Source organism: Nocardiopsis coralli, assembly GCF_014892575.1.
In the GTDB taxonomy this organism is placed as follows: Bacteria; Actinomycetota; Actinomycetes; order Streptosporangiales; family Streptosporangiaceae; genus Nocardiopsis; species Nocardiopsis coralli.
Window position 1 is genome coordinate 167,904 of sequence record NZ_JADBGI010000006.1, and the last position, 114,830, is coordinate 282,733.

102 protein-coding genes (2 of these 102 cut by a window edge) are annotated in these 114,830 nt (G+C 70.9%); 51 read left to right on the forward strand and 51 right to left on the reverse strand.

The window, feature by feature from the left end:
• The 3 genes in view from pstC to pstB are tightly spaced (at most 36 nt apart) and all read left to right on the forward strand, a layout consistent with a single transcriptional unit that may run on beyond the window.
• Positions 1-834: the 3' portion of a phosphate ABC transporter permease subunit PstC gene (gene pstC, locus IDM40_RS08775; RefSeq protein ID WP_193121433.1), read on the forward strand. It extends 129 nt beyond the left edge of the window; the window shows 834 of its 963 coding nt (coding positions 130-963); the start codon falls outside the window, past its left edge; its stop codon occupies positions 832-834.
• The gene (pstA, locus tag IDM40_RS08780) at positions 834-1,904 is read left to right on the forward strand and encodes a phosphate ABC transporter permease PstA (protein ID WP_193121434.1); all 1,071 of its coding nucleotides are present in this window, start codon (positions 834-836) and stop codon (positions 1,902-1,904) included. The genes pstC and pstA overlap by 1 nt, the downstream gene beginning before the upstream one ends.
• A gap of 36 nt (positions 1,905-1,940) precedes the next feature.
• Positions 1,941-2,720, forward strand: a complete 780-nt coding sequence (pstB, locus tag IDM40_RS08785; RefSeq protein WP_193121435.1) for a phosphate ABC transporter ATP-binding protein PstB — start codon at positions 1,941-1,943, stop codon at positions 2,718-2,720.
• Positions 2,721-2,807: 87 nt separating this feature from the next.
• Here the strand turns inward: pstB and IDM40_RS08790 are convergent, their stop codons facing one another.
• A complete protein-coding gene (locus tag IDM40_RS08790; protein ID WP_193121538.1) occupies positions 2,808-3,425 on the reverse strand; it encodes a DUF47 domain-containing protein in 618 nt (205 codons plus the stop codon).
• 318 nt (positions 3,426-3,743) lie between these two features.
• Between IDM40_RS08790 and IDM40_RS08795 the strand changes: the two genes are divergently transcribed.
• The 3 genes from IDM40_RS08795 (at position 3,744) to purM (ending at position 6,955) form a co-directional block, all read left to right on the forward strand.
• Positions 3,744-4,190 (forward strand): sterol carrier family protein, encoded by a 447-nt coding sequence (locus IDM40_RS08795; protein ID WP_193121436.1) that lies wholly within the window; start codon positions 3,744-3,746, stop codon positions 4,188-4,190.
• A gap of 112 nt (positions 4,191-4,302) precedes the next feature.
• Positions 4,303-5,796 carry an amidophosphoribosyltransferase gene (gene purF / locus IDM40_RS08800; RefSeq protein ID WP_193121437.1) on the forward strand — a complete coding sequence of 498 codons (1,494 nt, stop codon included), beginning with the start codon at positions 4,303-4,305 and terminating at the stop codon, positions 5,794-5,796.
• A gap of 97 nt (positions 5,797-5,893) precedes the next feature.
• Positions 5,894-6,955 (forward strand): phosphoribosylformylglycinamidine cyclo-ligase, encoded by a 1,062-nt coding sequence (purM, locus tag IDM40_RS08805; RefSeq protein ID WP_193121438.1) that lies wholly within the window; start codon positions 5,894-5,896, stop codon positions 6,953-6,955.
• Positions 6,956-7,116: 161 nt separating this feature from the next.
• Here purM and IDM40_RS08810 read toward each other — a convergent pair whose 3' ends face one another.
• Positions 7,117-7,344 carry a DUF3073 domain-containing protein gene (locus tag IDM40_RS08810; protein ID WP_017613035.1) on the reverse strand — a complete coding sequence of 76 codons (228 nt, stop codon included), beginning with the start codon at positions 7,342-7,344 and terminating at the stop codon, positions 7,117-7,119.
• Between the two features lie 942 nt (positions 7,345-8,286).
• Between IDM40_RS08810 and bldC the strand changes: the two genes are divergently transcribed.
• Complete coding sequence (gene bldC / locus IDM40_RS08815) at positions 8,287-8,490, forward strand: developmental transcriptional regulator BldC (protein ID WP_013155387.1); 204 nt, start codon at positions 8,287-8,289, stop codon at positions 8,488-8,490.
• Between the two features lie 141 nt (positions 8,491-8,631).
• Positions 8,632-9,033, forward strand: coding sequence for a DoxX family protein (locus tag IDM40_RS08820; RefSeq protein WP_193121439.1), 402 nt, complete (start codon positions 8,632-8,634; stop codon positions 9,031-9,033).
• A 54-nt stretch (positions 9,034-9,087) separates the two neighbouring features.
• Here IDM40_RS08820 and IDM40_RS08825 read toward each other — a convergent pair whose 3' ends face one another.
• Together IDM40_RS08825 and IDM40_RS08830 are read right to left on the reverse strand one after the other, a co-directional pair.
• Positions 9,088-10,392 carry a hypothetical protein gene (locus tag IDM40_RS08825; RefSeq protein ID WP_328806973.1) on the reverse strand — a complete coding sequence of 435 codons (1,305 nt, stop codon included), beginning with the start codon at positions 10,390-10,392 and terminating at the stop codon, positions 9,088-9,090.
• A 296-nt stretch (positions 10,393-10,688) separates the two neighbouring features.
• Positions 10,689-11,744 carry a DNA primase gene (locus tag IDM40_RS08830; RefSeq protein ID WP_193121440.1) on the reverse strand — a complete coding sequence of 352 codons (1,056 nt, stop codon included), beginning with the start codon at positions 11,742-11,744 and terminating at the stop codon, positions 10,689-10,691.
• 470 nt (positions 11,745-12,214) lie between these two features.
• On the opposite strand from IDM40_RS08830, the gene IDM40_RS08835 reads away from it, so the two are divergent.
• The 4 genes from IDM40_RS08835 (at position 12,215) to IDM40_RS08850 (ending at position 15,501) form a co-directional block, all read left to right on the forward strand.
• Entirely contained in the window at positions 12,215-13,114 is a 900-nt protein-coding gene (locus IDM40_RS08835; RefSeq protein WP_193121441.1) for an N-acetylmuramoyl-L-alanine amidase, read from the forward strand.
• Positions 13,115-13,361: 247 nt separating this feature from the next.
• The gene (locus IDM40_RS08840) at positions 13,362-14,054 is read left to right on the forward strand and encodes a DivIVA domain-containing protein (protein WP_193121442.1); all 693 of its coding nucleotides are present in this window, start codon (positions 13,362-13,364) and stop codon (positions 14,052-14,054) included.
• 126 nt (positions 14,055-14,180) lie between these two features.
• Positions 14,181-15,113 carry a M48 family metallopeptidase gene (locus tag IDM40_RS08845; RefSeq protein ID WP_193121443.1) on the forward strand — a complete coding sequence of 311 codons (933 nt, stop codon included), beginning with the start codon at positions 14,181-14,183 and terminating at the stop codon, positions 15,111-15,113.
• Positions 15,114-15,240: 127 nt separating this feature from the next.
• A complete protein-coding gene (locus IDM40_RS08850) occupies positions 15,241-15,501 on the forward strand; it encodes a DUF6504 family protein (RefSeq protein WP_193121444.1) in 261 nt (86 codons plus the stop codon).
• A gap of 84 nt (positions 15,502-15,585) precedes the next feature.
• On the opposite strand, the gene IDM40_RS08855 is transcribed toward IDM40_RS08850, so the two are convergent.
• The 12 genes from IDM40_RS08855 to IDM40_RS08910 all read right to left on the reverse strand — a co-directional run bounded on the left by IDM40_RS08855 (position 15,586) and on the right by IDM40_RS08910 (position 29,284).
• The gene (locus IDM40_RS08855) at positions 15,586-16,056 is read right to left on the reverse strand and encodes an NUDIX hydrolase (RefSeq protein WP_193121445.1); all 471 of its coding nucleotides are present in this window, start codon (positions 16,054-16,056) and stop codon (positions 15,586-15,588) included.
• 114 nt (positions 16,057-16,170) lie between these two features.
• Positions 16,171-16,758, reverse strand: coding sequence for a GNAT family N-acetyltransferase (locus tag IDM40_RS08860; RefSeq protein ID WP_193121446.1), 588 nt, complete (start codon positions 16,756-16,758; stop codon positions 16,171-16,173).
• 169 nt (positions 16,759-16,927) lie between these two features.
• Positions 16,928-17,875 (reverse strand): sporulation-delaying protein SdpB family protein, encoded by a 948-nt coding sequence (locus IDM40_RS08865; protein WP_235997440.1) that lies wholly within the window; start codon positions 17,873-17,875, stop codon positions 16,928-16,930.
• Positions 17,875-18,462, reverse strand: a complete 588-nt coding sequence (locus IDM40_RS08870) for an SdpA family antimicrobial peptide system protein (protein WP_193121447.1) — start codon at positions 18,460-18,462, stop codon at positions 17,875-17,877. The genes IDM40_RS08865 and IDM40_RS08870 overlap by 1 nt, the downstream gene beginning before the upstream one ends.
• Before the next feature lie 113 nt (positions 18,463-18,575).
• Positions 18,576-19,274 carry a hypothetical protein gene (locus IDM40_RS08875; protein ID WP_193121448.1) on the reverse strand — a complete coding sequence of 233 codons (699 nt, stop codon included), beginning with the start codon at positions 19,272-19,274 and terminating at the stop codon, positions 18,576-18,578.
• Positions 19,275-19,282: 8 nt separating this feature from the next.
• Positions 19,283-19,672 (reverse strand): SdpI family protein, encoded by a 390-nt coding sequence (locus tag IDM40_RS08880; protein WP_193121449.1) that lies wholly within the window; start codon positions 19,670-19,672, stop codon positions 19,283-19,285.
• Between the two features lie 353 nt (positions 19,673-20,025).
• Complete coding sequence (locus tag IDM40_RS08885; RefSeq protein WP_193121450.1) at positions 20,026-22,482, reverse strand: PEP/pyruvate-binding domain-containing protein; 2,457 nt, start codon at positions 22,480-22,482, stop codon at positions 20,026-20,028.
• A gap of 138 nt (positions 22,483-22,620) precedes the next feature.
• Positions 22,621-23,295 (reverse strand): class I SAM-dependent methyltransferase, encoded by a 675-nt coding sequence (locus IDM40_RS08890; RefSeq protein WP_193121451.1) that lies wholly within the window; start codon positions 23,293-23,295, stop codon positions 22,621-22,623.
• Positions 23,292-23,663, reverse strand: a complete 372-nt coding sequence (locus IDM40_RS08895) for an STAS domain-containing protein (RefSeq protein ID WP_040703144.1) — start codon at positions 23,661-23,663, stop codon at positions 23,292-23,294. Before IDM40_RS08895 ends, IDM40_RS08890 begins: the two co-directional genes overlap by 4 nt.
• A gap of 320 nt (positions 23,664-23,983) precedes the next feature.
• Positions 23,984-25,069 carry a methylmalonyl Co-A mutase-associated GTPase MeaB gene (meaB, locus tag IDM40_RS08900; protein ID WP_193121452.1) on the reverse strand — a complete coding sequence of 362 codons (1,086 nt, stop codon included), beginning with the start codon at positions 25,067-25,069 and terminating at the stop codon, positions 23,984-23,986.
• 67 nt (positions 25,070-25,136) lie between these two features.
• Positions 25,137-27,359, reverse strand: a complete 2,223-nt coding sequence (gene scpA, locus IDM40_RS08905) for a methylmalonyl-CoA mutase (RefSeq protein ID WP_193121453.1) — start codon at positions 27,357-27,359, stop codon at positions 25,137-25,139.
• On the reverse strand, positions 27,356-29,284 hold the full coding sequence (locus tag IDM40_RS08910) for a methylmalonyl-CoA mutase subunit beta (protein ID WP_193121454.1): 1,929 nt from the start codon (positions 29,282-29,284) through the stop codon (positions 27,356-27,358). The genes scpA and IDM40_RS08910 overlap by 4 nt, the downstream gene beginning before the upstream one ends.
• Before the next feature lie 285 nt (positions 29,285-29,569).
• Here IDM40_RS08910 and IDM40_RS08915 point away from each other — a divergent pair, with 285 nt between their 5' ends.
• Complete coding sequence (locus tag IDM40_RS08915; protein WP_193121455.1) at positions 29,570-30,241, forward strand: hypothetical protein; 672 nt, start codon at positions 29,570-29,572, stop codon at positions 30,239-30,241.
• Between the two features lie 226 nt (positions 30,242-30,467).
• On the forward strand, positions 30,468-31,157 hold the full coding sequence (locus tag IDM40_RS08920; protein ID WP_193121456.1) for a hypothetical protein: 690 nt from the start codon (positions 30,468-30,470) through the stop codon (positions 31,155-31,157).
• A gap of 79 nt (positions 31,158-31,236) precedes the next feature.
• Here the strand turns inward: IDM40_RS08920 and IDM40_RS08925 are convergent, their stop codons facing one another.
• The 3 genes from IDM40_RS08925 to IDM40_RS08935 all read right to left on the reverse strand — a co-directional run bounded on the left by IDM40_RS08925 (position 31,237) and on the right by IDM40_RS08935 (position 34,051).
• Positions 31,237-31,641 (reverse strand): spore-associated protein A, encoded by a 405-nt coding sequence (locus tag IDM40_RS08925; RefSeq protein ID WP_193121457.1) that lies wholly within the window; start codon positions 31,639-31,641, stop codon positions 31,237-31,239.
• Complete coding sequence (locus IDM40_RS08930; protein ID WP_193121458.1) at positions 31,641-33,275, reverse strand: serine/threonine protein kinase; 1,635 nt, start codon at positions 33,273-33,275, stop codon at positions 31,641-31,643. The genes IDM40_RS08925 and IDM40_RS08930 overlap by 1 nt, the downstream gene beginning before the upstream one ends.
• A 188-nt stretch (positions 33,276-33,463) precedes the next feature.
• A complete protein-coding gene (locus IDM40_RS08935; RefSeq protein WP_235997441.1) occupies positions 33,464-34,051 on the reverse strand; it encodes a hypothetical protein in 588 nt (195 codons plus the stop codon).
• Positions 34,052-34,248: 197 nt separating this feature from the next.
• On the opposite strand from IDM40_RS08935, the gene IDM40_RS08940 reads away from it, so the two are divergent.
• Positions 34,249-34,962, forward strand: coding sequence for a hypothetical protein (locus IDM40_RS08940; RefSeq protein WP_193121460.1), 714 nt, complete (start codon positions 34,249-34,251; stop codon positions 34,960-34,962).
• On the opposite strand, the gene IDM40_RS08945 is transcribed toward IDM40_RS08940, so the two are convergent.
• The 5 genes from IDM40_RS08945 to IDM40_RS08965 all read right to left on the reverse strand — a co-directional run bounded on the left by IDM40_RS08945 (position 34,925) and on the right by IDM40_RS08965 (position 40,922).
• Positions 34,925-35,635, reverse strand: coding sequence for an OadG family protein (locus tag IDM40_RS08945; RefSeq protein ID WP_193121461.1), 711 nt, complete (start codon positions 35,633-35,635; stop codon positions 34,925-34,927). The genes IDM40_RS08940 and IDM40_RS08945 overlap by 38 nt on opposite strands.
• A 63-nt stretch (positions 35,636-35,698) precedes the next feature.
• Positions 35,699-36,931: a hypothetical protein gene (locus tag IDM40_RS28055; RefSeq protein WP_235997442.1), complete on the reverse strand. Its 1,233-nt coding sequence runs from the start codon at positions 36,929-36,931 to the stop codon at positions 35,699-35,701.
• Between the two features lie 59 nt (positions 36,932-36,990).
• Positions 36,991-38,427: an outer membrane protein assembly factor BamB family protein gene (locus IDM40_RS08955; RefSeq protein ID WP_193121462.1), complete on the reverse strand. Its 1,437-nt coding sequence runs from the start codon at positions 38,425-38,427 to the stop codon at positions 36,991-36,993.
• Between the two features lie 140 nt (positions 38,428-38,567).
• Positions 38,568-39,188 (reverse strand): YigZ family protein, encoded by a 621-nt coding sequence (locus IDM40_RS08960; protein ID WP_193121463.1) that lies wholly within the window; start codon positions 39,186-39,188, stop codon positions 38,568-38,570.
• Positions 39,189-39,314: 126 nt separating this feature from the next.
• Complete coding sequence (locus IDM40_RS08965) at positions 39,315-40,922, reverse strand: SLC13 family permease (protein ID WP_193121464.1); 1,608 nt, start codon at positions 40,920-40,922, stop codon at positions 39,315-39,317.
• Positions 40,923-41,197: 275 nt separating this feature from the next.
• On the opposite strand from IDM40_RS08965, the gene IDM40_RS08970 reads away from it, so the two are divergent.
• Positions 41,198-41,812 carry a superoxide dismutase family protein gene (locus IDM40_RS08970; protein ID WP_193121465.1) on the forward strand — a complete coding sequence of 205 codons (615 nt, stop codon included), beginning with the start codon at positions 41,198-41,200 and terminating at the stop codon, positions 41,810-41,812.
• Positions 41,813-41,909: 97 nt separating this feature from the next.
• On the opposite strand, the gene IDM40_RS08975 is transcribed toward IDM40_RS08970, so the two are convergent.
• Positions 41,910-42,632, reverse strand: a complete 723-nt coding sequence (locus IDM40_RS08975) for a YidC/Oxa1 family membrane protein insertase (RefSeq protein WP_193121466.1) — start codon at positions 42,630-42,632, stop codon at positions 41,910-41,912.
• Positions 42,633-42,800: 168 nt separating this feature from the next.
• Positions 42,801-43,100: a DUF6412 domain-containing protein gene (locus tag IDM40_RS08980; protein ID WP_193121467.1), complete on the reverse strand. Its 300-nt coding sequence runs from the start codon at positions 43,098-43,100 to the stop codon at positions 42,801-42,803.
• Between the two features lie 229 nt (positions 43,101-43,329).
• Between IDM40_RS08980 and IDM40_RS08985 the strand changes: the two genes are divergently transcribed.
• Entirely contained in the window at positions 43,330-43,647 is a 318-nt protein-coding gene (locus tag IDM40_RS08985) for a hypothetical protein (protein ID WP_193121468.1), read from the forward strand.
• A 162-nt stretch (positions 43,648-43,809) separates the two neighbouring features.
• On the opposite strand, the gene IDM40_RS08990 is transcribed toward IDM40_RS08985, so the two are convergent.
• Positions 43,810-45,411: an N-acyl-D-amino-acid deacylase family protein gene (locus IDM40_RS08990; RefSeq protein WP_193121469.1), complete on the reverse strand. Its 1,602-nt coding sequence runs from the start codon at positions 45,409-45,411 to the stop codon at positions 43,810-43,812.
• Between the two features lie 15 nt (positions 45,412-45,426).
• On the opposite strand from IDM40_RS08990, the gene IDM40_RS28610 reads away from it, so the two are divergent.
• Together IDM40_RS28610 and IDM40_RS08995 are read left to right on the forward strand one after the other, a co-directional pair.
• Positions 45,427-45,549, forward strand: a complete 123-nt coding sequence (locus IDM40_RS28610) for a hypothetical protein (RefSeq protein ID WP_268959322.1) — start codon at positions 45,427-45,429, stop codon at positions 45,547-45,549.
• 192 nt (positions 45,550-45,741) lie between these two features.
• A complete protein-coding gene (locus IDM40_RS08995) occupies positions 45,742-46,065 on the forward strand; it encodes a hypothetical protein (RefSeq protein ID WP_193121470.1) in 324 nt (107 codons plus the stop codon).
• 32 nt (positions 46,066-46,097) lie between these two features.
• Here the strand turns inward: IDM40_RS08995 and IDM40_RS09000 are convergent, their stop codons facing one another.
• On the reverse strand, positions 46,098-46,703 hold the full coding sequence (locus IDM40_RS09000) for a TetR/AcrR family transcriptional regulator (RefSeq protein WP_193121471.1): 606 nt from the start codon (positions 46,701-46,703) through the stop codon (positions 46,098-46,100).
• Positions 46,704-46,897: 194 nt separating this feature from the next.
• Between IDM40_RS09000 and IDM40_RS09005 the strand changes: the two genes are divergently transcribed.
• On the forward strand, positions 46,898-48,610 hold the full coding sequence (locus tag IDM40_RS09005) for an MDR family MFS transporter (RefSeq protein ID WP_193121542.1): 1,713 nt from the start codon (positions 46,898-46,900) through the stop codon (positions 48,608-48,610).
• On the opposite strand, the gene IDM40_RS09010 is transcribed toward IDM40_RS09005, so the two are convergent.
• Together IDM40_RS09010 and IDM40_RS09015 are read right to left on the reverse strand one after the other, a co-directional pair.
• On the reverse strand, positions 48,601-49,050 hold the full coding sequence (locus IDM40_RS09010) for a GNAT family N-acetyltransferase (RefSeq protein ID WP_193121472.1): 450 nt from the start codon (positions 49,048-49,050) through the stop codon (positions 48,601-48,603). The two genes, IDM40_RS09005 and IDM40_RS09010, sit on opposite strands and share 10 nt — an antisense overlap.
• Positions 49,051-49,321: 271 nt before the next feature.
• Positions 49,322-50,572, reverse strand: a complete 1,251-nt coding sequence (locus IDM40_RS09015) for an ATP synthase F0 subunit B (RefSeq protein WP_193121543.1) — start codon at positions 50,570-50,572, stop codon at positions 49,322-49,324.
• A 400-nt stretch (positions 50,573-50,972) separates the two neighbouring features.
• On the opposite strand from IDM40_RS09015, the gene IDM40_RS09020 reads away from it, so the two are divergent.
• The 3 genes from IDM40_RS09020 (at position 50,973) to IDM40_RS09030 (ending at position 52,808) form a co-directional block, all read left to right on the forward strand.
• The gene (locus tag IDM40_RS09020) at positions 50,973-51,518 is read left to right on the forward strand and encodes a gamma carbonic anhydrase family protein (RefSeq protein WP_193121473.1); all 546 of its coding nucleotides are present in this window, start codon (positions 50,973-50,975) and stop codon (positions 51,516-51,518) included.
• Positions 51,519-51,719: 201 nt separating this feature from the next.
• Positions 51,720-51,959: a hypothetical protein gene (locus IDM40_RS09025; RefSeq protein ID WP_193121474.1), complete on the forward strand. Its 240-nt coding sequence runs from the start codon at positions 51,720-51,722 to the stop codon at positions 51,957-51,959.
• Between the two features lie 108 nt (positions 51,960-52,067).
• Positions 52,068-52,808 carry a hypothetical protein gene (locus IDM40_RS09030; protein WP_193121475.1) on the forward strand — a complete coding sequence of 247 codons (741 nt, stop codon included), beginning with the start codon at positions 52,068-52,070 and terminating at the stop codon, positions 52,806-52,808.
• A 53-nt stretch (positions 52,809-52,861) separates the two neighbouring features.
• Here IDM40_RS09030 and IDM40_RS09035 read toward each other — a convergent pair whose 3' ends face one another.
• The 5 genes from IDM40_RS09035 to IDM40_RS09055 form a co-directional block, all read right to left on the reverse strand.
• On the reverse strand, positions 52,862-54,040 hold the full coding sequence (locus tag IDM40_RS09035; RefSeq protein WP_328806974.1) for a sensor histidine kinase: 1,179 nt from the start codon (positions 54,038-54,040) through the stop codon (positions 52,862-52,864).
• Positions 54,037-55,278: a sensor histidine kinase gene (locus IDM40_RS28795; protein WP_193121476.1), complete on the reverse strand. Its 1,242-nt coding sequence runs from the start codon at positions 55,276-55,278 to the stop codon at positions 54,037-54,039. Before IDM40_RS28795 ends, IDM40_RS09035 begins: the two co-directional genes overlap by 4 nt.
• Positions 55,279-55,321: 43 nt before the next feature.
• On the reverse strand, positions 55,322-56,176 hold the full coding sequence (locus IDM40_RS09045; RefSeq protein WP_193121477.1) for an ABC transporter permease: 855 nt from the start codon (positions 56,174-56,176) through the stop codon (positions 55,322-55,324).
• 45 nt (positions 56,177-56,221) lie between these two features.
• The gene (locus IDM40_RS09050) at positions 56,222-57,220 is read right to left on the reverse strand and encodes an ABC transporter ATP-binding protein (protein WP_193121478.1); all 999 of its coding nucleotides are present in this window, start codon (positions 57,218-57,220) and stop codon (positions 56,222-56,224) included.
• 110 nt (positions 57,221-57,330) lie between these two features.
• Positions 57,331-57,960, reverse strand: a complete 630-nt coding sequence (locus tag IDM40_RS09055; RefSeq protein WP_193121479.1) for a TetR/AcrR family transcriptional regulator — start codon at positions 57,958-57,960, stop codon at positions 57,331-57,333.
• 63 nt (positions 57,961-58,023) lie between these two features.
• Here IDM40_RS09055 and IDM40_RS09060 point away from each other — a divergent pair, with 63 nt between their 5' ends.
• The gene (locus tag IDM40_RS09060) at positions 58,024-59,208 is read left to right on the forward strand and encodes an alpha/beta hydrolase (RefSeq protein WP_193121480.1); all 1,185 of its coding nucleotides are present in this window, start codon (positions 58,024-58,026) and stop codon (positions 59,206-59,208) included.
• Between the two features lie 152 nt (positions 59,209-59,360).
• Here IDM40_RS09060 and IDM40_RS09065 read toward each other — a convergent pair whose 3' ends face one another.
• Positions 59,361-61,580 (reverse strand): (Fe-S)-binding protein, encoded by a 2,220-nt coding sequence (locus IDM40_RS09065; protein ID WP_193121481.1) that lies wholly within the window; start codon positions 61,578-61,580, stop codon positions 59,361-59,363.
• Positions 61,581-62,144: 564 nt separating this feature from the next.
• Between IDM40_RS09065 and dnaK the strand changes: the two genes are divergently transcribed.
• The 5 genes from dnaK (at position 62,145) to clpB (ending at position 69,396) form a co-directional block, all read left to right on the forward strand.
• Entirely contained in the window at positions 62,145-63,998 is a 1,854-nt protein-coding gene (dnaK, locus tag IDM40_RS09070) for a molecular chaperone DnaK (protein ID WP_193121482.1), read from the forward strand.
• A gap of 37 nt (positions 63,999-64,035) precedes the next feature.
• The gene (gene grpE, locus IDM40_RS09075) at positions 64,036-64,809 is read left to right on the forward strand and encodes a nucleotide exchange factor GrpE (RefSeq protein ID WP_193121483.1); all 774 of its coding nucleotides are present in this window, start codon (positions 64,036-64,038) and stop codon (positions 64,807-64,809) included.
• 191 nt (positions 64,810-65,000) lie between these two features.
• Complete coding sequence (gene dnaJ, locus IDM40_RS09080) at positions 65,001-66,173, forward strand: molecular chaperone DnaJ (RefSeq protein WP_193121484.1); 1,173 nt, start codon at positions 65,001-65,003, stop codon at positions 66,171-66,173.
• Complete coding sequence (locus IDM40_RS09085) at positions 66,170-66,667, forward strand: heat shock protein transcriptional repressor HspR (protein WP_193121485.1); 498 nt, start codon at positions 66,170-66,172, stop codon at positions 66,665-66,667. Before dnaJ ends, IDM40_RS09085 begins: the two co-directional genes overlap by 4 nt.
• A 110-nt stretch (positions 66,668-66,777) precedes the next feature.
• Complete coding sequence (clpB, locus tag IDM40_RS09090; RefSeq protein WP_193121486.1) at positions 66,778-69,396, forward strand: ATP-dependent chaperone ClpB; 2,619 nt, start codon at positions 66,778-66,780, stop codon at positions 69,394-69,396.
• A gap of 217 nt (positions 69,397-69,613) precedes the next feature.
• Here clpB and IDM40_RS09095 read toward each other — a convergent pair whose 3' ends face one another.
• From IDM40_RS09095 to IDM40_RS09105, 3 genes are all read right to left on the reverse strand, one after another.
• The gene (locus IDM40_RS09095) at positions 69,614-70,600 is read right to left on the reverse strand and encodes an NAD-dependent epimerase/dehydratase family protein (RefSeq protein WP_193121487.1); all 987 of its coding nucleotides are present in this window, start codon (positions 70,598-70,600) and stop codon (positions 69,614-69,616) included.
• A gap of 250 nt (positions 70,601-70,850) precedes the next feature.
• The gene (locus IDM40_RS09100; RefSeq protein WP_193121488.1) at positions 70,851-72,122 is read right to left on the reverse strand and encodes an RNA polymerase sigma factor; all 1,272 of its coding nucleotides are present in this window, start codon (positions 72,120-72,122) and stop codon (positions 70,851-70,853) included.
• A gap of 43 nt (positions 72,123-72,165) precedes the next feature.
• Positions 72,166-72,591, reverse strand: a complete 426-nt coding sequence (locus IDM40_RS09105; protein WP_193121489.1) for a YciI family protein — start codon at positions 72,589-72,591, stop codon at positions 72,166-72,168.
• A gap of 272 nt (positions 72,592-72,863) precedes the next feature.
• Between IDM40_RS09105 and IDM40_RS09110 the strand changes: the two genes are divergently transcribed.
• From IDM40_RS09110 to IDM40_RS09130, 5 genes are all read left to right on the forward strand, one after another.
• Complete coding sequence (locus tag IDM40_RS09110; protein ID WP_193121490.1) at positions 72,864-73,505, forward strand: DUF1449 domain-containing protein; 642 nt, start codon at positions 72,864-72,866, stop codon at positions 73,503-73,505.
• A gap of 199 nt (positions 73,506-73,704) precedes the next feature.
• The gene (locus IDM40_RS09115) at positions 73,705-75,750 is read left to right on the forward strand and encodes a flotillin family protein (protein WP_193121491.1); all 2,046 of its coding nucleotides are present in this window, start codon (positions 73,705-73,707) and stop codon (positions 75,748-75,750) included.
• Between the two features lie 11 nt (positions 75,751-75,761).
• Positions 75,762-80,846 (forward strand): DNA repair ATPase, encoded by a 5,085-nt coding sequence (locus IDM40_RS09120; RefSeq protein WP_193121492.1) that lies wholly within the window; start codon positions 75,762-75,764, stop codon positions 80,844-80,846.
• Between the two features lie 133 nt (positions 80,847-80,979).
• A complete protein-coding gene (locus IDM40_RS09125; protein WP_193121493.1) occupies positions 80,980-82,314 on the forward strand; it encodes an AAA family ATPase in 1,335 nt (444 codons plus the stop codon).
• 60 nt (positions 82,315-82,374) lie between these two features.
• Positions 82,375-82,956 (forward strand): RloB family protein, encoded by a 582-nt coding sequence (locus tag IDM40_RS09130; RefSeq protein ID WP_193121494.1) that lies wholly within the window; start codon positions 82,375-82,377, stop codon positions 82,954-82,956.
• A 198-nt stretch (positions 82,957-83,154) separates the two neighbouring features.
• Here IDM40_RS09130 and IDM40_RS09135 read toward each other — a convergent pair whose 3' ends face one another.
• The 5 genes from IDM40_RS09135 to IDM40_RS09155 all read right to left on the reverse strand — a co-directional run bounded on the left by IDM40_RS09135 (position 83,155) and on the right by IDM40_RS09155 (position 88,420).
• Positions 83,155-83,988 carry an alpha/beta fold hydrolase gene (locus IDM40_RS09135; RefSeq protein WP_328806975.1) on the reverse strand — a complete coding sequence of 278 codons (834 nt, stop codon included), beginning with the start codon at positions 83,986-83,988 and terminating at the stop codon, positions 83,155-83,157.
• Positions 83,989-84,066: 78 nt separating this feature from the next.
• Positions 84,067-84,297 carry a helix-turn-helix domain-containing protein gene (locus IDM40_RS09140; protein ID WP_193121496.1) on the reverse strand — a complete coding sequence of 77 codons (231 nt, stop codon included), beginning with the start codon at positions 84,295-84,297 and terminating at the stop codon, positions 84,067-84,069.
• Between the two features lie 165 nt (positions 84,298-84,462).
• A complete protein-coding gene (locus IDM40_RS09145; RefSeq protein ID WP_193121497.1) occupies positions 84,463-86,637 on the reverse strand; it encodes an acyltransferase family protein in 2,175 nt (724 codons plus the stop codon).
• Positions 86,638-86,827: 190 nt separating this feature from the next.
• A complete protein-coding gene (locus tag IDM40_RS09150; protein WP_193121498.1) occupies positions 86,828-87,550 on the reverse strand; it encodes an NPCBM/NEW2 domain-containing protein in 723 nt (240 codons plus the stop codon).
• 249 nt (positions 87,551-87,799) lie between these two features.
• On the reverse strand, positions 87,800-88,420 hold the full coding sequence (locus IDM40_RS09155) for a suppressor of fused domain protein (RefSeq protein ID WP_193121545.1): 621 nt from the start codon (positions 88,418-88,420) through the stop codon (positions 87,800-87,802).
• A gap of 237 nt (positions 88,421-88,657) precedes the next feature.
• On the opposite strand from IDM40_RS09155, the gene IDM40_RS09160 reads away from it, so the two are divergent.
• The 3 genes from IDM40_RS09160 to IDM40_RS09170 all read left to right on the forward strand — a co-directional run bounded on the left by IDM40_RS09160 (position 88,658) and on the right by IDM40_RS09170 (position 93,430).
• Positions 88,658-89,485, forward strand: coding sequence for an aldo/keto reductase (locus tag IDM40_RS09160; protein WP_193121499.1), 828 nt, complete (start codon positions 88,658-88,660; stop codon positions 89,483-89,485).
• A 631-nt stretch (positions 89,486-90,116) separates the two neighbouring features.
• A complete protein-coding gene (locus IDM40_RS09165; protein ID WP_193121500.1) occupies positions 90,117-91,157 on the forward strand; it encodes a hypothetical protein in 1,041 nt (346 codons plus the stop codon).
• A gap of 455 nt (positions 91,158-91,612) precedes the next feature.
• On the forward strand, positions 91,613-93,430 hold the full coding sequence (locus IDM40_RS09170) for an acyl-CoA dehydrogenase (RefSeq protein WP_193121501.1): 1,818 nt from the start codon (positions 91,613-91,615) through the stop codon (positions 93,428-93,430).
• A 383-nt stretch (positions 93,431-93,813) separates the two neighbouring features.
• On the opposite strand, the gene IDM40_RS09175 is transcribed toward IDM40_RS09170, so the two are convergent.
• From IDM40_RS09175 to IDM40_RS09185, 3 genes are read right to left on the reverse strand one after another with little or no spacing between them, the layout of a single operon-like run.
• The gene (locus IDM40_RS09175; RefSeq protein WP_193121502.1) at positions 93,814-94,218 is read right to left on the reverse strand and encodes a PIN domain nuclease; all 405 of its coding nucleotides are present in this window, start codon (positions 94,216-94,218) and stop codon (positions 93,814-93,816) included.
• Complete coding sequence (vapB, locus tag IDM40_RS09180) at positions 94,215-94,436, reverse strand: type II toxin-antitoxin system VapB family antitoxin (protein ID WP_193121503.1); 222 nt, start codon at positions 94,434-94,436, stop codon at positions 94,215-94,217. The genes IDM40_RS09175 and vapB overlap by 4 nt, the downstream gene beginning before the upstream one ends.
• A gap of 15 nt (positions 94,437-94,451) precedes the next feature.
• Entirely contained in the window at positions 94,452-94,820 is a 369-nt protein-coding gene (locus IDM40_RS09185) for a hypothetical protein (RefSeq protein ID WP_193121504.1), read from the reverse strand.
• A 189-nt stretch (positions 94,821-95,009) separates the two neighbouring features.
• On the opposite strand from IDM40_RS09185, the gene IDM40_RS09190 reads away from it, so the two are divergent.
• From IDM40_RS09190 to IDM40_RS09225, 8 genes are all read left to right on the forward strand, one after another.
• Complete coding sequence (locus IDM40_RS09190; RefSeq protein ID WP_193121505.1) at positions 95,010-95,825, forward strand: helix-turn-helix domain-containing protein; 816 nt, start codon at positions 95,010-95,012, stop codon at positions 95,823-95,825.
• Positions 95,822-96,022, forward strand: a complete 201-nt coding sequence (locus IDM40_RS09195) for a DUF397 domain-containing protein (protein ID WP_193121506.1) — start codon at positions 95,822-95,824, stop codon at positions 96,020-96,022. Before IDM40_RS09190 ends, IDM40_RS09195 begins: the two co-directional genes overlap by 4 nt.
• Positions 96,023-96,058: 36 nt before the next feature.
• A complete protein-coding gene (locus tag IDM40_RS09200) occupies positions 96,059-96,241 on the forward strand; it encodes a DUF397 domain-containing protein (RefSeq protein WP_193121507.1) in 183 nt (60 codons plus the stop codon).
• A 36-nt stretch (positions 96,242-96,277) separates the two neighbouring features.
• Positions 96,278-96,469 (forward strand): DUF397 domain-containing protein, encoded by a 192-nt coding sequence (locus IDM40_RS09205; RefSeq protein WP_193121508.1) that lies wholly within the window; start codon positions 96,278-96,280, stop codon positions 96,467-96,469.
• Positions 96,470-96,689: 220 nt separating this feature from the next.
• A complete protein-coding gene (locus tag IDM40_RS09210) occupies positions 96,690-97,526 on the forward strand; it encodes an ABC transporter ATP-binding protein (RefSeq protein ID WP_193121509.1) in 837 nt (278 codons plus the stop codon).
• The gene (locus tag IDM40_RS09215; RefSeq protein WP_193121510.1) at positions 97,523-98,386 is read left to right on the forward strand and encodes an ABC transporter permease; all 864 of its coding nucleotides are present in this window, start codon (positions 97,523-97,525) and stop codon (positions 98,384-98,386) included. Before IDM40_RS09210 ends, IDM40_RS09215 begins: the two co-directional genes overlap by 4 nt.
• A 255-nt stretch (positions 98,387-98,641) precedes the next feature.
• Positions 98,642-99,787 carry an NAD(P)-binding domain-containing protein gene (locus IDM40_RS09220; protein WP_193121511.1) on the forward strand — a complete coding sequence of 382 codons (1,146 nt, stop codon included), beginning with the start codon at positions 98,642-98,644 and terminating at the stop codon, positions 99,785-99,787.
• Positions 99,788-101,014: 1,227 nt separating this feature from the next.
• Entirely contained in the window at positions 101,015-101,503 is a 489-nt protein-coding gene (locus IDM40_RS09225) for an ATP-binding protein (protein ID WP_193121512.1), read from the forward strand.
• Between the two features lie 87 nt (positions 101,504-101,590).
• Here the strand turns inward: IDM40_RS09225 and IDM40_RS09230 are convergent, their stop codons facing one another.
• Positions 101,591-102,556, reverse strand: coding sequence for an SDR family NAD(P)-dependent oxidoreductase (locus tag IDM40_RS09230; protein ID WP_328806976.1), 966 nt, complete (start codon positions 102,554-102,556; stop codon positions 101,591-101,593).
• 69 nt (positions 102,557-102,625) lie between these two features.
• Complete coding sequence (locus IDM40_RS09235; protein WP_193121514.1) at positions 102,626-103,867, reverse strand: MFS transporter; 1,242 nt, start codon at positions 103,865-103,867, stop codon at positions 102,626-102,628.
• A gap of 656 nt (positions 103,868-104,523) precedes the next feature.
• Here IDM40_RS09235 and IDM40_RS09240 point away from each other — a divergent pair.
• The 6 genes from IDM40_RS09240 (at position 104,524) to IDM40_RS09265 (ending at position 113,432) form a co-directional block, all read left to right on the forward strand.
• Positions 104,524-104,916, forward strand: coding sequence for a hypothetical protein (locus IDM40_RS09240; protein ID WP_193121515.1), 393 nt, complete (start codon positions 104,524-104,526; stop codon positions 104,914-104,916).
• Positions 104,917-105,110: 194 nt separating this feature from the next.
• The gene (locus IDM40_RS09245) at positions 105,111-105,431 is read left to right on the forward strand and encodes a putative quinol monooxygenase (RefSeq protein ID WP_193121516.1); all 321 of its coding nucleotides are present in this window, start codon (positions 105,111-105,113) and stop codon (positions 105,429-105,431) included.
• 201 nt (positions 105,432-105,632) lie between these two features.
• Complete coding sequence (gene mgrA, locus IDM40_RS09250; RefSeq protein WP_193121517.1) at positions 105,633-106,679, forward strand: L-glyceraldehyde 3-phosphate reductase; 1,047 nt, start codon at positions 105,633-105,635, stop codon at positions 106,677-106,679.
• A 396-nt stretch (positions 106,680-107,075) separates the two neighbouring features.
• Entirely contained in the window at positions 107,076-109,166 is a 2,091-nt protein-coding gene (locus IDM40_RS09255; RefSeq protein WP_193121518.1) for a WD40 repeat domain-containing serine/threonine protein kinase, read from the forward strand.
• Between the two features lie 55 nt (positions 109,167-109,221).
• Positions 109,222-111,273: a protein kinase family protein gene (locus tag IDM40_RS09260; protein WP_193121519.1), complete on the forward strand. Its 2,052-nt coding sequence runs from the start codon at positions 109,222-109,224 to the stop codon at positions 111,271-111,273.
• A 122-nt stretch (positions 111,274-111,395) separates the two neighbouring features.
• Positions 111,396-113,432 carry a serine/threonine-protein kinase gene (locus IDM40_RS09265; RefSeq protein ID WP_193121520.1) on the forward strand — a complete coding sequence of 679 codons (2,037 nt, stop codon included), beginning with the start codon at positions 111,396-111,398 and terminating at the stop codon, positions 113,430-113,432.
• Between the two features lie 109 nt (positions 113,433-113,541).
• On the opposite strand, the gene IDM40_RS09270 is transcribed toward IDM40_RS09265, so the two are convergent.
• Positions 113,542-114,102, reverse strand: a complete 561-nt coding sequence (locus tag IDM40_RS09270) for a hypothetical protein (RefSeq protein ID WP_193121521.1) — start codon at positions 114,100-114,102, stop codon at positions 113,542-113,544.
• A gap of 152 nt (positions 114,103-114,254) precedes the next feature.
• Positions 114,255-114,830 carry the 3' end of an outer membrane protein assembly factor BamB family protein gene (locus tag IDM40_RS09275; protein WP_193121522.1) on the reverse strand. It continues 750 nt past the right edge of the window, so 576 of the gene's 1,326 nt are visible here — the last part of the coding sequence; the start codon falls outside the window, past its right edge; it ends in the stop codon at positions 114,255-114,257.

Genomic DNA, 114,830 nt, shown 5'->3' on the forward strand with positions numbered 1-114,830 from the left:
GCTTTCCTGATCGTCCAGGCATGGCCCTCGCTGTCGGCCAACACCGCGAACTTCCTGACGACCATGGAGTGGGACGCCAACGTCCGGGAGAACCCGGCCTTCGGTGTCGCGGCCCTGGCGTTCGGAACGGTCCTGGCCGCCACGATCGCGCTCGTGCTGGCCACACCGGTGGCGATCGGCATCGCGCTGTTCATCGTCTACTACGCACCCCGCAAGCTGGCTTCCCTGCTGGGCTACCTGGTCGACCTGCTCGCGGCGATCCCCAGCGTCGTCTACGGCCTGTGGGGCATCGGGTTCCTGGCGCCCCAGCTGGTCTCGGTCTTCGAAGGGCTCAGCCGCTACCTCGGCTGGATCCCGCTCTTCGCCGGACCGCCCTCCCCCTCCGGCCGGACCATCCTCACCGCGGGTGTGGTCCTGGCCGTCATGATCCTCCCGATCATCACCGCGATGTCCCGGGACGTCTTCCACCAGGTCCCGCAGGGCCACCGCGAGGCCGCCCTGGCCATGGGCGCCACCCGCTGGGAGATGATCCGCCTGGCCGTGCTGCCCTTCGGCAAGTCCGGCATCGTCGGCGGCGCCATGCTGGGCATGGGCCGCGCCCTCGGCGAGACGATGGCCGTGGCGATGATCCTCTCGCCGTCCCTGATGGTCTCCTGGAACCTGCTGCAGAGCGGTAACCAGACCATCGCCGGACACATCGCGCTGCAGTACCCCGAGGCCACCGGCTACGGCGTCTCCGCGCTCATCGCCGCGGGTCTGGTGCTGTTCGCGATCACCCTGATCGTCAACATGGCGGCCCGCTACGTCGTCGCGCGTGGAAACAAGGAGGCCTGATGAGCACGACGACCACGCAGCCTCCCGAGCCGGAGACCCGCGCCGACCTCAGCCGCGGCTCGCTGCCCCGCAACTTCTCGCCCGCGCTCCTGGCCGCCTCGGCCTCGGTCGTCGCCGGCGTACTGCTGGCCTTCTCCTCGTTCGGCGTCGTGCTGTGGGCGCTGCTCACCGCAGTCGCCTACCTGGTCATCACCGTGACGGCCTCCGCTCGCATCGAGGGCGCCCGTAAGGCCAAGGACCGCTTCGTCACCGCGATCGTCTACGGGTGTTTCCTGCTGGCGATGGCACCGCTGGTCTCGGTCCTGTGGACGGTCACCGTCAACGGGATGGAGCGCTTCAGCGGCTACTTCCTGTCCGTGTCGATGAACGGCGTCCTGCCGAGCATGGACGCGGGCGGCGTTTACCACGCCATCGTCGGCACCCTGGCCATCACCGGCATGGCCACCCTGATCTCGGTGCCCATCGGTGTACTCACCGCGGTCTACCTGGTCGAGTACGCCGAAGGCCGCCTCAAGAAGTCCATCACCTTCTTCGTCGACGTCATGACGGGTATCCCGTCGATCGTCGCCGGCCTGTTCGTGGTCGCCCTGTGGATGATGCTGTTCGGTCCCGGGCACCTCAACGGCGCCTCCGCCGCGATCGCCCTCGCGGTGCTGATGATCCCGGTCGTGGTGCGCTCCAGCGAGGAGATGCTGCGGCTGGTCCCGCGTGAACTGCGGGAGGCCTCCTACGCCCTCGGTGTGCCCAAGTGGCGCACCATCACCAAGGTGGTGCTGCCGACCTCCGCGGCCGGTCTGACCACCGGAATCATGCTCGCCATCGCGCGTGTTATCGGAGAGACGGCGCCGCTGGTGCTCACCGCGGGGTCGTCGGCCGTGTCCATCAACTGGAACCTGTTCGACGGGCAGATGATGAGCCTCCCGGTGTTCATCTACTCGCAGGTCCGCATGGGCGGGGCCGTGAACTACGAAAGGGCCTGGGCCGCGGCGCTGACGCTGATCCTGGTGGTCATGCTGCTGTTCTTCCTGGCCCGCATGATCGGCCGCCTCTTCGCTCCGAAGACCCGCTGACCACCGACCCACGCTCTGACTCACGAGGAACATCCAGTGGCGAAACGAATCGACGTCTCCGGACTCCACGTCTACTACGGCGACTTCATGGCCGTCGAGGACGTCTCCATGACCATCGAGCCGCGGTCGGTGACAGCGTTCATCGGGTCCTCCGGCTGCGGCAAGTCCACCTTCCTGCGTGCGCTGAACCGCATGCACGAGGTCACGCCCGGCGCCCGCGCCGACGGCAAGGTCCTCCTGGACGACCTGGACATCTACGGCCCCGACGTCGACCCGGTCATGGTCCGGGGCGAGATCGGGATGGTCTTCCAGAAGGCCAACCCGTTCCCCACCATGTCGATCTACGACAACGTCATCGCGGGGGCCAAGCTCAACAACTCCCGGATGTCCAAGTCCGAGGCCGACGACCTGGTCGAGGAGTCCCTCCGCGGCGCGAACCTGTGGGAGGAGGTCAAGGACCGCCTCAACAAGCCCGGTTCCGGCCTCTCCGGCGGTCAGCAGCAGCGCCTGTGCATCGCCCGCGCCACCGCGGTCAAGCCGTCCGTGCTGCTCATGGACGAGCCCTGCTCGGCGCTGGACCCGATCTCCACGCTCGCGATCGAGGACCTCATCCACAAGATGAAGGAGGACTACACGATCGTGATCGTCACGCACAACATGCAGCAGGCCGCGCGTGTGTCCGACCGCACCGCGTTCTTCAACCTCTCCGCCCCCGGCAAGCCCGGCAAGCTCATCGAGATGGGCGAGACCAACCAGATGTTCACCCGTCCCGACAAGCAGGAGACGGAGAACTACATCACGGGCCGCTTCGGGTAGGCCCTCACGAACACACGAATGGGCCGGGGCATCCGTCGGGTGCCCCGGCCCACGTGTGTCTTCGGCCGGGGTGTCCGGCCGGCGTGCTCAGCCGTTCTTGACCACGATCGTCTCGACCGTGTTCGCCACGTGCTCGAACGCGTCGGCGGCGGTCTCCAGCTCCTCGATGACGTCCTTGAGCTTGAGCACCGTCAGCGCCTCGTACTCGCCGCTGAACAGGTGGGCGAGGAGCTTGCGGTAGATGCGGTCGGCCTGGTTCTCGAGCTGGTTGATCTCGATCCAGTACCGGGTGAGGTCCTCGAGGTCGCGCAGGCGCGGCATGGCCTCGGCGGTCAGCTCCGCAGCGCGCTCGAGCACCTCGATCTGGTCGATGATGCCCTTGGGCAGGCGGTCGAGCCGGTAGAGCCCGATGAGGTCGACGGCGGCCTCCATGGAGTCCATGACGTCGTCGAGGTTGGAGGCGAGGCGGTAGATGTCCTCGCGGTGTATAGGGGTCGCCGAGCTCTTGTTGAGCCGCCGCATGATGGCGTGGGTGGCGTCGTCGCCGGCGTGCTCGCAGGCGCGCATCTTCTCAGTGATGGCCTCCCGGTCGGCCCCGTCACTCATCAGCTCCACCAGCAGGCGGGCCGCGATGACCAGGTTGTTCGCCGAATCGGTGAACATTTCGTAGTAGCTGTCATCACGCGGGCGCAAACGCAGGCGCACGTCGTCTCTCCCGATGGTGCGGTGGTCTTCCATGGTGGATATTACGGGCGCTGACCAGTTGCTTCAGCGCGACAGCGCGCGGTGTGGCACCCGGCTGGGGGCCGGGAGGCCAGGGACGCTACCGTGTCCGGCGCTCCGGGGCCAGTGGGGCCCTGAGACAGGAATCACCCGGGCGGCGGGGGCAGCAGTGGTCTCGGCCCGCAGGTGCCTCTCGGTGTCCACCTTCGGGGCATTTCCGCCCGCTGACAAGTATCCCCATCGCTTCGTGACCCGATCGTCCCGGGGTACGGGGACCCCGGATGACCGTACTCTGGCCGCATGCCGACCGCACTCACAGCGAGCGCCGTGAAGCGCCTGCGCACCGCCCTGGACGCCCAGCGCGACGCCCTGGGGGAACCCCCGTTCGAGGGCGGGGACGAGGAGGCGGTGGCCGCCTGCGCCCGTGCCGTACTGCGTGCGTCCGAGCCCCAGCGCCCGGCGGTCAAGGCGGCCGTGCGCGCCACCCTGGCGGTCCTGGCCGAACGCGCCCCGGGCAACAGCCTCGAGGTCCGGGTGCCGCCGTACGGGGCGGTCCAGGCGGTCGAGGGGCCCCGGCACACACGCGGCACTCCCCCGGGGGTCGTGGAGACCGACCCGATCACGTGGCTTCGTCTGGCCACCGGCGGCACGGACTGGCAGGGCGAGCTCGGGGGCCACCGCGTCAGCGCGAGCGGTGCCCGCGCCGACCTCTCCGGCCACCTGCCGCTGTGGGCCCCGGCGGAATGACCCCGCCCCGCGAACGCCCTCCGGGAGCCCCGGAACCGGGTTGTGGCGGGCCCCGGCGACAGATGGAACCCCGAGTGCCGTTCCGCTGATCGGCAGGCACTAAGCTGGGCACGTGCCGTACTCCGACGGCCGGCTCTCCATGGACCTCGATCCGCGTGAACGCGGCCCGCAGGACGCCTGCGGTGTCTTCGGGGTCTGGGCACCCGGCGAAGAAGTCAGCAAGCTCACCTACTTCGGTCTCTACGCGCTCCAACACCGCGGGCAGGAGTCCGCAGGCATCGCCCTGAGCGACGGGGAACGCATCGTCGTCTACAAGGACATGGGGCTCGTCTCCCAGGTCTTCGACGAGGCGACCCTCGAGAACCTGCGCGGACACATGGCGATCGGGCACTGCCGCTACTCCACGACCGGCTCCCCGGTCTGGGAGAACGCCCAGCCGACGTTCGCCCGGGAGGGCGGCCTGGCGCTCGGGCACAACGGCAACCTGATCAACACCGCCGAGCTGGCATCCCAGCTCAAGGGTTCGCAGCGCGCCTCGACGGACACCGAGATCCTCACCCAGCTCCTGGCCGACCGTGCCCACGGCGACCCCGACGTCACCGTCGAGGACGCGGCGATGGAGCTGCTCCCGCAGGTCCGCGGGGCCTTCTCGCTGGTGTTCATGGACGAGAACACGCTGTACGCGGCGCGCGACCCCCAGGGGATCCGCCCGTTCGTGCTCGGCCGCCTCGGCGAGACCTCCGGCGCCGGCGGATGGGTCGTGGCCAGTGAGACCGCGGCCCTCGACATCGTGGGTGCGGAGTTCGTCCGCGAGATCGAACCGGGCGAGTTCCTGACCATCGACGAGCGGGGGGTGCGCTCGCGCAGCTTCGCGCCCGCCGACCGCAAGGGCTGCCTCTTCGAGTACGTCTACCTGGCCCGCCCCGACACCACGATCGCCGGGCGCAACGTCAACACGACCCGGGTGGAGGTCGGCCGCCGTCTGGCCGCCGAGCACCCCGTCGACGCCGATCTGGTGATCCCCGTCCCGGAGTCGGGCACCCCGCCCGCGGTCGGGTACGCCGAGGCCAGCGGGATCCCCTTCGCCCAGGGCCTGGTGAAGAACTCCTACGTCGGCCGCACGTTCATCCAGCCCAGCCAGACCCTGCGCCAGCTCGGGATCCGGCTCAAGCTCAACCCTCTGCGCGACGTCATCGCGGGCCGCCGCCTGGTGGTCGTGGACGACTCGATCGTGCGCGGCAACACCCAGCGCGCCCTCGTGCGCATGCTGCGCGAGGCCGGGGCCACGGAGATCCACGTGCGCATCTCCAGTCCCCCGGTGCTGTGGCCCTGTTACTACGGCGTGGACTTCGCGACCCGCAACGAGCTCATCGCCGCGAACCTGTCGACGGACGAGATCGCCGAGTCCATCGGCGCCGACACCCTGGCCTACGTGAGCCTGGACGAGCTCACCGCCGCCACGGAGGTCCCCTCCGGCCAGCTCTGCCGGGCCTGCTTCGACGGTGTGTACCCGCTGGAGGTCGACACCGGCTCCCAGGGCAAGTACCTGCTGGAGAAGGCCTGCGGCACCCCCGAGGAGACCGTGGCCGCGGGCGGCCGCGGCTGACCCCTCGGGGCCCTTCGTTTGCACACCGCCCGGCTGCGCCGTGCCCGGAACGGGGCGGCGGCCGGGACCACCGAACACATCACGAGGAGTAACTCGCGTGGCAGCCGAGAACACGGGGGCGGGCGCCTACGCGGCCGCGGGCGTCGACATCGCCGCGGGTGAGCGCGCCGTCGACCTGATGAAGCGCCACGTCGCGCGGACCCGCCGCCCGGAGCAGGTCACCGACGCCAGCGGTTTCGCCGGGCTGTTCCGCCTGGACACCGCCAAGTACCGCGACCCGGTCCTGGCGACCTCCACCGACGGGGTCGGCACCAAGGTCATGCTCGCCCAGCAGCTGGACCGCCACGACACCATCGGCATCGACCTGGTGGCGATGGTCGTGGACGACCTCGTGGTCAGCGGTGCCGAGCCGCTGTTCATGACCGACTACATCGCGACCGGCGCGGTGGTGCCCGAGCGCATCGCCGAGATCGTCGGCGGGATCGCCGAGGGCTGCCACCAGGCCGGGTGCGCGCTCGTCGGCGGGGAGACCGCCGAGCACCCGGGCGCGATGGAACCGCACGAGTACGACCTGGCCGGCGCGGGGACCGGCGTGGTCGAGGGCGACGCGATCCTGGGCCCTGACCGGGTGCGCGAGGGCGACGCCGTCATCGCGATGGCCTCCTCGGGCCCGCACTCCAACGGGTACTCGCTGATCCGCCGGATCGTCGACGAGGCCGACCTGGACCTGTTCGCCGAGGTCCCGGAGTTGGGCACGACCCTGGGCGAGGCCCTGCTGACGCCGACCCGGGTCTACGCCGCGGACTGCGTGGCCCTGACCTCGGAGGTCGAGGTCCACGCGTACTCCCACGTCACCGGCGGCGGCCTGGCCGCGAACCTGGCCCGTTCCCTGCCCGACCACGTGGACGCACACGTGGACCGCGGTACCTGGGCCCCGGGTCCGCTGTTCGACCACCTCGCCGAGAAGGGCGGCGTCGCACGCGAGGACATGGAGGCCACGTTCAACATGGGCGTGGGCATGGTCGCGATCGTCGCGGAACAGGACGCCGACCGGGCCCTGGCCCTGCTCGACGGACGCGGGCTCGCCGCTTGGCGCCTGGGCTCGGTGACCGCCGGCAAGGGCAACACCGTCGTGGAGGGTGAGTACCGGTCGGCGTGAGCGCACCGGTGTCCGCCCAAAAGGGGTGCGAACATAGCCGGTGCGAACCACAGGAGTGGTTCGCACCGGCTATATCCACCTGTTCGCGGCTTCCCCGGGACATCGGGGGCTGCCCACAGGCTCAGTTGTCGCTGTCCGAGCGGTCGAAGACCTCGGCCGACCTACTTGTCGGAGTCCGAGTACTCTTCGGCGAGATCGGCGTAACGGTCGATCAGTTCGTCGTGAGGTTCTCCGTAGGAGTCCTCCGGGCCCGACGGCCCGCTCTGAGACCCCTCACCCTCAGCGACACCCAGCTCCGACCGCAGCCGATCGAGGTCGGTCCCACCGGTGCTGTACTTGAGCTTCCGGGCGACCTTCTGCTGCTTGGCCTTGGCTCGGCCGCGCCCCATTGGCTCGACCCCCTCAACGATGGGGTTCGGATGAACCCCAGATCTCTCAACTAACCCGCACTGTCGGGCTGACGGCCGTCAAACGCGACTGACGACTCGCGCCAGCTTACGTACACGTACAACCGTACCTGGTCGGGCCCAGCCGTGCCTACGCCACCCGGGTGTGACGATCCACCGCGACACCGCGCGCGGCCCGCCCCTGCGTCGACGGAGGTCGTCGAGCACTCTCCAGCACGCCAACCGAGCGTCACGTCATTGTCAGCTTTTCGGCGACAGCGTCAGGACCTCTGTCGTGAACCGGACGCCCCGACACGCCGGTGACCAACCTGGTACACCAGGTTTCTCAACCTCTTCAGAGAGCCTTTTCCCACGTGAGGCAAGGGCTTCCGAACGCGGCTCCCCGCCGCCGCGCCGAGCTCTCAGAAATTGGGCATAACGCCCGTTAAGGATCGACGTACACTGTAGCGAGGCGATCACAGAGTGCACGCTCCGTAATCAGAGAAGCCCTGCCACGCGGGCGATCCCGCGTGACCCGACCGCTCGGACCGATGGGGACGGCCTTCCTCCGAACGCCCCGCCGGGCCGGCACGCACCCGCGAACCGACCAGCGCGACGACCCCCGGAACCGACCCCCGACATCCGGGTTTCGGTCAGCCACGCCTAGCACTTCGGTCGCTCCGGATCGAGAAAAACGAGGCCGGAGAACGAAGTTTTGACCGAATAGACCACATGCCACTAAACGTGTCGCTAGAATCACTTAGCGTGACGCGGCCACGGGCGGCTTTCTTTGGCCTCCCACGTGCAAAGTTGCTTGGAGTGGTCGCACAATCACCTCGGGTGATGCCGATGGCTCGCAGATCGGGAACATCGGACATCCGGGCCCAGTGCCAGGATTTAAGGCTCAAGGATCGGCACACAGATCCAGGAGGAGAGGCCGTACACATGTCGACTCGCACGCCCGAGGCGGAGCCCCTGTTGACCCCCGCCGAGGTTGCCACCATGTTCCGCGTGGACCCCAAGACGGTCACACGTTGGGCGAAGGCGGGCAAGCTGACCTCGATCCGCACCTTGGGCGGACACCGCCGCTATCGCGAGACTGAGGTCCGCGCCCTGCTGGCCGGAATTCCCAGCCAGCGTACGGAGTGATCTCCCCGGTCTGAGCCGGTTCCGGGGGGAACGGCCGGGCGGACTCCGGCTGACGACGAGAACCGAGGGCGGGCCCGACGGGCCCGCCCTCATCCGTGTCCGAAGCACGAAACGACCACCTGGGACCCACAGGAGGCCCCCATGCCACAAGACCGTCCGAGCCGCGCGCGGTCACTCACCGTCATCTCGTGGGTGCTGCAGGCCCTCGGTGCCGCAGTCTTCTTCCTCGTCGGCGCCGGCAAGCTCCTCGCCTGGCCGGACCACGTCGCCACGTTCGAGCAGATCGGGGCCGGCCAGTGGCTGCGCTACGCCGTCGGGGCGGCCGAGGTCGTGGGCGCCGCCATGCTGTTGGCGCCGCGCACCGCGGGGCTCGCCGCGCTCGGGCTGTCCGTCGTCGTGGCGGGCGCGGCCCTGACCCACGTCTTCCTGCTGATGGACTCCGGCTGGGTGTTCCCGCTGGTGCTGACCGCCGCCATGGCCGCGGTCGCGTGGATCCGCCGCCCCGAGACGCTCGCACTCATGGGCCGGGGCACCGTGCTCTGAGGCCGGGCCCCACACGCGGGGGCCGCGCACTGGGCCCCGCACTTCCGGACGCCGTCAGTCCTCGATGCGGTCGTCCAACGCGGTCGTGCGCCCGCGCGCGAGGTAGGTCGCCGCCGCACCGCCGCCGACCGCGACGCACGCAGCCGTCACCAGCGCCGCCAGGGAACCCCCGGTCGTGGGCAGGTGGCCCACGGGGCGCTCCTCGGAACCGGCCTCCCCGTCCTTGTCGTCGGAGGCACCGGAGTCCGAGGCGTGCGTGGATCCCAGCGCCCAGGAGTCGGCGAGGTCCACCGCGAACCCGTTGTCCTCGTCGGCGTCACCGACCTGCACCCACGCGGTCAGCCACGAGCGCGCGCCCGTGCCGTCCCACTCGGGGTCCTCGTCCTCGAAGGTCGACTCGTTGACCACGAAGCGCACGCTCACGGGGACCTCCTCCGGTTCCCCGCCGCCTTCGCCGGGCACCTCGAGCACGTCCGTGACGGTGGTGCCCTCCTCGCCCCGTTCCAGCTTCCCGACCGGTTCGCCGAACGCGGTGATCTCACCGTGCTCGAACCCCATGCGGGTCCGGCCGTCGAACCCGGCGGTGACGGTGGTGTCGACGTCGGCCACGGTGAACTCGACGCTGTCGGTGGTGCTCGCGTCGGAGGCACCGACCGGGGCCAGGGGCGCCAGGCGCGCCTCCCCGCCCGCCGGGGCCTCGGTGGCGCGATCGCCGGGCCGCTCCTCGGGTTCGGGCGACTCGCTCTCCTGTGGCTCGCCGGCGTCCTCGTCCGGTTCTTCCTCGTCCTCGCCCGGGCGCGGATCGTTCTCGTGGGCGGGGTCGTCCTCGGGTTCGTCCGCCTCGGCCCCGTTCTCGGGCTCGTCGGCGGGTTCCTCGGGCTCGTCGGGCGCCGCCTCGTCCTCGAGGGCGGAGGGCCGGTCCCCCTGCTCGTCGGTCTCGCCGTCGTCGCCGTCCCGGTCCCCGTCGGTGTCGGTGTCGTCCTCGGCGTCGGGCACGTCGATCATGCCGAGATCCACCAGGTCCTCGGCCTCCAGGCGGAACGTCGCGGACTCGACGGTGGCGTAGGCGTGGGCGCCCTCGGGGTCGACGACGGTGTGGCTGCCGCCCCGGATCTCGGCGTACTCGGACAGCGCGCCGTGGACCTCGTCGGCAGCGGACTCGTCCTCGTGGTCGTCACCGTGGCTGGCGGTGGAGTATCCGCTGACGAGATCGCCGTCGGAGACCCAGGCCTGTGCGTTGCCCCAGACCGTCGGGGAGGCGGTCGCGGGGGCGGCGGTCGCGACGGTGAGTGCGCCGAGCGCGGCGCACAGGACACCGCCGCCGAGGAGGCGGCGCACGATCGGCTCGGTGGTGGTCACCACAGCACTCCTGGTTGTTCTGGGGGATGCCCGGCCCTGTCGCGGCCCCGAGGGGAGGGGTGGGGGCCGCGGGTGCGGCCGGGCGTGTGCGGAGCGGTTGAGCGGGGACCCTCCCGCCCCGGGAGGGAAACCGGACGGTGGGTCGCGGAGCGAACCCACAGAGCGAGCCTAGCCCGTGGAGGCCGAATCGGGAACCGCCGTGAGGGGCCGGTACACGACCGCGGCCCCGGGGCGTGCACCCCGGGGCCGCGGTCGACCGGTCGCCGGCGGAGGGCCGCCGGCGAGGACGGTGTGGATCAGCTCTGGTCGGAGCTGTCGTCGGAGGTCTCGGCGCCGGTCGCGCCGTCGTTCTTGCGGCGGGTGAAGTAGAGGGTGGCGCCACCGCCGGCGGCCACGGCGGTGCCGGCGGCGATCAGGCCGGCCAGGGCGCCACCGGTGACGGGCAGGGTGTCCTCCCCGTCGTCCTTGCGGTCGTCCTGGTCGCCGTCACCCTTGCCGGGGTCCTTGCCGCCGTCCTGGTCGTCCTCGTCCTTGCCGTCCTCGCCGTTGCCGTTCTCGCCGTCCCCGTTGCCCGGGTCCTCGTCGTCGCCGTTACCGGGGTCGTCGCCGTTGCCCGGGTCCTCGTCCTCGACCTCGATCTCGGCGGTCGAGGACTGCGCCTCCCCGAGGTAGATCTCCACGGACTCGCCGTTGTCGGCGGTGAAGCTCGCGCCCAGGACGGTGGAGGCCGCGTCCCAGACGACGTCCTCGCCGTAGCGGTCCTCGACCTCGCCGGTGAACTCGTCGTGGAACGTGGCGATCTCCACCTGGGGCGCGTTCACGTTCTCGGTGACGTCACCGGGCACGAAGGTGCTCTCGTGGGTGCCGTCCCAGCTCTTGGTCGTGCTGACGGTGGCGCCGCTGATCTCGACGTCGAGGATGATCTCGTCGTCGTCCAGGGTGTCGGCCGCGTCGCCCTCGAGGGTCTGGGCATCGAGGTCGGAGCTGCTCAGCTCGTCCGCGGGCTGGGCCTCGAGCTCGATCGCCTCCTCCAGGGTGAGCTGGATGTGGGCGTGGTTGAGCACGACCTCGCTGTGCACACCCGCGGCGTCGGTGCTCGCGCTGAGGTCGGCGTCGAAGGTGATCCAGTTCTCGGGCTGGAAGGAGAAGTTCTCCGCGACGGACGCTTCCTCGCCCTGCGGGGTGCCGTCGAGGTAGAGCTCCTCGGTGGCGATGGTGAGCGCGGCCGAACCCGCGGTGACGGTGTCGGCGTGGGCGGGCATCGCGGCGGCGAGGGTCAGACCGCCGAAGGCTGCGAACGTGGCGCCGGCCTGGAGCATGCGGCGCGCGCTGATGCTGGGGGAATGGGTCAAGGTCATCCTCGTTCGGGTCGTCCCGACCCGCGCTGCCGGGTCGGGCGGCCTCGTGATCCACAGCCGTGACGGGCGGGAGCGGGACGCGGGGCGCGGACACGGACCGGTGTCGGATGTCGACGGCACGGCCTGGGGGCCGATGTCCGGGTGGTGCTCGGCGTCCGGGGGGATCGGCCGGATCCCCCTCCCCGGGGTCCGGGCCGGGGGATGCGCACCCCGAATGCCTCCGGGTCGGAGCTTATCCACAGAATCAGGAGAAAGGCACCGTAATGAGCATCACGGACACGTCACGATCGACAACTGTGCAGGTCAGAGCAGAAATGAGCGCAATTCCTTCTGTTCTTCGCAGAATTCGTGTGAACCCCGGAGCGACTCAGGCGTCAAGGAATGCGGGAAATCGGTCAGACGGTGACGGAGAACCCCACGGCGCCCGGTGCCGCGTACACGGGTGGGAGCGCTAGGTTGTGCACATGTCCGCTTCGACCGAGCCGGGGCCCGGCGGCCGCACCCTCCGCGCCCTCTCCCTGACCGCGCTGGCCGCCCTGCTCTGCACCTCGTGCGCCACCCCTCCCGGCGAGGCCCCGGCCGACGACCCGACGGCGGCTCCGCCCCTGCCCGGGCCCGACGACGGGCAGTCGGGCGAACCGGACGAGGCCCCCGGCGGACAGGACGACGGGCAGGACGGGCCGGCCGGCGACGGGCCGCTGGACAGCCGTGTCGTCGTCATCGACCCGGGCCACAACGGCGGCAACGCGGAGGCCTCCGACCGCATCAACGAGAACGTTCCGGCCGGCCCCGACGGGGAGGAGAAGGCCTGCGACACCGTCGGCACCGAGACCGCCGACGGGTTGTCCGAGCACGAGTTCAACTGGGAACTGTCCGTGCTGGTGCAGGAACGCCTGGAGGCCGACGGCGCGACCGTGGTTCTGACACGCGACGACAACGACGGCGTGGGCCCCTGCATCGACGAACGTGCGGAGATCGGAAACGACGCCGAGGCCGACGCGGCCGTGTCCATCCACGCCGACGGCGGGCCCGAGAGCGGGCGGGGTTTCCACGTGATCCACCCCGGGCCGATCGACGGGTACACCGACGAGATCGCCGAACCCTCCGAGGTGCTGGCGGAGGATCTGCACCGCGAGTACGGGGACGGCACGGACATGCCCGTCGCGGACTACCTCGCCGACGACGGTTTCGACGAACGCACCGACCTGGGCGGGCTCAACCTGTCCACGGTTCCGAAGGTGTTCCTGGAGACGGGGAACATGCGCAACGGCGAGGACGCAGAGATGCTGTCCGACCCCGAGTGGCGCGAGACCGCAGCCGACGCCATCGCCCGCGGGCTGGCCGCCTACCTCATGCGCAGCTGAGACGCGCCGCCGCGACCGCACCCGGCCACCCTTACCCGCCGGTATGGCCAGGAGCACACCCTCCCGGCATAATGCGCACCATGAACAGCCACATCCCCCGGCCCGAGTTCAGCACCGCTCCGGGCGTGCGCACCCACTGCACGCCACCGGGGTGCCCGACGCCGTCACGGCCGTGACCCCGAAGGCCCTGCGCACCCCCGGGCCTTCCTCCGAATCCGGCCGACCGACGGCCCACGTCGACTGCACAATGGTGACCATGCCTCTGACACCGGCGGACATCCGCGACAAGAAGTTCCACACGGTGCGATTTCGCCCTGGCTACAACGAGGGGGACGTCGACGCCCTCCTCGACCGCGTCGAGGCGACCCTGCTCGCTCTCGACGGCGGCCCCCGCAAAGGGGAACTGATCACCGCCGACGAGGTACGCGGGGCCCGCTTCCGCACCACCCGGTTCGGCCCCGGCTACCGCGAGGAGGAGGTGGACGACTTCCTCGACCGCATCATCGCCGAGCTCGCCGGGCGCGGGCTGGGCCGTGAGGCGCAGCCGCCCTCCGGCCCTCCCCCGCTGCCCCCGCGCCCCGAACCCGAGCCGGCCGCCCCACCGCGGGTCCCGGTCCCCGGCGGACCCGGCGGCCCCGGCACGAGCTCGCCCGCGGGCCCGCGGATGAGCGCCACGTCGGTGCGCAACAAACAGTTCGCCATCACCCGGCTGACCACGGGATACAACGAGCAGGAGGTCGACGACTTCCTCGACCGCGCGGAGTTCACGCTCACGATGCTGATGGAGGGGCGCCCGGACCGGGCCACCCTGACCGCCACCGACGTGGAGCGTGTGCAGTTCGCGACCACCCGCGCGCGTCCCGGGTACGACCCCGAGCAGGTGGACCTGTTCCTGGACGCGCTCGCCGAGGAGCTGCGCCGGTACGAGGGCGGGCGCTGAACCGCGTCCCGCGCACGGACACGCCGCCTTCCACCACTCCCACACAAGGGAAGCGGAAAGTAATATTCGACCACAGGGAGTAACAACTCCTCGTGGTTCACGCACCGCGGCTGGAAGGGGGAGGGTATGTCACCTGCGACACCACCGGAGAGCCGAGCGGCCGCCTGCTCGACCAGCGGGGTTCCGGGATGCTCCCTGCAGGGCGGGCGCCCCACCGGCGAACCCCTCCCGGACCCGCGCCCCGCGCCCCCGGTGGAGACCGCGGGCGGTGACGAGGAACTGCTCCCGGCGCCCGCACACCCGTGGGAGCTCCCGCTGCTCGCGGTGTGCGTCACGATCACCCTCGCCCTGGCCGCCGGGGCCCTGCACCTGCTGTGGACCCTCACCGCCTCCGTGGTGTGGACGCTGGCGCCCGTGCCGGCCGTGCTCGCGGTGTGCTGGGTCGCCCGCGGGCTGCGCTACGCCCGGCACCGCGCCGAATCCGTGAAGGTCTCCCCCACCCAGTTCCCGGAGACGCACCGCCTGGTCGTGTCGCTGTCGGAGGCCATGGGGCTGGCCCGGGCCCCGGAGGTCTACGTCAGCACCGAGCGGCACCCGCGCCGCACCGACGCCTCCGCGCACGGGCTGCGGCGCTACCTCGTGCTCTGCCACGACGTGTTCGAGGTCGGCGAGCACGGGCGCGACCCCGAGGCGCTGGCCTTCCTCGTCGCCCACCAGATCGGGCACGTGGCGGCCGGGCACACGGGGTACTGGCGCAGGGTCTCCACGCTCGGCGCCGAACTCCTCCCGGGGGTGGGGGCCGCGCTGTCCCGGGCACAGGAGTACACCGCCGACCACCACGCACACGCGCACCTTCCGGAGGCCGCGCACGCCGTCCGCCTGCTCGCCGGCGGACGCCGCCTGTACCGGCGCGTGAACATGGGTGAGATGGCCGACCGTGCCCGCACCGACCGCGGGTGTTCGCTGCTGCTGTACCACCTGCTGGCCCGGCGCCCCAGCAACACCCGGCGCATGGCGGCGCTGCGGGACCGGTCGCGGCCCGGGCGGGTGTTCCTGTAGCGGGGACGACACGCCGGAGGGCGCGTGCACACGGTCGCGGGCGGAGCCTAGGGTGTTCGGCGTCCCGATAGTCCGCCCCTTCGGGAGACACCCTTCTCTCGAAAACACGTTCGATAGGCTGTCCTGCGTGAGTCTTCTGAACGAACAGATCGACGTCCGCTCCACCACCGGTGGGAACCCCGCACAGTTCACCTGGCGCGGCCGCACCTTCTGGGTCCGGCGCATCATCGGCGACTGGCCCGTGCGTCCCGGACCCCGGGAGCAGGAGGCCGCCCCCGGTCACCTGCTGCGGGTCTCGGCCGAGTCCGACGCCGGGGAGGCGAGCATCGTCGACATCGCCAAGGACACCGGCTCCGACCGCTGGGCGGTGCGCCGCCAGTGGAACTGAGCCGCTGAACGCACGGGGGTAGCGCCCGCCCGGTGGGAGGCCGGGCGGGCGTTCGTGTGTCCGGGTGCGGTGGGACCGCCCGGGTCAGACCACGTAGAAGGGTTCGGGGCGGTCGGCGGCGGCGTGGTCGATGCGGTCGGTGATGCGCACCGACATCGGCGGCAGGGCGTCGCGCTCGAACCAGGCCACGTCGAGGCTCTCGTCCCCGTCGACCGTGGGGGTGCCGCCCACGGCCCGGCAGCGGAAGGCCAGGTCGAGCATCTGCACCCGGTCGCCGTTGGGGTAGGTGTGCGGGTCGTGTCCGAGGATGCTGGCCAGGCGTTCGACCTCGGCCTCGACCCCGGTCTCCTCCAGAACCTCGCGCACGACCGCGACCGCCGGTTGCTCTCCGGGTTCCAGGATCCCGCCGGGGGTGGCCCAGCGGCCGTCGTCGGAACGGCGGTGCAGTAGCACACGCCCGGCGTCGTCGAAGACCACACCCGTCACCCCGACGAGCGGGAGCAGGTCGTGGCCCACGTGGCCGCGCAGTTCACGGAGGAATTCGGGTACCGGCATGCCCCGAGCCTACGGCGCCTCGGCGGGCGCAGCGCGGTCGGTGGAGGGGATGGGGAAGCTCATGTGCCAGGGGGTGACGACAGAACGGGGAGGGCCGGCCGCGGGGGCGCGGGTTCAGGCGTGCGGGTCGTCGGCGTGGAACTCGGCGTACTCGCGGTCCAGCACCGACATCAGGACCGCGTCGTGCCACTCCCCGTCCCAGTACAGGAACTCGCGCAGCACGCCCTCCTCACGGAACCCCGAGTGGGAGTAGGAGCGGCGCGCGTTCTCGTTGAACTCGAAGACCTCGAGGCCGACGCGGTGCAGCCCGACCTGCTCGAAGGCGTACTGCAACACCAGGTCGGTGGCGGCGGTCCCGAAGCCGTGCCCGGTCTGTTCCATGCGGAAGAGCGCGATGCGGTACCCGACGGACGCGTTGTGGTGGTCCAGGCCGATCAGGGAGCACTCACCGACCGCTTCACCGTCGGCCTGCGAGAAGATCACCCAGTCCGCCCGGTCGTGGTGGTCGGGGCGGGTGGCGACCCAGTTCCGGAGCTCCTCCTCGGTGAAGCGGCGATGGGTACCGGTGAGGCGGCGCACGTGCGGGTCCATGTCGAGGAAGTCACGGACCATGTGCTCGCCGGTACGGGCGTCGAGGGGCTCCAGGCGCACGCGGGCGCCTTCCAGGACCGGTTGGTCGCGCAGTGCGTCGGGAGCGATCATGCCCGTATCAGAGCAGAATCAGCGGGCGGGGGCAACGGTGTTGCGGCCCGGGCGGCGCGGTCGTCCTCCCGGGTCGACCACTTCGAGCGCCTGGACCAGCTCGCCCTGGAGCACCTCTTCGGCACCCGCTGAGCGGCGTGCCCGGGCGCCTCCGCGCCCGGGCGCCGACTCACCCCCGCGGCCCGCGCACTGCGGCAACCGCGTTCGGCGCGGCCCGGCGCGCCGCCGCAGCACGGCTGAGCTCGGGTTCCAGGCTCCGCGCCGTGGCACACACGATCACGCCCACCATGACGAACCCGAAGCTCACGATGCCGATCTGGACAACGATGACCAGGTGCAGGCACACGCTCAGGGCCAACGCCACGAGCTGTTTTCGTCCGCTCACCAGCACCAGGACAGCGATGGCGACCTCGGCGGCGATCGTCCCCCACGTCGTCGCCAAGGCGACCACCGGCAGAGCCGTGAACCACAGGACCGGGTCCGCTAGGACCCCACTCGCGCCGAAGGTCTCCATCCGGCTCACGTAGTAGGTCGCGGTGCCGTCCTGCCACTGGCCCACGGACAGCTTGGCCAAGGCGCTGTTCAGGTAGATGTAGGCGACCTGGAGGCGCAACCCCCAGTGACCGGCCCAGGCGATCCCCTGGAAGGCGGAACCCCTGTGCGAACGCTCCGCGCGCGGCGCCTGCCAATGCCATGTCCTGCGGTCGTTGGCGCAGGCCAGGACGAGGAAGAGCGTGCACACCTGGGCGACCGTCTCACCACCGTCGGGGAGGGAGAAGGACGTATGGATCGACAGCGCGGCCCACGCGTGCAGGACCGACGTGTACCGCGGGAGCAGTCCCGAGGCGACCACGAGCAGGATCGCCAGCACGATCCAGCTGACGATCTGGCGGTCGGTTCCGTCGAGGAGACAGTAGGCGGTGACGGACCGTACGGCGCTGTCGCACTGGATCTCCACCTCGTCCCCGCCCACCGGCACGAAGAGGTGTGAGGCGGGGGTGAACAGAAAGACCGTCGCCTGTGCGAGGGCGATGACGGTCCGACCGAACCCCAGGACACGCGATTCCGCGTTGAACGAGCCGACGGAACCGCCGACTCGTCGCACCAGTGCGTTCATCAGCATTCCGCCTCGATCATGACGGCCTCCTTGTCGAGGCGCCAACCGTCGTAGTGGTCCCGGTAGGACCAGGGCACCGGCTCGGTCTGCGCCAGGACCACGGTCCCGCACAGCGTGGCCACCGGGGAGGAATTGTGAATGGTCTGCGCGACACCCTGCCCGACCGCTGTCTCGACACACTCGTCCCGAGCCCCGGAGCAGTCGACCCATTCCTCGACCTGGTTCGCCAGATTCGCCATCTCTGGCCCTTGGGCTCGCTGTTCCCGGGACAACCCGAAGACATTTTCGGCCCGCCCGTTCGGAAACTGCGATGCGAATTCGATTCTTCCGTCGCCGTGCACGATATAGGGGATGACTTCCGGATCGTTCGGGGGCTTTGTAAAGAAAGGCCAGTTCTGCGGAAGAAGCTCGACCGAAACCGTTCTCACCGACCCGCCGTCGCGCACCGAAACAACATTGCTCGGGAACGAGAAGAAGATGGAACCCAGAAGCAGCGCGCAGACCAGGGCCAGCGCCGCGAGGCCGGCGACCGCCGCTCTCCCGCCCGCGTGACTGTCAGCACCGTCGCCCTTACCTCTGTCACCCATGCTGATGTGCCTTCCGTGCCTTTCAGGCCCCACGGGGGCGGTCGGCCGCGGGTCGCCCCGCGGCCGACCATTCACTGATCACGCGCCCCGGACCGGCCGGGGACGGCAGCCGCCTACGAGCCGAGGGCCGTGGCGAACTCGTTGACGAAGTGCTCGCGCTCGAACTCCGCGCCCTGGGGGCCGGAGTCGTCGAGGTAGAGCTTGACGACGGCCACGGCCGCCAGCGCGAAGGTGGCCACACCGGCGTTCGTGTACCCCACGACGTTGGCCACGCCGAGGGCGTTCGCGTAGATCGCGACATTGGCGCCCTGCCACGTCCACCCGGCACCGCTGGCCTGCTCCTGCCAGCCGTCGCCCAGCTGGTCGGCGGAGACCTCCATGAACTCCATGAAGGACTCCGTGAAGTCCATGAGTGCGCGATCGACCTCGTCCGGGTCACCGGACTGGAGCGGCTCGGCGACGAGCGCAGCGAACTCCGGCTCGAACTCCAGGTACGCGTCGATGATCTGGGCGAGCCCCTCGGTGTCGGTGTGGGGCTTGTCCTCGTCGAAGCCGAGGAGGCGCGGAAGCTCGGGGTGGTTCTCGGCGACCGGGCCCTGAGCTGCGAGGAGGAGTTGGAGGACCTCCTGGTCGCTGTAGGCGGCGATCGGGGCGACGGACTCCTTGATCTCCGCACGGCCCGGGTTCTGGTCCACGACCTGCTGCTGGACACCGCTGGGCGCGGTGCCGGCGGTTGCGGGGACGGCGGCGATACCGCCCGTCCCCAGTACGAGACACGCGGCCGTCGAGACGGCGATGAAACGTCTGTTCACCTGGTTCCCTACTGTCGGTTGGTTTCCGCTTCGGACCCGGACCTGTTGGCGACCGAGGTGGCGACGACGAGCAGCACGCACACGGCCAGGAATCCGGATCCGGGCACGAGCAACGCGGCCGGGCCGAGTGTCCCGCTGAGTGCGCCGAACACCGTGAGCGCAGCGGAGAGCAGCGCGATGAAATAACCGGTGAGCGCACCGCCCAGCAGCCAGGGCCCGGCAGCATGGTGCCCCGCCTCCCAAGCCGCGTCCGAGGACGTGGTGGTCCTGGTCCGGATCCCGATCGCGGAATTCCTGTCCAAGGTCCCACTCTTCGTGGCAGCCTTGATGAAATGCAGAACCCCCGAAAGGAACAGCAGCCCTATGGACGCGCTGACAATTCCGCTGAGGTCTTCCACTGACTCAACCTTCCCGCTCTCGGAATCACGAAGAAACACACGGATCCGCCTGGGCGCCGCACGCTTCGCTGTGGGGGCTCTGTGAATATACAAGAACCCCCTCGAACACACTGTGACCGGAGATTCACGCAGAGGAAAAATTAGGGGAACCGGGAACCGTACGCCATGGCCGAACAGGCACTTTCGCCTTCTTCGACCGAACGGAAGGGCGGCCGCGCAGAGAATTCCAGGCCGGTTCCGGCCATTCTCCGGAAGCACAGAACTTTTCGGCGGCCCCGAAGACACGCGCGGCGCAGCCGCCTGCCGGGGCGAGGCAGACCGCTGTGCGGGGGCACCCGCTGAAGGAAGCCCGGTCAGTCCTGGTCGTGCGGGCGGACGGTGCCGGCGTAACCGTCGACCGTGACCGTCTGCCCGTCGTGCAGGGTCTCGGTGGCCCCGCGCAGTGAGATGACGGCGGGGATCCCGTACTCGCGGGCGACCGTGGGGCCGTGTGCGACGGTCGATCCGGTCTCGACCACGAGCGCCGACGCGGTCATGAAGAGCGGAGTCCACCCCGGGTCGGTGGTGGGCGCGACCAGCACGTCGCCCGGGTCGAGGGTGGCGCCGAGCGGATCGCGGATCACCCGCACGCGCCCGGTCGCGGTCCCGGGTGCGGCGGGCACCCCGAGCAGGAGCCCGTCCTCGGCCTCGGGCGGGGGCAGGGCGGCCTCCAGGTCGGTGCCGTCGGACAACAGCAGCGGCGGGACGTGGCGGCGCCGCAGCTCACGGCGGTACTCGGCCTGCCTCCGGGCCACCGTCCCCCGGAGGTCCTCACCCAGGACGGAGCGCTCGGCCTCGGCGAGGTCGAGGAACATGATGTCCTCCGCGCGTTCGAGCCGCCCGCGTTCGACCAGGTCGGCGCCGACTCGCAGCAGTTCCCTGCGGGTCTCGGCGATCGCGTACAGCCACACGAACTTGGGGTACTCGCGCACGCCCCCGAGCCTCCGGGCCCGGTCGAAGAGGAAGTCCGCGACCGCCCCGCGCCACGGGGAGCTCCGGCGCGCACGGGCCACGAGGTCGGTGCGGGTGCGTTCGGCCTCGTGCGCGGCGCGTTCGAAACGGCGGTCCGGTGCTTCGTCGGTGTCGGTGACCCGCAGGTAGTTGGCGAGGAGCCCGAACACCGGTGTCGGGTCCTCGGCCCACCGGGGAACGCCGACGTCGATCTCGGCTGCGCTGCGCTGCCCGTAGCGCTCGAGGAACCCGTCCAGGCCGATGTCGGGAAGGCGCCCCTCGTGGTACCAGGCGGCCAGCTCCTCGGCGTCGTACCCGAGGAAGAGGTCGCTGTGGTCGGCCGCGCGCCGCGACACCCGCCACAGGTCGAGGTCCATCTCGGTGGTGACGTTGTGCGGCATGCCGCGCAGGACCGCCTCGACCTCGCCCTCGTCGGCGATCCCGGCGAGCACGGTGCGGGGCAGCTGCGCGACGGCCAGGCCGGTGTAGACGGGGCCGAGCATCCTGCTCAGCTGAGCCAACGCCCGGTGCTGGAGGGCTTCGGCCCGGTCGAGGCGGGCCCGGGTCTCCTCCGGTTCGGCGGGGTCGCGCACGGTCTCGGCCCGCACTTCTTCGCCCACCTGCAGCAGGTGCCGCCGCGCGCCGTCGGGGTCGACGAGGGAGGCCACGGCGCCGCGCACGAGCCCGGCCACGCGCGGGAAGCTGCGGACGGCGACCCGCGCCACGGTGGTGGGGGCGATGCGCAGCGGCAGGGGGGAGAAGCGCGGGTCGGAGAGCAGGCGTTCGAACGCGCGCCCGGCCCTGGGCCCGTACAGCCCCATGGACGCCGGCAGGGATTCACGGATCCGGCGTGTGCGCACCAGGCGGGTCACGTCGATGTAGAAGCGGCCGCCGATGTCCATGACCGCGGAAGGCACACCCTCGGCGGTGTCACCGCCGATCCCGAGCGTGGTGGCCCAGCTGCCCACGGCCGTCCGGAGCACGGACATCCCCATCGGTGTGAAGGGCCGCAGCATGCCCTGCATGTGGCCGCCCTCGAAGTACACGCGGGTCTCGTCGCCGTGGCGGGGCGGGATCGGGAAGAGGGTGGTGACGGCGCGCGACTGCAGGATCCACCGGGTCCCGGCCGGGCCCAGGGCCCACTCGATGTCGCGCGGGCCGTTCTGGGCGGTCTGCAGCCGTTGCCCGGCCCCGTGCAGGGACTCGACCTCGCTACGGGTGAGGCAGCCGTCGTCGGGGCCGGTGACGCCGCCGTCGGGCGCGCGCACGTAGTGGTCGGGCTGCACGGTGCCGTCGACGACGCCGGTTCCGCGCCCCGGTACGGCGTCGACGACGGTGGTGTCGCGGGTGCCGGTGACGGGGTCGGCGGTGAACAGGACCCCGGCGGTGCGGGGTTCGAGCATGCGCTGCACGACCACCGCCATGCGCACGGAGTCGTCGGGGATGCCGAAGTCGCGGCGGTAGGCGACGGCACGTTCGGTCCAGAGGGAGTCCCAGCAGCGCCCGATCGCACGCACGATCTCCTCGGTGCCCTCGACGTCGAGGTAGGTGTCCTGCTGCCCGGCGAACGAGGCGTCGGGCAGGTCCTCGGCAGTGGCGCTGGAACGCACCGCGACCCGGCCGCCGCCGAGCTCGTCGTAAGCGGCCGCCACGGCCTCCTCGGGGACCTCGCGTGCGTGATGGGCCCCGGTGGTCACACAGAAACCCGGGGGCACGTTCTCGCCGGCGCGCAGGACCTCGGCGAGCCCTGCGGCCTTGCCTCCGACCAGGTCCCGCATACCGGGGGTGATCTCGTCCAGGGCGACGACGTACTCGCTCATGCCCCCATGATCCTCGGCAGCGGGCGCCGTGCCCAGGCTCAGCCCCGGGCGCGTCAACGCGGCATCAGGCGGCCGGGGATCTTGCTACTGGAGCCAATATCAGCGCTGAAGTCGGCTCTGGTAGCAAGATCCTCGAGGTCATGCGCCCTGAGCGGGTCGGGTCCACACGAGGCTGAAGCGCCAGAACAGCAGGCGCCGCACCTGTGCCCCGGGCAGGCGGCGGGCGGCCTCGGCCCGGACCTCCGGCAGGGTCTGCGCAGGGTCGCACATGCGCATGGGCGCCTCGGGCACACCGGGCGGGTCGGTCGGGCGGAACGGGGATCCGGCCAGGCGCAGGCCGGCCCCCATGAACCACTGCGGGAGCAGAGCGGCGGCGGTCGCGGCGAAGTCCGCGGGGTGGGCCTCGCGGTACAGGCCCAGGACGGCAAGCGTCCCGCCCGGGGCGACCGCGTCGGCGAGCCGGTCCAGGGCGGGGCCCAGCGGCATGTGGTGGAGCACGGCCACGGCGGTGACGGCGTCGTAGGCGCGGTGCTCGGTGTCGGCCTCCTCGAGGGGCACGGCACGGTAGCGCACGCCCAGGCGCGCGGGGGTCAGGGCGCGGGCGCGCAGGATCGCGTCGGGGTCGGCGTCGAGGGCGTCGACCTGCAGCCCGCGTTCGGCGAGCGTACGGGCCAGGCGACCCTCACCGCAGCCGACGTCGAGCACACGTGCGGCGTGCTCGGGGAGTCTGCGGATCAGGTGGCCGTGGTAGTGGCTGTTGTGGTCCCAGGCGAGGGGATCGGTCCAGGCGGAACGGGGAGGCCCGTTGCTCATCCGGCCTGGCTCTTGGCCTCCAACGCGTCCATGGCGCTGACGGCGGTCGCGACGTTCTGGTGGACGGGGACCTGGCGGTGCAGACCGACCAGGCGCACGACCTTGGTGACCCGTTCGTTGAGAGCGGCCAGCGAGAGGGCTCCGCCTGCCTCGCGCACCGAACGGTAGGTGCTGATGATGACGTTGAGTCCGCTGGAGTCCATGAAGTCCAGCGCGGACAGGTCCAGGATCAGCCATGGCCCGTGCGCGTCCATGGCCTGCTGGACGTGTTCCCGGAGGTCGTCGGCGGTCGCGATGTCGAGTTCTCCCTCGATCGCGACGATCACGCTGCGGCTCTCCACCCGCGTGCTCAGTCCGAGCCTGTGCACGTTCACTCCTCCCGGCCCCACGTGGCGATGTTGAGGGGTCCCTTGCTTCACCCTATGCAGAACGGGCGACCACGCCCACCGGAACCGGATTCCACTCCCACCTCGTCGGCCCCGGTGCGGGGAAGCGCTCGGCGTGCCCGCTCGATCTGGTAGGTCGTCGGACACTCACGGTATAAGCGAACCGCCGCTTCGGGAATGGTGTCCAGGAAGAAATTTTCGCCTCCTGGACACGAACCCCCGCCGAAGGGGACCGGTATCGCCTGCTCACCGTGGGTCATTTCACGACATGACGCCCGCCCTCGCGGATACCGGTCAGTATTTCAGTCCGCTTCGACCTGTCCTGTACCGCCCCCGTCCCAGGCGTCCCCCGACCCCCGTGCACCATCACGTTGGGTGAAGGCCTCGAGGAGCCGGCGAGCGGCGAGGGTGGCGGTCGTCTCGCCCGAACGCACCTCGTCCTCGGTGCCGGGGATGAGGCCGCTGACGTCGGGATCGCGCAGGAACCCGTCCATGAGCTGGTCGCGCACCTGGTCCCACATCCAGCTCACCCGCTGGCTGCTGCGCCGCCGGTCCAGCTCGCCCGAGGCCGACAGCACGTCGCGGTGCTCCTCGACGGTCGACCACACCCGCTCGAGCCCGTCCCCGGTCATGCCGCTGCAGGTCAGTACCGGTGGTCTCCAGTCGGGGTGCAGCGGCTGCAGCAGCCGCAGCGCACGGGAGAGCTCCCGGGCGGCCTTGCGGGCGTCGTCGGCGTGCGGGCCGTCGGCCTTGTTGACCGCGACCACGTCCACCAGTTCCAGGACGCCCTTCTTGATGCCCTGGAGCTGGTCGCCGGTGCGGGCGAGGGTGAGGAAGACGAAGCAGTCCACCATGTCGGCGACGGTGATCTCCGACTGGCCCACGCCGACCGTCTCGACCAGCACCACGTCGAACCCGGCCGCCTCCATGAGCAGCATGGTCTCCCGGGTCGCCCGCGCCACACCGCCGAGGGTCCCGGCGGTCGGCGAGGGCCGGATGAACGCGTTCGGGTCGGTGGCCAGGCGTTCCATTCGTGTCTTGTCCCCGAGGATGCTCCCGCCGGTGCGGCTGGAGGAGGGGTCCACGGCCAGCACCGCGACCCGGTGGCCGTCGGCGGTGAGCATCGAACCGAACGCGTCGATGAACGTGGACTTGCCGACCCCGGGCACCCCGGTGATGCCGACCCGCTGAGCCTTGCCGGCGTGCGGCAGCAGGCGCACGAGCAGGTCCTGGGCCGCCCGCGTGTGATCGGGACGGCGCGACTCGACCAGGGTGATGGCCCTGGCCAGGGTCGGCCGGTGCCCGGACAGCACACCCTCGGCCAGCGCGGGCACGTCCACGGGACGGCGCCGTCGCGGTGTGTTCGGCGTGGAGGAGGCCACGCTCACTCCCCTTCCCAGTCGCTCGCGGCCGACGGACCCCGGCACGGGCCCCTGCCGTTCGGACGCGGGGTGTTCAGGCCTGCTCCTCGGCCTGCTGGTCCAGCTGGTCGAGCAGGTCGACCGCGGCCTCGGCGATGACGGTCCCGGGCGGGAACACCGCGGCGGCACCGGCCTCGTGCAGGGCCTCGACGTCGTCCGGCGGGATCACACCGCCCACCACGACCATGATGTCGGGGCGGTCCAGCTTCGCCAGCTCCTCGCGCAGGGCCGGAACCAGGGTCAGGTGCCCCGCGGCCAGGGACGACACCCCGATCACGTGCACGTCGGACTCCGCCGCCTGGGTCGCGACCTCCTCCGGCGTCTGGAAGAGGGGACCCACGTCGACGTCGAAACCCAGGTCGGCGAAGGCGGTCGCGATGACCTTCTGTCCGCGGTCGTGCCCGTCCTGGCCCATCTTGGCGACCAGGATGCGGGGGCGCCGTCCCTCGGCCTCGGCGAAGTCGGAGACCCGCTGCGTGACCCGGTCCATGAGCCCCGCGGTGTCGCTGCTGTGCGCCGCCTCGTCCTTGTACACACCCTGGATGGTACGGATCTGCCCCGAGTGGCGGCCGAAGACCTTCTCCATGGCGTCGGAGATCTCACCGACCGTGGCCTTGGCGCGCGCGGCGTCCACGGCGGCGGCGAGCAGGTTGGACTCCAGGCTCTCGTCGGCCTTCGACTCGCGCGAGGCCGCCTCGGACAGCGCGTTCAGGGCCGCGGTCACGGCCTCGTCGTCGCGTTCGGCGCGCAGGCGTTCCAGCTTCTCGAGCTGTTCGGCGCGCACCCGCGAGTTGTCGACCTTGAGGACCTCGATGTCGTCGGGGGTGTCGGGCCGGTACTTGTTGACGCCGATGACCGGCTGGCGTCCGGAGTCGATGCGCGCCTGGGTGCGGGCGGCCGCCTCCTCGATGCGCATCTTCGGCAGGCCCGCGTCGATCGCCGCGGCCATGCCCCCGGCCTTCTCGACCTCCTGGATGTGCTCCCACGCCTTGGCGGCCAGCTCCTGGGTGAGGCGCTCGACGTAGTAACTGCCGCCCCACGGGTCGACCGTGCGGGTGGTCCCCGACTCCTGCTGCAGCAGGAGCTGGGTGTTGCGGGCGATGCGCGCGGAGAAGTCGGTGGGCAGGGCCAGCGCCTCGTCCAGGGCGTTGGTGTGCAGCGACTGGGTGTGGCCCTGGGTCGCGGCCATCGCCTCCACACACGTGCGGGTGACGTTGTTGAACACGTCCTGCGCGGTCAGCGACCACCCGGAGGTCTGCGAGTGGGTGCGCAGGCTCAGCGACTTCGGCTTCGTGCCGCCCAGGTCGCGCACGAGCCGCGCCCACAGCAGGCGGGCGGCACGCAGCTTGGCGACCTCCATGAAGAAGTTCATGCCGATCGCCCAGAAGAACGACAGGCGCGGCGCGAACACGTCCACGTCCAGGCCCGAGCTCTGGCCGGCGCGGATGTACTCGACCCCGTCGGCGAGGGTGTAGGCCAGCTCGAGGTCGGCCGTGGCCCCGGCCTCCTGCATGTGGTAGCCGGAGATCGAGATGGAGTTGAACCGCGGCATCCGCTGCGAGGTGTAGGCGAAGATGTCGGAGATGATCCGCATCGACGGCTGCGGCGGATAGATGTAGGTGTTGCGGACCATGAACTCCTTGAGGATGTCGTTCTGGATGGTCCCCGACAGCTTCTCGGGGGGAACACCCTGCTCCTCGGCGGCGACGATGTAGAGCGCCAGGACCGGCAGCACCGCACCGTTCATGGTCATGGACACGCTCATGCGGTCCAACGGGATCCCGTCGAACAGCTGGCGCATGTCGTAGATGGAGTCGATGGCCACGCCCGCCATGCCGACGTCGCCGGACACCCGCGGGTGGTCGGAGTCGTAACCGCGGTGGGTGGCCAGGTCGAAGGCGACCGACAGGCCCTTCTGCCCGGCGGCGAGGTTGCGCCGGTAGAAGGCGTTGGACTCCTGCGCGGTGGAGAACCCGGCGTACTGGCGGACCGTCCACGGCTGGTTGACGTACATGGTCGGGTACGGGCCCCGCAGGTACGGGGCGATGCCCGGCAGGCCGTCGACGAAGTCCAGGCCCTCGCGGTCGGCGGGGGTGTACAGGGGTTTGACGCCGATGCCCTCGGGGGTCTCCCACTCGAGCGCGTCGGGGGCCTTGCCGGTGCCGGCCTCGACGGCGGCGTTCCAGTCGGCGGCGCCCTCGGCGGAACCGGAGAACTCGGGCGGCTCCGCGGCCACCTGGGACAGGTCCGGGATCATGCCTTTTCCCCCTGTTCACGCGCGGGCTGTGCCGGCGGGTCGGTGTGCAGCAGGTCCACGAGGTCGGTCAGGATCTCCACGGCGTCGCACCCCTGGTGGGCGAAACCGTCCACCCCGGCCTGGCGGTACACGTCGCGGGGTTTGCCGGCGAGCAGCACCCGGCGTGCCCCGGCCCCCTTGAGGGCCCGGGCGGTGTCCTCGGCGTGCTCGGCGTAGAGCTCGTCGGAGCCGCACAGGACCGCGATGCGCGCGCCGGACTCGGCGAAGGCGTGCGCGGCGGCCTCGGTGCCCTCCAGCGGACCGGGTTCGACGGCGGCCACACCCCCGGCGGCCAGCAGGTTCGTGGCGAACGAGGCGCGGGCCGTGTGCGCGGCGACGGGACCGAGCGTGGCCAGGAACGCGGTGGGGCGCTGCCCGGTCGTGCGCTCCTGGGTGTCGGAGCGGTCGCGCAGCGCCTCGAACTCCTGGGCGTAGCGGCGTTCGGGGAGGCCGGACGGCACGGGTGTGCGGGACGGGTCGGTGGGGCGTTCCAGCGGGGTCTCGGCGGCGTCGGGAAACTCGCTGACCCCGGTGAGCGGGGCACGGCGGTGGGCGATGTCGGAACGCCGGCGCTGCCACACGTCGTCGACCCCGGCGCGCAGCACACCCTCGTCGAGGGCGCGGGCGGCACCCCCGGCGGCCTCGATGCGGCGCAGGAACGCCCAGGCCGCCTCGTAGAGGTCCTTGGTGAGCGCCTCGACGTAGAAGGAGCCCCCGGCCGGGTCGATCACACGCGCCAGGTTCGACTCCTCCTGCAGGATCGCCTGGGTGTTGCGGGCGATGCGGCGCGCGAAGTCGTCGGGCAGGCCCACGGCGGAGTCGAAGGGTTCCACGGTGACGGCGTCGGCTCCCCCGATCCCGGCGGCGAAGCAGGCCACGGTGGTGCGCAGCATGTTCACGTGCGGGTCGCGGCGGGTCATCATCGCCTCGGACGTGGTGGCGTGGATACGCATGGTGCGGTGGCGCGGGTCGATCCCGCCGGCGGCCAGGACCTGGTTCCACGTGGCACGGGCCGCGCGGAGCTTGGCGATGCCGGCGAACTGGTCGGCGCCCACGGCGAGTCGGAACTCGATGCGGCCCGCGGCGTCCTCCGGGTCGAGGCCGGCCTCGTGGAGCGCGCGCAGGTACGCGGTTCCGGCGGCGATCGCCCACCCGAGTTCCTGGGCGTCCGATCCCCCGGCACCGTGCACGGGGGTGCCGTCGGCGACGAGGAGGCCCAGGTGGGGACGTTCGCGCGCGCGGTCGACGGCGAAGCGCACGGGCTCGTCCACGTCGCAGGCCTCGCCGGTGCGCGCGGCGGTGCCCAGCGGGTCGATGCCCAGGTGGGAGATGACACGCCCGTCGGGGACCTCGGCGTCGGCGTGCGCGGTGAGGAGGGCGTCGGCGGCCTCGGCGTACTCGTGGCCGGCGGACAGCAGGACCGGCGCGAGGTCGAGGTGGACGTCGGTGAGGGCCTCGCCGAGGCGGTCGGCGGGCAGGCCCTCGCCTCCCACGGAGATCCACAGGGACGCGGCGCCGTTCATGAGGTCGGCGAGCACGCGGCGGCGCAGGACCGCCGGGTCCGCGTCGGTGTGGCGGGCGCGCACGTCCCAACCGGTGGTGACGTTCCCGCCGGCGCGGTAACCCCGTGTGAAGGGGGCGGCGCCCGGGAAACCGGGGTCGGCGGCGGGCGGCTGTGAGGTGTGGAGGGGGTCGATCCCGAACCCGTCGTAGGAGGTGGCGGCCAGCACCGCCTCCGGTGCGTCGGTGAGCCGTTCCTCGTCGACGCCGCTCTTGCGCAGCACACCCGCGACGAGTTCCCGCCACTGCGCGGTCGTGGCTTCGGGGAACCCTTCGGCCAGGTTGGGGGCGCCCGCTGCGGCTGCCCCGCTCTCAGGGAGGTCCATACTCCGGATGGTAGAGAATCACGTTCGGTTTCGGGTGCTCGGGGTCACTGCTGACGCCGTCGCGCAGGCCACCCGTGCGCCGGACGACCCGCGTGTGCACGGCCTGCGGCCGCCCCCGGGAAGTGGGACGCGTCATACCCGCTGCGGGTCAACCGAACCGCGTGTTCGGGGGTCCCACACCACGCCGCGGGCCCGAAGAGGCCGACCTCGATGCCTCGCCAGGGCCACAAGCAGGCCCTGGGCCCGCCCCGGAACACCCCCGCGACCGAGAGACGAAACACGAGCATGACGACCCCCGCACACCGTCACCGCCTGCCCCTGGCCCTGACGGCCGTCGGAGCCGCCCTGGCCCTGGCCGCCTGCGGCGCCGACGAGTCCCCCGACGAGAACGGCGCCGCCCCCGAGGAAGAGCAGCAGGAGGCGACCGTCGACTCGATCGAGTGGCGCAACGCCGAGATCCCCGCCGAGGAACCCGGCGTCCCCGAGGAAGAGCTCCAGGCGATCCTGGAGGAGCGCGGCGACGAACTCACCGAAACTCTGGGTGCGCGCGCCACCGAGGAGCTCACCCGCATGGCAGGCGTGGTGGACCCGGAGGCCGCCACGGAGTGCCCGGACTTCCAGCACGAGGAGGGCGAGGAGTTCACCTGCACCGTCACGTTCCTGGGTGAGGACTTCGACTACGACGTGGTGCTCGGCGAGGTCGGGGACTTCACGACCCAGTACCAGAGCGGGCTGTCGGAAATGCCGGTGGTGCGCGACCACGTGGAGGACTCGATCCGCCACCAGGCAGAGACCGAGGACGTGCACTGCGACATGGAGGAGGTGGAGCCCGTCCCGGTGGACGAACGGGACCAGCTCGACATCGCGTGCCACGCCCTCGTCGACGACGAGGCCGAGGAGTGGGCGGTCGCTCCGCACATGTCCGGCGGGATCGTCGTCGCACCGGACTACGGCTGAGCCCTGAGCGCTTCGGTGGCGCCCGACCACCGGCCCGGGGTGCACCACCCCCACCCTGCATCAACGCAGGGGAACCCCGGAAACTAACCTGGCCCGTGCGGCCGGCCCGTGACCCGGTCACCGGTTCGGCCGCACACCGACCGCCGCACCCACCGCGGCCGTCCCGGCGGCACCCCGCTCGCCGGCCCCCGTTCCATCCCCTTCGCAAGACAACGAGAGGTCCCCCATGATCCAGTCCGCACGCCGCCACCGCCTCGCCCTCGGGCTGGCCGCCGCCGGATCCGCCCTGGCCCTGGCCGCCTGCGGTGCCGACGAGTCCGTCGAGCCCGACGACGGCGCCGCCGAGGAGGCCGCCGTCGAAGAGGAAGAGGACGCGGACACCGAGGCCGACTCCGGCGGCGACGGGTGGAACAAGGCCGAGGTCCCGACCGACCCGCCCCGCCTCGACGAGGAGGACCTGCCCGACGAGGAGCCCGACAGCGAGCAGGAGCTCTCCGACCAGATCGCGTGGGCGGCCTTCAAGGACGTCGCCGAGATGGCCGTGGTCGTGGACGAGGACGCCGACTGGCAGTGCCCCGACATCGAGGGCGACGAGGGTGAGCAGGTCACCTGCACCGTCACCTACTTCGGTGAGGACTACGACTACGAGGTCACCATGGAGGGTGGCGGCGGCTTCATCGTCAACTACCAGGCGGAGCTGCCCGAGGGCCCGCTCGTGCGGGAGGCCGCCGAGGACGCCGTCCGTTACTCGGCCGAGGCCGAGGAGGTGCGCTGCGACATGGACGAGGTCGTGCGCACGCCGCTGGACACCGACGACGTCGCCCAGTGCAAGGCGCTCGACGCCGACGGCGAGGAGCTCGACTACACCGTCGACGTAACCACCTACGGGACCGTGACCGCCACGCGCGACCACTGATCCCGGACCTCAGCGCGACGGCCCCGCCCCACGGCGGGGCCGTTCCTGTTCCCGGGGTCCCCCGTGCCCGGGGCCGGGCTCACCCGCAGTTGGTGCCGTTGCGCACGACCCATTCGTCACCGATGGTGCCGCCCCAGTCGACGCACTCGCCCGCGGCCTCCAGGTACACGGGCCCGGCGTAGGTCGTCCACTCCCCCGGGTCGCGTTCCCACTCGGCCTGCGAACCCGCCTTGAGTACGGCGTCCATCGGCATCTCAGCGCCCACGTCCTCCCGGATCACGACCACGCAGTTCTCGCCGTTGTCGTTGTTGTAGGTGAGGTAGACGGTGCCGCCGGGGATCGCGGCGCTGTTCACCACGTTGTAGCCGTCCCCGCAGACGCCGTTGTAGGGCGCCGAGGCCAGGGCGGGGGATGTGTTGGCAAACACCGAGGCCGCCGCGAGGGCGACCCCGAAGGAGAGCCGGCGTATGAGGGGGCTGTGCACTACTGCGCCTCCCAGGGCGGGGTTCCGGTGCCGCTGTTTTCGTGGTGCTCGACGATCTCGGTGATGGTGACGGTCCCGTCGGCGTCCTCGGTGTAGGTGACCTCAGCTGAGATGGTCCTGGTCCCGGTGTTGACATAGCCGGTCAGATCACTCGGGGTGGAAGCCACCGTGCCGGCGTCACCGTTGCCGACACTGCCGCCCTCCGCCTGGCAGAAGCTCCACGCGCACATCACGGTGGCGTCGTCGGCCACGCCGTACATGCCACTGCCGTTGGCCGGCTGGAACGCGACCACGTGGGTGCCCGACGGCGGCGACCCACCCGCGTTCACACCCGCGCCGACCGTCGCGACGGTGGTGACCGGGTCGGAGCCGCCGTCCTCGTCCTCCGGGTCCTCAGAGGCCTCTTGGGTCGCCCCTCCGCCTTCGGCGGTGTCGGAGGGACCCTCCGAAGGCCCTTCCGAGGCAGTGACGGCACCCTCCTCGTCGGGTTCGGTTCCGGAACCGCTGCCCTCCGAACCGCTGTCCTGGCCCCCGAACCAGGCCGCCACCGGCAGGGACCCGAGATGGCCCGAGGCGGCCGCGGCCCCCACCCCCACTGCGGCGAACAGCAGCAGGACGGCCGCCACCGCGGCGGCCATGCGGCCCTTACGCCGCGTGCGGGACCGCTTCGGCACCGCGACGGTGTGTTCCTCGGGGGTCCGCACCCCGTGCCACGTGGCGTGCAGGGAGGCGGCCACAGCGCTGCCCGCCGCCACGGGCGACTCGATGGGTTCCAGGGGCCGTCCCAGACGGGCGAGCTGCATCACCGCGATGACCAGGGCCATGGCGCTGGGCCGCTGCGACGCGTCCTTGGCCAGGGCCCGTGCGGCCAGGTCGGCGAGCGGTCCGGTGAACCCCTCCATGTCGGGCTCACCGCTCATCACACGGTGGGCGACGGCCGCGGGGTCACCTCCGCCGAAGGGCGGCCGGCCCGTGGCGGCGTAGACGACCAGGGCGCCCCAGGCGAAGATGTCGTCGGCGGTGCTCACCGGCTCGCCCCGGTAGTGCGCCGGGCTGATCCACCCCGACGAGCCCAGCACGGAACCCGTACGGGTCAGCGCGGTCTGGTCGAGCGCCCGCGCGATACCGAAGTCGAGTACCCGCGGCCCTTCGGGGGACATCACGATGTTGGCCGGCTTGAGGTCGCGGTGGACCACGCCAGCTTCGTGGATCTGCGCCAGTGCCTCGGCGATGCCCACCGCGACCCCGTGGAGGAGCGCCTCCGGCAGCGGACCCTTGTTCTCCCGAAGGTAGGAGTTCAGGGTCAGCCCCCGCACCAGAGGGGTCGCCAACCAGGGACGGTCACTGTCGGTGTCGGCATCCAACAGGGGCACCGCGCAGGCACCGCCCACCCGGGAGAGCATCTCGACCTCGCGGGTGAACCGGCTCCGGAACTCCGGGTCGGTGGCGTACTCGGGGTGGATCACCTTGACCGCGACCAGGGCACCGTCAGGCCCCTGCGCCGCGTACACGACCCCCATGCCCCCAGCCCCCAGGCGCTTGACCAGGCGGTAGGGGCCGATGTCAGCGGGGTCACCGGGGGTCAGGTCGGTGGCCGTCGCAGGCATCTGCACGGAGGTGTGGACAAGGCTCATGGGTCTCACAGATGCGGGGGTTGGTCGGAGGGCACCGGGGGAAGCCGGTCGTCCCGGACAGAGCGGTCCGGCGACAGCATCGTAGCCAACTGCAGACGCGGCCCGGAGCCCGGCCACCCTCCCACGCACCGCGGCCCGGAGCCCCGGGTGTGGCCGGTTCCGGCCGTCAGGCGCGGGGCTTCCGGGGCTCAGCCGTGCTGTCCGTTGCGCTGCTCGCGCTGGACCGAGGCGGCGTGCTTGTACTTGACGGCGTCGACCGGGAACGGGGTCTGCAGGGCACGGGGGTCCATACCCTCCTCGACGAGCGCGGGGAAGAGCTCGTCCATGCTGTCGCACCGTGCGGTGATGTACTTGCGGTCGCCGGTGACGATCTCGATGCCCGTGCCCTGCTTCCCGTTGGTGAGGTTGGGGCCCATGCGCCACACGTCGCGCCGGGTGAACTCGGCACGGCCGATGTAGGCGATCGCGCGGGTCGGGACCTTGAAGGTGCGGCGCCCGTTGCTGACCTCGAGAACGCCGCGCTTCAGTTTCACCTCGACGGCGGTGCAGACCAGCATCACGCCCAGGAGCATCACCGAGACGAAGATGACGAAGAGCATGAACCACCAGGGCGCGTCGTCGTCGGTGAACACGACGTACGTGCCTGCCAGGAAGAACAGCGCGGCGGCGATCTGCCCGCCGAGGCGGTAGATCGGGTTGGTGACGACACTGGCCTCGTGGCGGACGCCGTTGTCGGCGGTCTGGGACTGCTGGGGATTCTGGGCAGGTTGGTTCATCAGGGGTTCCATGGGGATCGAACAGCAGTGGAGCCGCCCGGGACGGTGGGGGCCGTGGGCAGTTCCGGGGACCGGTCAATCCTAGGAATACTCGGTGCCGGGGCGGGAACCCGGCTTCCGGTGACCCGTTCCGGACCCCAGCACACCATGATGTGCTGGGGCGGTCGATCGGGAGCGAGCGGGTGGAAGAGGACACGGTGGAGGCTGAACCCCTGAGTCTGCCGCGCCGGGAGGCGCGGTCGCGGCGGTTCCGGATCAACAACTGGGTCCAGGACCGGCCGTACGTGTCGTGGCCGCTGGGGATGTTCGGTTTCCTTCTACCTCTCCTGGCGCTGGCGTCGGCCCCGAAGTGGGAAGGGGTCTTCGAGCCGGGCAGCCCGGCGTTCCCGCTGATGGTCCTCCTGCAGCTGGTCGCCGCGCTCGTGCTCATGCCGTTGGTCTGGCGGGCCGGGCACTACCCGCGATACCTGGCCACCAGCACGAGCCAGAAGTACACCCGGCCGGGCTGGGACGCCGGACGCATGTTGGCCGAGACCGGCGGGGTCGCCCGGATCCTCGACGGCCACATGGAGCTCGTGCACGGCTACGCCGGCACCGTGGAGGATCACGGCACTGCCCGGGAGCGGCGCAGGGCCGCCCGCCTCGTCGAACGCGCCGCATGGGGGCAGCGCCGCATCCACTACCTGGCCGAAGGGCGCGACCGCCCGAAAAAACGGCGCGCGGAAGGCGAATACGCACGCAACAGCCGTGCGGTCGGCGCCTGGACCAGTGCCCAACGCGAGGAGCACCGTATCGAGCGCACCTTGATCGTCCTCGACCGGATGGCGGCCGGGGCGCGTGCCCGCAGTCCGGAAGCGGGGGCCCCGAGGCCGGTCACAGCCCGGTGTGCGCCCGGTTCCACACGGCCTTGACCAGTCCCAGGGCGAAGGCCAGCGCCATGAGCACGGCCGAGCTCCGCAGGATGAACTCCATCAGCACGTCCTCGGAGCTGGGCCCGCCGTGCCTGCGGTCCCACTCGGCCCCGTCCCGGTGCATCTGCTCCAGGGCGGGGTGCACGTACAGCTGCACCGACTGGCGCAGGAGCTCTTCGGGCGGGTATTGCTCACCCTCCGCCTCGGAGCTCCACTCGGCCAGTTCGATCGCCTGATTGCCCTGAACCGAGGAGGCGTTGAGGTCGCCGTCCCAGTTCAGGTGGAAGAAGGTCCCCCCGAGGCCGGTCGCCGCGCGCGCCCGCATGGGCACCAGGTGGGGCGGGGACTCGAAGTCGCCGACCACGACGTGGACCGGTTCGCTGCCCTGCTCCGCGTGCGTACGGATCCGGTCCGGGAGGTCACCGTCGAAGACACCGTCCTGGTCACCGCGGACCAGGACGGGGTGCTGTTCGAGCTCGTCGGTGAACCCGGCGAATCGGGCCTCCTCGGACTCGGACGCGGGCGGTTCCGGTGACGCGGTCGCGGTGCCGGCCGGTGCGTCCTCGTCCGCGTCGTCCTTCTCCGGCAGGAAGGAGAGGCCCCAGGTGAGCAGGCCGATCAATACGGCACCACCGAACACGGTGGGGATGCCGATCTTCACGATCCGGAGCACGCGGTGTTCCCAGCTGTGGTCGTCGGGGCAGGAGGAGGGAGGACTCGGAGCGGTCGCCGAGGGTCAGTACCAGAGCCAGGGCGCCGGGCGCTCCTCGCCTGTGGCCGGGTCGCGCCACAGACGCGTCGGGGCGTTGCGCTCCTCGTGGGCGATGTTGCCCGCCTCGTCGAAGTGGCGCTCGATGATGCGGTTGCCCAGGGCGTCGAAGATGGTCTGGCGCACCAGGCGGGCCTGGGCGCCCCACTCGTTCCACGGACCGATCTTGCCGTACGCGTGGTGCAGCATCCCCTGCAGGACGAGCTCACCCGAGCGGTCCCACTCCCACACCGGGCCCTCCTCGCGGCCGTCGAGCACGAGGCGGACCCGTCCACGACCACCGTCCTCCGCCGTGGCGACGAAGCCCCAGTACGGCGCGCCGCCGACCACGAACATCTGTTCCGTCTCGTTCCAGTCGATACGGCGCGTGGGATGGAACCCGGTGGTGTTCCGCGGCGGATGGTCCCCGAACCACGGCAGACCCCCAGTGCTCGTGATCCCCGGTCCGCCCTGACGCCTTTCCGAAACCAGCCGGCCATCGGTGTCCCACTTCCGGGCGATGCTCACACCCCCCGGTTGCCAGTTGATGCTCTCCTTGACCAGGCGGCCGTGCTCATCCCACTCATAGAGCCCGCCGATCGAGACGTTGCCGATGGCGAAGGCCCCGAATTCCGGCAACGTCCCGGATTCTTCGCGCACGTAGTACCCAGCGCCGGCCTTGGTTCCGCGGAGGAGGGTCAGAACCTCGATCTCCCCGTGGTCGGGGTCGACGCTGTACCCGGAGAACGGCTCCCCCTCGAACTCGGCCGAGAATTCGTCCAGGAAGTGCAGATCGCTCTCCTGGGCCCAGACGAGGTTCAGGGGCCGCTTGGTGTGTTCAATCCGTGCGGGCGGCATTTCCGGGCTCTGGACGCCCCCGTTCCAGGGCAGGAGGTGGGCGAAGTCGCACACGGCGATCGCCGAGAACCCGAAGTACCAGAGCTTGTGCAGGCTCCACGCGAGCTTGGCGACCGAATGGTCCAGGCTCACCCCGTCCGCGGGTTCGACGTCCACTCGGAGCGGCCAAGTGTGGAAGTCGTCCTGCCGTTCCGCAGGGCCCGTGCGGCCTTCGTTGTCGTGGATCTCCACGGTGAAGTCGCCGTTCGTCAGCCGGTTGCCTTCACGCAGGGACCAGAAAGCCGCCGCGAGGAGCCCGATGACCTTCGTCTTCTCCGCGCCGGCCACGTAGATCGTGGCCCGTGGGTCGGGCGGACGGTTCACCGGTCACCTCCGTGTACCGGCGCCCCGACCCGGTCGAGATCCATGTCCACGAAGAGCTCCTAGCTCGGGTCGTCGTCGGGGGAAGGCTCCTCGTCCTCGCCGTCCTCCGGGGGCGGGCCGACGACGAAGCGCTGGCGGTCCTGGACGAGGATCGCGTGCCCGGTCTCGGTCACGGCCTCCACGCGGGCGGAGAGCTCGTCGTCGACGACGTCCATGGTGACGGCGTCGAGCACGAGCTGCGGGTTGCCGTTGTCGTCGCCGCGCTGGTCGCCGTAGACGAACCCGTCGAAGGCGAAGGCCGGGGAGATGGCGGTGTCGTCGTCCTCCAGCCCCCAGAGCTCCTCGCCCTCGGCCAGGTCGACGGCGATGAGGGAGGCCTCGCCGCTGGCCTGCTGCAGAAGCAGGGTCCCGGTCTCCTCGTCGTAGAGGCTGCCGGTGGCGCCGGACGGTGCGAAGGGTTCCGCGGCCGGGTTGGTGCCGGGTTCCCGCAGGCTCCAGGCGGTCTCGCCGGTGGCGGGGTCGTGCGCGGAGAGGGTGGAGGGCGCCTCGGGCTGGGCCCACCGCAGCAGGAGCAGCTCGTCGCCGTCTTCCTCGGCCTCCCCGTCGTCCTCTTCGCCATCGGCGGCCTCGTCCTCTGCGGGCAGCGTGTACCGGCCGAGGATCTGCGGGACCGCGCCGGCGGCGGTGTCGGGCAGGCCGAGCTCCTCGTCCTCGCCGGTGACCGACCACAGTTCCTCGCCGGCCTCGTCGGCGTCGAGGGAGTGGGCGTGCAGGGAGGTCTCACCATCGCTCAGCAGCACGGTGTCGTCCCAGGCGGCCACCGGAACGCCGAGGGGCGGGTCCTCCTCGTCGTCGGGGGTGTCCCCGTCGCCGTCCTCCTCGGAACCGTCCTCGTCGTCGCCGTCCGTGTCCTCCGGCAGCTCGAAGTCGTAGCTCCACAGCTCGTCGCCGTCGGTGTCGGAGACGGTGAAGGCGCCCTCGGGCTCGTCCTCCGACCAGCCGTCCGGTTGCTCGACGACCAGCCCGTCGAGGTAGGCGTCGTCGGGGTCGTCGGCGCTCCACACCTGTTCACCGTCGGGGCCGAGCACGAAGGGCACGTCGTCGGTGTCGGCCATGAGCAGGACGGGGTCGCCGTCGGCGTCGGAGGCGAAGCCGCGGAACCCGGCCTCCCCCTCCCACAGGGTCTCGCCGGTCGCGGCGTCGTGCAGCAGGTGGCGGTCCTCGCCGTCGGAGCTGATGAGGAACGCACCGTCGACGGGGCTGATGCGCACGCCCTGCCCGTCGTCGAGCATGGGGTGCACGTCGGCGTCCTCGCCGTGCAGGTGGCGCAGGACCTCGCCCTCCAGGCCCGGGGGAAGCTCGCCCCGGAACTCGGTCGGCGGGGGCGAGGGTTCGGCCTCACCGTTCTGCGGTTCCGCCGGCTCGGGGTCGCCCGTGCAGCCGGTGACCAGCAGCATCGCGATGCCACAGGCGAGGGGCACGCGTGCGCTGCGCATGGACGTTTACTCCCCACGAACGATGACGTAACACGCCAAATCCTAAGCCGCTCGGCGGAGAACGGACACACACCGGTTCCCACTCGTTACCGCCCCTTCATCGGGGATCCACTACGCGGCAACGCATCCGGGGCAGGACCCTAGGGTTCGACCTCCACGACCGTGGTGCCCTTCACCTCGTGGTCGGCCTTGCCGCCGGTGATCTCGGCCAGCCACACCGCGAACCCGTCGAGCTCGTCCTCGGGCAGGGCGACCTCGATGCGTACGCGTGCTTCGTAGGCGACCTCGCGCACGGTGTAGGAGGAGTCGCGCAGATCGCTCTCCAGGCGCCCGCCGAGCACGTAGTCGGCGTGCACGTCCACGAGCAGCAGGGTACGGCGTTCCAGCACGCCGAACTCGTCGACGGCGGCCGACACCGAGTTCCCGTAGGCGCGGATCAGCCCGCCGGCGCCGAGCTTGACCCCGCCGAAGTACCGGGTGACGACGGCGACGGTGTCGGTGAGGGAGCGGTGGCGCAGCACCTCGAGCATCGGTACGCCCGCGGTGCCCCCGGGTTCCCCGTCGTCGCTGGAACGCTGCACGGAACCGTCGTCGCCGAGCACGTAGGCCGTGCAGTTGTGGTTGGCGCTCCAGTGCTCCTTGCGCCGGTCGGCGATGAACGCGCGGGCGGCGTCCTCGCTGTCCACCCGTTCCAGGGCACAGATGAACCGGGACTTCTTGATCTCGGTCTCGTGCTCGCCGCCGCGTCTGATGGTTCGCATGTCGCCTGTTCAACGTGGGTCGTGGGACTCGATCCAGTCTGCCCGATCCCGCCGCCGCACCGTTCCGGCCCGGCCCCGGCACACGGCGGCTCCCCGCCCGCTTCGGGACGGGGAGCCGTGGCGGGGTCAGAGACCGAAGACCCAGTACACGGCCGTGTACATGGTCCCGAGTACCAGGAACAGTGCGATGAGGTTCAGCCAGAGACCGGCCTTGACCATCTGCCCGATGCGCACGTACCCGGTACCGAACACGATGGCGTTCGGCGGGGTGGCCACCGGAAGCATGAAGGCCAGGCTCGCGGCGAGCGCCGCAGGCACCACCAGTGTCAGGACCGGGAGGCCCAAACCGACCGCGACACCGGCCATCACCGGGATGAAGATCGAGGCGGTCGCCGTGTTGCTGGTCAGCTCGGTCAGGATCAGCACGATCGCGGTGACGAGCAGAATGAAGACCCAGCCGGGGATACCGCCGAGCGCCTCGACACGCTCACCCACCCACAGACTCAGCCCGCTGGAGCCGAACTGGGCGGACAGGCTCAGGCCGCCGCCGAAGAGCAGCAGCACACCCCACGGGAGCTTGACCGCCTGGTCCCAGTCGATGGCGCGCACGCCGCGGCGCCCGTCGACGGGGAGGATGAACAGGATGACGGCGGCGGCGATCGCGATCCCGCCGTCGGTGAAGTTGGCGAGCCAGGGCAGGGCACCGCCGATGCCCTCGGTCTCGGCCAGGAGCGGGATGAAGATCCACGCCAGGGCGGTGCACACGAACACGGCGAGCACGGTCCACTCACCGCGCGACATCGGGCCGAGGCCGCGCAGTTCTTGCCGGATGTGGGACCGGGCCTCGCCGAGGTCCTTGGTCTCGGGCCGGTAGACGAACTTGGTCAGCACGACCCAGCAGACGACGAGGAAGACCGCGGCGAGCGGTGCACCGACGAGCATCCACTGGCCGAAGCCGAGGCTGATGTCGTGTTCCTGCGCGAGGTAACCGGCCATGAAGGCGTTGGGCGGGGTCCCGATGAGGGTCGCCACGGAGCCGATGGAAGCGGAGTAGGCGATGCCCAGCATGAGGGCGGTCGCGAAGTTGGCGTCGGTGCGGCCGTCCCTGAGCTGGGTGACGAGGCCGATGACGGCGAGGCCGATGGGCATCATCATCATGGCGGTCGCGGTGTTGGACACCCACATGGTGATGAAGGCGGTGGCGAGCATGAAGCCGCCGATGATGCTGACCGGCCCGGTGCCCACGGCGGCGACGATGGCGAGCGCGACCCGTTTGTGCAGGTTCCAGCGCTGCATCGCCAGTGCGATCACGAACCCGCCCATGAACAGGAAGATGATCTCGTTGGCGTAGGGCGCGGTGACATCGTCGATGGAGGTGTCCTCCAGGACGATGGGGAAGATCGCGAGCGGCAGGAGCGCGGTGGCCGGCAGCGGTAGCGCCTCGGTCATCCACCACACGGCCATGACGACGGCGATCGCGGCGACGACGGAGGCGTTGGCGGACAGTTCGTCGCTCGGCATCATCGATCCGTCGTCGCCCTCGATGGGCAGCGGGATCTCGGGCATCGCCAGGAAGGCGGCCAGTCCGAGCAGAGGGCCGAGGAAGAGGCCGATCATGCGGCGCACGATGGTGTTGCGTTCCGGTTGTTCGGCGGCGGCCGAGGCGCCTGCTCCGGCGTTGTTGTCGTTGTTTTCGGTGTTCTCCGGCGTCGGGGGATCCGATGGCTGACTCACGCTTCACACCCTTCAATGTGACATCCGTTACATAATTCACCCCCGCTTGCGCAGCGAAACCCCGGCTCGCACCCCGAATCCGAACCGCAACCCGCCCCCCGTGAGCCACACCGAGCGCGACCGATAGCATCCGGAGCGTCGCACCCGAGGGTCCGAACGGGGTGCACACCCCTCACTCGGAGCCTCGGCGCCAGAACTTCCGCACCCATAGTTAAGTCATTCCTACCGTGGGTAACATCGCGGACAGCCGTCGAGAAGACACCGGGAGTCCCGCCATGCGCACGATCCAGGTCGCCACCGGCCTCGCCCTGACCGCACTGCTCGCCGCCGGGTGCTCGGAGGGCGACCCGGACGCCGACGGTGCCGCCGGCGAGGAGGAGTCGGTCGCCGAGCCCACGAGCTCGCCGAGCGTGACCGCCGCGACCTTCCTTCCCCCCGGCGAGGGCGCCGGCGCGGTCACCTACGACGAGGAGGCCGTGCCCGAGGGCGCCACCGCCGACGTGCAGGTGCGCACCGGCGAGGAGGCGACACAGGTCGAGGTCACCGTCACCGGGCTGGAGGCCGACCGCGACTTCGGCGCCCACGTGCACACCGAACCCTGCGGCGACGACCCCGACGACTCCGGCCCCCACTACCAGGACGAGCTCGACCCGGAGGCCGACGAGGACAACCCGTCGGTCGACCCCGAGTACGCCAACCCCGACAACGAGGTGTGGCTGGACTTCACCACCGACGGCGGCGGCAACGCCGATGTGTCGGCGACCGTCCCGTGGGAGTTCCGCGAGGGCGACGCGCAGTCCGTCGTGCTGCACGAGGAGCACACCGCCACCCACCACGGCGAGGCGGGCCAGGCCGGCGACCGTCTGGCCTGCGTGACCGTCGAGTTCTGATCCGCGGGCAGGAGAGCTCCGCCGACGGATCGACCGGTGCCCGGGGCCGCGTGGTCCCGGGCACCGCCGTGTCTGCGGACCCTTCTGCGGACTCGGGTCAGTCGGGCAGCACCCGGCGCAGCACCAACCGCTCCCCGAGCGCCCACGCCGTGGACACGAGCAGGTAGAGCCCTGCCGCGAGCGGGACGAACGCGGCGATCACCGCGGTGGCGTAGGGCATGTAGGTGAGGAACCCCGGGATCTGCGGCTGCCCCTCGACGGCCGTGGCGGCGTTGGCGCGCACCGTCGGAAGCATGACGTAACGCCGCTGGGCCCAGGCGACCAGGGCCAGGAGGGCGATGAGTACCGCGAAGACCGGTTCCGGCGCGAGCCCCTGGGAGAGCGGGCCGAGGCTCGCTCCGAGCTCGACGCCGCCGAAGGTGTGGGACAGCAGGGGTTCGTCGCCCCCGGCCGCGCCGATGAAGACGCCGTACAGGGCCAGGACCACGGGGAGCTGCACGAGCGCGGGCAGGCACCCGGCGAAGGGCGAGGACCCGGCCTCGGCGTAGACCCTGCGCTGTTCGGAGACCATCTTCTGCGGGTCGTCGCGGTGCTGCGATCCGATACGCGCCAGCTCGGGTGCGATGCGCGCGCGGACCTTCTCGGCGCGCACCTGGGAGACGCCCACGGGGACCAGGAGCAGGCGCACACCCACGGTCAGCAGGACGACGGACAGCCCCGCAGCGGCGGCGGGGACGGCGGGTGTGAGCAGTGCGGTGAGCGCGGCCAGGGCCGAGGAGACCAGGTCCATGGCGGCCGCGACGGGAGCAAGACTGTACAAGGGTGAGGCCCTTCGTCCGGAACGTTCATGACGGGACGTCGGGCCGCTCGTCGGCCGCCCCTCGGCGCGCGCAGGCGCGTGGGCGCAGGCGTGCTGGCGCTACGCGTGCACGGCGGTACCGGGGCACGGCGTGTGCGCGGGGAGAGGGGCGGCGGAGACCGGCAGGGGTCAGCGAGCGGCCGGGAGGGCCGCTCCGGGTGCCCGGGGACGGGGTTTGCCCGCGGTGTCGGGTGCGCGGTAGGTGACGACCGGGAGGCGGTCGGACCTGCGGCGCATCGCTCTGGCGGCGTCCGCGGCGGCCTCACCGGTGGGCCAGGGCGCCAGGCCCCTGACGAGGTACAGCGCGAGGCAGGCGGTGGCGGCGGCCGCGACGACGGCGAGGCTCCCGGGGGCGAGCGCGGCGACGGCATCGAAGGGCTGGGTCCCCAGGGTCAGGAACTCCATCACGAGGAGGAGGGCGTGGTACACGGTCCCCTCCTTCCGGGCCGTTCGGTGCCCGTGGCGATGGCGCTCGGAAGAAGAATTCTATGCGCCACGGGGGACCCTGCCAACGGGCGGTGACCGGAGAAATTGGCCGACACTCCGCCCGAGCTGCGCCTCTTCCGGTCACCCCTGTAGCTAAATGACACAGAGTAACCAACTCCGTGCGCGCCTGGGGCCTCCGTGCCCGGAAGGCCCGGCAGAAAAGGGGAACCCCGTGCCGATTCGCCCTGCGAACCTCGCCACCATGTCCGCCACCATCGCCGGCGCGATCTCGGGGATGTCGAACAAGGACGACAAGGAGACCACGGTCCGCATCGTCTTCGAGTCCGGGCACGAGCAGCTCGTCGAGAACGGCGGCTGCCGCCCCCTCGAGACCGGCCAGGGCGGTGTCGTGACCATCGACAGCGACAGCAAGGTGCGGTTCGCGCTGTTCGCCGGGACGAGCTGCCAGGGCAGTCGGGCGCTGGCCTCCGGGCACGGCTCCGTCACCTTCGGCGACCCGGTCCTGGCCGGCGCGGTCGTCATCGGCTGACGGGGCGGCGGGCGCGGGTCGGCTCCCCACCGGTTCCGCGCCACCGCCGGCCCCGCCGAACAGGTTCCCCGGTTCCCTTCCCCCGACCGTTCTCCCCCGTCCCCACCGCCGTCGCCGCCGGACGGCCGTGCGGGTTTCCCCGTTCCTCCGGACTCGCCCCGGTCAGGGGCCGTTGTGGCGCACCGAACGCCCCGGCAGGCGGTCGGTGCGTTGTCCGTCGCGCACGGTGAACTCCCCGGCGACCAGAACGTGTTCGATACCGACGGGCGTGCGGCGCGGGTCCTCGAAGGTGGCGCGCGCGGCGACGGTGTCGGGGTCGAACACGACGAGGTCGGCGACGGCCCCGGACTGCACGGTGCCCCGGCCGGAGAGCCCGAGCCGGGCGGCGGGGCGCGAGGTCAGGTGGCGCACGCACTCCTCCAGGGTGAGGATCCCGAGCTCGCGCACGTAGTGGCCGAGGTAGCGGGGGAAGGTGCCCCACCCGCGCGGGTGCGGCCGCGCTCCCACGAGGATCCCGTCGCTGCCGCCGGTGTGGGCGCCGTGCCGCATGATCGTGCGGATGTTCTCCTCGTTGCCGACGTCCAGCAGGCACCCGCTGCGCAGGCGGTCGGCCACGAGCAGGTCGGCGTAGAGCTCCCCGGGGCTGCGGCCGTCCTCCCGGGCCAGGTCGGCGATGGAGGAACCCACGGTCCAGGAGAGCGCGGGGTCGGTGACGCCGGTGACCACGATGGTGCGCCAGTCCAGCGGGACGCCGTGGTTGCCGTCGGTGCCCTCGGCCTCGATCTCGTGCAGGATGCGGGCGCGCACGGCCGGGTCCCGCAGGCGTTCCAACGTCATCTCCGTGCCGCCCGCCTGCGCCCAGCTCGGCAGCGGCGCCCCCAGGTAGGTGGCGCTGGGACCGTACGGGTAACTGTCGAGCGTGACGTCGAGGCCGTAGCGCACGGTCGCCTCGTCGACGGCGTCGAGGACCTCGGACGCCCGCCCCCGGTTCTGCGGGAAGTTGACGTGGCAGTGGGCCAGGTGGACGGGGATCTGGGCGCTGCGGGCCACGTCCAGGCACTCCTGGTAGGACTCCACGACCCGCGAACCGTAGTTGCGGTGGTGGGGGCAGTAGTAACCGCCGGCCTCGCGCACGGGCGCCAGGAGCGCGACGATCTCGTCGTCGGTGGCGTACATGCCGGGTGTGTAGGTCAGCCCCGTGGAGAGCCCGTGTGCGCCCTCGGACATGCCGCGGGAGACCATGTCGCGCATGCGGTCGAGCTCGCGGCGGGTGGGCGGGCGGTCCTCGTTGCCGACCACGGCCGCACGCACGTTGCCGTGCGGGACGAGGACGGCGGCGTTGACGGCGGCCCCCGCGTCGATGCGGTCGAGGTACTGGCCGATGCCGCGCCAGTCGCGGTCCAGGTCGGGGCTGCCGTTCCACCCCGCGAGGCGTTCGAAGAGGTCGTCGGCGGTGGCGTCGGTGACGGGCGCGTACGCGAGCCCGTCCTGGCCGAGCACCTCCAGGGTGACGCCCTGCGCGACCTTGGCGCTGTGGTCCGGGTCGGCCAGGACGGCGAGGTCGGAGTGGGCGTGCATGTCGATGAAGCCGGGGGCGACGACGAGTCCGCCGATGTCGACGACGGAACGGGAGACGCTGTCGGTCCGTCCGGGGGCGGCGACGTGGGTGATGCGTCCGCCCCGCAGGACGAGGTCGGCGCGCCGGGCGGGTGCGCCGGTGCCGTCGACGACCAGTCCACCGGTGAGCACGGTCTCGGGCTGCACTGTTCCTCCGTTCGGGTGCGGCACCCGGGGACCGCGTCCGCCGGGGGCACGGCACCGCAGCGGGTGCGCACCGCTGTGGGCTCCGACCTGGCCAACATCCTGGTGGAGATCGGCTTCGGGGCCAAGCTCCGCGGCTGAGCGTCGCAGCGACCGGTCGCGGAGCTGCGTGGGTCCCTGCCCCGGTGCGTCCGCGACCACGCGACCTGCCGTTTTTCGGACACTCCGGGATTTCTTCAGGAATCCGAGCCATGTCCGAAACCAAGCAGGTGCCCCAGGTGTCCCACGCAGTGTTCCCCCGTAACGACGAGCACAGCAGAAGAGGCACGACCCATGATCATCTGGACCGGTTGGGGCATTCTCGTCCCCGGGTTCATCTTGCTCGGCGCCGCCGGACTGGGACTCGCGGCCGAAGGAACCTTCGGTGGTGACGCGGGTTTCTTCGGCGCGGCCACCGGCATCCTGCTCTCGGCGGTGCTGATCTTCCTGGTCGGGCGCAAGCTCAACAAACCCGAGCAGGGTTTCCACCCCAAGACCGGTGAACCCGTCGTGTACCGCAACCGGCACACGTTCTTCTTCATCCCCATGCAGTACTGGGCCGCGGTCGCCGCCGTACTCGGACCGGTGATGGGGGTCGCCGCAGCGGTCAACGTCTGACACCTCGACGGCGGCGCGGCGGAGCCGGGTACTCAGGCCGCGTCGCCGTCCTCGAAGTCCTTCAGGCACAGTTCCAGCAGTTCCTGCACCCGGCGGATGATGGTCTCCCGCTCCATCTCGCACAGCGCCCCGGCGCCCTCGACCAGGCGCACGCGGGCGATGCCGAGCAGGACCGAGGCCAGGAGCAGGGCGTGCGCCCGCTGCTCCGGACCGCCCAGGTAGGCGGCGAGCGGTTCGATCATCGCGGACGTGATGCGCCCCTGGTAGACCGAGCGCAGGTCGGGGTCGCCCGCGGAGTCGTCGAGCGCCCGCTGCAGCGCGGTGCCCTCCCCGTGCAGGCGGCTGACGGCGTGCTCGGCCAGTCGGCGGGTGAGCTGGTCGTGCGGCCCGTCGACGATGAGCCCCGGGTAGACGCCGTCCTCGCGGAGGAGTTCGGTGAGCAGCCCGCGTTTGGCCCCGAAGTAGCGGTTGATGAGCGCGACGTTGACGCCGGCGTGCGCCGCGATCTTGCGGGAGGAGACCGAGCCGTACCCCTCGTTGGTGAAGAGCTCCTTGGCGCTGGCGAGGATCCGCGCTCGGGTCGCCTCACGGCCCCGGGTGGGTCCGGTGCCGCCCCCGGTCTCGTCCGGACGATCCATCTGCACACCCCTCGGTGGCCGCGATCTGGCTTTCAGGACTCCAGGTTGACACCTGGGGGCGATGTCCGCATACCGAAACCGGTCGAGAGATACCGATTTGACAAGTCAACACTGTTTACATATACCTGAACGTGGACGACGCCCCCGGCATCCCCGCCGTGGGGCCTTTCGTGCGTCCGGATTCGGGGGACCCCTTGGACCAGCCGACCCAACGCCGACCCGAGACCGACCCCCGTGACGGCGCCACTCCCGCCGGCTCCAGGGGTCCGACCTCCGACCACCGGGACACCGGACACGGGAGTGAGCCCCGCGGGGACACCGCACCCCCCGCGGACACCCCCGACGCAACGGCCGCCACCGCCGACGAGGGCCCGCCGCCCATCGCACGCCGCACCATCGTGCAGATCATGGTCGGCCTCGTGCTGGCCATGCTGACCTCCATGCTCAGCAACTCGATCGTGGGCACCGCGCTCCCGACGATCGTGGGAGAGCTCGGCGGGCAGGACCGCCTGGCCTGGGTCGCCACCGCCGGCCTGCTCACCATGACCGCCTCCACGCCCGTGTGGGGCAAGCTCTCCGACATCTGGGGCCGCAAGCTCCTGTTCCAGGTGGCGCTCGGCATCTTCATCGTCTCGACGGTCGCCGCGGGGCTCGCCCAGGACATGAACACCCTGATCGTCGCCCGCGCCTGCCAGGGCCTGGGGATCGGCGGGCTCGCCACGCTGCCCAACATCATCCTCGGCGACGTGATCCCGCCCCGTGAGCGCGGACGCTACAGCGGGTTCATCGGGATGGTCTTCGGCGTCGCGACCGTGCTCGGCCCGCTCGTGGGCGGGTTCCTCGTGGACAGCCCGCTGGGGTGGCGCTGGTGCTTCCTCATCACCGTGCCGCTCGCTCTGGTCGCGTTCGTGGTCATCCAGTTCATGCTGAACGTGCCGACCGTGCCCCGGCGCGGAACCCCCGTCGACTGGATGGGCGCCGGGCTCATCTTCAGCGCCGCCAGCGCCCTCATCGTGCTCCTCAGTCTCGGCGGGACCCAGATCCCGTGGGCCTCCCCGCTCGCGATCGGGCTCGGCATCGGGACCGTCCTGCTCGCCGTCACCGCCGTGCTCGTGGAGCGCCGCGCGAAGGAGCCGATCATCCCCGCCCGCCTGTTCGCCAACCGCACCTTCGTGCTCGCGGCGTTCGGCTCGATGTGTGTGGGCGGCATGATGTTCGGCCTCATCATCTACATGCCGCAGTACCTGCAGATGGTGCACGGGATGACGCCGACCGTCTCCGGGCTCATGACCCTGCCGCTGGTCGGGTCGTTCCTGACCACTTCGATCGGTTCCGGGTTCGCCGTCAGCGGCAGCGGGCGCTGGAAGCACTACCCCGTGATCGGCATGGTGCTGTGCCTGCTCGGGTTCACCGCCCTGAGCTTCATCGACGTCACGCCGGGGCTGTCCGCGCTGGTGGCCGGGCAGATGCTCGTCGGCCTCGGCCTGGGGCTGAACATGCAGCTCCTGCTGCTGGCCACCCAGAGCGCGCTGCCGGTCCCGGACCTCGCCTCGGGGACGGCGTCGGTCGTCTTCTTCCGCAACCTGGGCGGGGCGACCGGGGTGGCGGCCTTCGGCGCCGTCATGGTCGCCCGGCTGCAGTCGGAGATCGGCTCGGCCTCGGCCTCGCTGCCGGCCGCCGACGAGGGCGGGCCGGACCTGTCGGAGGTCGCCGAGGCCGCGCAGGGCTCACCCGAGCTGGTGCACTCCCTGCCCGGACCCGTGCGGGAGGTCGTCGTCCAGGCCTTCGACCACGCGATGCAGGCGGTGTTCCTGCTCGGTGCACCCATCGCCCTCGCGGGGCTGGTGTGCGTGGCGTGCATCAAGGGGACCCCGTTGCGGGGGCGCGGGTCCGAGGCTCAGAGGTAGCGCCGGAAGCCCTCGGCCGAGTTGTCGAAGCCGAGGGAGTGGTAGAAGGCGTGCGCCCCGCCCCGGGACTCGTGGGAGAGGAGCTCGACCTTGTAGCACCCGGCGCGGGTGGCCCGGTCGAGGGCGTCCTCCATGAGGGCCCGCCCGACGCCGGCCCCGCGCGCGTCCGGGTCCACGACGAGGTTGTCGACGATCCCCCAGGGCTGTGCGTCGTGGGTGAGGTTGGCGACCACGACGAGGTCGAGGGTGCCGATGATCTGGCCGCGCTGCTCGGCGACGAGGACGGTGCGGTCGGGGTCGCCCTCCATCCGGGTCCAGGCACGCACGGCCGCGGAGGACATGCGCACGTGGGCGCTCTGCGTGTGAGTGGTGTCCCCGAGTTCCCGGAGGAGACGCAGGATCGCTCCGAGGTCGGACCGGATGGCCGCGCGAATCATCATGGCTGTCGGCATCGTAGCCGACAGGCTGCGACAAGACGGACGCCACCCCACATCACCCCCCAAAACGCCGCCCTCGCGGCGCTCCCCCCCACCGTCGGCCCGAGAACCCCTCGGCGCGGCCCCCGATGCCCCTCGGGAACGCGCAGGGCCGACCCGCCGTGGTTTCCGGACGCCCCGGCCGCGCGGCTCGGGCCCCGGGCACACGTCGGGGGCGGGGCCCCTCGGACCCCGCCCCCGATACCGTCGTGCGTTCCCCTGAGGGAACCACGGGCTACTCCTTGCGGATCACCCGCACGCCCTCGTCGCCGGTGGGCGGCTGCGCGCCGCCGGCCTGCGGGCCCGGGGCCGGTGCCCCTGCCTGCGGGGCGGCCGGTCCGGCCTGCTGCGGACCGCCCTCCGGACGGCGGTAGATGCCGGTGATGCCCGGGTCACCGCTGTCCGTGCCCTCGTCCTGGCCGGGCTGCGCCGGGGCCTCGGCGCCCTCGGGCGCGGGAGCGTTGAAGCGTGCGCCCTGCGGCGGCGCGGCGGCCGCCTGCGGGCCCTTGGCCTCGTCCTGGTCGCCCTTGCCCTCCTCGGGCTTCTGGGCGGGCTTGATGCGCACCGTGGCCTCGTCGGCCTCCTGCGGTGCCGGAGAGAGCTTGGCGGTGGGCTCGTCGCCCTGCTCCCCGCCTGCGTCCTTGCCGGACGGTGCAGGCTTCTCAGCGGCCTGGGCCGCGTCCGCCTTCTCCGCGGGCTTGGCCGGCTTGGCCGACTCCGCGGGCTTGCCCTGGCCCTGCTTCGGCTCGGACTTGCCGCCGACCTCGGCGCCCTTCTTGCCCTGCTCCTTCTCGGAACCGGGCTTCGCGGGGGCCTCGGGCTCGGTGACCGTGTCCTCGCGGGACAGCCCGGTCTCGAGCGCACCCGCCTTGTCCTCGGCCTCGACCAGGTCGGCCAGCGTGGAGTGCATGTCCTTGAGACGGCGCAGCGCCTCGGCGTGCGTGGCCGTGAGCGTGGCCAGCCGGCGGTCGGCCGTGTCGTGGATCTTCTTCGCCCGCGCCTCGGCCTCGCTCAGACGGCGGTCGCCCTCCTGCTTGGCCTGCTCACGCAGCTGCTCGGCCTCCTTTTTCGCGCCGGCCACCATCTCGGTGGCCTCCTCGCGCGCGGAGGAGACGATGCGCTCGGCGTGCTCCTCGGCCTCCTTGCGGTACTTGGAGACCTCGTCCTTGGCCTTCTTCTCGGCCTCCTCGACCTCGGACTCGACCCGGGAGCGGCGCTCCTTGGCCTCCTCCTCGGCGATGCGCAGGATCTCGGCCATGCGCTCGCTGATCTGCTCGTGCTCAGGCTTGACCTGGGCCTTCTCGCGCGCGATCGCGAGGTCCCGCTTGTACTGCTCCAGCTCCTCGTCCATCCGCTGAAGGCGCTCGCGGAGGTCCTTGAACTGGTTGTCCATTCGGACGTAGTAGTCGTCGACGTGCGCCTTGTCGTAGCCGCCCTTGCGCACTGTCGGGAACCTGTCTTGCTGCAGTCCGCCGCCCGGCAACATATCGCTCATGTGCCCTTCATGTCCTAACACCGTTTCGACTGCACGTCGTGGAAGGTGAGAGTGCCCCGTACCCATCGGTCCAGGGACCACCCGCGAGGTCCGGCCGTGGGAGCTTCCGGGCCGGATGTCCCTGTTTTCCGTGTCCCGACGGCTCTGTGGGGGGCACAGGCCGTGTCCGGGACGCAACATCGTGAGAACCGTCCGCCGCGACCAAGGTAGGCACGCCCCGCGCTGCCGCGTCAATGTCCCCGAGGGGTACACCGGCGTGCGGACCCTGGTCACCTTCTTACTAAGGTATGCGCGATCATCCCCGTATGGGGTCGGAGTGGTCAACTTCTCGCCCGCCCCATACGTCACGGGAACCACGGCGCGCCCACGCGGCGCTGGAGAGGACCAGGCGATGGGACAGGACACACACCACCCCGGCGCACACATCGGCGAGGCCGGGTTCGGCACCCCCGAGATCGACCCCACCGCCTGGATCGCCCCCGGCGCGGTCGTCGTCGGCCGCGTGAGCCTGGGTGCGCAGAGCAGCGTCTGGTACGGGTGCGTGCTGCGCGCCGACAGCGAGGACATCGTGGTCGGCGAGCGCGTCAACATCCAGGACCAGTGCGGTCTGCACGCCGACCCGGGTGAGCCCGCCGTCCTGCACCAGGACGTGAGCCTCGGCCACCAGGCGATGGTGCACGGCGCGGTCGTGGAGGAGGGCGCGCTCATCGGCATCGGCGCGACGGTCCTCGGCGGCGCCCGCGTCGGCAAGGGGGCCCTGGTGGCCGCCGGCGCCCTCGTACCGCCCGGCAAGGTCGTCCCGGCCGGGACCCTGTGGGCGGGTGTTCCCGGAAAGGTCGTGCGCGAGCTGAACGAGAACGACCGCGCGGTCCTGGAGCACACGCCGACCCACTACGCCGAGCTCGCCCAGCGCCACCGAACCGTCACCTGGCGCTGAACCACAGCTCGGAAGCACTGCACACGCAGTGTTCTGGTCAACCCGGGTGAGGCTCGGAGGTGGTCCTCCCGGGTCATGCGCCGGGCGTGTCCGCGGACCTAACCTGGAAGGGACCGTGCCCGGCGGGTCCGGGCCCGCGACCGCGCCCGAGTGCGGGCCCCGGCCCCTGCGTGGCCCCGTCGTCCCCGGAGGTGAGTGTCCATGCGGTCCCCCGCCGTCGCACACGCCCAACCGTCCGCGGTCCTGCACGACGACGTGGCCCTGGACGAGATCGAGCTGTACGCCGAGGTGCTCGTCGCCGCCGCCCGCACCGACCACCCCCTCGGTCCGGACGAGCTCGACCGGGTCCTCGGGGTGCGGCGCGACCGTCCGGATCCGCCCTCCGACCGCCCCCGACACGGTTTTCCGCCCTTCAACCGTCTTTTCACGGAATCGGCCTGATCCGGCCACGGTCGGCCCGCTTGTCCACACTCCGGACATGGGTATTGCCAACCCGGGGCCCCACAGCCCCGACCTGAACGGCTTTCACCCCCTGTCAGGAGTCGACCCATGAACGCACGCTCCGACGAGCCGACCACCCGCACGGCCGGCCGGCCCGGCGGGCGCCCCCGGCACCGCGACACCGGAGAGCCAGACTCCGCCAAACGCTTCACCTTCACCGTCGCGGCCGTGGTGACCCTTCTGTTCCTGCTGGTCACCGCTGGTGGTCTGGGCTGGCTGCTGTCCCCGGGCGGCCCCGCGTCCGAGCTCACCTCGGGGGCGGAGGAGACCGGCGAACCCGACGGCACTTCCGCCGGGAACGAACCCAGCGACGACGCACCGGCCCCCGAGGGCACCGTCGCCGACCCGGGCAGCGGGCTGTCGTACGAGCTGCCGGACGGGTGGGAGCGCCTGGGCGACGACGAGGTCCCGCAGGAGTACTCCTCCTACACGGTGCTCGGTTCGGTCGAGGACCCCGACGCCTTCATCGTGACCGGGTCGCAGCGCTTCGACGGAACCGAGTCGCTGGAGGAGGCCGGCCTGCGCCTGGCCGCCGACACCGCGGGCACGTTCGTGACCGGCGGCGGGGTTCCCGAGGTCGAACCCGCCACGGAGGACGGGGTCGACGACCGGCCGGCCTTCGGCGCCTCGGTCGGTTCCGGCGACGGCGACACCGAACCCTACGGCCGGTTCGTGCTGGTCGAGATGGACGAGTCGCACGGCGCGTTCGTGCTGGGACTCAACACCGACGGCGGCTCCGAGGCCTCGGACGCGGTCGACGAGGCACTGGACTCGGTCGGCACGCTCTGACCGCGGGTCCGCGCCCCTGCCGCCCCCCGGATCCACCGGAGCACGCGCCCGCGTCAGCCGGGCACGACCGCCCGCAGCAGGAAACCCCCGTCCCGGGTGGGGGAGGCCGACAGGGTCCCCCCGCCCAGGGACACCCGTTCCCGCAGACCGGCCAGGCCGCTGCCCGACCCCTCCCCCGGGTCGGCGCCGGTGCGCGCCCGGTCGTTGGACACCTCCACGACGAGTGCGTCGGGGCCGACGGCGCTGTCGCGGGCCCGCGTGAACGTGATGCGGCACTCCGTCGCGTCGCTGTGGCGCAGCACGTTGGTCCCGGCCTCGCGCACCACCCACGCCGCGAGCACCGCCGCCTCGTGCGAGGGTTCGACCCCGTCCAGGCCGTCGATCCGCACCCGGACACCGTCGGCCGCGAGCACACCGCGCACGTTCTCGACCTCCTCGGCCAGGTCGACCTCGCGGTAGCCGCGCACCGCCGAGCGCACCTGGGACAGCGATTCCCGGGCCAGCGCCCGCACCTCGGTGATCTCCACGGCGGCCCGGTCGGGGGCGCGCTCGGCCAGGCGGGAGGCGAGCTCGGACTTGGTGGCCAGCGCGGACAGGCTGTGCCCGAGCAGGTCGTGCATGTCCCGGGAGAACCGCAGGCGTTCCTCGGTGACGGCGAGCCGCGATCGGGCGTCCTCCCCGTACACGGCGTCCTGCACGATCTCCCACAGCCACAGCACCGTGAGCCAGCCGGCCACGACCACGCCGCTGAAGAGCACCCCGCCCGTCCAGATCACGGCGAAGGCCGCGGGGTGGATCTCCACGGGTGAGGTGAGCTGTCCGGCCCAGGGCAGCACGAGCAGAACGGCGACCGCCGGAACGCTCTGCCGCACCGGGGCCACGAACACGCACGTGCCGCCCCAGAGCGCCGCCATCGACAACGGCAGGGCCATCGACGGCGTCAGCACGGTCATCGCGATCAGGCAGCCGAGGGCGCCCCAGTACCACCACGGGGAGGGATCCCTGCGGCCTTCCAACCTCCGCAGCGACAACGGCCAGAGCGCCACGGCCACGGGCAGCACCAGCAGCCACGCCACCACGGAACGCCAGGGCTCGGCCGAAGGGGCGGCGAAGACCTCCATGACGCCGACCAGCACGATCATGGACTGCAGGACGACGATCGACCACAGGGTCATGACCCAGATGGTGCGCAGGCGGGGGTCCATGGCGCCCGACTTCCCGGATCCCCTCACGGACGTGCCTCCTCGTTCCCCGCGGGGCGATCGGCCCCCTCGATCGACCAGGGCACGGTCGCCCTCAGCAGGAACCCGCCGTCCGGCGTGGGCTCGGCGGTCAATCGGCCCCCGGTACCGGCGAGCCGTTCGGAGAGCCCGGTGAGCCCACTGCCGCCGTCGCGTGCACGCCCGCGCGCCCGGTCGTTGCCCACCTCCACGACGAGCGCGTCCCCCGTGTCGCCGCCGGCGCGGGTGAAGGTGATGCGGCACTCGGTCGCCTCGCTGTGGCGCAGGACGTTGGTGACGCCCTCGCGCACCACCCACGCGGCCGTGGCCGCGGTCCCCGTCGGCACACCGTTCTCCGGAACCCCGGAGACCTCGGTGCGGATGCCGTTGGCCGCCAGGGCCGTGCGCACCGCTTCGACCTCCGCGTGCAGATCGATCTCGCGGTATCCCCGCACGGCCGCCCGCACCTGCGACAAAGACCGGCGGGCGAGCCCCTGGACCTCGGTCATCTCCTCGGCCGCACGGGCGGGATCGCGTTCCAGAACCCGTTCGGCCAGTTCGGACTTGACCACGAGCGCGGACAGGCTGTGCCCGAGCAGGTCGTGCATGTCCCGGGAGAACCGCAGGCGCTCCTCCGAGACCGCCAGGCGGGCGCGGGCGCGCTGTTCGAGCAGGGCTTCGTTGGTGACGTCCCACAGCCGCACGTAGATGAGCACGGCGCCGGCCATGAACAGCGACCACAGCACGAGCACGACCCACAGGACCACGACGCCCGCCAGGGGCACGTCCAGCTCGACGGCCTGCACCGTCAGCGCCGCGAACAGGGCGACGGCGCCGGCGAGCAGCCACCATCCCCACGACCGGGGCCCGAGGAAGACGGTGACGCCCACCCAGCCGCCCAGGAGCAGCATCCCGAAGATCGGGGTGAGCGCCCCGAGCGCCACCGCGGCCGCAAGGGCCGACGCGCCCCAGTACGCCCAGGGCGAGACCCGGCGCGGCTGCCCGAGCCGCACCCGGCCGAAGAGCATCCACAGCAGCAGGAACGAGGCGAGCAGGGCGGCCGCCAGGTACAGCAGGCCGAGGCCGCGGCGTTCGGCCGGCCCCATCAGCAGGTCCACGACGGCCGACATGACCAACGGCAGGACCAGCACGCTCGAGGAGACCACGATGACGACCCGCACGAAGCGGAGCTTGCGGTCCTTGCGGCGTTCGGTCACGACCCCGGCGAGGTCGCGTCGGTCCTGTGCCACCGTGTCGTCCCCCGTTCCCGTTGTGCCGCTCGTGCCGCCGGGTTCACCCCTGTCGGGGGTCCCACCGGAAGTAGCGTGCCACGATCAGTCCCAGCACGGCGATCCAACCCCCGAGGACGGCCAGGGACGGCAGGGCCGCGGTCCACAGGCCCAGGACGCCGACCTCCTGGGCCCCCTCGAACCCGCCGAAGACGTCGTGGCCCGTGTAGGCGGCCTGGACGAGCTCGCCCGCGGGCATCGACGGAAGCAGGCCCACGACGGTGCGGGCGGTCTCGGGCAGGAACTCCAGGGGCATGATGCCGCCGCTGGTGAACAGCAGGATCATCATCGGCACCATCGAGGCCATCTGCGCCATCTCGGCGTTGCGCACGAGCGGGGTGACGGCCAGCCCCAGCAGCGAGAAGACGATGCTGCCGAGCAGGACCGAGGTGAACAGCATGACCGGGTCGCGCGGGAGCGCGCCTTCGGGCATGGCCAGGATCAGGCCGGCGATGAACACGGTCAGAAACAGGGAGAAGACGAAGACGACCCCGATGACGCCGCCGAAGATCGCCGTCGGCGGCACCCCGCTGACCCGCAGCCGCTTGAGGGCCAGGGACTCGCGGCGGGCGGTGAAGACGTTCGAGGCGTGGCCGACGCCGAAGATGAGGCTGATGACGCCGATCATCCCGAACATCGTCATCTCACCCAGGCCGAAGCCGCCCACGACGGGGTCCGGGGGCAGCTGCATCGACGTGAACAGGAAGAACAGCGGGAGCAGCGCGTAGATCCACGCGGTCTTGTACCGCGCGAAGAGGGTGATCTCGGTGCGTGTGAGACGCAGGGTCTGCTTGACGGGGCTCACGCGGGGCCGGGGCTGCGGCCGGGTCGGCGCCTCGGGTGCGGTGGTGGTGGACATGGTGGCTCCTGTGGGTGCGGTGGTGCGGGGGCGGGACGCGGGCGCTCAGCCGCTGACGAGGTCGGCGGCGCCGTCGGCGACCTGGAGGAAGACGTCCTCCAGGGAGGCGCCGCGCACCTGGAGGTTGCGCAGGACCGTGCCCTGCCCCTCCGCCCAGGCCAGGAGCGCCGCGACGGCGTGGTGGGCGCGCTCGTCGACGCTCCCGGCCTTCACGGTGTAGGTGGCGCGCAGCTGTCCGCCGCCGTTCTCGACCTCGAGCTCGGCTCCGTCGAGGCGCGGCAGGTCGGAGGTGGGCACGTCGGCGGGCAGAGTGAACCCGACCCGGTCGCCCCACCCGGACAGGACCTCCTGGAGGGAGCCCTCGACCCCGACGCGGCCGCGGTGCATGATCGCGAGCCGGTCGGCCAGGCGCTCGGCCTCCTCGAGGTAGTGGGTGGTCAGCAGGATCGCGGTGCCCTCGTCCTTGAGCCGCTGGATGATGCGCCAGGTGTCGATGCGGCCCTCGGCGTCCATGCCGGTGGTGGGCTCGTCCAGGTACAGGACCTCGGGGCGGGTCAGCAGCGCGAGCCCGAGGTCGAGGCGGCGCTTCTGGCCACCGGAGAGCTGTCGGACGTGGGTGCGGGTCTTCTCGGTGAGCCCGACCAGCTCGAGGGCCTCCTCGGCGGTGCGGGGCGTGGACGCCAGGTCGCGGGCGAGGGCGACGGTCTCCTGGACGGTGAGGTCCTCCATGAGGCCGCTGCCCTGGAGGACGGCGTTGACCCGCTCGCGCACGCCGGGCGGGTTGCCGTAGGGGTCCTGCCCGAAGACCCGGACCGTGCCCGAGCTGGGCCGGCGGAACCCTTCGAGGGTCTCGATGGTGGTGGTCTTGCCGGCGCCGTTGGTGCCGAGGAGGCCGAAGAGCTCACCGGGGCGGATCTCGAAGGAGACGCCCTTGACCGCCTCGAAGTCGCCGTACTTCTGGTGCAGGTCGCGCACGCTCACCGCCGCCTCGGTGGCGGCGGCCCGGGGCTCCTGGGTGTCCGGAACGGGGTTCGTCGTCGTCATGCCCTCAAGCTTCGCCGAGCGCCGCCCGCGCCGGTAGACACCGGTGTCACCGGCCCGCCGTGGTTTTCACCCGGTGCACCCCATGACAGATGTCATCGCCACCGGTCGGCTCACCCGTTGCCTGGTGCCGGGCGCCCGGTGACGGCGGCGACCGCCGCGTCCACGGCGGCCCGGCCGTCCTGTTCAGGGGTGTCGGGTGTCTGGCGAGCGACCCGCAGCCAGATCCCGTCGAGGAGGACGAGGACGAGCTCCACGGCCTGCTCCGGTTCCAGGCCGGGCGCGAGCTCCCCCTGTTCTGCGGCGTAGGCGACGGCCTTGCGCAAGGCGGCGCGCGACTGTTCGTCGTACTCGGCCAGGACGCGCGCGAAGTCCTCCGACACGGCGGCGCCGGCGTAGAAGGCGGCCCACACCCGGGCCTGGGCGAGCCGTTCCTCGTCGGTGGGGAGCAGGTCCACGAGCACGGCGCGCAGGCCCTCGGCGAAGGTGAGCAGCCCGGGACCGATACGGATGCGTGAGAAGCGTTCGGTGACCGCGTCGAGGCTGTCGCGGAGCGCGAAGAGCAGCAGGTCGTCCTTGGTGGCGAAGTCCCGCTGCACGGCGCCCGCGGAGATCCCGGCCTCAGCGGCGACGGTACGCACACTCACGCCCTCCAGCCCTTGTCGGGCGGCGATCCTGCGGAGCGCGCCGGCGACCTTCCGGCGGCGTTCGTCCTTGTCGACGTACTTGGGCACGGCCGTCATTCTGGCACACGCACCCTTGAGATACATTTGTATCGATACGCCTGTATCAGCGAGGAGGGGCCCATGCCCACTGCAGGAACCGTCGCCCGCCGCACAGCACTCGCCCTCGCCGGCCTCACCGCACTGGCGGGGATCGCCGCCGTCGCCCTCGTACTCATGCCGCCGCCCACCTGGGAAGCCTGGCAGTACGCGCTCCTGGCCCTCGAGTTCTCCCTGTTCGCAGCCCTCGTGGCCGCCTTCGGCGCTGCGCTCGCGCTCGCCGCCCGACCGGGGAACACCCGACTGCGCGCCGTCCTGGTGTCGGCCAACGCGCTCGTCCTGGCCGCCGCGCTCGTGCCCTCCGCCGCCCTCTGGAGCACCGCCCGCGACCTCGGCGCCGACCTCTCGCTCTCCGACCACACCGCCGGCCTCAGCACCGTCGCCGACCGCGAGCCGACCACCCTCACCTACGCGACGGTCGATGGCACCGCACTGGAGCTGGACGTGTGGGAACCCGCAGAACCCTCCGCAGAGCCCCTCCCGGTCGTCGTCAACGTGCACGGCGGCGCCGACGACCTCTCCCAGAGCCTGCTCCCCCGCTGGGACACCTGGCTGGCCGACGAGGGCCACGTCGTGGTCGAGGCCGACTACCGCTTCTTCCCCGAGGGCGAGTGGTCCGCCCCCGTCTCGGACGTGCGGTGCGCCCTCGGCTGGGTGCGCGACCACATCGCGGAGTACGGCGGCGACCCCGAGCGCATCGCCCTGACCGGACAGTCCGCCGGCGGTTTCCTCGCCCTGCTCGCCGCCTGGGCACCGGCCGAGGACATCCCGCCCTCGTGCCCGGCGCCGGAGGTGGATCCGGACGCCGTCATCGCCTGGTACACCGCATCCATCGGCACCGTGGACGCCCCGCCCTCCCCCTGGCGCCTGCGTCACTCACCCCTGGGCGGCGAGCTCGCCGCCACGAACGAACACATGATGGGCGGAACCGTCGACGAAGTACCCGAGGAGTACACGGCCTCCTCCCCCGTCGAGCACGTGCGCCCCGGTCTCCCTCCGGCACTGCTGCTCACCGCGGGCCACGACCTGTTCCTGGACCCCGAGGACAACCGTCGCCTGGCCGCGCGGCTCTCCGGCGCGGGCGTCGCCCACCGTCACGTCGAACTCCCCTGGACCGAGCACATGTACGACCTCAACTGGGGCGGGTTCGCCTCCCAGATCACCCGCCACGAGATCGGCGCCTTCCTCACCGAGCACCTGCATCCCTGACGCTCAGCGCGCAACGGCCCGGCACGGAAGCGCCGCTGAAGTACCCGGGACGGAAAAGAGGGGCCGGGCACCGACGGGAAACATCGGTGCCCGGCCCCTCGCGGGTGCCTGCGGCTCACGCGGCCGTGCGGGCGGCCGTGCGAGCGCGTGCGTCAGGCGTCGGCGGTCTCCTTCGCGTCGCCGCCCGCGGCCGGGTCCTCACCCTTGACCGAGCGCAGCAGCAGCTGGGACACGTCCACGACCTCGAGGGACTCCGCGGCCTCGCCCGCGGACTTCTTCTCGTTGATCGCGTCGCCGAGCATCACCTGGCAGAACGGGCAGGCGGTGGAGACGGTGTCGGGGTTGGTCGTCAGCGCCTCGTCCACACGCTCGGTGTTGATGCGCTTGCCGATCCGCTCCTCCATCCACATGCGGGCGCCGCCGGCGCCGCAGCAGAAACCGCGCTCCTTGTGGCGGTGCATCTCCTGCGTCTTGACGCCGGGGACCTTCGCCATGATGTCGCGCGGGGGCGTGTACACCTTGTTGTGCCGGCCCAGGAAGCACGGGTCGTGGTAGGTGATGTTCTCGTCCACCGAGTCCACCGGGGTCAGCTGGCCCTCGTCCACGAGCTTGGCGAGGAGCTGGCTGTGGTGGATGACCTCGTAGGTGCCGCCGAGGTCGGGGTACTCGTTGGCGAGCGTGTTGAAGCAGTGCGGGCAGCTGGCCACGATCTTGGTGACCCCGGCCTCGTTGAGCGTCTCCACGTTCTGCTGCGCGAGCATCTGGAAGACGTACTCCATGCCGAGGCGGCGGGCCGGGTCACCGGTGCACGCCTCCATGCCGCCCATGACCGCGAACTTCACGCCCGCGATGTCGAGGAGCTCGGCGATGGCCTTGGTGGTCTTCTTCGCGCGGTCCTCGAGCGCACCGGCGCAACCGACCCAGAACAGGTACTCGGTGTCCTCGGGCATCTTCTCGTCGACGACCGTGACCTCGACCGGGTTCTCCTGCTCGGCCAGCTCCTGGATCCAGTCCATGCGCCGGTCCTCGGCCATCCCCCACGGGTTGGCCTTGTTCTCCAGGTTCTTCAGGAGCGTGTTGGCCTCGGAGGGGAAGTTGGACTCGACCATGACCTGGTAGCGGCGCATGTCGAGGATGTGGTCGATGTGCTCGATGTCGACCGGGCACTGCTCGACGCACGCACCGCAGTTGGTGCAGGCCCACAGCTCGTCGGGGTGGATGACGCCACCCTCCTCCTCGGTGCCGACGAGCGGCTTGCCCAGGAGCGAGAGGACGTCCACCCCTGCGTGGCTCTCGTCGGGCTGCTCGGAGAGGGTCTCCTCGGTCATGCCCTGGAGCAGGTACGGGGCCTTCTCGTAGGTGTGCTGCTGCAGGTCGAGGATGACCTTCTTGGGGGAGAGCGGCTTCCCGGTGTTCCAGGCGGGGCACTGGTCCTGGCAGCGGCCGCACTCGGTGCAGCTGCTGAAGTCGAGCAGGCCCTTCCAGGTGAAGTCCTCGAGCTTGCCCGCACCGAACGGGTCCTCGTCGGGGTCGGCCTCCTCGAAGTCGAGGGGCTTCTTGCCGGAGGCGTCCATCATCTGCTTGGCGCCGCCGTGGGACGGGCTGCCGTCCTGGTTGCGCTTGAAGTAGATGTTGACCGGCGCGAGGAAGCGGTGCCAGCCCACGCCCATGGTGAGCTTCATGGCCAGCACGACGAAGAACATGTAGCTGATGATCAGCTTGAAGGCGGCCACGAGCGCGATACCGGGCTCGACGACCGACATCTCCCCGGGAAGCGCGGCACCGAACGCGTGCGAGAGCGGGGTCGCCCAGACCGGGAAGGGGAAGGTCTCGGAGGCGACCTTGAAGCCGCGGATCAGGAAGATCGAGACGAGGAGGCCGATGATGTAGGCCTCGACGTAGTAGGCGGTCCAGTGCTTGGAGTGCATGAACCGCGACTTGCGGCCGCGCCGTGCGGGGCTGTTGATGATCCGGTAGGCGGTCAGGCCGAGGATGCCGACGAGGCTGAAGCCGGCGATGATCTCGATGGCCAGACCGTAGATCGTCCAGTCGTAGATGAGCGGCAGAGAGAAGTGCGGGTCGAAGACCTCGCCCTGCGCCTCGACCACGGTCAGGAAGAGGAGCGGGAACGAGACCATGACGAACCAGTGCGCGACACCCACCCACGGGCGCTTGAGCATCCGCGTGTGACCGATGGTCTCGATGAGCGTGGTCGTCAGCCGTTGGCCGAACGGTCCCTTGCGCTCCGGCTCCACCGGACGGCCGATGCTCACGGTGCGCACGATCTGGCGGACAGCCAGAGCGAACACAGCGAGCGCGACCACGGCGAAGACCGAGGTGATGATGCCCAATGTCAAGTACAAAGGCTGCATCGTCCGTGGCCTCCCATCCTGCTGTCGTCATCCGGTGCGCCACACACCGGAGGCCGGGGTACATGTTACTAGCGAGTAATAGCAGGGGCGTCAACGGATCCTCCGCCACGCGCCCTCCGCGCGACCCGGCCGCGGGAACCGAATCGCACTCGCTTTTTCGTCAACGCTAGTCAGGTTCCGCGCCACGGAATCACGCGGGCCCGCCGAAGCGGCCCCATGACACTCCCCACCTCCTCCGCGCGCACGCGCACCCGCGACGGCACCGCGCTCCCCCGCCACCGCTGCCCCACGCGCGCCGCCGCCCCCGATCGCCCACGGCTACGGGGATCCCGGACTCTGCCCGGACCCGACCCCGACACCCGGGTCAAGGTTGTCCCCGGGTTGTCCCGGGGTTCGGCCATCTCCCGCCGAGCCGCTGCACGATTCGGGAACAATCGGGCCTGGTCGTCCGTTGGCAGACCATAGGAAGTGCATTGAGTCGGGTCGACTCAAGTGACTTGACAACCCTCACCCGACGAAGCAAACTTTCGTCCGAAGGACTCAACTTTCACGGAGGAACCAACCATGGCACGTGCGGTCGGAATCGACCTCGGTACGACGAACTCGTGTGTCGCGGTCCTGGAGGGCGGCGAGCCGACGGTCATCACCAACGCCGAGGGCTCGCGCACCACCCCGTCCGTCGTCGCCTTCGCCAAGAACGGCGAGGTGCTCGTGGGTGAGGTGGCCAAGCGCCAGGCCGTCACCAACGTCGACCGGACCATCCGCTCGGTGAAGCGCCACATCGGCACCGACTGGTCCGTCAAGATCGACGACAAGGACTTCAACCCGCAGCAGATCAGCGCCTTCGTGCTGCAGAAGCTCAAGCGGGACGCCGAGGCCTACCTGGGCGAAGAGGTCACCGACGCGGTCATCACCGTCCCCGCCTACTTCAGCGACGCCCAGCGCCAGGCCACCAAGGAGGCCGGCACGATCGCGGGCCTCAACGTCCTGCGCATCATCAACGAGCCGACCTCGGCCGCGCTCGCGTACCACCTCGAGAAGGAGGACGAGGCCACCATCCTGGTCTACGACCTCGGTGGCGGTACCTTCGACGTCTCCCTCCTCGAGGTCGGCGACGGCGTCGTCGAGGTCAAGGCGACCAACGGCGACAACCACCTCGGTGGCGACGACTGGGACCAGGCGATCGTCGACTGGCTGGTCGAGCGCTTCAAGAACGCCCAGGGCGTCGACCTGTCCAAGGACAAGATGGCCCTCCAGCGTCTGCGCGAGGCCGCTGAGAAGACCAAGATCGAGCTCTCCAGCTCCACCGAGTCGCAGATCAACCTGCCCTACATCACGGCCTCGGCCGAGGGCCCGCTGCACCTGGACGAGAAGCTCTCCCGCTCCGAGTTCCAGCGCCTGACCTCCGACCTGGTCGACCGGACCAAGACCCCGTTCCAGCAGGTCATCAAGGACGCGGGCATCCAGCTCAGCGACATCCAGCACGTCGTCATGGTGGGTGGCTCCACCCGCATGCCGGCCGTCGCCGACCTGGTCAAGGAGATGACCGGCAAGGAGCCCAACAAGGGCGTCAACCCCGACGAGGTCGTCGCCATCGGTGCGGCCCTGCAGGCCGGCGTCCTCAAGGGCGAGGTCAAGGACGTCCTCCTGCTGGACGTCACCCCGCTCTCCCTGGGCATCGAGACCAAGGGCGGTGTGTTCACCAAGCTCATCGAGCGCAACACCACCATCCCCACCAAGCGGTCCGAGATCTTCAGCACCGCCGAGGACAACCAGCCCTCCGTGCAGATCCAGGTCTTCCAGGGTGAGCGCGAGATCGCCCAGTACAACAAGAAGCTGGGCGTCTTCGACCTGACCGGTCTGCCCCCGGCGCCGCGCGGCGTCCCGCAGATCGAGGTCACCTTCGACATCGACGCCAACGGCATCGTGAGCGTCACCGCGAAGGACCTCGGCACCGGCAAGGAGCAGTCGGTCACCATCTCCGGCGGTTCGGCGATGTCCAAGGAGGACATCGACAAGATGGTCCACGAGGCCGAGGAGTACGCGGAGGAGGACCGCAAGCGCCGCGAGGAGGCCGAGGTCCGCAACAACGCCGAGTCCCTCGTCCACCAGACCGAGAAGGTCATCTCCGAGAACGAGGACAAGGTCCCCGCGGACGTCCGCTCGGAGACCGAGTCGGCCATCGCCGAGCTGAAGACCGCTCTCGAGGGCACCGACACCGAGGCGATCCGCCAGGCCAGCGAGAAGGTCGCCATGGCCAGCCAGAAGATCGGCTCGGCCATCTACAGCCAGGGCGAGCAGGCCGGCGGTGCCGAGGGTGCCGAGCAGGCCGGCGCCCAGGACGCCTCCACCGAGGACGCCGACGTCGTCGACGCCGAGATCGTCGACGAGGACAACGGCAAGGGCAACCAGTCCTGATCCGGGGTCGAGCCGACGAAGGGAGGGCAGATCTCAGATGGCGCAGTCCGACAGCAACAACTCCGGCACCGGCGAGAACGGTGAGGAGACCGAGGGCCCGGTGATCCGGGACCACCGGAGGATCGATCCCGAGACCGGGGAGGTCCGCGAACCCGAGGCCGGCGAGCAGGCCGCCGAGGACCAGCCGTCCGAGGAGGCCGAGGCCGGAGCCGACGAGGAGACCGTCGTCGAGGACGACGCCGAGGAGGCGCCCGAGATCCCGGACACCCCGGAGGACCTCGTCTCGGAGGCGATCAACGCCGACGAGCGGGTCATCGACCTCACCAACGACATCAAGAGGGTCCAGGCGGAGTACGCCAACTACCGCAAGCGCGTCGAGCGCGACCGGGTGGCGGTCCGTGAGGCGGCCACCGCGAAGGTGGTCGAGGAGCTCCTGCCGATCCTGGACGATGTCGGCCGCGCCCGCGAGCACGACGAGCTCAACGGCGGCTTCAAGGCGGTCGGGGAGGCCCTGGAGGCCACCGCGACCAAGCTGGGGCTGGAGCGGTACGCCGAGCAGGGCGACGAGTTCGACCCGAACGTGCACGAGGCGCTCACTCTGGTGCCGGTCCCCAACATCTCGGTCCAGACGGTCATCGAGGTGTTCCAGCCGGGGTACCGCATCGGGGAGAGGGTCCTGCGCCCGGCCCGTGTCGTCGTGGGTGACCCCCAGGACGGCGAGGAGGCCGAGGGCGACTCGGCCGAGGCCGCGGAGTCGGAGGACGGCGGGTCCACCGGTTCCGGTGACGGCAAGGCCGACGACGGCAAGTAGCGGTCCGGTCCGCGGGCCGGCGGGTGCGGCCCAGGGGCATCACCCGCCGGTTCCGCACCGGCCCGCCAGAGGCTCTTCCGGCCGGGGCACCACCGTGTGTCCCGGCCGGAGGCCGACCCCGGCCGAGGAGCGGACGGGGCGACGTGGAAGCATCGGACGCAACCGGCAGCAGCGGGAGAAGGCTTTAGTCGATGAGCACCAAGGACTACCTGGAGAAGGACTACTACAAGGTCCTCGGAGTCTCAAAGACCGCCTCGAAGGACGAGATCAAGCAGTCCTACCGCAAGCTGGCCAGGGAGAACCACCCCGACGCCAACAACGACGACCCTCAGGCCGCCGAGCGGTTCAAGGAGATCTCCGAGGCCTACAACGTCCTGTCGGACGAGAAGCGCCGCAAGGAGTACGACGAAGCGCGGTCGCTCTTCGGCGGCGGCGGTTACAGCCCCGGGGGCGGCAACACCGGTCCGGGCGGGTTCGACATGAGCGACCTGTTCGGCACACCGGGGGGCACCACCCGCGGCGGTGGCGGCGGTGAGCGCCTCAGCGACCTGTTCGGGGGCCTGTTCGGCAACCGCACCCGCACCGGCGGGGCCACCCGCAGCCGGCGGGGCGCCGACATCGAGACCGAGACGTCGATGAGTTTCCGCGAGGCGGCGGAAGGTGCGACGCGTTCCTTCCAGCTGTCGAGCGATGCGCCGTGTGCGACGTGCAAGGGCACCGGTGCAAGGGCCGGGACCGCGCCCCGCATGTGCCCGAAGTGTTCTGGCACCGGCCACGCGAGCCAGAACCTGGGGGGTTTCTCCCTCTCCGAGCCGTGCGACGAGTGCCGCGGCCGGGGACTGGTCGTCGACGACCCCTGCCCCACCTGCACCGGGAGCGGTCGCGGCAAGAGCACTCGCACGATTCAGACCCGGATCCCCGGCGGTGTGCACGACGGGCAGAAGATCCGGCTCAAGGGCAAGGGCGCCCCGGGTGAGAACGGCGGCCCGGCCGGTGACCTCTACGTCGTCGTTCATGTGAAGGAGCACGCGGTGTTCGGCCGCAACGGCGACAACCTCACCCTCACCGTCCCCGTGACCGTCCCCGAGGCCGCACTCGGCGCGGACGTCCGGGTACCCACCCTCGGCGGTTTCCCGGTCACCGTGAAGGTTCCGCCGGGCACACAGAACGGGCGCAAGCTGCGGGTCCGCGGCAAGGGCGCCACGCGCAAGGACGGCACCCCCGGCGACATGATCGTCACGTTCGAGGTCAAGGTGCCGCAGACGCTCAACGGCGACGCGCGCGAGGCTCTGGAGAAGTTCCGCGCAGCGACCTCCGACTACGACCCGCGTGACGGGCTCGAAGCGCGGGCGAAGGGTGCGTGAACGACGTGAACGATCCTTCTTTCGGTGCTGACGCACCGGTCTATGTGATCTCGGTGGCGGCCGAGCTGGCCGGTATGCACCCGCAGACTCTGCGGCAGTACGACCGACTGGGGATCGTCTCGCCCGGCCGTGCGTCCGGCCGGGGCCGGCGCTACTCCATGCGCGACGTGCAGATGCTGCGCGAGGTGGCACGCCTGTCGCAGGAGGAGGGCATCAACCTGGCCGGGATCAAGCGGATCCTGGAGCTCGAGCACGAGGTGCGGGACCTGCGCGAGCAGATCTTCCACCTGGCCAACGAACTGGAGGCGGCGCGCCGCGCGGTGTCCCGCAGGGGACGCCCCACGGGGCACGAGCCGGGGACCTCGCGGGGGGAACTGGTGCGCCGCACTCGCGTGACCATCTTCAACACGGCCGAGCAGCCCGGTGAAGGCCCGGGCCGTGGCGAGGGGTCGGACGGTCCGGGGACGGGCCGTCCGGAGGACGACCGGGGCTGACACCGCCTCGAGGGCCCGGCCCGAGGGGTCTCCGGCACGGGTGTCATGCGGCGTGGTCGACCGCGATTCATCACTCTGAGTGACTTTATTTGCGAAAGGAGTCACCTCGCATGAACTACAAGCTCACCCAGAAGAGCCAGGAGGCTCTGTCGGTGGCGATTCGGCGCGCGACCACCGACGGCAACCCGCAGACGGAACCGGTGCACCTGCTGGCCGCGCTGCTGGAACAGGCCGAGGGGATCACGCGCCCGCTGCTGAAGGAGGTCGGGGCCGACCCCGACCGGCTCAAGGACCGCACCGACGCCGCCGTCGCCGAGCTGCCCAAGGCGCAGGGTTCCACGGTCGGCTCGCCCAGCGCCTCGCGGCAGCTGACCATCGTCATCAACACGGCGGCCCAGCGCGCCCAGCAGATGGAGGACGAGTACGTCTCCACCGAGCACCTGCTGGTGGGCCTGGCCGCGGACGGCGGTGAGGCCTCCCGCCTGCTCAAGGAGGCCGGGGCGACCCCGGACACGCTCCTGGAGGCCTTCGAGCAGGTCCGCGGCAAGGGCAGGGTGACCTCGGAGAACCCCGAGGACACCTACCAGTCGCTGGAGAAGTTCGGCGTGGACCTGACCGAACGCGCCCGCGAGGGCAAGGTCGACCCGGTCATCGGACGCGACGGGGAGATCCGCCGCGTCGTGCAGGTGCTCAGCCGCCGCACGAAGAACAACCCGGTGCTGATCGGCGAACCCGGCGTCGGCAAGACCGCCGTCGTCGAGGGCCTGGCCCAGCGCATCGTGGCCGGCGACGTCCCGCAGTCCCTGCTCGGCAAGCGCCTGGTGAGCCTGGACCTTTCGGCGATGGTCGCGGGCGCCAAGTACCGCGGTGAGTTCGAGGAGCGGCTCAAGGCGGTCCTGCAGGAGATCAAGGACTCCGAGGGCCAGGTCATCACCTTCATCGACGAGCTGCACACCATGGTCGGCGCCGGCGGGGCCGAGGGCGCGATGGACGCCGGGAACATGCTCAAGCCCATGCTCGCCCGCGGTGAGCTGCGCATGGTCGGCGCGACCACCCTGAACGAGTACCGGGAGAAGATCGAGAAGGACGCAGCCCTGGAACGCCGGTTCCAGCAGGTCATGGTGGGTGAGCCCACGGCCGCCGACACGATCGCGATCCTGCGCGGGCTCAAGGGGCGCTACGAGGCCCACCACAAGGTGCAGATCGCCGACTCCGCCCTCGTGGCCGCGGCGACCCTGTCGGACCGCTACATCACCGCCCGGTTCCTGCCGGACAAGGCCATCGACCTCATCGACGAGGCGGCGTCGCGGCTGCGCATGGAGATCGACTCCAGCCCCGTGGAGATCGACGAGCTCCGGCGCATCGTCGACCGCTTGAAGATGGAGGAGATGGCGCTCGACAAGGAGTCCGACCCGGCCAGCGTGCAGCGCCTGGAGCGCCTGCGCGGTGAGCTCGCCGACAAGCAGGAGCGCCTCAACGGGCTCGTGGCCCGGTGGGAGCAGGAGAAGGAGGGCCTGAACCGGGTCGGTGATCTCAAGGGACGCCTGGACGACCTTCGTACCCGCGCCGAGCTGGCCGAACGCGAGGGCAACTTCGGCGAGGCCTCCCGCCTGATGTACGGGGAGATCCCCGAACTGGAACAGCAGGTCGAGGCCGCCAGCATGGCCGAGGAGGAGGCCTCCGAACGCGACGGCGACACCATGGTCAAGGAGGAGGTCGGCGCGGACGAGGTAGCCGACGTGGTCTCGTCCTGGACCGGGATCCCCGTCGGGCGGCTCATGGAGGGCGAGACCTCCAAGCTGCTGCGCATGGAGGACGAGCTCGGACAGCGCCTGATCGGCCAGCGCGCCGCCGTCACCGCCGTGTCCGACGCGGTGCGCCGGGCCCGCGCGGGGATCTCCGACCCCGACCGGCCCACCGGGTCGTTCCTGTTCCTGGGCCCGACCGGTGTGGGCAAGACCGAGCTGGCCAAGGCGCTGGCGGAGTTCCTGTTCGACGACGAGCGTGCGATCGTGCGCATCGACATGAGCGAGTACTCCGAGAAGCACTCGGTCTCGCGCCTGGTCGGTGCCCCTCCCGGTTACGTCGGGTACGAGGAGGGCGGCCAGCTGACCGAGGCCGTGCGGCGCCGCCCGTACACCGTGGTGCTGCTCGACGAGGTGGAGAAGGCCCACCTGGAGGTCTTCGACACCCTGCTGCAGGTGCTCGACGACGGGCGCCTGACCGACGGGCAGGGCCGCCACGTGGACTTCCGGAACACGATCCTGATCCTGACGTCGAACCTGGGGTCGCAGTTCCTCGTTGACCAGTCCCTGGAGGAGTCGGTGCGGCGCGACCGGGTCCTGGACGTGGTGCGGGCGACGTTCAAGCCCGAGTTCCTCAACCGGCTCGACGACGTGATCATGTTCGAGGCGCTCTCGACCGAGGACCTGACGAGCATCGTGGACCTGCAGATCGACAAGCTCGGCCGGCGCCTGGCCGACCGGCGCCTGTCCCTGGAGGTCACCGACGGCGCCCGCGAGTGGCTGGCGTTGACGGGTTACGACCCGAACTACGGTGCGCGGCCGCTGCGGCGCCTGGTGCAGTCCTCCATCGGCGACCCGCTCGCCAAGGAGCTGCTGTCCGGTGAGCTGGGCGAGGGCGACGGGATCGTCGTGGACGTCGACGACGCCGGGGACCGGCTCTCGGTCTCCCGCCGTGCGGCGCCCGAACCCGAGCTCGCACCCTGACACCACCCGTGACGAGGGCCGGGCGCGCGTGCGCCCGGCCCTCTTCGCCTGTTCCCGCCCCGGCCTCAGGGGCGGTCCCCAGCAGGGATGGACCTTCCCACGCACCCCGAGGGCGGGGTCCGTGACGCACACGGTGCCGGTGTCCGCCGCAGAAGGGGAGCACGCCATGACCGTGATCGAACCCCCTCGCCGAGATCTCCCGAGAAGCTGACGGGGCTCAGCTGGCCAGGACCCGGGCCTCGACCTCCGGGTCCAGGCCGACGCGGGGCCGGTCGGGGCGCTGGGGCGCCTCGCCGCCGAGGGAGCGCAGCCACTGCCAGGTATCGGCGACCGTCTCGGCCGCCGGTCGGCACCGCAGACCGGTGGCGAGCGCCCGGTCGACGTTGCCCTGGTGCAGGGTCCCGTGCAGCTCGCCCGGCGGCAGCCAGACGGGCAGTTCGGTCCAGGGCCGGATCCCGGCGGCCTCGATCTCCTCGGGGCCGAGCCACCGGAACTCCGCGTCGGATCCGGTGACCCCCTTACAGGCCTCCAGGAGCTCCTCCATGGTGGTGTGGCCGATCGGGCTCACCGTGTTGTACGGCCCTCCCAACCCCTGGCCCACCGCGTCGAGGGTCCAGGCGGCGAGGTCGCGGGCGTCGATGTACTGCAGCGGCAGGTCGCGCGGGCCGGGCGCCAGGACCGGACCGCCCCGGGCGATACGGTGCAGCCACCAGGGCAGGCGGCCGATGTTCTCGTACGGGCCGAGGACGAGCCCGGCGCGCACGAACAGCGCACGCTCGCCGAACACCGCCTCCGCGGCCAGCTCTCCGCCGCGTTTGGCCCGCGCGTAGTCGCTCCCGTCGTCGTCGGGGGAGGACTCCACGACCGGAGCGCCCTCGTCCGCGCCGGGCGCGCTGGGCAGGCCGTGGACCGAACGGCTGGAGACGTAGGCGTAGTGCCCGACCCGGCCGGAGAGCAGGCGGGCGGCGGCGGAGACCGCGGCGGGAGCGCCCGACCACGTGTCGACGACGGCGTCCCACTCCCCCGTGCGCAGCTCGCCGAGGCCGCCGTCCTCGGTGCGGTCCCCGTGACGGACCTCGACGCCTCCGGGGGCGGGATGTCGCCCCCGGTGGAAGACGGTGACCTCCCACCCCCGGGCGAGCGCCCCTTCGACGACCGCCCGCCCCACGAACTCGGTACCGCCCAGAACCAGGAGTCTCGTCATCCGGCCAGTCTTGCGGACTCGGCACCCGGGCGCCAGGGGTTCCTGCCCACAGCAGAACCCCCGGACTCGCCCGGCTCCCACCGTGCCCCGGGGGTGTCACCGGGTACCGAGGAAGCGCAGGAGCGCCTCCGCCGTCTCGTCCGGTGCGTCCTCGGGGAGGAAGTGGCCCGCCCCAGGGGTCCTTTCCCGGCGTGACCGACAGTGACGGCAGGGGTCGGAAGGCGCAGCGCACAGGGCCGAGGGGCCGGCCTCAGAACCCGGGCACCGGAACACACCCGCGGGCGCGGCGCTGCAGGAGCACACGTTCGCCGCCGTTGTCGGTGAGCATCGCCGCGTGTTCGAACTCCGCACGGGCCTGGCTCCGGTACCCGAGGCGCAGCAACAGGTCGCCGCGCACGGCGAAGAACAGCGGGTAGCGCTCCATGGCGGGTTCGTCGGCCAGGGTGTCGACGATGGTGAGGGCGGCGCGGGGGCCGCGGTCCATGGACAGCGCGACGGCCCGGTTGAGTTCGGCGACCGGTGAGCGGGTGGCGCGCACGAGCTCGCCGTAGAGGTCGGCGATGGCGCCCCAGTCGGTGTCCTCGGTGCGGGGGGCGCGGGCGTGTTCGGCGGCGATGGCGGCCTGGAGCGCGTAGGGGCCGCGGGTCGGGTTCGGGCCGGCGGGAACGGAGCGTTCCAGGGTGGCCAGGCCGCGGGCGACCTGGCGGCGGTCCCAGCGGGTGCGGTCCTGGTCCTCGAGGGGGACGGGCGTGCCGTCGGGTGCGCAGCGTGCCCGGAACCGGGAGGCGTGCAGTTCCATGAGGGCGAGGAGCCCGTGCGCCTCGGGTTCGCCGGGCATGATGCGCACGAGCACACGTCCGAGGTAGAGGGCCTCCTCGGCGAGTTCCGGGCGCATCCAGTCGTCCCCGGCGGTGGCGACGTACCCCTCGTTGAACACCAGGTGGACCACGGAGAGCACGGACGCCAGGCGGACGTCGCGTTCGTCCCCCGCCGGCACCTCGAAGCGCACGTTCTTCTCGCGCAGGGTGCGTTTGGCGCGCACGATGCGCTGGGCGACGGTCGGTTCGGGCAGGAGGAAGGCCCGGGCGACCTCCGCGGTGGTGAGCCCGCCCAGCAGGCGCAGGGTCAGGGCCACCCGGGAGGCGACCGGCAGCACGGGGTGGCAGCACACGAACACCAGGCGCAGGAGGTCGTCGCCGTAGTCGTCCTCGACCGCGTCGAACTGGTTCTGCCCGTCGTGGAGGGCGGCCTCGCGTCCGAGTTCGGTGAGGCGGTCGCGGAAGCGGGCGTCGCGCCGCCACCGGTCGACGACGCGGCGTTTGGCGACGGTGGTCAGCCACGCGGCGGGGTTGCGGGGCGTTCCCTCGCGCGGCCAGGTCTCCAAGGCGCTGACCAGGGCGTCCTGGGCGACCTCCTCGGCGGTGCCGACGTCGCCGACCATGCGGGTGAGCACGGCGACGAGGCGGCCGGACTCGATCCGCCAGACCGCCTCGACCGCGCCCCGAGCTTCCGTGTGACCCACGTCACCATGACAGCACCGTGGGGCCGCACGATGCAAGTGCAGGTCAGATGCCCTGCCCCTGCGCCCGGAGCTGCCGCTCGCGTTCCTTGAGCTCCTCGGGCATCTCGTCCAGGTCGTCGAGCTCGGCGATCCTGCGGAGCTGGAGCCGGAGCTCGCCCTGCGGCGGGTGCGGGCAGCGCCGCGCCCAGGCGATCGCCTCCTCCTTCGAGGCCACGTCCAGCACCCAGTAGCCGGCGATGAACTCCTTCGCCTCGGTGAAGGGGCCGTCGAACACCTCGGCCCGCCCGTCGCGGAAGGCCACCTCGGCCCCCTCGGACGTGGACAGGAGCCCTTCGCCGGTGACCAGGACCCCGGACCGGGACATCTTCTCGTTGTAGTTGGCCATCTCCTCGTAGACCTCCGGAGGTGCCTCGTACTCCCCGGCGGCCTCGTCCTGCGGGTCGCTCATGATCGTCATCAGGTAACGCATGGCGCGCGTCCTTCCGGTGTCGCCGCGGGGTCCGCCCCCGCTCTCACCTGCTCGTCGAACGGCGATCCCCCGGATCGACACCCGCCCGCGGATATTTCCGCCCACCCCCGCCGGCCGTCAGGCGCCGCACCCGCCGCAGGCTGCGTGACCGGCACGCCCGCACGGCCGAGGTGGCCACAACCGGCCAGGGGGCCGCAGCGCAGCAGCCGCGGGACCGCCGCTTGGATAGGGTCCGGGCGACAGCGGCGGCGCGGGGAGACGGGGTGGTGGGCGTGGACCTGTTCCTCAGCACCGCCTTCGGGTTCCCCACGGTGCTGTTCACCCCGCTGCTGATCGTCGCGACCCTCTACTGGCTCCTCGTCGCCCTCGGCACGGCCGACACCGAGCTCCTCGACAGCTCCGGTGAGGCCGGCGAGGCCCTCGGTTTCAGCGCCGTCATGGCACGCGTCGGGCTCGGCCGGGTCCCGGCCACCGTCGCGATCACCCTTCTCGTCCTCGTCGCCTGGTTCGTCAGCATGCTGGGGAGCATCATGGTCAGCGTCCTCGACCTCGAGTCCACCGCACTGCTGCTCCTCCTGGGCCTGGTGGTGCTGCTCATCGCGATCGTCGGCGCCTGGGCGGTGGCCAGCGGGGTCGTCATGGGACTGGCCAGGTTCCTGCCGGGCCGGGCCAAGAGCGCGGAGCACGAGCTCGTGGGGCGCACCTGCACCATCCGCATCGGCCGCGCCGACGCCGAGTTCGGGCAGGCCGAGATCACCACGCAGGACGGCGCCTCCATCTCCATCCCGGTCCGCACCACCGGCGGGGAGATCCTCGACCTGGGGTCCACGGCGCTGATCTTCGAGCACGACGCCCGCAACGAGGTCTTCCTCGTGACCCGCTTCGATCCCGCCCTCGACCCCGGACGCGACTGACCGGTTCCGGCCAAACACGCGCGTGACCGGCACAAATCCCGCCTTCGCAGGAAACCGACCGGCCGCGTCCGGCGTCCCATCCCTGAGAACCAACGCCCCGACCGGGTGAGCGGCGCGCCCCGGCCACCCCGTGCGCGCCTTCCACAGCTCCCCCGGCGGGCCCTGCACTGCACCCCTCTCGCGGAAAAGAGCCCCCCACGTGTTGCTGAGTGCCACGAACACCGGCCAGGAAGCGGCCGACGCCGCCTTCCTCACGATCGGTATCGCCGTCGCCGTCGGCCTCGTCGTCCTGGTCGCGCTGATCGTCCTGGTCCTGCGCCTGTTCCGGAAGGTGGAGCGCGGCCACGCCCTGATCATCTCCAAGGTCCGCGACGTCGTCGTCACCTTCAACGGCGCCGTCGTCCTACCGGTCGTCCACAAGGCCGAGTACATGGACATCTCGCTCAAGACGCTGATGCTGGAGCGTCACGGGCGCCAGGGCCTGATCTGCAAGGACAACATCCGCGCCGACATCAAGGTCTTCTTCTACGTCCAGGTCAACGCGACCGCCGACGACGTCAAGAAGGTCGCGAACGCGATCGGCACCGAACGCGCCAGCGACTCCGACACCCTGCAGGAGCTCTTCAACTCCAAGTTCTCCGAGGCGCTCAAGACCGTCGGCAAGCAGTTCGACTTCGAGGAGCTCTTCACCCAGCGCGAGCGGTTCCGCGAGGCCATCGTCGCGGTCATCGGCACCGACCTGAACGGCTACGTCCTGGAGGACGTGGCCATCGACGAGCTCGAGCAGACGCCCCTGAGCCAGCACGACGGCAACAACATCCTCGACGCGCAGGGCATCTCGAAGATCACCGAGCACACCGCCAAGGAGCACAAGCGCACCAACGACTTCGAGAACGAGCGCAAGAAGGAGATCGACCGGCAGGACACCGAGACCGCCGAGACCCTCGCCGAGCTGGAGAAGCGCCGCGAGGAGGCCGCCGCCAAGGCCAAGCGCGAGATCGAGAGCATCCGCGCCCGCGAGGAGTCCGAGACCGCCCGGGTCCAGGCAGAGGAGCGCCTGAAGTCCGAGACCGCGAACCTGCGCACCGACGAGCAGCTGGGTGTGCAGTCGCAGAACCAGCAGCGTGAGATCGCCGTCGCGGAGAAGAACCGCGAGCGGGTGATCGCGATCGAGACCGAGCGCATCGAGAAGGACCGCATGCTCGAGGTCATCGGCCGCGACCGCGAGACCGAGCTGTCGGCCATCGCCAAGGACAAGGAGGTCGAGGGCGAGAAGCGCGAGGTCGCCGACGTGGTGCGCGAGCGTGTGGCCGTCGACCGCACCGTCGCCGAGCAGGAGGAGGCGATCAAGAAGCTGCGTGCGGTCGAGGAGGCCGAGCGCGAGCGGGAGTCCACGGTGATCCGGGCCGAGGCCGAGGCGCAGGAGAACCTGGTCAAGGACATCAAGGCAGCCGAGGCGGCTGAGTCGGCCGCCAAGCACAAGGCCGCGGAGGAGCGCACGCTCGCCGAGGCCCGCCAGCAGGCCGCCGAGCTCGACACCCGCGCGAAGATCCGCCTGGCCGAGGGGCTGCAGGCCGAGGAGGCCGCCGCGGGCCTGGCCGAGGTGCAGGTGCGCGAGCAGGACGCCGACGCGATCGAGAAGCAGGGCCGCGCCGAGGCGGTCGTCGCCCGGGAGAAGGCCGACGCCGAGGCCGAGGCGGTCGAGAAGAAGCTGCGTGCCGAGGCCGCCGGCCTCACCGACAAGGCCGACGCGATGGCCGCCCTGGACCAGGTCTCCCGCGAGCACGAGGAGTACCGGCTGCGCCTGGAGGCGGAGAAGGAGATCCGCATGGCCGGCATCGACGTGCAGCGCCAGGTCGCCGAGGCCCAGGCCAGCGTGCTCTCCAGCGGGTTGGAGAGCGCCGACATCAACATCGTCGGCGGCGACGGGGCGTTCTTCGACCGGATGGTCGGCTCGATCGGCATGGGCAAGGCCGTGGACGGGTTCGTCGGCAACTCCGACACCGTGCAGGCGCTCGGCGGGCGCTTCCTCGACGGGGACTCCGACTTCGCCGACCGGCTCGGCAACGCCCTGTCGGCGGTGGACACCGAGGACGTCAAGAACCTGACGATCTCCGCGCTGCTGGTCAAGCTCATCGGGCGGGGCGGTCCGCAGGCCGACAAGCTCGACGAACTCCTGGGAACCGCCCGGGAACTCGGCGTGGACGAACTGCCCGTGACCGCCGTCGCCCCCGCGAAGCAGTGAGGTAGGCCCCAGTGACCGAGGCCGACGAGAACGGGGGCCCCGGGCCGGGAGCCGAGGACGCACAGTCGCTGGACGCGGGCACCTACGAGGTGCTCCGCGCCCGGCTGCTGGAGCAGACCGGCGACCTGGCCCGGCGCACCGAGGAACTCAACACCCGGCGCCTGGACGTGTTCGGCGGAACCGAGCTGAGCCTGCTCGGCACCGAACGCATCCGCACCGAGCACAACTGTGTACCGCAGGACATCGTGAGCGTGGGGCGTTCGGTGGGCGCCGAAGCCGACGGCGACCTGATCCTGTTCGGCTACAACGTCTACCTGGGCATGCAGCGCGACACCCGGGTCTCGGACGTGTTCTCGCTGCACCGCTACGAACACGACGGCGACTCCTTCGCCTTCACCGACGCGGCCGAGGGCTCCGTGCCGGGGCTGCTCGACGACGAACGGTTCCGGCAGGGCTTCACGCAGCTGTACCGCTACTACCGGGACGCCCGCCTGCAGCGACTGCGCCGCATCGAGGACCGGCTGCTCGCGGTGTTCCGCACGGGCCCGCGTTCGGAGGACGTGCGGGTGCTGCGGTGGTCGGTCACGCCCGAGGGGGAGATCTCCTACCTCGACGACCGCGGCGAACGCGACCACGTCTTCGGCGACGCCCACGACGTCACGTGGGTGGAGACCACCCGCGAGGACCACGTGCTGGGTCGCCACCCGCACATCTCGGTCCTGGACGAGTTGTTCGTGGAGACCGTCGGCGGCGACCTCACCATCAAGGTCGAGAACAACACCGAGGTCGGCGAGGGCATCTACGCCGAACCCGTCGACGAGCCGTTGCAGAGCCTCGCCGACGCCGACGTGTACTACGCCCGCGCCGGGTCGCTGATCCTGCTGCGCATCCGCCCCTACAACGAGTCGCGGTGGCGCCACCTGGTGTTCAACACCCGCACCAAGGGGGTCGAGCGCCTCGACGGGATCGGCCGCGCCTGCCGCCGGCTGCCCGACGACCAGGGCATCGTCTTCCCGGGCGGCTACTACCTGTCGACCGGGGTGTCGCACACGTTCGACACCGACGTCACCGACCTGGACTTCGAGGCGGCGGTGCGCTCCCCCAACGGCGAGGACGTGCTGTACGTCTTCCACTCGGGCGAGGACGGCCGCAGCCTGCTGCTGTCGTACAACACGATCCGCAAGGAGGTCGCCACCCCGATCGTCTGCCACGGGTACTCGCTGTTCGACGACGGGACCATGACGGTGTTCCGCGGCTCGGACGGCGAACCCACGCGGGTGCACCCGATGCAGGTGTGGCGCACCCCGTACGTGTCCGACGTCTACGCCGCCGCGCAGCCCGTCGGCAGCGGTCCCCTGGAGCGGGTCGGCAACGCCGAGCTGGTGCGCGGGATCTCCGAGTCGCTGTCGGTGGCGCGGATGGCCGAGGACATGGAACCGTCCGTGGAGGTCTTCGAGGGCATCATCCGCGCGTGCCGGCGGGTCTCGGACCAGTTCCACTGGCTCGGCGACGAGGCCCTCTGCGACCTCGCCACACCCTTGCAGCAGGTGCGCGGCACGGCCGAGCGGGTGTTGGAGGAGTACGAGACCGTCCAGGCCCTCACACAGCAGGCCGCCGACACCCTCGCCGAGACCGAGGAGAAACTGACCCGGCTGATCCGCACCTCCCGGGGCGAGGCACCGCGTTCCGCGGAGGGGTGGGTGCGGCGCCTGACCGAGCTGCGGCGCGCCCAGGGGCAGGCCGCCACCCTGCGCGAGATGCGGTACGTCGACACCGACCGGCTCGACACCCTCGACGAGAACGTCGCGGAGGAGATCACCGCCGCAGGAAAGCGCACGGTGGCGTTCCTCGAGCGAGAGGACGCCTTCGACGGTTACCACGCGGAGGTCGAACGGCTCGTCTCCGACGCCGAGTCCATCGAAGCGGTCTCGGCGGCCACCGCGGTGGGCGAGCGCATCGCCGAGCAGACCGAGGGCCTGCAGGTGGTCACCGAGGTCGTCGGCTCGCTGGACATCGGCGACGCCCAGGTGCGCACCAGGATCCTGGAGCGGGTCAGCGAGGTCATGGCCGGCGTCAACCGGGCCCGCGCCACCCTCGACTCGCGGCGCAAGGAGCTGCTGTCGCGGGAGGGCCGGGCCGAGTTCGCGGCCGAGTTCGCGCTGCTGGGGCAGGCCATCACGGGGGCGCTGGCCGGGGCCGACACCCCCGACGCGTGCGACGAGCAGCTCGGCCGCATCATGCTCCAACTGGAGAACCTGGAGTCGCGCTTCGCCGAGTTCGACGAGTTCCTGGGCGAGCTCGCCGACAAACGCGAGGACGTCTACGAGGCGTTCTCCACCCGCAAGCAGTCGCTGGTGGACGCCCGGGCCCGCCGCGCCGACCGGCTGTCCGCGTCGGCCGAACGGGTGCTGGAGGGTGTGCACCGGCGGGTGTCCTCGCTGGAGACGCTGGAGGACATCAACACCTACTTCGCCTCCGACGCGATGGTGCAGCGCCTGCGCCGCACGGTCGAGGAGATGCGCGAGCTCGGCGACAGCGTGCGCGCCGAGGAGCTGGAGGGGCGGATCCTCGCTGCCCGGCAGGAGGCCGGGCGGGCCCTGCGCGACCGGGCCGACCTGGTCGAGGGTGGCCCCGGCGGGGAGACGATCCGGTTCGGGCAGCACCGCTTCGCCGTCAACACCCAGCCCATCGACCTCACCCTCACCCCGCACGATGGGGAGATGGCGGTCGCGATCACGGGCACGGACTTCCGGGCGCCGGTCACCGACGAGGCGTTCCGGCGGACCCGGCACCTGTGGAACCGGCTGCTGGTCTCCGAGAGCGACGACGTGTACCGGTCGGAGTACCTGGCCACGTCGATCCTGGCCGCCGCCGAGGACGGCGGTACGGCGAGCGGTTCGCGGTCGGGTGGCGGGGACAGGACGACCGGCGGGGACCGGGCGACCGACGGCCTCACGCTCGAGGCCCTGCACGAGGCCGAGGTGCACGCCGACAACGGGGACTCCCTGCTGTCACTCGTGCGCCGGGTCGCCGAGGAACGCTACGACGAGGGGTACGAGCGCGGCGTGCACGACCACGACGCCGCGCTGATCCTGTCGGCCCTGCTGCGGCTGCGGTCCGGCGCCGGGCTGCTGCGCTACCCCGGCCCGGTGCGGGCCGCGGCGCAGGTGTTCTGGGCCTTCGGCGCCGAGGAGACCGACCAACGGGCCTGGCGCACGCGCGCGGCCTCGCTCGCGCGGGCGCGGGAGGTGTTCGGGGCGCGGCGCTCATCGGCCATCGGTGACCTGCACACGGAGCTCGCCGAGGCGGTCGACACCTTCCTCACCGACACCGGCCTGCTGCCCGGGACCGACCTGGACCTGGTGGGCGAGTACCTGTTCGAGGAGCTGGCCGCCGACTCCGCGTCCGAGCGCGGGTTCGTGTCGGGGGCGCCGGCGCGCACGCTCCTGGACCGGTTCCACCGTGCGCTCGGGGGTTCCCGCGAGACCACCCGGAAGGCGTTCGCGGACGACCTGCGCGCGCTCGAGGGCGACCTCGCGGCCCGGTACCAGCTGGTGACGGCGTGGTTGGAGGCCTTCGCCGACACCCAGAAGGAGGTCGAACCGGGTGCGTTGCCGGAGGCCGCCGCGATCGAGCTGGCCGGCACCCGTGTGGACCGGTACGAGTCGTCGGCGGCGGTCGCCGAGACCGTGACCGGGATGCTGGGGTCGCACCCGCGTGTACGGGACCGGTCGCTGGAGGTGCGCTTGGACGAGATCCTCCCGCGCACCCGCCGGTTCCGGGCCGAGGACGCCCCCGCCTACCGGGAGTTCCAGCGCCGCCGGAACGAGTTCGTTGCGGCCGAACGCGAGCGCCTGCGGCTGGAGGAGTACAAGCCCAAGGTGATGAGCGGGTTCGTGCGCAACCGGCTGCTGGACGAGTCGTACCTGCCGTTGATCGGCGACAACCTCGCCAAGCAGGTGGGGGCCGCGGGCGACGGCAAGCGCACCGACCAGAGCGGGCTCCTGCTGCTCATCTCCCCGCCCGGGTACGGCAAGACCACCCTCATGGAGTACGTCGCGGGCCGCCTGGGTCTGGTGTTCGTCAAGGTCAACGGGCCCGCGCTCGGGCACACGGTGACCTCGCTGGACCCCGCGGACGCGCCGGACGCCACCTCCCGCCAGGAGGTCGAGAAGATCTCCTTCGCGCTGGAGATGGGCAGCAACACGATGCTGTATCTGGACGACATCCAGCACACCAGCCCCGAGCTGCTGCAGAAGTTCATCTCGCTGTGCGACGGGCAGCGCCGCATGGAAGGCGTGTGGGAGGGCCGCACGCGCACCTACGACCTGCGCGGGAAGCGGTTCGCGGTGTGCATGGCCGGTAACCCCTACACCGAGCAGGGCAAGCGGTTCCGGATCCCGGACATGCTCGCCAACCGCGCCGACGTCTACAACCTCGGCGACGTGCTCTCGGGCAAGGAGGACCTCTTCGCGCTCAGTTACATCGAGAACGCGCTGACCTCCAACCCCACCCTGGCGCCGCTGTCGACGCGCTCCCGTGAGGACGTGTACACGTTCGTGCGCATGGCCCGCGGGGACGAGTCGGTCGGCACGGACCAGCTGGAGCACCCCTACTCCGCCGCGGAGGTGGAGCGGATCGTGTCGGTGCTGCGCAAGCTGCTGCGCGTGCAGGAGGTGGTGCTGGCCAACAACCAGGCCTACATCGCCTCGGCCGCGCAGTCGGAGGACGCGCGCACCGAACCGCCGTTCCAGCTGCAGGGGTCGTACCGCAACATGAACCGGCTCGCGGAGAAGGTCGTGCCGGTCATGAACGACGCAGAGGTCGAGGCCGCCATCGACGACCACTACCTCGGCGAGGCGCAGACCCTGACCTCGGGCGCCGAGGCCAACCTGCTCAAGCTCGCGGAGCTGCGCGGGACCCTGGACGCCGAGCAGGAGCAGCGGTGGCGGGAGATCAAGGAGGGGTTCCGCCGCGGCCGCGCCCTCGGCGGCGCCGACGACGACCCGCTCACGCGTGCCGTGGGTGCGATGGGCCTGCTCGCCGACCGCGTCGGTGAGATCGGCACCGCCATCGACCGCGCCGCCGAGCAGTGACCCCCGCGGCCGGCGCCGGGTTCCGTTGCCCTGGCGCCGGCCGCCGGGGTTCCCCGAACCGCCGCACCTCCGTCCTCTAGGGTTGGTGCCGTACTGACGTCATGGCGTACGTGTCGGCTGGTCGGGAGACAGAATGCTGTTGGGCTTTCGGGTGGCGAACCACCGGTCGCTGCGCGACGAGCAGGAACTCCTGCTCCTCCCCGCCGACGAGGAACACGACGGGTACCCGGTGCCGTCACGGACGAAGCCGCTGCACGTGGCGGGGATCTTCGGCGCGAACGCGTCCGGGAAGACCGCCCTGGTGGACGCTTTGTCGTTCATGGCACGCATGGTCTCGGGACACTACGACCAACGCTCGGACCTGTTCGGCGAGATCGAACAGATCCCACGGGAGCCCTTCCTCCTGGACCCCGTCCACGCCGACGAACCCTCCTCCTTCACCGTCGATCTCCTGTTGGGCGGGCACCGCTACACCTACGGCTTCGGGGTCACCGGCACCGAGGTCGTCGAGGAATGGCTCTACCTCTACACACCGGACGGCACGGAAGAGGTGGTCTTCGAGCGCGAGGGACAGTCCTTCTCCTACGGGACCGCCGAGACCGACGCACCCGAGTTGACCGATGTGCTGAACGTGGAGCACAACGTGCTCCTCATCGGGGTCCTGGCCAACGCACAGCCGGCCGCATTCCGTTCGAGCGCCGCCGAGGCCCTTCGGGAAGTGCGGAAGTGGTTCCTCAGGCGACTCAGCAACTGGGGCCAGGTTTCCCCCGAGCTGTCGCGGACACTGACGCGTATCGAACCGCGGCTCCTCGAACGGCTTTCCTCCCTCGCAGCGTCCGCGGACACCGGAATCGACGGGTACGAGTTCACACGCAACGAAGTGGCCGAACGGCAACTCACCCTGCTCGAGTCCTACGGTTCGGAAGCGGCCGACCTTCTGCCCGGATCTGCGCGAACCGGCCGCGTGCACTTCAGACACCGCGGTAGGACGGACACTTATCCCCTGGATCTCAGTGCCGAGTCGTCAGGGACCCGCGCGATCCTCTCCCTCGGGCTGGCCGTGCTCCAGGCCCTCGAACACGGGGGAACCCTGGTCGTGGACGAGTTCGACACCAGCCTGCACAGCTCGCTGTCGGGTGCGCTCATCAAGCTCTTCAACACACCGGAGAACAACCCGTACGGCGCGCAGCTCGTCTTCACCAGCCATGACACCAACCTCTTGGGGCGCATCCACGGCCACGAGGTCCTGGCCTCCGACGAGATCTGGCTGACGGAGAAGGACAGCAGCGGCGCGACGTCGCTCTACCCCGTCTCCAGTTTCGAGAGCGCCGACGAGGAGAACCGGGACCGCCGCTACCTCGTGGGCCGTTACGGCGGCGTCCCCCACCTCGACGAGGCAGCGTTCCTCGAAGCCCTCCGCCCCCGCGGCCCGCAGGCCCGATCCCCCCGAGACGAGGAGACCCCGTAGATGGGAAGGCGCAGTTCCGGCCGACGCCCCAAGCATCTGCCTGAGGCAAGAGCGGTCCTCGTGCTGTGTGAAGGCGAGACCGAAGAGGCCTACTTCGAGGGACTGCGCCGACACCTGCGCCAACAGCGTCCGGACGACGGACGCGGGATCCACTCACCGGAACCCAAGGTCGACACGGCCGAACGGACGGCCGCGCGAAAGATGGCCCAGCAGGCCAGAGCCCTCGTTTCACAGGGGTACTCGGAGATCTGGGTCGTCTTCGACACCGAGGGCGCGAACGTGACGCAGACTCGCAACGAGCTTGCCGAAGCAGGGAAAGGGCAGTCCGACACCTCCCTGCTCAGCGCTGTCTCCCATCCGTCCTTCGAGGTCTGGTTGCTGCTCCACCATGTCGAACGCGGTCGGCTGAGCGGGTGTCATGAGGCCGAAGACAGTTACCGGCTCCTGAAGAAGACCGTGCCCACGTGGGACAAGGGGTTCCGGAACCGGCGGGACAAACCCGGCACGGATTTCGGTGACTTCGTGGACGGACTGGACCGCGCGTGTCGGCAAGCAGCCAAGACCCGGGCCGACGACTACGGCGACTACCCGTGGACCGATGTGCACCTCCTCGTCGACCGGCTGCGCGAGCACTACGCGTGAGGGCCGCGCGATCGCTCCTCCGGGGGCGGCTCGGGCATGATGCGCACCGGGGTGGTTGCCACGGCGCCGGCATCGCGCGAACGTTCGTGCGGAACGGTCTCCTCCGGTCGGCGAGGGCCGCCTCATCCAGGCTTGGTGCCGTACTGACGTCATGACGTGGGTGTCGTGCCCCCGGAGCCGGAGCTGCGAGGGCCGAGATCACCGTTCCCGGCCGGGGTCGGTGTGCGCGGCGATCGCGGTGACGACCTCTTCCCACCGCTCCGGCGGCGGGTGCTGGTGGCCCACGCCGGGAACCAGGTGCAGGCGGGCACCGGGGATCTCGGACGCGAGGGCTTCCGCGTGTTGGTACAGGAAGAGCGGGTCCTCCCTGCCGTGGAGCACGAGGGTGGGTGCGGTGATCTCGCCGAGCCGGTCCCCCAGGGGTGTCCCGCCGACCAACCAGTGGTTGGCCGCGGAGGCCATGTCTCCGCCGCGTTCCATGGCCCGGGTCACGACCTGCCGGAGCCGGGCCGGGTCGACGGGGGCGCCGCCGGCGAAGACGTGCTCCATGGCGACCATGTACGCGATCACCGACTCACGGTCACCCCAGTCGGGCCCGGGCGGGGGTGCGGCGAACAACTGCTGCACGGTGTCGGCGGGTGGCGGCAGGTGCGGGTGGCGCTCCTCCGGGCTCGCGGGTGTCGTGGACATCAGCGTCAGCGAAGCGACCCGGTCGGGGTTCCACACGCCGAGGTACTGGGCGATGCCTCCGCCCGAGGAGATCCCGACGATGTGGGCGCGGGACAGCCCCAGGCCGTCCAGCACACCGACCGCGTCGTGGACGAGCGCGTCGCCGGAGTATCCGGGGTCGCCGACGGGGAACCGTGTCGAGCGCCCGGTGTCCCTGCTGTCGTAACGGACGACGTAGCGCCCTGCGTCGGCGAGGCGCTCGCAGAACCCGTCCTCCCACCAGTCCATCGACGCCTCGTTCCCGGCGATCAACAGGATCGGCGGATGTTCGGCCTCCCCGAAGGACTCGGTACAGATCTCCACGTCACCGAGCCGAATCAAGCGTTCATCGGATCCCATCGTCGCCCCCGGTTCTGCCACGCATGGTGTCGTGCCGGAGAGCTACCCACCGCCCCACGCGTCACGCGCCAGGTCCCCGTGCTCGATCCGCGACACACGGTTCTGGCTCACGTGGAGGCGCTCGGCGAGCTGCACCTGGGTGGGTTCCGCAGCTTCCCGGAGCTCGCGCAGGCGGTACGCGCGGACCTGCTCGAGCATGCGTTCCTTGTGGGCGTCCACCGCTTCGCGGTCGACGGGCCGTCCGGCCAACATGTCTTCCAGGCTCGTGCCCATCGGCCTCCTCCTCGCACGCCTCCGGTGTCGTCGCCGGCCCGGTCCGGCCCGCACGCGCCGCCCGGGGTGTCCTCGTTGTACCAGCGCAGAGGCCCCTCGGCACGGGTTTTTCCTACGGGCAGATCGGCGCGGGCGTGATCCCCTGCGGCACGTTCCGGTGCTCGGTCACCACCCGGTGGCGGCGAGGAGGCGCTCCTCGAGGACGGGGACGAGGGTGCGCATGTACGAGGCGGTGACGTGGCCGTCGTCCCAGTGCACGAGCACGTTGCCGACGACCGGACGGCACACCCCCGATTCGCAGAACCGGTCGGTGAGGTCGAGGGTGCTCACGTGGCCGGGAAGGTCGACGGCTTCCAGGGGCGAGGTGTCGGTCATGGAGTCCGTGCGTTCGGACGTGCACTCGTCGGTCCCGGCATCTCCGGCCCCGGACCCGGCCCCGGCGAGGCACTCGGGCACGTCGAACCCGGGCCTCGGGGTGTCCCGCACCGCGACGACCTCGATCCCGAGCTCGCCCAGCTCCCGCCAGCGTTCCGGGTACCCCTCCACGACCTGCTCCTCCCCGTAACCGGCGGAGGTGTCGTGGCTGGTGGTGGTGCCGGTGGTGAAGACCGCGTCGGGTCGCAGTTCGGCGAGCTCGGCCATGACCCCGTCGTTCCACTCGGCGCACGCGGTGTAGGGATCGCCCTTGTAGGTCTGCGGGGCGTCGGTGAACAGGCACGCGCCCTTGACGATGTTGAGCAAGCGCCACCCGCGGTCCTCGGCGATCTCCTCGAGCGCGGGGAACCAGTGCGCGGCGTGCGAACCTCCGACCAGCGCGATCGTGCGTTCGGGGTCGTCGGCGCCGTACTCGCACACGATGACCTCGGTCCCGGCGGTGTCCTGGTTGCAGCCGTCGTCGTAGGTCACGGGGAGGTCGTCGGCGGCGTTCGCGGGGTCGGGGTGGACGGGGTCGGGGTACTCGCCGTGGTCGCTCCGGCCGTCGGTGAGGGCGAGCGCGCCGGGGTAGCGCTCGGTGTCGGCGACCTGTTCCTCCAGGTGGCGCTGTTCGGCGTCCATGCGCGCCGTCCACGTGCCGGCGGTGAGCAGGAGCGGGAGGAGGCAGGCCAGCGCGAGGGCGGGCCCGCGCACGGTTCGGCCGCGCTTGCCGAAGTCGGCGATCCGGTCGGAGAGGGGTGTGGTCGCCGCCGCCAGCGCCACGGACAGGGCCAGGACCGCCGCGCCGCCGAGCGGGCTCGCCAGGGTGCGTTCGGTCGCGGCCAGGTAGAAGACCAGCACCGGCCAGTGCCACAGGTACAGGGCGTAGGAGATGGAGCCCAGGTACCGCATGGGACGCAGGGTCAGGATCCGGTCGGCGCCCCACGGCGATCCGGTGGTACCGGCGACCACGATCGCGACCGCGGCGAGCGTGGGCCACAGCGCCGCGTATCCGGGGAAGGCGGTGGACACCTGGAGCACGACACCGCAGAGCACGAGCGCCGCGAGCCCGCCCCACCCCAGCAGCAGGCGCAGGGCGCGCGGCGGGTTCAGCCACGGGAGGGCGATTGCGAGCAGGCCGCCGAGCGCGAACTCCCACAGCCGGGCGCCGGTGTCGAAGTAGGCCCAGGGCTGGTCGGCGCGGGTGATGTACACGGAGTAGGCGAGGGAGAGCGCGAGCACGCCGGCGAGGGCGAAGGCGACCGTCCGGCGGATGCCGGGTCCGCGGTCGGTCTCCGCGGGTCCCGCAGCTCCGCGGGTCGCCCACCACACGGCCGCGCCGATCACCAGCGGCCACAACAGGTAGAACTGCCCCTGGATCGACAGCGACCAGAAGTGCTGGAACGCGCTGGTCGACTCGTCGCGCGCCAGGTAGTCGGCGGAGTCGAGGGCGAGCTGCCAGTTCAGGTGGTACAGCGCGGACGCGATCGCCTGCCCGGTGGCGTCCTGCCACGCGGTCTCGGGGAGTAGGAGGCGCGCGCCGACGAGGGTGACGGCGATGACCAGGACCGCGGTCGGTACGAGCCGGACGGCCAACCGGCTGAGGAAGGCGCCGTACCGGATCCCGCCCAGCCCTGCGGGCCCTGCGGGCCCACCGGGCGCTCCGCGCCCTCCGCGCTCGCACGCCCGCACCAGCGACCCGGTGATGAGGAACCCGGTGAGCAGGAGGAAGACGTCCACGCCGCCGGAGACCCGGCCGAACCAGATGTGGTAGCTCGCGACGAGGAGGACGGCGACGGCACGGAGCCCGTCGATCTCGGGCCGGTGTCCGTCACCGGCCCGGGCGGTGTGGTCCCGCGCGGCGCCCGAACCGGTTCGGTGCCCGGATGTGGACAGGCCCTGCTGCGGTGAGGAGAGGGCGGTCATGCCCGCTCATGGTGGAGGCGCTCGGTGACGTCCCGGGATACGCGGGCCTACACCCGTCCCACCACCCGGCGAACCTGTACTTCCCCGCGGGTCACACGAGTTCTACGGCCTCCGCTACCGGGGCCGGCCTCGGCTCTTGATTGCAGCACCGGTAACGGATTCGCCGACTCCAGAGGATGTCATTGCCGTATCAGCGGTAGAGGACGGGGTCACCCCAGACTGCTTGGATGTCCTGGCACGAGCTGGGGCCGTCTGCGGAGAACCTGATCCTCAGAACGTCCTCCACATCGATGACCAGTGTCTCGGACTCACCCAGCGCGGCTGAGCTGCGCGCCAACCGCTCATCGTCGCCGATGATCTCGAACGAAACAGTTTCTCCGGACTGCGACTCATCTCCGAGGCCGATGGCCACTTCAAGAGCCGACCATTCCCTGGACAAATCGAATTCGGCCCACAGGTCATTTGTTCCACATACCCCGTCGGCGAAGACGAGGGAATCCGGATAATCCGTGGCGTTGACGGTTGCACCCTCCCAATCAATTCTACTTCCCAAGAATTGAACATTGTGATCCGCAGGACCCCACCCGAACATTTCTTCCTGTTCCTCGAACCCATCAAGATCGATCTCTGCGTCCTGGTCATCCGGGCCGGGCGAGGTCGGGGATTCGGACGGCGTTGCTTCCGAGGGGGCAGGACTCGGCGACGCCGGAGGGGAAGAGACCATGTCGTCAGCCGGAGTGGAGGATTCTGTGGCGCCTGAGCCGGGGCTCGGCGAAGGCGTACCCTGATCTGTCACTTGGAGGTAAGCGGGAGGAAGGGCCAGGCAGCCGACGATCACGCTGAGTCCGGCACAGACTGAACCGAGGATGGTCCATTTCAGAGCCGCATTGGCATTCCTCCAGTACTCGAACAACTTCCATCCTCCGAGTTTCGGGTTCTGCGGAGCCCAGCAGAACGAGCCACTCCGCATGGGGGCCGATCACCTTCAGCGCCGCCAAGCGCAAACATCAGTGAAATTTTTCCCTGCCTTACCCAGAGTCAAGACATTTTATGCATTCCTCAGAATACTTTCTGCGTTCGAACAGTCTCCGAGAAGGGACGCTGAGTCTTTTTCATCCTGAGGGTGCAGGACACAGGTCCGCACAGGTGTGTGGAAACGGCGTCAGAGCCGCACGGCCTCGCGCGCGGGGTCCGAGATCAGCTTCGGGTCGCGGTCGCGCAACACCGCGATCAGCGGCGACGACGTCCCTGCCTCCTGCACGTCCTGTCCCTCACCGGACATCAACCCGACGAGCTGGAAGAACAGCACGATCCCGTTCGGCGTGGTGATGTGGGCGATGTCGACGTCCGGCACGATCGCGAGCGAGGTCATGTCCCCGTTCGCGTGCTCACCGCCCAGCGGGGACGGCGTCAGGATCCAGTGCCCCACGTCGAGGTCGGTCCCGGCGAGGAAGTTGTCGGCGACGGCGTGCAGCACACGCAGGATCCACGCGGGAACCGCCGTCTCCTCCGGCCCGCGCGGGATCCGGCAGGAGAACTCGAACCCGGAGCCCGACACCCGCGGCTCCTCGCTCGTCTTCTCCCCCAGCTCGGTGAGGCCGAACGTCACCAGCAGCCAGTGCCCCTCCAGCGGGTACGCGAGCACCCCGTCGAGCCCGCCCTTGTCCTGACCCTCGCCGTCGCTCTCGCGCGCGGGGAACTGGATGGTGAGGGGCTGCACGTCCGGGTACTTCTCCGCCCACTCCTCGTAGATCCGGGTGAGCCCCGGCAGCAGCTCCAGCATCGCGTCCACGCCCCTCCGCGTCGTCGTTCGTCCTGTTCGAGGATAGGAGCGCCGGGGAGGCGCCCGGTCCGCCCGGCGCTCACCGCCTGGCCGCCGCCGGTGCTCACCGACGCGTCCGCCCGGCACCGGAGCCCGACGCCGACGCCCGCCCCGCCCCTCCCCCGGTTGTTTCGATGGGGACCCCAGTGGCGACAGCACATCAGAGAGGTCACGAACACCGGAAGAGGAGGCTGTGTCATGAGAGGTCTACGACTGCCGTCGGGCGCCGAGTTGCCGGTGCTGGGACAGGGAACGTGGGGCATGGGCGAGGACGACTCCAAACGCGACTCGGAGGTCGCGGCACTGCGGCACGGGCTCGACCTGGGCCTGGGCCTGATCGACACCGCGGAGATGTACGCCGACTCCGAGGTGGTCGTGGGCGAGGCGATCCAGGGCCGCCGGGACGAGGTGTTCCTGGTGAGCAAGGTCCTGCCGAGCAACTCCTCGTACACGGGCACGATCGAGGCGTGCGAACGCAGTCTGCGCCGCACGCGCACCGACCACCTCGACCTGTTCCTGCTGCACTGGCGGGGCGGGGTCCCGTTGGCGGAGACGGTGTCGGCGCTGATCGAACTGCGCGACGCCGGCAAGATCCGCGACTTCGGGGTGAGCAACCTCGACACCGACGACATGCAGGAACTCTGGGGCGTCGACGGCGCACGCGACTGTGCGGCCGACCAGATCCTGTTCAACCTGACCCGGCGCGGCCCTGAGTACGACCTCATCCCGTGGTGCCGCGAGCAGGGCGTTCCGGTGATGGCCTACTCCCCGATCGAGCAGGGCCGGCTGTTGAAGGACCCGGTGCTGGCCGAGATCGCCGAACGCCACGGCGCCACGCCCGCCCAGATCGCGATCGCGTGGGTGCTCGCGGGCGAGGGCCTGTGCGCGATCCCGAAGGCGAGCCGCCCCGAGCACGTGGAACTCAACCGCGGGGCGCTCGACATCACGCTCACCGGGGAGGATCTGGCGGAGTTGGACGACCGGTTCCCGGCTCCGGACCGTCCCACCCCGCTGGAGGTCATCTGAGGCGGCCGACCCGTTCGGCCCCGTCGGCCCCGGCGTCCCGTCCGGCTCGATCGGCCCAGTGAGCCCATCCGGCCCGGCTGACGTGAACGGCGCAGCTGACTCGTCCGACCCGACCGTCCCATCCGGCCCGGCTGACTCGTTCAGCCCGACCGTCCCAACCACACCAGCCACCCCAGCAAGCCCACACACCCCGTCCGTCGGGGCCCGGCGTACACATCGGAACCGGGCCCCGACCGCGGGGACAGCCTTTCCTTTCCCCCACGCCAGACCTTCCTGGCGGCGCAGGCAGGGTCCACGCACCAGGACACGTCTCCCGACGCCTCCATCTCCCCGCCACCCACACGGGAACCGCGTCCTGTCCCCCGCGACAGCCCTCTGTCACCTCGCGCCCCTGACCTCCCTCACCCCGGAACCCGGCCCTGCCCGCACGGACACATCTCCCTCGCCCCGCCGCTGCCCTTCCCCCGCCCCGAACGGGGTCCTGCCTTCCGGGACAGACCTTTGCTACCGCCCCGCGGTCACCCTTGTCCGGGCTTGCCCGCACTTGTAGCTTTCCTCCAACTTCGCCCTCCCGGGTGAAAGTTCCTGTCCCGAGATCCCCGCTCGGTTTCGTAGGAGAGGCAGTACCCCCATGCCCGGATCCACCCCCGGCCGAGTGCGGCGCGTGACCGCCGTGCTGGCCGCGGCCGCCCTGGCCGTCACCCTCCCCCAGTCCGCGCACGCAGCCGGAACGCCCGACGACGACCCGGTCGGCGCCGCGACCGCAACCGCGCCCGCCCCCGCCGACCGCGCCACGGAGGACCGCCTCGCCGAGGAGGCCTCCCTCGAGAACGCCGAGATCCCGCCCGGCCCCCTGACCTTCGGCGCCGAGGCCCTGTCCGCCGTCGAGGACGCCGCCGCGGAGGCCGCCGGATCGGCCTCGTGCGGCATCTCCGCCGAGGAGGCCACCGCCCTGTCGGTCGCCCCGATCTGGCCGGAGATCGTCACCGGCGAGATGGCCACGCCCTCGCCCATGACGCTGTCCCGCTTCGACAACCAGGAGGGCCTGTACGACCCCGCCGGCCGCGACGGCCTGTTCTTCAACCCGGGCGTGGGCCTGTGGCAGATGGACTCCGCCGGCTTCGGCAGCAACAACACCGCGGGTGAGGCCATCGACAGCCACTGGGTGTCCGATGTGGTCGTGCCGTACATCGTCGACAAGTACTGCGACTCGCTCAACGGCGGCTCCGATGCACCCACGGCCCGCGCGAGCTCCTGGAGCGACTGGAACGCCTGCTCCGAGGGCGACTGCGAGACCGCCTACTGGCGCGGGTTCAACGACGGCATCACCGCCGACCCCGACGTGGACCGCTACGGGGGCGCCCAGCCGCGCACCTGCGAGTTCGACGGCGGAACCTACGACTGCCTGTTCGTGGACATCGCCGACGTGCAGGGCGCGGACTGGTGGACGGCCCCGGACGCGGGCCGTTCCCCGCTTCCGCACCCGTTCTACGTGCTGCGCGACGACTCGGGCGAAAGCACCCAGGAGGTGCGGGTCTTCCTGGGCGAGGACTCCGGCCACGGCACGGACGTCACGGTGACCCGGCCGTTCGGCGGTGATGCTCGTGACTCCTTGACCTGGACCGACGACCAGGGCCTGTGCGACACGACCGAGGGCCGCGGCGCCTGCTGACGCCGACGAGGGCGGACGGCCCGGCACCGGCTCCGCCCCCGGCCTCCACGTCCTCCCCGCACCCCGGGGCGCTCCCTCCCGGGCGCCCCGGACCCGGGCCGCCGGCGTGCTCGCCCCTCGTGGCCGCCGGCGGCCCTTCCTTCCCCCTCGGAACACCCCACCCCGTTCAGAACCCACCGCTCCGCTCGGAACCCACCGCGCACCCGACCCCCTCGCACCGCCCGCGCGGGCCCTCCATCACCGCCCCATCCGCCCCGGTCCGCCCCCGCGGCCCCTCCCCCACCACCGACCGCCGAACCCCCTGAGCTGCGTGTTCGCCGAACGACCCTGTCCCGTGGGACAGAGTCCCGTATCCCTACTGGCGTTCTGCGCTACTCGGCAGTAACATTGACTTGTTACTAGTCGGTAGATCCGCGTGTACAGACACCGCGGCCAGGGACACAGCGGAGCTGTCCATGACGCATTACAAGAGCAACCTGCGGGACATCGAGTTCAACCTCTTCGAGGTGTTCCGCCGCCAGGACGTGCTGGGCCAGGGCCCCTTCGAGGACCTCGACGAGGAGACCGCCCGTACCATCCTCGACGAGGTCAACCGCCTCGCGACCGGCGTGCTCGCCGAGTCCTTCGAGGACGGCGACCGCAACCCCCCGGTCTTCGACCCCAAGACCAAGACGGTCCAGATGCCCGAGAGCATCAAGAAGTCCTACCAGGCCTACATGGACGCCGGCTGGTACAACCTCGACCTCCCCACGGAGCTGGACGGCCTCGGCGCCCCCCGCTCGCTGGTCTGGTCGGCCGCCGAGCTCATCCTGGGTTCCAACCCCTCCATCCACATGTACTCGGCCGGCCCGGGCTTCGCGAGCATCCTCCACGCCGAGGGCAACGAGAAGCAGAAGGAGTTCGCCAAGCTCGCCATCGAGCGCGGCTGGGGCGCCACCATGGTGCTGACCGAGCCGGACGCGGGCTCCGACGTCGGCGCGGGCCGCACGAAGGCCACCGACCAGGGTGACGGCACCTGGCACATCGAGGGTGTCAAGCGCTTCATCACCTCGGCCGAGCAGGACATGACCGAGAACATCTTCCACCTGGTGCTCGCGCGCCCCGAGGGCGCCGGCCCCGGCACCAAGGGCCTGTCGCTGTACCTGGTGCCGAAGTTCCTGGTGAACGAGGACGGCTCCCTCGGCGAGCGCAACGGCGCCTACGTCACCAACGTCGAGCACAAGATGGGTCTGAAGGCCTCCACCACGTGTGAGCTGACCTTCGGCGAGGACCACCCGGCCGTGGGTTACCTGGTCGGTGACAAGCACGACGGCATCCGCCAGATGTTCCTGGTCATCGAGTACGCCCGCATGATGGTCGGCACGAAGGCCATCGCGACGCTCTCGACCGGTTACCTCAACGCGCTCGAGTACGCCAAGGAGCGCAAGCAGGGCAACGACCTCGCCGGTTCCAAGAAAGACCCGAAGGTCGCCATCACCCGCCACCCCGACGTGCGCCGCAGCCTCATGACGCAGAAGTCCTACGTCGAGGCCATGCGCGCCCTGGTGCTCTACACCGCCGTCCAGCAGGACGAGATCCAGATCGGTGAGGCCAAGGGTGAGGACGTCTCCGGCAAGGAGGCGATGAACGACCTGCTCCTGCCGATCGTCAAGGGTGTGGGTTCGGAGCGTTCCTACGCGCTGCTCGCCGAGTCCCTGCAGACCCTGGGCGGCTCCGGGTTCCTGCAGGAGTACCCGATCGAGCAGTACATCCGCGACGCCAAGATCGACACCCTGTACGAGGGCACGACCGCGATCCAGGCGCAGGACTTCTTCTTCCGCAAGATCGTCAAGAACGGCGGCGCGGCCATCGGTCAGCTCGCCGGCGAGATCAAGGAGTTCGCGAACTCCGAGGCCGGCAACGGCCAGCTGAAGGAGGAGCGCAAGCAGCTCCTGGAGGGCATCGAGCACGTCGAGAAGATCGTCGAGCTCATGGTCGGCCACACGATGGGCGCCGCCGAGGACCAGCGTGAGCTGTACAAGGTGGGCCAGAACGCGACCCGCCTGCTCATGGCCTTCGGTGACGTGGTGCTGTCCTGGCTGCTGCTGCGCCAGGCCGAGGTGGCCCTCAACAGCATCGACGGTGCCGAGGGTGCGGACCAGGACTTCTACACCGGCAAGATCGCCGCCGCGCGCTTCTTCACCGAGCAGTTCCTGCCGCGCATCGCCGCCGAGCGCAAGATCGCCGAGGGTGTCACCAACGACCTCATGGACGTGCCCGAGAGCGCGTTCTAAGGGTTCGAGGGTTCGAGGAGCGCCCTCACGGCGCACACTCTCCGCCTGGGGCGGGGTGGTCCGGTGGACCGCCCCGCCCTTCGTCGTGTCCGGGGGCGGGTGTCCGGCGGTGTCTGGCGCCCGGCCGGTCCGGCCCGGACGCCCGGTCCTGTCTCAGATGGCCCGCCGGCCCGTTCGGCTCAGACGCCGATCAGGTGGCCCGGGTGGTTCCTGACCAGGCCGGGAACTGATATGTTCGTACACGTGTTCGCTTCGAGGCTGGGGAAGGCCTCGATACGCACACACGGGGCGCCTCCACTCTCGGCGGGAGTGGGGGCGCCCTTCGTCTGTCCGGGCTCCCTCTGACACCCGGGACCCGGCCTCCCCCCGGCGCCGCTTCCTCTTCAGGTGATGCGCAACCGTTCCACGGGTTGGCCGGTGACCTCGGCGATCAGCTCGAAATCCTTGTCCAGGTGAAGCACGGTCAAGCCGGCCACTTCAGCTACGGCAGCAATGAGGAGGTCAGGGACGCTCGGAGACCGGTGGTGCCCCCTGTCGGCCAAGGTCGCTTGGATCTCCAACGCACGGCTCTCGCTCACCGGGGTCTGGTTCTCGACCGGCATGACCGACAGAGGAGGGCGCTCGAGGAACGACCGGAGCTGGTGCCCCGATCTCGAGGAGGCCCCGAGCTGCAACAGGGTGGTCGTGGACACCCGAACGAGCCCGCGTTCGATGCGCGTCGCCCATTCCCCGGCGTCCGGACTGGAAGCCGTGCGTACGAACGCGGACTTGTCGATCAGCCAGGTCATTCCCACGCCCACTCCATCGCGCCGGGATCCTCCAGGTCGGCAAAGGCTTCGGAGACGGCTTCGAGGTCGGCCACCGTGACGGTCGCCCCTGCGGTGCGCGCGGTGTTCTCGAGGACGCGGCGCAGGAACTCGGAGCGGGACAGGCCCCGGCTGGAGGCGGCGACGGCGAGCACGCAGAGGGCGTGGTCGGAGACGTCGCGGATCAGGACATCGGTCATGGTTTTTGTCCCTCTTCAGAGCTTGAGCCGGCCGAGTTCGAGGATGGCGAGGAGGCGTCGGGAGAGTTCCCATTCCTGGCCGATCGGGAGCACGGGTTCGATCGTCGGGCCGGGGTCCTCGCCGGGGGCCTCGGCCGAGTCCCAGCCAGGACCCCCGCCGGAGCCCTCGGCCTCCCAGACCATGCACCAGCGTGCGTCGGCCGCCACACCACGGAGCACCACAGCTTGAGCGGCGTGGTCGAGTTTCGCGGTGATCAGGAGGCGCGGAACGTCGAGCTCGAAGCGCATGCCCCGGGTCTTGAGGCAGACGATGAGGTCACGTGCGGCTTCCTTGCGGGTGAGGACACGGACGTGGTCCGCGTCCTCCGAGTTGGGTCGGGGCATGTCACGAATGCCGTGGTTCCGTCGGTCTCCGGATCCGGCCGAGCGGCCGCCAGTTTCGGTGAGCATGGGTCAAGCCTCAGGCCCGGCGTTTATCGTTGACCATACGAAGAGGATTTCTGTTGTGGCCCTGTCGCCTCGGGTTGTTTCCCGGACATGGCTGTTGTCCCTGTTGAGAGCGTTGGGATCCGCATGAGCGAGTCACCCCCCGTGTCATCCCCGGTCGTGCAGTACTTCGCGAATCAGGTCAAGCGCCTACGCAACGAGAAAGGTCTGACGCAAGACCAACTCGGCAAGCGCATCGGATACACGGGTGCGATGGTGGGTTATGTCGAGAACGCGAAACGCATTCCGACGGAGAAGTTCATCCTGGGTTGCGATGAACAACTCGACGCCGGCGGTGTCCTCAACGAGCTCTGGCCGCTTATCAATCGCGAGAGTTATCCCGACTGGTTCCGACCCTTCGTGGAGCTCGAGGCCGAGGCGATCAGTCTGCGCGCGTTCGAAGTCCAGGTCGTCCCCGGACTCTTCCAGACCGAAGCGTACGCGCGTGCTGTGCTCAGCGCCGGCTGGCCCCCTCCCAAGGCAGACGACGTGGAACGCCAGCTCTCAGCCCGCCTGGAGCGGCAGAAAATCTTGGACCGGGACAACCCGCCCTTGTTGTGGGCGGTTTTGGAAGAGTCAGTCGTCCGTCGACCCGTTGGCGGTCGCAGCGCCATGGCTGAACAGCTCAAATACCTCCTGGAGATCTCCCAACGACCACACGTTCGGGTCCAAGTTCTCCCCTTTGCCAATGGAGTCCACGCGGCCATGGACGGCGCTTTCGAGGTGCTGGAGATGGGAGCCCGGGAGAAGGTCCTCTACGTGGAGCGTCCCGGAGGAGGTCACATCATCTCTGACGCAACGGAGGTGGCAAAATGCGACCAGAGGATGAGCGCCTTGGTTGGCCTGGCACTCTCGCCGGAGGAGTCCGCCGAACTCATCACCACCTCGATTGGAGACCTATGAGCGCGAACCTGCCCGACGGCCTTCCCTGGCACAAGTCCAGCTACAGCGGCAACCAGGGCGGGAACTGCGTCGAGGTCGCCGAGACGTCCCGGGCCGTGCACATGCGCGACACCCAACACCGCCACCTCACAACCCTCACCTTCACCCCCGAAGCATTCACCACCCTCCTCTCCGACCTGAAGGACGACCGCCTCTGAGGCCTCGCCTCACCTGAAAGCGGGAAGGACGGTTCCATGGAACTGAACTGGCACAAGTCCAGCTACAGCGGCAACCACGGGGGCGACTGCGTCGAGGTCGCCGAGACGTCCCGGGCTGTGCACATGCGCGACACCCAACACCGCCACCTCACAACCCTCACCTTCACCCCCGAAGCATTCACCACCCTCCTCTCCGACCTGAAGGACGACCGCCTCTGAGGCCTCGCCTCACCTGAAAGCGGGAAGGACGGTTCCATGGAACTGAACTGGCACAAGTCCAGCTACAGCGGCAACCACGGGGGCGACTGCGTCGAGGTCGCCGAGACGTCCCGGGCTGTGCACATGCGCGACACCCAACACCGCCACCTCACAACCCTCACCTTCACCCCCGAAGCATTCACCACCTTCGTCTCCGACCTGAAGGACGAAGGTTCGGGCCGCTCCTGACGCCCACGGAGCCGCCACCTCCCCTTCCCACCCCTCGAACGTTTCCAACGCTCCGAAGCCCCGGGCACCCATGGCCAGGTGTCCGGGGCTTCGTCGTGCCTGGGTCGGCCGTCGACCCGACAGCCAGGGTCGGCCGGCGGGACGGGGCAGAGCAGGGCGCAACATGATTCCCCCTCCGCAATCACTTGCCAAGATGGAAAGTCAATGCCACCGTGGAATCATGACCCCAGCGAACCACCCACCCGCACCCGACCGGACGCCCGGCGACGACCCGACACACCCGCCCGCCAACGCCACGGACACCGACCTCGCCGTCGAGATCCGCGGCTTCGTCAAGCGCTACACCCCGCGCAAGGGCGAGCCCACCACCGCCGTCGACCGCCTCGACCTGCACGTCGAGCACGGCAGCATCCACGGCCTCCTCGGCCCCAACGGCGCGGGCAAGACCACCACCATCGAAACCCTCGTCGGCCTGCGCGCCCCCACCGCCGGCACGGTCCGCGTCCTCGGCGTCGACCCGCGCGCCGACCGCGACCACATCCGCCGCGCCGTCGCCGTTCAGCCCCAACACGCGGCCGTCTTCAACCACCAGACCGTCGCCGAACTCCTGCGGGCGTGGGCCTCCTTCCACCCCGAACCCGACGACCCCGACGCGGTCATCGAACGCATGGGCCTCACCGCGTCCCGCGACGTACGCGTGCACCGCCTCTCCGGCGGCCAACGCCAACGCCTGCTCGTCGGCACCGCCCTGGTCTCCCGCCCCCTCCTCCTGGTCCTGGACGAACCCTCCACCGGTCTGGACCCCAACGCCCGCGAGGACCTCTGGGAGGCCGTGCGCGCCTACCGCGCCGACGGTGGGACGGTCCTGCTCTCCACGCACTCCATGGAGGAAGCGGCTGCCCTGTGCGACCGCATAAGCGTGCTCGACCACGGCCGTGTCGCCGCCGAAGGAACGGCGGAGAGCCTCATCGAGGAGCACGCACCCGGCGGCACGCTCGCCGACGTGTTCCGCACCGTGACCACCCGCGCCGCCGAGGGCGGGGAGGAGGCAGCATGAGCGCCGAAGCGATCAGCGCCATCGTCAGCAGCACCGGAACCAGCAGCAGCACCGCCGCCATGAGCAACGACCCGCACAACGACGCCCCCGAGCGCCGCGCCACCCCCGGCGCGACCGCCCAGCTCCTGCGCGTGCAGACCCGCGAGTTCGTGCGCGAGCGCCGCGGGTTCTTCACCTCCCTGATCCTGCCTCTCGGCCTGTCCGCGCTCTTCCTCGGCATGGCGGTGCTCCTCCCCTCCCCGGCCTCCGGCGGCGGGTTCGACGAGACCGTCATGGCGATCGTCGTCTTCCTGACCGTCTCGACGGCGCCCCTGTCGGCGACCGCCGCCTCGCTCGCCGACGCCCGCGCACGCGGCACACTCCGGCTGCTCGGCACCACCCCCGTCGGCCGCGCGCGCCTGGTACTCACGCACGTTCCGGCCCGGCTCGGTCTGGTGCTGGCCCAGCTCGCCCTGCTCATCGGGGTCGGCGCAGCGCTCGGGTTCGTGCCCGTCGCTCAGGCTCCGGCGATGCTCGGGGTGGCGTTGCTGGGTGTGGCGCTGTTCGGATCGATCGGTTACCTGCTCGGCGGCCTGCTCCCGACGGCGGAGACCGCGTGGAACGTGTCCACGCTCGTTCAGCTCGTTCCGTTCTTCCTGAGCGGCCTGATCCCGATGTTGAGCCTGCTGCCGGACCCGGTGGAGAACACCCTGTCGGTTGTTCCCACGTTCTTCTTCGCCGACCTGCTCATCGGCCTGGGGTCGAGCGGGGAGTCCACGCACCCGGTGTGGTTGTCGGTCGCGGTCGTGGCCGGAACCGCCGCACTGATCGCCGCATTGGCAGTGCGGTTGTTCCGTTGGGACCAGGGCGAGGAGCGCTGAACCGGAACACACCACTCGCCGCACGGCGGGACACCACCCCCGGGGGTTCTGGGACGGAGCACCCCCGGGGGTTCTGTGTTCCTACCGCAGGGGTGATCCTGCTGCCCCGTGCATTTCCGGAATCCCTTCCCGCACTCGACGTCCGCTTTCTTTTCTTCTGGGGAAAGGTGGGGCCGTTCGGACCCGACTGCCTATAATGGGTCTTCGGTCCCCCTTTTGCAGATCGGAGCCTCATCCCCCAGACCTGGAGTCGCCATGCTCGAGGATTTCGAGCGCACCCGCATCGCGAGTTTTTTCGCGCGCATCGTGGACCACAACAAGGCCGCCCCCGAAACCCCCGACCCACACGTGTCGACCGTCGCCGTGACCCACGTGCTCGCCGGACAACTGTTCTTCCTGCACGCCGTCGCCGCCCTGTCCGACCTGCGCGCCGTTCTGCCCAAGCCCCGGAGCGTCGACCCCGAGGCGGCGCGTGAGGCCGCCGAGCTCTGGCAGGTCGACGAGCTCGACCGCGCGACCTTCGCCACCGCCGAGCACGCCCTCGCCTACCTGGAGTCCCGCACCCCCGACGAACGTGTGGTGCTGCTCGACGTGGGCGGGTACTTCGCGCCCTCCCTCGACGAGGTGTGCGCCGGGTTCTCCGGGCAGATCCTGGGCGTGGTCGAGGGCACCGAGAACGGGCACCGCCGCTACCTCGCCCGCGACGAGCTTCCCTGCCCCGTGTACTCGGTGGCCCGCTCCCCGCTGAAGGACCCGGAGGACTACCTGGTCGGACAGTCCGTGGTCTTCTCCACCGAGGCGTTGATCAGGGCGCGCGGAGACCTGCTGTACGGGCTCGGCGCCGCCGTCCTGGGTTTCGGGAAGCTGGGTTCGTCGGTCGCGCGCATGCTGCACTCGCGCGGCATACAAGTGACGGTGTTCGACATCGACCCGGTCAAGCGCGCCCAGGCCCTCGCGCAGGGGTTCACGACCGTTTCGACGCTCGACAAGGCCCTGTACGGCGCGGGGATCGTGGTGTGCGCGACGGGGAACCGTGCCCTGGGCCCGGACGACTTCCCGCGCGTGGGCAACGGGGCCTACATCGCGTCGGTGACCTCCTCCGACGACGAACTCCGGCTCGACGGGCTCGGAGAGCTGTACAACCGCGAGGCGGTCGGCGAGGGCATCACCCGGTACGCGCGCACCGGCCACTACTTCTACGTGCTCAACGACGGGAACGCGGTGAACTTCCTGCACGGTGCGAATTCGGGCGCGTTCATCTACCTGGTGCAGGCGGAGATCCTGGCGGCGGCCGCGCGGTTGATGCGGCTGTCGCACGAGCCTGACCTGCACGAACTCCCTGACGACGTGCGCGAGCAGGTCGCGGCGATCTGGTTGGAGTTCTTCAACGCGCCCGGGTGAGGACGTGCGATCCGCCTACCCCGCCCGGGCCCCTGTGCGGAACCTGGCCCCCAGGTTCGAAAAACCCGTGGCGGGGTTTTTCTGCGCGCATCCTCGGGTGACTTGTCCAGATAAATCACCCAGGAAAGGAACAAAACTCCGGGCCTGCGGAGGATTTCCTTCCCCGGTTGCCCGCGAACTCTGTCCTTCTGTCTCCCGGGTGACTTAATCTGTGCTCAAGACCCGCACGAACACCCGAGGAGCTTTTTCACAACTGAACAAGCGGTGACCCCGCGACGGTTAAAACCGCCCGGGGCCGTGGCCAGCAATCTCCACTCCTTTAGACAAGGACTTTGCCAGCATGCCCAAGTGTATCGCTGCTCTTTTCGGCTATGCCCAAACCCTGGTGACGGGGCTGTTCCGCGCACCCCGCGGACGGCACTCGACCAGGCACAACGCCCCTTCCACCCGGGCCCAGGGGAACCCCCGGATCCTGCGGATCTTGCTGATCCTGTCGGTCCTGCCGGTCCTGCGGATCCTGCCCGCCCGACGGACCCCAAGCCCGTCGAACGACCTCCCAGGGCCGCGCTCGCTGAGGCCCAGCTCCTCGAGGCCCCGCTCCCCGAGGCCTCGCCTCCCGTTGCCCGGACTCCGGTTGCCCGGCCTCCAGTGGCTCCGCCCCCGGTGGCTCTGCCGACGATGGCTGTGCCGTGGACCGTGGCCGGCCAAGCGCCAGCGCTCCCGCCGGGTCCGGCCCTTCGCACCGGAGCAGCCCCCGGCACCGCTCAGCGTTCCCGCACAGCCCGCCGTCTCGGCGCCGTCGGACCGTCCGGGTCACTCGAACATCCCGAGCCTCCCGGGCCTCCCGGGGCCGTCGCACCGCCCGAGCCCCTCGGCCCTCCCAGATCCCTGGGCCCTCACTGCCCCCTCTCCGGCCACAGCCTCCGGGCGCACGCAGCTCGCGCCTCCCGCGGAACACGTCCCCGCCGACGAGGTCGCCCTCGTACGCCCCTACTTCCGGGCCCACGAACGTTCCCGGCAGGCGGACGTGGACGACCTCCGCCAGCGCACGGCCGCCGACCGCCTCACCGCGTGGGGTGCAGACCTCGGAGCCCTGGTCGCCCCGCTCCCTTCGTCACCGCACCGCCCCCACCTCCACCTCCGCGGACAGCAGCAGCAAACGCAGATGCAGACGCAGCTGCCACAACGACAACAGCAACGACGCACGCACGCCCAGGAGGTGGCGGTATGAACCACGCGATGCACCCGCTCGTCACCTGGGAACACCGCCTCTACCCCGGCGACCTCGCCCACGCGCGTGCCGTGCGCTCCGACCTGTCCGCCGACCTCGCCGGCTTCGACCCGGACCTGGTCGACACCGTGCAGCTGTGCGTCAGCGAGCTCTTCGCCAACTGCGTCAAGTACACCGATTCGGGCCGCCCCGGCGCCGACGTCCTGCGTGCGCTGTCCCTGCCCGGGCCCCGCACGCTGCGTGTGGGCCTGAGCGACTGGGGCGGCAGCGGGGCGCTCCCGTGCATCCCGGCCGACCGGACCGACGACGAGTGGGACTGGGCCGAGGGTCAGCGCGGCCTGGCGCTGGTCGAGAACTTGTCCACAGGCTGGGGACACCGGCGGCTCGCCCCCTGGGCCGACCTCGGAACCCACGTCTGGGCCGAGTTCGCCCTCGACCCGGCAGGCGTGCCCGCCCTGCCGCCGTTCGTCTTCACCTGCCCCTGACACCGCACAAACGACGGGGCCGGGGCGCCCAGCGACGCCCCGGCCCCGTTCCGGCTCGCAGGTCCTGTGCCCCGCGTGCCACACGGTTCACAGGTCCGGTTCGAGCCCCCAGGCCCGGGAGGCGAAGGCCCAGCAGGCCCGACCCACGACCGGGTTCACGCTCAGCTTCCCGGGGCCGCCCAGGCCGCCGTGGCCGGCACCGGGCACGCCTTCCACTCCCCCGGCGACGACCGGCTCGCCCTTGAGCCCGCCGCGGGGCCCGTAGAACTGCCCGCCGAGCGCCTCGGGGTCGACGGCGGCGCGCACCACCGGGAGTGCGCCGCCGTCCTGGCCCTGCGCGAGGGGGTACTGCAACAGCTCCGCGGGGGTGGGCTCGCGTTCGGGCGCGGCCTCGCCCAGGGGCTCCGAGCGCACCGCCAGGGAGTACCCGGGGTGGGCGACCAGGCTGCGCACCGGCGACCCCGCGGCGGTCAGGCGGCGGTGCAGCTCGAACGCGGCCGCCTGCATCACGAGCTTGGACTGCGCGTAGGCCAGCCAGGGGTTGTAGCCGCGCTCCAGGTTCAGGTCGTCGGGGGTCGTGCGGGTCAGCTTGGCCGCCATCGACCCGACCCACACCACACGCGCCGAGTCGCCGGACTTCTCCAGCTGGGGCAGCACCTCGCGGGTGAGGAGCACGTGCCCGAGAGCGTTCGTGGCGAGGGTCAGCTCGTACCCGTCGACGCTGACCTGGCGTTCCTTCGGGGAGATGAGGAGGCCTGCGTTGTTGACCAGGGCGTCCAGGCGGGGCAGGGCACGCAGTTCGGCGGCGGCAGCGCGCACCGAGTCCCCGGAGGAGGTGTCCACGTGCACCGTGCGCACGCTCGCGCCCGGAACCGCAGAGCGAATAGCGTCCGCGGCCTGTTCACCCTTGTCGAGCCCCCGGCACATGAGCACGGTGTCGGCGCCGGCCTCGGCCAGGCGCAGCGCCGTCCACAGGCCCACGCCCGAGCTGCCTCCCGTGATCGCGACCGTTCTGCCCTGTGCTGCGGGCGGGTTGCGGTGGTCCCACGTCACCGTGATCCCCACTTCCTGTGTTCGCGTCTCACGTCGTCCTCCGGGCCGTCCTCCCCGTGCCCGCGGGCTTTACGCGTTCCGGCGGCCGCGCAGGAGCAGGAGGAAGAGCACACTCGTGGCGACGGTGGTGGCCACGGCCATCGGCGCGAACGCCAACTGGAACGCGCCCGGGTCGTCGGGCAGCTTCTGCAGCACGGCGCCCGCGGCGACGGTGCAGACCACGGCGGTGGTGAAGCCGCTCATGTTGACCAGGCCGGAGGCGACGCCGGTGCGGCTGGCGGGGATGCCGTCGCGCGCGAAGTCGAAGGAGATCGTGGGCGCGAGGGTCTGGCCGACGGCGCTGGCGCCCATGACGGCCAGGCCGAGCCAGGTGGGGACCTCGCCGGTGGGCCACAGGACCATGAGCAGCCAGCCCACGGTCAGGGTGCTGCCCAGGGTCAGGGCCAGGCCGATGCGCACGTTGGGGCTGCGTCCGATCACGGCTCCGACGATGGGGGCCATCCACAGGGGTCCGGCGGCGACGGCGGTGAGGGTGAAGGCGGCGGTGCCTTCCTGGAGCCCGAGGCCGTCGACGAGGAAGGGGTAACCCCACAGCACCATGAGCATGGTGAAGGGCGCCATGATCGCGGCGTGGTGGGCCATACCGACGCGGGGGCCGTGCGCGGCGAGGGCCTCCTTGAGGGCGGCCCACACGGGGATGGGGTCGGCCACGGTGGAACGCCCTGCGGCGCCCGCGGGGCGGTCGCGCACGACGACGATCACGAGCAAGGCCATGGCGGCGGTCAGCAGCGTGACGCTCATGAACGCGGTGGTCCAGCCGAACCCGTCCAGGGCCCAGGCCAGGGGTGCGGCGCTGGCGACCTGTCCGGCGCCGCCGACCACACCGGTGAGTCCGCTGACGAGGGCGTAGCGGGCGCGCGGGAACCACAGGGCGGCGAGCCGGATGACGTTGAGGAACACCAGGGCGTCGCCGAGCCCGATGAGGAACCGTCCGGCGATGGCGACCTCGGCGTTGGGGGCGAGCGCGAAGAGCCCGGAGCCGAGCATCATCGCGCCGATGCCGATGGCGAGCGTGTACCGCGGGCCGAGGCGGTCGGCGAGCAGGCCCGCGGGGATCTGGAAGAGGACGTAGATGAGGAGCTGCAGCATCGGCAGCATCGACAACAGGGCGGGCCCGACGTCGAAGCGCTCCTGTGCTTCCAGGGCGGCCACGCCCAGACCGTTGCGGTGGAGCATGGCGAGGAAGTAACCGCCGACGGCGACCCCCCAGACGATCCACGCACGGGCGCCGCCCATGGGCTCGGTCGTCACCGTTCCCCTTCCGCGGGAAATCCTGTCGTCGGATGTCTGTGTCTCTGTCACGTGGCCGCTTCTCTCCTCGTATGGGTCGTCCTTGCAGTGTCCTCCACGCGCGCGTGCGCGAAGGGAACCGGGGGTGAGGCAGTGGACATCGGCCGCAGGAATGCCCGCAACGGTGCGGGTCCGGGGAGGGGCAACGAGGTGTCCCGAGTCGGTCAAGCACCCTCTCACCAGCGCAAAGTCACGTTATGCGACAGCTACGGGACACCGGGTGCGATACCCGGGTGACACTCGCGACAGGAGACCCCGGATGAGGCCGTTTTTATCCTGCACTCATCTTTCGTACGGGCGTGCGACACAAGCGGATTGCGCTGCCCAAACATCACGTGACACAGATGAGATTCGATCGTTGCGAGTGACATGGGTCACACTCAGAAGCCTCGACTCCGGGCGGTCAGTTACTGCTAGCATCCGGAGCGCAAAGCATAACTGCGAGGTAACGACACCGTTCGAACCTGACCAAGCTTTGCGGAGCGGTCCGCCGGCCACCAGCACGGCGGGGGCGCTCGAACCGCGGTTACGTGGCCGCAACACAACACAACGGAGCCCCACGGGGCGCCGGCCACACAGGTCCTTGCCGCGGTACCCGAGAAACCCTGGAGTCCACCTTGAGTCACTGGCGTCTGAACAACCCCCGGTCCAGCCGGGCGAAGTCGGCACTCGCCAGCCGGGTCAAGCACAAGCCCCGCCACGCCTTCTGCGCTGAGCGGGCCATCACGGCCCTCCTGGGGCAACTCGCCCCCACCGCCGCCCGTCAGCTCGACTGGTCCGGCAGCTCCGAGATGACGGTCATGACCGTGCGCAACGACATCAACGTGTGGTGCCGCGACGGCCAGTTCTTCTGGAACGACCTCGGACAGACGTTCTGCCACCCCGCCAGCGACCCCGCAGGCGCGGCCGCTCTGCTGGACCCTTTCGCCGGGATCCCCGAGCCCCAGCCCTCCCCGTACCGCATCCCCCACACCGTCGCCGCACCCCGGCGCACCATGGTCCCCGCCTGACGCGCACCACGCGCCCGCGCACACCGCAGGGCGTGTGAGGATCACCGCGCCGTCCGGGCCGCCCGAGGCGGCGCTCTCCCCTTCCCTCCTCTGCGAGACTGATGCCGGACGGGACACCTGTGCCCGCACACCCGTGCGCACGCCCGTGTCCCGCCCTCCGACGCGCACCACGACCAGTGAGGAGACTGGGGAGCATGATCCTGATCGTCGTGAAGTACCGGGTCAAGCCCGAGGCCAAGGACACCTTCCTGGACGCCGTCGCCGACTTCACCGCCGCGACCCGCGCCGAGCCCGGCAACCTGTGGTTCGAGTGGTCCCGCAGCGTCGAGCGCGACGACGAGTTCGTCCTCATCGAGGCGTTCAAGGACGGCACGGGCGAGGCCCACGTCAACAGCGACCACTTCCGTGCCGGTCTCGAGACCATGAAGCCGCTCCTGGCCGAGACCCCGCAGATCGTCAGCCGCCAGGTCGAGGGCGAGGGCTGGGACCGCATGGGCGAGCTCCAGGTCGACTAGGGCCTGCTCGGCGCACGCCCGCCCGTCACCCGCCACCGACCTTCGAACGACGCTTTCGGCGCCGTTGGTCGGCCGAAGCGACATAAGGCGTCCACCGGCCCTGTCGGCTAACCTTCCGTGTGTTTCCCGGGGGCGCTCGCGCCCCCGGGCACCGGATCCCTGCTCCGGGTCCGGCGTTGCACCAGCGAGGAAGGGCAGGCGATGGACCCCTACGTGGCCCACCAGGACCGCTACGACACCACCGAGTACCGGCGCAGCGGGAAGAGCGGGCTGCACCTGCCCCGCGTCTCCCTCGGGCTGTGGCAGAACTTCGGCGGCGACCGCTCCCTCGAGAGCCAGCGCGCGATCCTGCGCCGCGCCTTCGACCTCGGGGTGTTCCACTTCGACCTCGCCAACAACTACGGCCCGCCCCCGGGCAGCGCCGAGGAGAACTTCGGCCGCATCCTCTCCGAGGACTTCGCGCGCTACCGCGAGGAAATGGTCATCACGACCAAGGCCGGCTACGTCATGGGCCAGGGGCCGCACCTGAACGGCGGCTCCCGCAAGTACCTGCTCTCCTCGCTCGACAGCTCCCTGCGGCGCATGGGCCTGGACCACGTCGACATCTTCTACAGCCACCGTCCGGACCCGGACACCCCGCTGGAGGAGACCCTGACCGCGCTGCACCACGCGGTCACGTCCGGCCGCGCCCTGTACGCCGGGATCTCCTCTTACAGCCCCGCCGCCACCCGCGAGGCCGCGCGCATCATGCGCGAGCTGGGCACGCCCCTGGTCGTGCACCAGCCCTCCTACTCCATGCTCAACCGCTGGGTGGAGGACGGCCTGCTCGAGACCGCCGCCGACGAGGGCATGGGCACGGTCGCCTTCTCCCCGCTCGCGCAGGGGCTGCTGACCTCCAAGTACCTCGACGGGGTGCCCGCCGACTCCCGCGCCGGGGTGGGCCGACCCAGCTGGCGGGAGAACATGCTCGCGCCCGAGGTCCTGGAGCGTGTGCGCGGGCTCAACTCCATCGCCGAGGAGCGCGGCCAGACCCTCGCACAGATGGCGATCTCGTGGGTCCTGCGCGACCGCGGCGAGCAGACCGTGACCACCGCGCTCGTGGGCGCCTCGAGCGTGCAGCAGCTGGAGCAGAACCTCGCGGCGCTGGAGACCCCCGGCTTCACCGACGAGGAACTGCGCCGCATCGACGAGTACGCGGTCGACTCCGACGTCAACATCTGGGCCTGGGCGACCAACACCCGGCCCTGACCCGCGGGATCGTGCTACCGGAGCCGGGTTCAGCGCCGATACCGGCTCCAGTAGCAAGATCCCCGCCCGCTCCCGGGCAGGGGTCACTCGGGCCCCGGAGCCATGACCCCCGCCCCACGGAACCCGACCCTGCGGCCCTGCCCCAGGCCGTCGTCCATCTCTGCCAGTGCCGGCACCCACCCCCGAACCAGCCCCTGTGGCGCGGTCCCGCGCGGAAACGGCCCCTGATACCCCTCTTTTCACCTGCCCCCGAACGCGCCGGTCCGGGGGCAGCGGCCATTCAGGGACCGCGTCCGGCGAACCGACCTGCGCACTCCCACGTCCCACCCCGGTGGAAGAAGTCGGGCGAACAGTAAGCTGCACCCGCGACCCCTGTGCCAGAAACCGAGAATCCCCATGCACTCCCTCGCTGACGACGATCCCGGACAGATCGGCCCCTACCGCATCACCGCCCTGCTCGGCAGCGGCGGGATGGGCCGCGTCTACCTGGGCTTCGACCGCGACGACCACCCGGCCGCCGTCAAGGTGGTCAAGGCCGAGTACGCCTACGACCCCGACTTCCGCGAACGCTTCGCCCGCGAACTCTCCTCCGCCCAGAGGGTGCACGGCCCCGGCATCCCGCGGGTGTACGCCGCCGACACCTCCGGCGAACGCCCCTGGCTGGCCACCGCCTACGTCAAGGGCCCCTCGCTGCAGCACCTGATCGAGCAGACCGGCCCGCTGCCCGAACCCTCCGCGGTCTACCTCGCGCGCGCGATCGCCCAGGCCCTGACCGGCGTGCACGCCCAGGGTCTGGCCCACCGCGACCTCAAGCCGGCCAACACCATGGTTTCCGCCGAGGGTCCGCAGGTCATCGACTTCGGCATCGCCCGCGCCGCCGAGGACGGCCACCAGGGCGACGGCTCGACCCTCGCCGGGACCCCCGGTTACATGGCGCCCGAGGCCTCCCGCGGCGAGCAGGCAGGCCCGCCCGCCGACGTCTTCGCTCTGGGCGGCATCCTCGTCTGGGCCCTGACCGGGTCCGGGCCCTTCGGGGACGGCCACCCCTCCTCAGTCCTGTACCGGGCCGAGAACCTGGACCCCGAACTCGACCGGGTGCCCCCGCAGCTGCGCCCGCTCGCGGCCGCCTGCCTCGACAAGGATCCCGCGCGCCGGCCCACCGCCGCCCAGGCGCTGCAGGCGCTCGGCGGTCCCGTCACCCCGACCACCGCCGCCGAGCAGTGGCTTCCCCCGCACGCCGCGGCCGCCGTCGCCCGAGTGGCCGCCGAATACGACCGCGTACGCACCTTGTCCGGCAACGGCTCCAAGAGCCGCGGGCTCCTCGTGGCCGGCGCCGCCACCGTGGCCCTGTGCCTGGTCGCCGGGTTCGGGTACTGGGCCGTCGCCGACCCCTCCGCGCCCGCCGAAGAGACCCAGACCGCCGGTGAGGAGGACGAGGCCCCGCAGCGGGACCAGTGCGACCCGACCGAGCACCTCGCCGACGAATACACCGAAGCGGCGTCGGACACCCCGACCGTGCCCTCCAGCACCGACCGGATCTTCAGCCAGTTCTCCAACGACGGCTCCGTGCTCGCCGTCTCCGGCAACCGCGGTGTGGCGCTCTGGGACTGGGAGAACGGGGAGGAGCTCGCCCTCATCGAGGCGAACATCCCCCACAGCGCGGGCGTGCCCGAGTTCAGCCCGAACGACTGCGAACTGGCGTGGGCCACGGAGGAGGGCGCGCAGGTCTACTCCCTGGAGACCGGCGAACACACCGTGCACGCCGAAGGACGGGAACTCCGCGAGCTCGCGTTCTCCCCCGACGGCTCCGTGCTGACCGTCGCCGACAACGGCTTCGACAGCGAGGGCGGCACCTACGACATCGACCTGGAGACCGGCGACACCGTTCAGGTGCACGGCGACGGCACGTCCATGGTCTCGCTCGTGTACGCCGCGGACGGGGAGCACCTCGCCGGCATCGACCTCCTCGACCAGCTGCGCGTGTGGGACGCCGAGAGCGGGGAGGTCGTCTTCTCCCACGACGGGCTCGCCCAGCTCGACATCGGCTCCGGCCTGGCCATGCCCGGCGGCGGGGAGGTCATCGTGGCCACCCCCGACGGACCCGTCCACTACGACTTCCTGACCGACGACGGCGGCGGCTACATCTTCGAGCCCGACGAGGACGACGACGAAGAGGCCTACGGCGCCGAGCTCGTCGAGTTCGCCCACAACCCGCACCAGAACCGCATCTACACCGTGCGCGCCGACCCGGAGGAGGCCGAGGACGGGGGCCGGTACTCCTACCTGCACATCTGGGACTGGGACCACACTCAGGAGCACGAGAACGAGGAAGACGTCGAGGAAGAGGTCGAGCCGGAGAGCGAGAGCCTCGGCCTGGGCATGGCCGTGCACCCCGAGGGCGAGGTCGTCTCCGGCACCGACCTCGACGCGGGGCAGATCCTGATCATGTCCCCCGACGACCTCGCCGAGATCGACCGCCTCGGCTGACCCCGCGACCGGCCTCCCGGACCACCCCGAACACCGACAGACGGAAAGCTCACCGATGCACCCTCTCCACCCGCACGACCCGCCCCGGGTCGGGCCGTACCGGCCCCGCGCCCGGCTCGGGGAGGACGCCTTCTCGCGCGTGTACCTGGCGACCGCCCCGGACCGCCCGCCGGTGGCCCTCAAGGTGGCGCGTTCGGGGCTGTCCTCGGATCCTTCCTTCCGCCCCGCCCTCACCGACCTGGTGGCGGCGACCCGGCCGCTGCGGAGCCCGTACGTGGCGGGTGTGCTCGACGCCGACACCGAGGGCCCGGCCCCCTGGGTCGCGGTCACCCGCCCCTTCGGCCCGAGCCTCGCCGAGTGTGTGCACACGCACGGTCCGCTGCCCGCGGCGGCGCTGGCCCCGCTCGCCCTGGCCACCGCGCAGGGCCTGGCCGACCTGCACGCCGCCGGACACCCGCACGGGGCTCTGTGGCCCGACGGTGTGCTGCTCACCGAGCACGGCGCCGTCCTGGCCGACCCGGGCTTCGAACGCATCGCCGCCGACCTGCAACAGCGCGCGCCGCATCCCGCGTTCGCCGCGCCCGAGGGCGGGTCCTCACAGGCCACCGACGTCTTCGCGTGGGCCGCGACCCTGTGCTTCGCCGCGTCCGGGGTCGAGGGCCCCGGCGGGCTGGAGCGTGTACCGATGCAGCTGCGGGGCCTGGTCGACGCCTGCCTCCAGCAGGGCGCGGACCTGCGTCCCACCGCCGCGGACCTCGTGCGGATCCTCGGCGGTCCCACGGCACCCGGCCCCTGGCCCGAAGGTCTGGCCGCGGTCGTGCGCGGTTCGGCCCAGGACGGGCAGCAGGCGCTCGCCGCCGAGGCCGTCCCCGAGAAGAAACGGGGCCGCGGCAAGGCCGTCGCACTCACCGCCGCGGGCCTGGCCGTGGTGCTGCTGGCCGGTTCCGGCGCCGTCTGGGCCCTCAACGGCAACGGCGACGGTGACGGCGATGAGGGCGGCGGAACCACGGAGGAGGAGGCCGAGGGCCTCATCACCGACACCGGCTGCCTGGAGGCCGACGACCTTCCCGAGCCCGACTCGCCCATCAGCGACCTGGACGCGGTGAACGTGTCCTTCTCCCCCGACGGCAACGCCCTGCTCATCAGCAGTTTCGAGCACGGATACAGCGTGTGGGACTGGCGCGAGGGCACCGAGATCGCCCGCGTCGACGGCGAGCTCGGCGACATCCACGGCGGGGAGTTCGCCCCCGTCGGCTGCATGGTCGCCGGCACACACCCAACGCCCTTCGACGCGGACGACTACGACCGCCCTGTCGTGCACACCCACGACCTGCCCTCCGGTGAGAGCCAGGAACAGCTCGGCCCGCAGTCCGAGCGTGTGGTCGACGAGCTCGAACCGCCCCGGCGCGCGGAGGACTACGCCTTCTCGCCGTCCGGGGAGCAGATGGCCGTCGCCGTCGACTTCGACATGAACATGGGCGACGGCGAACAGCTGCCGCCCGTCGGCATCGTCGACATGGCCACCGGCGAGATCGAGCACGAGTGGACCGATGACGACGCCCTCGTCTCCGATGTGGAGTACCTCGACGAGGACCGCATCGTCGCCGCCACCGCAGGGCCGCTCGAACTGCGCGACGCCGAGACCGGCGAGGTCCTGGACTCCCTGCGCGATCACACCAGCTACGAGTTCACGACCGTGCCCGGCACCGCCCAGGTCCTCTACCGCAGCGACGAACACATGGTGCTGTGGGACTTCGACGAGGGCGACGAGGTCGACCGGTTCCCCGTCCCCGACTACCACGAGTCCTACACCGAGGAGTACGGCTACCCCACCGGGATGACCGCCGACCCCGAACTCGGGGTCGTGCACTTCAGCTGGGGCGAGGCAACCTCCGCCGCCGTCGACACCTCCGGCCGCGAGTACGACCACCACGGGCACCTGTGGGACCTGGAGTCCGGGGAGGACCTCATCGAGGACGAGGACGGCCTCATGCCGCGCCCCGTCGCCTTCCACCCCGCACAGGAGGTCATCGCCTCCGTCAACGCCGAGGGCGACGTCGACCTGCTCGACCCGCAGAGCCACGAGGTCACCGCCACGCTCTCCTGAGAGTCGGGCCGCCGCGCCCCTGTGCGTCGGCCCGACCGTCGAGTGGCCCGCCCGACGAGCTGATGCGCCGTGGCCGCCCCACGGACCGCCCCTCCCGACCGAACCGACCCTGGGAACCCGGTATGAAACCCCTGACGCCCTCGGACCCCGCCCACATCGGCCCGCACCGTGTGCTCGCCCGCCTGGGCGCCGGCGGCATGGGCGCCGTCTACCTCGCGCGCACGCCGGAGGGCCACCTGGCGGCGGTCAAGGTCGTGCACACCGAGCTCGCCCAGGACCAGGGGTTCCTCGCACGGTTCGCGCGCGAGACCCGCACGGCCCAACGTGTACGCGGGCCCTACACACCCGCGGTGCTGTCGGCGTCCCCGGAGGACCGGACCCCGTGGATGGCCACGGAGTACGTGCCCGGCCCCACGCTCAGCGAGGCCGTCGCCGGGCGCGGGCCCCTGCCCGAGGCATCTCTGCGCGTGCTCGCCCTGGGTCTTGCGCGCGCACTGCAGTCCGTGCACGCGTCGGGCATCATGCACCGCGACCTGAAGCCCGGGAACGTGCTGCTCTCGCCCCGCGGGCCCCAGGTCATCGACTTCGGTATCGCGCGTGCCGTCGAGGGCACCGTCCTGACCAAGACCGGTGAAGCCTTCGGAACGCCCGCCTACACCTGCCCCGAGACCGTGCTCGGCCGGGAGCAGTCACCCGCCAGCGACGTGTTCGCGCTCGCCGGCATCGTCGCCTTCGCTGCCTCCGGGAGGCCGCCCTTCGGCCGCAAGCCCGCCGCCGAGGTACTGCAGCGCATCGTCAACGACGAACCCGACCTCGAGGGCGTGCCCGCGGGTACCCTGCACGATCTCCTGGCCCGGTGCCTGGCCAAGGACCCCGCCGCGCGCCCCTCCGCCGACGAGATCGTGAACGTGCTCTCCTCGGAGCCCCTGCCCTCCGCGGAGCACGGGTGGCTGCCCGCCACCGTCAACGCGGAGATCGGCGAACGCGAGCGCGAACTCCACCGGGTCGTGCACGAAGCGCCCACCGCGCCCGGCGTCGCCCACACCGGGCGCAAGCGGCGCGGGTGGATCGTCGTCGGGGCGGCCGCCACGGCCCTGGTCCTCATGGCCGGCACCGCCGCAGCGGTCCTGCGCCCCTGGGAGGACGCGGACTCAGGCGGAACCGACGAGGCCGCCGCCCCCGATGACGACGGGGCGAACGAAGCCGAAGGTGACGCCGCGGCCGAGGACGAGCCGTCCTTCCCCGAGTCCGTGTACGGCATCCACTTCACCCCCGACGGGGAGGAGCTGTACGTGCACACCCCCGACGAGATCACCGTGTGGGACTGGCGCGAGGGCGAGCTCATCGACACCCCCTTCGGCGCCGATGACGAGACCAACTCCTTCGACCTGGCCGAATCCGGGCACATGGCCACCGCCGGCGAGGACGGGCTCCGGATCTGGGACGACTCGCACCAGGAGGTCGACTCCTTCGACGGCGGCGACATCGAGTTCTACGACAGCGTCTCGCTGTCCGACGACGGAAACCTGGCCGCGTTCCGCATGGTCGAGCAGGACAGCGAAAACAGCATCGCGGTGGTGTGGGACCGCGAGGAGGACGCCGTGGTGTGGGAAGAGGAGGGGGACACCCACTCGACGCAGCTCAGCCCCGACGGTTCCCACGTGATGCTCGAGAACCGCTACATGGCGCCCTACATCAGGGTCGTCGACCCGCAGAGCGGGGACACCGTCGCGGAGTTCCCCACCGACGGCGGGGAGCCCGCCGACAACCCGCTGATCGACGCTGCGTTCGCCCCGGACCGTCCGCACATCGCCGTCTCCGACAGCGAGACCGAACAGACTGTCGTGTACGACCTTGCCGCCGGCGAGACCGTCGAGGAGCTCGACAGCCCCGGAACCCCGATGGGCCTGAGCTACAGCCCCGACGGTGCGTCGCTGTTGGCAGGGCGCGACGACGGCGTCGGCGTCAACGGCGGGTTCATGTGGGACACCAGTTCCTGGGAGTCGGTCGTCTCCGAGTCGACACTCATCTTCGACAAGCCGCTGGTGCATCCGGACGGCGAGACCATCGCCGTCGTGGAGAACTCCACCGGGACCGGAGGGGCGACCGTGCTGTTCCTGGACCCGGAGAGCGGGCGCGACACCCACGAGATCACCTGAGGCGCGCGGGGGCGTGGGGTGTGGGGCTCAGGGCCGGGCGCGAGAGCGGACGCGGGCCGGGACCCGGGCCCGGGCTCAGGCGCGGGCCGGGGCTGGCGCGGGCCGGGGCTCAGCCCTCCGTGCACTCCACGTGCCCTTCGATGGCGGCGGTGTACTCAGCCGCGGTGTCGTAGGCGCCCTGGACTGAGTCGAGAACTTCACGCGCGAACTCTTCGGCGTTCACCGGCTCTGACTCGCACCAGTCGACCTCGCTCTCTTGCAAGGTATCCCTCACGACCTGATCGATACCTTCGGCGTTCAGCGGCATCCCGTCCGATGCGTCCTCGAGGGAGACGTCCGTGTCCGCCTCGTAGCCGTGCGGTGTGGACACGATGAGCCCAGACTCGACCAAGACGTCAATGTTGGTCTCCCACGCCTGCTCGCGGGACTCGAAGTAAGGCTCACCGTCCTCACCTCGTAGCACCGCCACAGCATCGGGGGTTCTCTCATACGCCTCGGCGAGAACCAACTTCCGAACCTGACTGTCGACCCACCACCACTGCGGTTCCTGCGAGCTCTGGGCCTGCTCGTCATACGGAGGCAAGTCCGCAGAGCCGTCACCGGTGTCGGAGGTATCCGTCGAGCAACCGATCAGCGCCGGCCCGAGAGCCAGAACCAGAACCAGGGCCAACGGATGCAAGAGCCGTCGAAGTGAGCTGCGTTCTGGAACAGGCTTCTCGGATTCGGACGAACCCGGACGCGGCGACACCGTCAATCTCACTGGGCCTCCCCCGCACTGCACTCGCTCCCGGACCCGTCTGTGAAAAGCATCCGGCCCCTGCCTCAGTTCAACCCGACGATGACGTTGTTACCAATGCGCTCGTCCTCGGTGACCACCACCGCGCCCGGCACCTCCCACATACGAGGAGCGTCAACGTCCGAGCTGAAATCGAACTCCGCCTGACGCCACTCGTCCCGGTTCTCTGTCAGGCCGACCTCGATCGACGCGGGTTCCCCCTCCGAGCCCCAGTCCACGAACTCGGCCTCCACCGGGCCCCGGTCCAGATCCGGCACCGTCAAGTGCGACAACCGCAGAACACCCTCACCCAGCACCACACCGGGATCGCTCCTCATCTCGGAGGGCCGCGCCGGCACCAGCGCCTCGTTCAGCGTCTCCCCGTCGAACGACACGTGGCGGTATTCGACCGCATCCTCGTCCGGCAACCACTCTGCCGACACACTGCCCTCATCCGTCAGAGCCACCCGCTCATCGTCGCTGACATCGCCCTCGAAGACCTCACCGTCAATACGCTCGCCCGACTCGACCTCCAGAAGGAAGGGGTCGTACTCCAACTCATCGGCCCCCAAAGGCTCCAGGAGCAGAACCTCACCGCCCTCCGAGACCTGTTGGTCGATAAA

Excerpts from the sequence above, each read along its gene's own strand:
- IDM40_RS08865 (WP_235997440.1), bottom strand. The coding sequence starts at position 17,875 with ATGAACGCACTGGTGCGACGAGTCGGCGGTTCCGTCGGCTCGTTCAAC.
- IDM40_RS09105 (WP_193121489.1), bottom strand. The coding sequence starts at position 72,591 with ATGCGTTACCTGATGACGATCATGAGCGACCCGCAGGACGAGGCCGCC.
- IDM40_RS08810 (WP_017613035.1), bottom strand. The coding sequence starts at position 7,344 with ATGGGGCGCGGCCGAGCCAAGGCCAAGCAGCAGAAGGTCGCCCGGAAG.
- IDM40_RS08795 (WP_193121436.1), top strand. The coding sequence starts at position 3,744 with ATGCCGACCGCACTCACAGCGAGCGCCGTGAAGCGCCTGCGCACCGCC.
- IDM40_RS09050 (WP_193121478.1), bottom strand. The coding sequence starts at position 57,220 with ATGACGACGACGAACCCCGTTCCGGACACCCAGGAGCCCCGGGCCGCC.
- IDM40_RS09245 (WP_193121516.1), top strand. The coding sequence starts at position 105,111 with ATGATCCTGATCGTCGTGAAGTACCGGGTCAAGCCCGAGGCCAAGGAC.
- IDM40_RS09025 (WP_193121474.1), top strand. The coding sequence starts at position 51,720 with ATGCGGTCCCCCGCCGTCGCACACGCCCAACCGTCCGCGGTCCTGCAC.
- IDM40_RS08845 (WP_193121443.1), top strand. The coding sequence starts at position 14,181 with ATGTCACCTGCGACACCACCGGAGAGCCGAGCGGCCGCCTGCTCGACC.
- IDM40_RS08820 (WP_193121439.1), top strand. The coding sequence starts at position 8,632 with ATGCCACAAGACCGTCCGAGCCGCGCGCGGTCACTCACCGTCATCTCG.
- bldC (WP_013155387.1), top strand. The coding sequence starts at position 8,287 with ATGTCGACTCGCACGCCCGAGGCGGAGCCCCTGTTGACCCCCGCCGAG.
- IDM40_RS08970 (WP_193121465.1), top strand. The coding sequence starts at position 41,198 with ATGCGCACGATCCAGGTCGCCACCGGCCTCGCCCTGACCGCACTGCTC.
- IDM40_RS09065 (WP_193121481.1), bottom strand. The coding sequence starts at position 61,580 with ATGCAGCCTTTGTACTTGACATTGGGCATCATCACCTCGGTCTTCGCC.
- IDM40_RS09200 (WP_193121507.1), top strand. The coding sequence starts at position 96,059 with ATGGAACTGAACTGGCACAAGTCCAGCTACAGCGGCAACCACGGGGGC.
- IDM40_RS08915 (WP_193121455.1), top strand. The coding sequence starts at position 29,570 with ATGACGACCCCCGCACACCGTCACCGCCTGCCCCTGGCCCTGACGGCC.
- dnaJ (WP_193121484.1), top strand. The coding sequence starts at position 65,001 with ATGAGCACCAAGGACTACCTGGAGAAGGACTACTACAAGGTCCTCGGA.
- IDM40_RS08960 (WP_193121463.1), bottom strand. The coding sequence starts at position 39,188 with ATGCGAACCATCAGACGCGGCGGCGAGCACGAGACCGAGATCAAGAAG.
- IDM40_RS09190 (WP_193121505.1), top strand. The coding sequence starts at position 95,010 with ATGAGCGAGTCACCCCCCGTGTCATCCCCGGTCGTGCAGTACTTCGCG.
- IDM40_RS08860 (WP_193121446.1), bottom strand. The coding sequence starts at position 16,758 with ATGATCGCTCCCGACGCACTGCGCGACCAACCGGTCCTGGAAGGCGCC.
- IDM40_RS09175 (WP_193121502.1), bottom strand. The coding sequence starts at position 94,218 with ATGACCTGGCTGATCGACAAGTCCGCGTTCGTACGCACGGCTTCCAGT.
- IDM40_RS09145 (WP_193121497.1), bottom strand. The coding sequence starts at position 86,637 with ATGACCGCCCTCTCCTCACCGCAGCAGGGCCTGTCCACATCCGGGCAC.
- IDM40_RS09220 (WP_193121511.1), top strand. The coding sequence starts at position 98,642 with ATGCTCGAGGATTTCGAGCGCACCCGCATCGCGAGTTTTTTCGCGCGC.
- IDM40_RS09055 (WP_193121479.1), bottom strand. The coding sequence starts at position 57,960 with ATGACGGCCGTGCCCAAGTACGTCGACAAGGACGAACGCCGCCGGAAG.
- IDM40_RS08870 (WP_193121447.1), bottom strand. The coding sequence starts at position 18,462 with ATGGGTGACAGAGGTAAGGGCGACGGTGCTGACAGTCACGCGGGCGGG.
- clpB (WP_193121486.1), top strand. The coding sequence starts at position 66,778 with ATGAACTACAAGCTCACCCAGAAGAGCCAGGAGGCTCTGTCGGTGGCG.
- dnaK (WP_193121482.1), top strand. The coding sequence starts at position 62,145 with ATGGCACGTGCGGTCGGAATCGACCTCGGTACGACGAACTCGTGTGTC.
- IDM40_RS09010 (WP_193121472.1), bottom strand. The coding sequence starts at position 49,050 with ATGATGATTCGCGCGGCCATCCGGTCCGACCTCGGAGCGATCCTGCGT.
- IDM40_RS09060 (WP_193121480.1), top strand. The coding sequence starts at position 58,024 with ATGCCCACTGCAGGAACCGTCGCCCGCCGCACAGCACTCGCCCTCGCC.
- IDM40_RS08910 (WP_193121454.1), bottom strand. The coding sequence starts at position 29,284 with ATGGACCTCCCTGAGAGCGGGGCAGCCGCAGCGGGCGCCCCCAACCTG.
- scpA (WP_193121453.1), bottom strand. The coding sequence starts at position 27,359 with ATGATCCCGGACCTGTCCCAGGTGGCCGCGGAGCCGCCCGAGTTCTCC.
- IDM40_RS09195 (WP_193121506.1), top strand. The coding sequence starts at position 95,822 with ATGAGCGCGAACCTGCCCGACGGCCTTCCCTGGCACAAGTCCAGCTAC.
- IDM40_RS08995 (WP_193121470.1), top strand. The coding sequence starts at position 45,742 with ATGATCATCTGGACCGGTTGGGGCATTCTCGTCCCCGGGTTCATCTTG.
- IDM40_RS09045 (WP_193121477.1), bottom strand. The coding sequence starts at position 56,176 with ATGTCCACCACCACCGCACCCGAGGCGCCGACCCGGCCGCAGCCCCGG.
- IDM40_RS09170 (WP_193121501.1), top strand. The coding sequence starts at position 91,613 with ATGACGCATTACAAGAGCAACCTGCGGGACATCGAGTTCAACCTCTTC.
- pstA (WP_193121434.1), top strand. The coding sequence starts at position 834 with ATGAGCACGACGACCACGCAGCCTCCCGAGCCGGAGACCCGCGCCGAC.
- IDM40_RS09185 (WP_193121504.1), bottom strand. The coding sequence starts at position 94,820 with ATGCCCCGACCCAACTCGGAGGACGCGGACCACGTCCGTGTCCTCACC.
- IDM40_RS08920 (WP_193121456.1), top strand. The coding sequence starts at position 30,468 with ATGATCCAGTCCGCACGCCGCCACCGCCTCGCCCTCGGGCTGGCCGCC.
- IDM40_RS09215 (WP_193121510.1), top strand. The coding sequence starts at position 97,523 with ATGAGCGCCGAAGCGATCAGCGCCATCGTCAGCAGCACCGGAACCAGC.
- grpE (WP_193121483.1), top strand. The coding sequence starts at position 64,036 with ATGGCGCAGTCCGACAGCAACAACTCCGGCACCGGCGAGAACGGTGAG.
- IDM40_RS08835 (WP_193121441.1), top strand. The coding sequence starts at position 12,215 with ATGTCCGCTTCGACCGAGCCGGGGCCCGGCGGCCGCACCCTCCGCGCC.
- IDM40_RS09125 (WP_193121493.1), top strand. The coding sequence starts at position 80,980 with ATGCTGTTGGGCTTTCGGGTGGCGAACCACCGGTCGCTGCGCGACGAG.
- IDM40_RS09160 (WP_193121499.1), top strand. The coding sequence starts at position 88,658 with ATGAGAGGTCTACGACTGCCGTCGGGCGCCGAGTTGCCGGTGCTGGGA.
- IDM40_RS09265 (WP_193121520.1), top strand. The coding sequence starts at position 111,396 with ATGAAACCCCTGACGCCCTCGGACCCCGCCCACATCGGCCCGCACCGT.
- IDM40_RS09210 (WP_193121509.1), top strand. The coding sequence starts at position 96,690 with ATGACCCCAGCGAACCACCCACCCGCACCCGACCGGACGCCCGGCGAC.
- mgrA (WP_193121517.1), top strand. The coding sequence starts at position 105,633 with ATGGACCCCTACGTGGCCCACCAGGACCGCTACGACACCACCGAGTAC.
- IDM40_RS08890 (WP_193121451.1), bottom strand. The coding sequence starts at position 23,295 with ATGAGCAACGGGCCTCCCCGTTCCGCCTGGACCGATCCCCTCGCCTGG.
- IDM40_RS09260 (WP_193121519.1), top strand. The coding sequence starts at position 109,222 with ATGCACCCTCTCCACCCGCACGACCCGCCCCGGGTCGGGCCGTACCGG.
- IDM40_RS09140 (WP_193121496.1), bottom strand. The coding sequence starts at position 84,297 with ATGGGCACGAGCCTGGAAGACATGTTGGCCGGACGGCCCGTCGACCGC.
- IDM40_RS09255 (WP_193121518.1), top strand. The coding sequence starts at position 107,076 with ATGCACTCCCTCGCTGACGACGATCCCGGACAGATCGGCCCCTACCGC.
- IDM40_RS08885 (WP_193121450.1), bottom strand. The coding sequence starts at position 22,482 with ATGAGCGAGTACGTCGTCGCCCTGGACGAGATCACCCCCGGTATGCGG.
- IDM40_RS09095 (WP_193121487.1), bottom strand. The coding sequence starts at position 70,600 with ATGACGAGACTCCTGGTTCTGGGCGGTACCGAGTTCGTGGGGCGGGCG.
- vapB (WP_193121503.1), bottom strand. The coding sequence starts at position 94,436 with ATGACCGATGTCCTGATCCGCGACGTCTCCGACCACGCCCTCTGCGTG.
- IDM40_RS09205 (WP_193121508.1), top strand. The coding sequence starts at position 96,278 with ATGGAACTGAACTGGCACAAGTCCAGCTACAGCGGCAACCACGGGGGC.
- IDM40_RS09020 (WP_193121473.1), top strand. The coding sequence starts at position 50,973 with ATGGGACAGGACACACACCACCCCGGCGCACACATCGGCGAGGCCGGG.
- IDM40_RS08935 (WP_235997441.1), bottom strand. The coding sequence starts at position 34,051 with ATGAACCAACCTGCCCAGAATCCCCAGCAGTCCCAGACCGCCGACAAC.
- IDM40_RS09030 (WP_193121475.1), top strand. The coding sequence starts at position 52,068 with ATGAACGCACGCTCCGACGAGCCGACCACCCGCACGGCCGGCCGGCCC.
- IDM40_RS08855 (WP_193121445.1), bottom strand. The coding sequence starts at position 16,056 with ATGCCGGTACCCGAATTCCTCCGTGAACTGCGCGGCCACGTGGGCCAC.
- IDM40_RS09225 (WP_193121512.1), top strand. The coding sequence starts at position 101,015 with ATGAACCACGCGATGCACCCGCTCGTCACCTGGGAACACCGCCTCTAC.
- IDM40_RS09000 (WP_193121471.1), bottom strand. The coding sequence starts at position 46,703 with ATGGATCGTCCGGACGAGACCGGGGGCGGCACCGGACCCACCCGGGGC.
- IDM40_RS09165 (WP_193121500.1), top strand. The coding sequence starts at position 90,117 with ATGCCCGGATCCACCCCCGGCCGAGTGCGGCGCGTGACCGCCGTGCTG.
- IDM40_RS08840 (WP_193121442.1), top strand. The coding sequence starts at position 13,362 with ATGGTGACCATGCCTCTGACACCGGCGGACATCCGCGACAAGAAGTTC.
- IDM40_RS09155 (WP_193121545.1), bottom strand. The coding sequence starts at position 88,420 with ATGCTGGAGCTGCTGCCGGGGCTCACCCGGATCTACGAGGAGTGGGCG.
- IDM40_RS09015 (WP_193121543.1), bottom strand. The coding sequence starts at position 50,572 with ATGTTGCCGGGCGGCGGACTGCAGCAAGACAGGTTCCCGACAGTGCGC.
- IDM40_RS08930 (WP_193121458.1), bottom strand. The coding sequence starts at position 33,275 with ATGAGCCTTGTCCACACCTCCGTGCAGATGCCTGCGACGGCCACCGAC.
- IDM40_RS08955 (WP_193121462.1), bottom strand. The coding sequence starts at position 38,427 with ATGCGCAGCGCACGCGTGCCCCTCGCCTGTGGCATCGCGATGCTGCTG.